Source organism: Mesorhizobium sp. P2_B5, assembly GCF_056404775.1.
Genome location: NZ_JBFUDJ010000003.1, coordinates 332,985 through 442,896, shown reverse-complemented (window position 1 = coordinate 442,896; position 109,912 = coordinate 332,985). Strand labels below are relative to the sequence as shown.

The 109,912-nt window shown below is 63.1% G+C and carries 114 protein-coding genes and 1 pseudogene (2 of these 115 only partly in view); 63 read left to right on the top strand and 52 right to left on the bottom strand.

The genetic code is table 11. The annotated features are described in order from the left end of the window. Together AC1D1N_RS14910 and AC1D1N_RS14905 are read right to left on the bottom strand one after the other, a co-directional pair. Positions 1–86: the beginning of a glutathione S-transferase family protein gene (locus tag AC1D1N_RS14910; RefSeq protein ID WP_477349344.1), read on the bottom strand. Its footprint begins 541 nt before the window's first position; 86 of the gene's 627 nt are visible here — the first part of the coding sequence; its start codon is at positions 84–86; its stop codon lies off the left edge, out of view. A 72-nt stretch (positions 87–158) separates the two neighbouring features. Beyond that, entirely contained in the window at positions 159–1,370 is a 1,212-nt protein-coding gene (locus tag AC1D1N_RS14905; RefSeq protein ID WP_112561422.1) for an NADP-dependent isocitrate dehydrogenase, read from the bottom strand. 221 nt (positions 1,371–1,591) lie between these two features. On the opposite strand from AC1D1N_RS14905, the gene AC1D1N_RS14900 reads away from it, so the two are divergent. The 3 genes from AC1D1N_RS14900 (at position 1,592) to murI (ending at position 4,071) form a co-directional block, all read left to right on the top strand. Further along, a complete protein-coding gene (locus AC1D1N_RS14900; protein ID WP_477349342.1) occupies positions 1,592–2,440 on the top strand; it encodes an RNA methyltransferase in 849 nt (282 codons plus the stop codon). A 79-nt stretch (positions 2,441–2,519) separates the two neighbouring features. Beyond that, positions 2,520–3,122, top strand: a complete 603-nt coding sequence (locus AC1D1N_RS14895; protein ID WP_436259720.1) for a DUF805 domain-containing protein — start codon at positions 2,520–2,522, stop codon at positions 3,120–3,122. 148 nt (positions 3,123–3,270) lie between these two features. After that, positions 3,271–4,071 carry a glutamate racemase gene (gene murI / locus AC1D1N_RS14890; protein ID WP_436259721.1) on the top strand — a complete coding sequence of 267 codons (801 nt, stop codon included), beginning with the start codon at positions 3,271–3,273 and terminating at the stop codon, positions 4,069–4,071. Here murI and AC1D1N_RS14885 read toward each other — a convergent pair. Further along, positions 4,068–5,450: an RNB domain-containing ribonuclease gene (locus AC1D1N_RS14885; RefSeq protein ID WP_477349340.1), complete on the bottom strand. Its 1,383-nt coding sequence runs from the start codon at positions 5,448–5,450 to the stop codon at positions 4,068–4,070. The genes murI and AC1D1N_RS14885 overlap by 4 nt on opposite strands. Positions 5,451–5,612: 162 nt before the next feature. Here AC1D1N_RS14885 and AC1D1N_RS14880 point away from each other — a divergent pair, with 162 nt between their 5' ends. After that, entirely contained in the window at positions 5,613–5,801 is a 189-nt protein-coding gene (locus tag AC1D1N_RS14880) for a DUF3008 family protein (protein WP_436259723.1), read from the top strand. A gap of 77 nt (positions 5,802–5,878) precedes the next feature. Here AC1D1N_RS14880 and AC1D1N_RS14875 read toward each other — a convergent pair whose 3' ends face one another. Further along, positions 5,879–6,088: a hypothetical protein gene (locus AC1D1N_RS14875; RefSeq protein WP_112561428.1), complete on the bottom strand. Its 210-nt coding sequence runs from the start codon at positions 6,086–6,088 to the stop codon at positions 5,879–5,881. Positions 6,089–6,469: 381 nt separating this feature from the next. Here AC1D1N_RS14875 and rpsD point away from each other — a divergent pair, with 381 nt between their 5' ends. The 3 genes from rpsD to AC1D1N_RS14860 all read left to right on the top strand — a co-directional run bounded on the left by rpsD (position 6,470) and on the right by AC1D1N_RS14860 (position 8,949). After that, positions 6,470–7,087 carry a 30S ribosomal protein S4 gene (gene rpsD, locus AC1D1N_RS14870; protein ID WP_027028657.1) on the top strand — a complete coding sequence of 206 codons (618 nt, stop codon included), beginning with the start codon at positions 6,470–6,472 and terminating at the stop codon, positions 7,085–7,087. Positions 7,088–7,238: 151 nt separating this feature from the next. After that, positions 7,239–8,132, top strand: a complete 894-nt coding sequence (ttcA, locus tag AC1D1N_RS14865; RefSeq protein WP_477349337.1) for a tRNA 2-thiocytidine(32) synthetase TtcA — start codon at positions 7,239–7,241, stop codon at positions 8,130–8,132. Next, positions 8,122–8,949 (top strand): inositol monophosphatase family protein, encoded by an 828-nt coding sequence (locus AC1D1N_RS14860; RefSeq protein ID WP_477349335.1) that lies wholly within the window; start codon positions 8,122–8,124, stop codon positions 8,947–8,949. Before ttcA ends, AC1D1N_RS14860 begins: the two co-directional genes overlap by 11 nt. A 55-nt stretch (positions 8,950–9,004) precedes the next feature. On the opposite strand, the gene AC1D1N_RS14855 is transcribed toward AC1D1N_RS14860, so the two are convergent. Together AC1D1N_RS14855 and grxD are read right to left on the bottom strand one after the other, a co-directional pair. Beyond that, complete coding sequence (locus AC1D1N_RS14855) at positions 9,005–10,273, bottom strand: multidrug effflux MFS transporter (protein WP_477349333.1); 1,269 nt, start codon at positions 10,271–10,273, stop codon at positions 9,005–9,007. Positions 10,274–10,408: 135 nt separating this feature from the next. Beyond that, positions 10,409–10,744, bottom strand: coding sequence for a Grx4 family monothiol glutaredoxin (gene grxD, locus AC1D1N_RS14850; protein ID WP_112392325.1), 336 nt, complete (start codon positions 10,742–10,744; stop codon positions 10,409–10,411). Between the two features lie 160 nt (positions 10,745–10,904). Between grxD and AC1D1N_RS14845 the strand changes: the two genes are divergently transcribed. The 3 genes from AC1D1N_RS14845 to AC1D1N_RS14835 all read left to right on the top strand — a co-directional run bounded on the left by AC1D1N_RS14845 (position 10,905) and on the right by AC1D1N_RS14835 (position 14,156). Further along, the gene (locus AC1D1N_RS14845) at positions 10,905–11,714 is read left to right on the top strand and encodes a phosphodiester glycosidase family protein (protein WP_477349331.1); all 810 of its coding nucleotides are present in this window, start codon (positions 10,905–10,907) and stop codon (positions 11,712–11,714) included. A 118-nt stretch (positions 11,715–11,832) separates the two neighbouring features. Beyond that, positions 11,833–12,960, top strand: a complete 1,128-nt coding sequence (locus AC1D1N_RS14840) for a multicopper oxidase domain-containing protein (RefSeq protein WP_112561432.1) — start codon at positions 11,833–11,835, stop codon at positions 12,958–12,960. Further along, positions 12,957–14,156, top strand: a complete 1,200-nt coding sequence (locus tag AC1D1N_RS14835; RefSeq protein ID WP_477349328.1) for a ZIP family metal transporter — start codon at positions 12,957–12,959, stop codon at positions 14,154–14,156. The genes AC1D1N_RS14840 and AC1D1N_RS14835 overlap by 4 nt, the downstream gene beginning before the upstream one ends. Before the next feature lie 19 nt (positions 14,157–14,175). Here the strand turns inward: AC1D1N_RS14835 and AC1D1N_RS14830 are convergent, their stop codons facing one another. From AC1D1N_RS14830 to purL, 3 genes are all read right to left on the bottom strand, one after another. Continuing rightward, complete coding sequence (locus AC1D1N_RS14830) at positions 14,176–14,409, bottom strand: BolA/IbaG family iron-sulfur metabolism protein (RefSeq protein WP_010909092.1); 234 nt, start codon at positions 14,407–14,409, stop codon at positions 14,176–14,178. A gap of 111 nt (positions 14,410–14,520) precedes the next feature. Next, positions 14,521–15,045 (bottom strand): hypothetical protein, encoded by a 525-nt coding sequence (locus AC1D1N_RS14825; RefSeq protein WP_477349326.1) that lies wholly within the window; start codon positions 15,043–15,045, stop codon positions 14,521–14,523. Next, the gene (purL, locus tag AC1D1N_RS14820; protein ID WP_477349324.1) at positions 15,042–17,273 is read right to left on the bottom strand and encodes a phosphoribosylformylglycinamidine synthase subunit PurL; all 2,232 of its coding nucleotides are present in this window, start codon (positions 17,271–17,273) and stop codon (positions 15,042–15,044) included. The genes AC1D1N_RS14825 and purL overlap by 4 nt, the downstream gene beginning before the upstream one ends. A 188-nt stretch (positions 17,274–17,461) precedes the next feature. On the opposite strand from purL, the gene AC1D1N_RS14815 reads away from it, so the two are divergent. Further along, positions 17,462–17,626 (top strand): hypothetical protein, encoded by a 165-nt coding sequence (locus AC1D1N_RS14815; protein ID WP_185970361.1) that lies wholly within the window; start codon positions 17,462–17,464, stop codon positions 17,624–17,626. Between the two features lie 41 nt (positions 17,627–17,667). Here the strand turns inward: AC1D1N_RS14815 and AC1D1N_RS14810 are convergent, their stop codons facing one another. Further along, on the bottom strand, positions 17,668–19,080 hold the full coding sequence (locus AC1D1N_RS14810; RefSeq protein WP_477349322.1) for an aminotransferase-like domain-containing protein: 1,413 nt from the start codon (positions 19,078–19,080) through the stop codon (positions 17,668–17,670). Positions 19,081–19,174: 94 nt separating this feature from the next. Between AC1D1N_RS14810 and AC1D1N_RS14805 the strand changes: the two genes are divergently transcribed. After that, positions 19,175–19,420: a DUF1127 domain-containing protein gene (locus AC1D1N_RS14805; RefSeq protein ID WP_436259731.1), complete on the top strand. Its 246-nt coding sequence runs from the start codon at positions 19,175–19,177 to the stop codon at positions 19,418–19,420. Between the two features lie 15 nt (positions 19,421–19,435). On the opposite strand, the gene AC1D1N_RS14800 is transcribed toward AC1D1N_RS14805, so the two are convergent. The 7 genes from AC1D1N_RS14800 to AC1D1N_RS14770 all read right to left on the bottom strand — a co-directional run bounded on the left by AC1D1N_RS14800 (position 19,436) and on the right by AC1D1N_RS14770 (position 22,772). Beyond that, the gene (locus tag AC1D1N_RS14800; RefSeq protein ID WP_477349320.1) at positions 19,436–20,080 is read right to left on the bottom strand and encodes a Pr6Pr family membrane protein; all 645 of its coding nucleotides are present in this window, start codon (positions 20,078–20,080) and stop codon (positions 19,436–19,438) included. A 4-nt stretch (positions 20,081–20,084) separates the two neighbouring features. Continuing rightward, positions 20,085–20,495, bottom strand: coding sequence for a hypothetical protein (locus tag AC1D1N_RS14795; RefSeq protein WP_436259732.1), 411 nt, complete (start codon positions 20,493–20,495; stop codon positions 20,085–20,087). Positions 20,496–20,539: 44 nt separating this feature from the next. Further along, the gene (gene purQ / locus AC1D1N_RS14790) at positions 20,540–21,208 is read right to left on the bottom strand and encodes a phosphoribosylformylglycinamidine synthase subunit PurQ (RefSeq protein ID WP_112561440.1); all 669 of its coding nucleotides are present in this window, start codon (positions 21,206–21,208) and stop codon (positions 20,540–20,542) included. Next, positions 21,205–21,459: a restriction endonuclease subunit S domain-containing protein gene (locus AC1D1N_RS14785; RefSeq protein WP_477349317.1), complete on the bottom strand. Its 255-nt coding sequence runs from the start codon at positions 21,457–21,459 to the stop codon at positions 21,205–21,207. Before AC1D1N_RS14785 ends, purQ begins: the two co-directional genes overlap by 4 nt. A gap of 18 nt (positions 21,460–21,477) precedes the next feature. Continuing rightward, entirely contained in the window at positions 21,478–21,720 is a 243-nt protein-coding gene (gene purS, locus AC1D1N_RS14780) for a phosphoribosylformylglycinamidine synthase subunit PurS (RefSeq protein ID WP_023715988.1), read from the bottom strand. Positions 21,721–21,749: 29 nt separating this feature from the next. Then, positions 21,750–22,544, bottom strand: a complete 795-nt coding sequence (gene purC, locus AC1D1N_RS14775; protein ID WP_056594372.1) for a phosphoribosylaminoimidazolesuccinocarboxamide synthase — start codon at positions 22,542–22,544, stop codon at positions 21,750–21,752. Between the two features lie 105 nt (positions 22,545–22,649). Beyond that, positions 22,650–22,772 carry a hypothetical protein gene (locus AC1D1N_RS14770; RefSeq protein WP_352586686.1) on the bottom strand — a complete coding sequence of 41 codons (123 nt, stop codon included), beginning with the start codon at positions 22,770–22,772 and terminating at the stop codon, positions 22,650–22,652. 47 nt (positions 22,773–22,819) lie between these two features. Between AC1D1N_RS14770 and AC1D1N_RS14765 the strand changes: the two genes are divergently transcribed. Together AC1D1N_RS14765 and AC1D1N_RS14760 are read left to right on the top strand one after the other, a co-directional pair. Continuing rightward, positions 22,820–23,140, top strand: a complete 321-nt coding sequence (locus tag AC1D1N_RS14765) for a DUF1476 domain-containing protein (RefSeq protein ID WP_056562205.1) — start codon at positions 22,820–22,822, stop codon at positions 23,138–23,140. 129 nt (positions 23,141–23,269) lie between these two features. Further along, a complete protein-coding gene (locus AC1D1N_RS14760) occupies positions 23,270–24,043 on the top strand; it encodes an HpcH/HpaI aldolase family protein (RefSeq protein WP_477349314.1) in 774 nt (257 codons plus the stop codon). Between the two features lie 20 nt (positions 24,044–24,063). On the opposite strand, the gene AC1D1N_RS14755 is transcribed toward AC1D1N_RS14760, so the two are convergent. Then, positions 24,064–24,618, bottom strand: coding sequence for an RBBP9/YdeN family alpha/beta hydrolase (locus AC1D1N_RS14755; protein ID WP_436259734.1), 555 nt, complete (start codon positions 24,616–24,618; stop codon positions 24,064–24,066). Positions 24,619–24,809: 191 nt separating this feature from the next. On the opposite strand from AC1D1N_RS14755, the gene AC1D1N_RS14750 reads away from it, so the two are divergent. After that, positions 24,810–25,622 carry a VOC family protein gene (locus AC1D1N_RS14750; RefSeq protein ID WP_477349312.1) on the top strand — a complete coding sequence of 271 codons (813 nt, stop codon included), beginning with the start codon at positions 24,810–24,812 and terminating at the stop codon, positions 25,620–25,622. A gap of 13 nt (positions 25,623–25,635) precedes the next feature. Here the strand turns inward: AC1D1N_RS14750 and purB are convergent, their stop codons facing one another. The 3 genes from purB to AC1D1N_RS14735 are packed head-to-tail and all read right to left on the bottom strand — an operon-like array spanning position 25,636 to position 28,249. Continuing rightward, the gene (gene purB / locus AC1D1N_RS14745; RefSeq protein ID WP_477349310.1) at positions 25,636–26,943 is read right to left on the bottom strand and encodes an adenylosuccinate lyase; all 1,308 of its coding nucleotides are present in this window, start codon (positions 26,941–26,943) and stop codon (positions 25,636–25,638) included. 59 nt (positions 26,944–27,002) lie between these two features. After that, a complete protein-coding gene (locus AC1D1N_RS14740; protein WP_436261976.1) occupies positions 27,003–27,467 on the bottom strand; it encodes a hypothetical protein in 465 nt (154 codons plus the stop codon). 56 nt (positions 27,468–27,523) lie between these two features. Further along, positions 27,524–28,249: a DUF2259 domain-containing protein gene (locus tag AC1D1N_RS14735; RefSeq protein ID WP_477349308.1), complete on the bottom strand. Its 726-nt coding sequence runs from the start codon at positions 28,247–28,249 to the stop codon at positions 27,524–27,526. Positions 28,250–28,387: 138 nt separating this feature from the next. On the opposite strand from AC1D1N_RS14735, the gene AC1D1N_RS14730 reads away from it, so the two are divergent. Next, positions 28,388–28,642 carry a DUF2171 domain-containing protein gene (locus tag AC1D1N_RS14730; protein WP_112561447.1) on the top strand — a complete coding sequence of 85 codons (255 nt, stop codon included), beginning with the start codon at positions 28,388–28,390 and terminating at the stop codon, positions 28,640–28,642. Between the two features lie 13 nt (positions 28,643–28,655). Here the strand turns inward: AC1D1N_RS14730 and AC1D1N_RS14725 are convergent, their stop codons facing one another. After that, positions 28,656–29,675, bottom strand: a complete 1,020-nt coding sequence (locus tag AC1D1N_RS14725) for a P1 family peptidase (protein WP_436259738.1) — start codon at positions 29,673–29,675, stop codon at positions 28,656–28,658. Further along, positions 29,675–30,745 carry a branched-chain amino acid ABC transporter substrate-binding protein gene (locus tag AC1D1N_RS14720; RefSeq protein WP_477349306.1) on the bottom strand — a complete coding sequence of 357 codons (1,071 nt, stop codon included), beginning with the start codon at positions 30,743–30,745 and terminating at the stop codon, positions 29,675–29,677. Before AC1D1N_RS14720 ends, AC1D1N_RS14725 begins: the two co-directional genes overlap by 1 nt. A 180-nt stretch (positions 30,746–30,925) precedes the next feature. Here AC1D1N_RS14720 and AC1D1N_RS14715 point away from each other — a divergent pair, with 180 nt between their 5' ends. From AC1D1N_RS14715 to AC1D1N_RS14685, 7 genes are read left to right on the top strand one after another with little or no spacing between them, the layout of a single operon-like run. Further along, positions 30,926–31,453, top strand: coding sequence for a flavin reductase (locus AC1D1N_RS14715; protein WP_352559750.1), 528 nt, complete (start codon positions 30,926–30,928; stop codon positions 31,451–31,453). After that, complete coding sequence (locus tag AC1D1N_RS14710) at positions 31,450–32,379, top strand: AAA family ATPase (RefSeq protein WP_477349304.1); 930 nt, start codon at positions 31,450–31,452, stop codon at positions 32,377–32,379. Before AC1D1N_RS14715 ends, AC1D1N_RS14710 begins: the two co-directional genes overlap by 4 nt. Before the next feature lie 4 nt (positions 32,380–32,383). Then, positions 32,384–33,634 (top strand): vWA domain-containing protein, encoded by a 1,251-nt coding sequence (locus AC1D1N_RS14705; protein WP_477349302.1) that lies wholly within the window; start codon positions 32,384–32,386, stop codon positions 33,632–33,634. 44 nt (positions 33,635–33,678) lie between these two features. Beyond that, on the top strand, positions 33,679–34,017 hold the full coding sequence (locus AC1D1N_RS14700; RefSeq protein ID WP_023734542.1) for an XdhC family protein: 339 nt from the start codon (positions 33,679–33,681) through the stop codon (positions 34,015–34,017). Between the two features lie 6 nt (positions 34,018–34,023). Continuing rightward, positions 34,024–34,728: an XdhC family protein gene (locus tag AC1D1N_RS14695; RefSeq protein WP_477349300.1), complete on the top strand. Its 705-nt coding sequence runs from the start codon at positions 34,024–34,026 to the stop codon at positions 34,726–34,728. Next, positions 34,725–36,335, top strand: a complete 1,611-nt coding sequence (locus AC1D1N_RS14690; protein ID WP_477349298.1) for an NTP transferase domain-containing protein — start codon at positions 34,725–34,727, stop codon at positions 36,333–36,335. The genes AC1D1N_RS14695 and AC1D1N_RS14690 overlap by 4 nt, the downstream gene beginning before the upstream one ends. A gap of 32 nt (positions 36,336–36,367) precedes the next feature. After that, complete coding sequence (locus AC1D1N_RS14685; protein ID WP_477349296.1) at positions 36,368–37,264, top strand: alpha/beta hydrolase; 897 nt, start codon at positions 36,368–36,370, stop codon at positions 37,262–37,264. A gap of 15 nt (positions 37,265–37,279) precedes the next feature. On the opposite strand, the gene AC1D1N_RS14680 is transcribed toward AC1D1N_RS14685, so the two are convergent. Continuing rightward, positions 37,280–38,329, bottom strand: coding sequence for a DUF1176 domain-containing protein (locus tag AC1D1N_RS14680; RefSeq protein WP_477349294.1), 1,050 nt, complete (start codon positions 38,327–38,329; stop codon positions 37,280–37,282). A 139-nt stretch (positions 38,330–38,468) separates the two neighbouring features. On the opposite strand from AC1D1N_RS14680, the gene AC1D1N_RS14675 reads away from it, so the two are divergent. Next, positions 38,469–38,975 (top strand): DUF1993 domain-containing protein, encoded by a 507-nt coding sequence (locus tag AC1D1N_RS14675; RefSeq protein ID WP_352586712.1) that lies wholly within the window; start codon positions 38,469–38,471, stop codon positions 38,973–38,975. Between the two features lie 58 nt (positions 38,976–39,033). On the opposite strand, the gene AC1D1N_RS14670 is transcribed toward AC1D1N_RS14675, so the two are convergent. Beyond that, positions 39,034–39,198 (bottom strand): hypothetical protein, encoded by a 165-nt coding sequence (locus tag AC1D1N_RS14670; RefSeq protein ID WP_192253608.1) that lies wholly within the window; start codon positions 39,196–39,198, stop codon positions 39,034–39,036. 48 nt (positions 39,199–39,246) lie between these two features. On the opposite strand from AC1D1N_RS14670, the gene AC1D1N_RS14665 reads away from it, so the two are divergent. The 4 genes from AC1D1N_RS14665 to AC1D1N_RS14650 all read left to right on the top strand — a co-directional run bounded on the left by AC1D1N_RS14665 (position 39,247) and on the right by AC1D1N_RS14650 (position 42,582). Then, positions 39,247–39,486, top strand: a complete 240-nt coding sequence (locus AC1D1N_RS14665) for a hypothetical protein (RefSeq protein WP_477349292.1) — start codon at positions 39,247–39,249, stop codon at positions 39,484–39,486. 125 nt (positions 39,487–39,611) lie between these two features. Next, positions 39,612–40,079: a hypothetical protein gene (locus AC1D1N_RS14660; RefSeq protein WP_477349290.1), complete on the top strand. Its 468-nt coding sequence runs from the start codon at positions 39,612–39,614 to the stop codon at positions 40,077–40,079. Between the two features lie 117 nt (positions 40,080–40,196). Next, the gene (locus AC1D1N_RS14655; protein ID WP_477349288.1) at positions 40,197–41,264 is read left to right on the top strand and encodes an aldo/keto reductase; all 1,068 of its coding nucleotides are present in this window, start codon (positions 40,197–40,199) and stop codon (positions 41,262–41,264) included. Positions 41,265–41,316: 52 nt separating this feature from the next. Next, the gene (locus tag AC1D1N_RS14650; protein ID WP_477349286.1) at positions 41,317–42,582 is read left to right on the top strand and encodes a cysteine desulfurase-like protein; all 1,266 of its coding nucleotides are present in this window, start codon (positions 41,317–41,319) and stop codon (positions 42,580–42,582) included. 1 nt (position 42,583) lies between these two features. Here the strand turns inward: AC1D1N_RS14650 and AC1D1N_RS14645 are convergent, their stop codons facing one another. Genes AC1D1N_RS14645 through AC1D1N_RS14620 form a run of 6 tightly spaced genes read right to left on the bottom strand, consistent with a single transcriptional unit; the run spans position 42,584 to position 48,628 of the window. Beyond that, positions 42,584–43,612 carry a histone deacetylase family protein gene (locus AC1D1N_RS14645; protein WP_477349284.1) on the bottom strand — a complete coding sequence of 343 codons (1,029 nt, stop codon included), beginning with the start codon at positions 43,610–43,612 and terminating at the stop codon, positions 42,584–42,586. Next, entirely contained in the window at positions 43,609–44,136 is a 528-nt protein-coding gene (locus AC1D1N_RS14640; RefSeq protein WP_477349282.1) for an N-acetyltransferase family protein, read from the bottom strand. Before AC1D1N_RS14640 ends, AC1D1N_RS14645 begins: the two co-directional genes overlap by 4 nt. A 3-nt stretch (positions 44,137–44,139) precedes the next feature. Further along, positions 44,140–44,637 carry a 2-thiouracil desulfurase family protein gene (locus tag AC1D1N_RS14635; RefSeq protein WP_477349280.1) on the bottom strand — a complete coding sequence of 166 codons (498 nt, stop codon included), beginning with the start codon at positions 44,635–44,637 and terminating at the stop codon, positions 44,140–44,142. A gap of 35 nt (positions 44,638–44,672) precedes the next feature. Next, on the bottom strand, positions 44,673–45,602 hold the full coding sequence (kce, locus tag AC1D1N_RS14630) for a 3,5-dioxohexanoate:acetyl-CoA acetone transferase (protein WP_477349278.1): 930 nt from the start codon (positions 45,600–45,602) through the stop codon (positions 44,673–44,675). A gap of 10 nt (positions 45,603–45,612) precedes the next feature. Then, positions 45,613–46,986: an aminotransferase family protein gene (locus AC1D1N_RS14625; RefSeq protein ID WP_436259752.1), complete on the bottom strand. Its 1,374-nt coding sequence runs from the start codon at positions 46,984–46,986 to the stop codon at positions 45,613–45,615. Position 46,987: 1 nt separating this feature from the next. Beyond that, entirely contained in the window at positions 46,988–48,628 is a 1,641-nt protein-coding gene (locus AC1D1N_RS14620; RefSeq protein WP_436259753.1) for a N,N-dimethylformamidase beta subunit family domain-containing protein, read from the bottom strand. A gap of 155 nt (positions 48,629–48,783) precedes the next feature. Here AC1D1N_RS14620 and AC1D1N_RS14615 point away from each other — a divergent pair, with 155 nt between their 5' ends. From AC1D1N_RS14615 to AC1D1N_RS14605, 3 genes are all read left to right on the top strand, one after another. Continuing rightward, on the top strand, positions 48,784–49,032 hold the full coding sequence (locus AC1D1N_RS14615) for a ParB N-terminal domain-containing protein (protein ID WP_008875526.1): 249 nt from the start codon (positions 48,784–48,786) through the stop codon (positions 49,030–49,032). A gap of 138 nt (positions 49,033–49,170) precedes the next feature. Then, entirely contained in the window at positions 49,171–49,656 is a 486-nt protein-coding gene (locus AC1D1N_RS14610) for an SRPBCC family protein (RefSeq protein ID WP_436259754.1), read from the top strand. A 42-nt stretch (positions 49,657–49,698) separates the two neighbouring features. Then, a complete protein-coding gene (locus AC1D1N_RS14605) occupies positions 49,699–50,655 on the top strand; it encodes an alpha/beta fold hydrolase (RefSeq protein ID WP_436259755.1) in 957 nt (318 codons plus the stop codon). Between the two features lie 62 nt (positions 50,656–50,717). On the opposite strand, the gene AC1D1N_RS14600 is transcribed toward AC1D1N_RS14605, so the two are convergent. Next, positions 50,718–51,752 (bottom strand): isopenicillin N synthase family dioxygenase, encoded by a 1,035-nt coding sequence (locus AC1D1N_RS14600; protein ID WP_477349274.1) that lies wholly within the window; start codon positions 51,750–51,752, stop codon positions 50,718–50,720. Between the two features lie 192 nt (positions 51,753–51,944). Between AC1D1N_RS14600 and AC1D1N_RS14595 the strand changes: the two genes are divergently transcribed. The 4 genes from AC1D1N_RS14595 to AC1D1N_RS14580 all read left to right on the top strand — a co-directional run bounded on the left by AC1D1N_RS14595 (position 51,945) and on the right by AC1D1N_RS14580 (position 54,552). After that, complete coding sequence (locus AC1D1N_RS14595; RefSeq protein ID WP_477349522.1) at positions 51,945–52,343, top strand: GFA family protein; 399 nt, start codon at positions 51,945–51,947, stop codon at positions 52,341–52,343. Positions 52,344–52,461: 118 nt separating this feature from the next. Next, entirely contained in the window at positions 52,462–52,653 is a 192-nt protein-coding gene (locus AC1D1N_RS14590) for a hypothetical protein (protein ID WP_112561471.1), read from the top strand. Positions 52,654–52,809: 156 nt separating this feature from the next. Then, positions 52,810–53,880: a glycoside hydrolase family 25 protein gene (locus AC1D1N_RS14585; RefSeq protein ID WP_436259757.1), complete on the top strand. Its 1,071-nt coding sequence runs from the start codon at positions 52,810–52,812 to the stop codon at positions 53,878–53,880. A gap of 168 nt (positions 53,881–54,048) precedes the next feature. Next, a complete protein-coding gene (locus tag AC1D1N_RS14580) occupies positions 54,049–54,552 on the top strand; it encodes a DUF2314 domain-containing protein (protein ID WP_436259758.1) in 504 nt (167 codons plus the stop codon). Positions 54,553–54,556: 4 nt separating this feature from the next. Here the strand turns inward: AC1D1N_RS14580 and AC1D1N_RS14575 are convergent, their stop codons facing one another. After that, positions 54,557–55,501 (bottom strand): LysR substrate-binding domain-containing protein, encoded by a 945-nt coding sequence (locus AC1D1N_RS14575; protein ID WP_112561474.1) that lies wholly within the window; start codon positions 55,499–55,501, stop codon positions 54,557–54,559. Positions 55,502–55,604: 103 nt separating this feature from the next. Here AC1D1N_RS14575 and AC1D1N_RS14570 point away from each other — a divergent pair, with 103 nt between their 5' ends. The 3 genes from AC1D1N_RS14570 to AC1D1N_RS14560 are packed head-to-tail and all read left to right on the top strand — an operon-like array spanning position 55,605 to position 57,308. Further along, on the top strand, positions 55,605–55,778 hold the full coding sequence (locus tag AC1D1N_RS14570) for a hypothetical protein (RefSeq protein ID WP_352559728.1): 174 nt from the start codon (positions 55,605–55,607) through the stop codon (positions 55,776–55,778). A gap of 40 nt (positions 55,779–55,818) precedes the next feature. Further along, positions 55,819–56,427: a class I SAM-dependent DNA methyltransferase gene (locus AC1D1N_RS14565; RefSeq protein ID WP_436259759.1), complete on the top strand. Its 609-nt coding sequence runs from the start codon at positions 55,819–55,821 to the stop codon at positions 56,425–56,427. After that, on the top strand, positions 56,424–57,308 hold the full coding sequence (locus tag AC1D1N_RS14560) for a DMT family transporter (protein ID WP_436259760.1): 885 nt from the start codon (positions 56,424–56,426) through the stop codon (positions 57,306–57,308). Before AC1D1N_RS14565 ends, AC1D1N_RS14560 begins: the two co-directional genes overlap by 4 nt. Before the next feature lie 20 nt (positions 57,309–57,328). On the opposite strand, the gene AC1D1N_RS14555 is transcribed toward AC1D1N_RS14560, so the two are convergent. Beyond that, entirely contained in the window at positions 57,329–58,270 is a 942-nt protein-coding gene (locus AC1D1N_RS14555; protein WP_477349520.1) for a phosphoribosylaminoimidazolesuccinocarboxamide synthase, read from the bottom strand. Positions 58,271–58,521: 251 nt separating this feature from the next. On the opposite strand from AC1D1N_RS14555, the gene AC1D1N_RS14550 reads away from it, so the two are divergent. Both AC1D1N_RS14550 and AC1D1N_RS14545 read left to right on the top strand, forming a co-directional pair. Beyond that, positions 58,522–59,496, top strand: a complete 975-nt coding sequence (locus AC1D1N_RS14550) for a DUF3592 domain-containing protein (protein WP_477349270.1) — start codon at positions 58,522–58,524, stop codon at positions 59,494–59,496. Between the two features lie 24 nt (positions 59,497–59,520). Continuing rightward, entirely contained in the window at positions 59,521–60,126 is a 606-nt protein-coding gene (locus tag AC1D1N_RS14545; protein ID WP_477349268.1) for a hypothetical protein, read from the top strand. A gap of 35 nt (positions 60,127–60,161) precedes the next feature. On the opposite strand, the gene AC1D1N_RS14540 is transcribed toward AC1D1N_RS14545, so the two are convergent. The 3 genes from AC1D1N_RS14540 to AC1D1N_RS14530 form a co-directional block, all read right to left on the bottom strand. Continuing rightward, positions 60,162–60,368, bottom strand: coding sequence for a type II toxin-antitoxin system HicB family antitoxin (locus AC1D1N_RS14540; RefSeq protein ID WP_477349266.1), 207 nt, complete (start codon positions 60,366–60,368; stop codon positions 60,162–60,164). A 103-nt stretch (positions 60,369–60,471) separates the two neighbouring features. Further along, complete coding sequence (locus AC1D1N_RS14535; protein ID WP_477349264.1) at positions 60,472–61,200, bottom strand: hypothetical protein; 729 nt, start codon at positions 61,198–61,200, stop codon at positions 60,472–60,474. A gap of 302 nt (positions 61,201–61,502) precedes the next feature. Beyond that, the gene (locus AC1D1N_RS14530; protein WP_477349262.1) at positions 61,503–65,282 is read right to left on the bottom strand and encodes a vitamin B12-dependent ribonucleotide reductase; all 3,780 of its coding nucleotides are present in this window, start codon (positions 65,280–65,282) and stop codon (positions 61,503–61,505) included. Positions 65,283–66,094: 812 nt separating this feature from the next. On the opposite strand from AC1D1N_RS14530, the gene gltX reads away from it, so the two are divergent. Beyond that, a complete protein-coding gene (gene gltX / locus AC1D1N_RS14525; protein ID WP_477349261.1) occupies positions 66,095–67,468 on the top strand; it encodes a glutamate--tRNA ligase in 1,374 nt (457 codons plus the stop codon). On the opposite strand, the gene AC1D1N_RS14520 is transcribed toward gltX, so the two are convergent. After that, the gene (locus AC1D1N_RS14520) at positions 67,386–68,591 is read right to left on the bottom strand and encodes a DUF2865 domain-containing protein (RefSeq protein ID WP_436259765.1); all 1,206 of its coding nucleotides are present in this window, start codon (positions 68,589–68,591) and stop codon (positions 67,386–67,388) included. The genes gltX and AC1D1N_RS14520 overlap by 83 nt on opposite strands. 212 nt (positions 68,592–68,803) lie before the next feature. Between AC1D1N_RS14520 and AC1D1N_RS14515 the strand changes: the two genes are divergently transcribed. Next, positions 68,804–69,421, top strand: coding sequence for a DUF1287 domain-containing protein (locus tag AC1D1N_RS14515; RefSeq protein WP_477349258.1), 618 nt, complete (start codon positions 68,804–68,806; stop codon positions 69,419–69,421). Between the two features lie 5 nt (positions 69,422–69,426). On the opposite strand, the gene AC1D1N_RS14510 is transcribed toward AC1D1N_RS14515, so the two are convergent. Both AC1D1N_RS14510 and AC1D1N_RS14505 read right to left on the bottom strand, forming a co-directional pair. Continuing rightward, entirely contained in the window at positions 69,427–71,751 is a 2,325-nt protein-coding gene (locus AC1D1N_RS14510) for an NADP-dependent malic enzyme (protein WP_477349256.1), read from the bottom strand. A 176-nt stretch (positions 71,752–71,927) separates the two neighbouring features. Then, a complete protein-coding gene (locus AC1D1N_RS14505; RefSeq protein WP_477349254.1) occupies positions 71,928–72,707 on the bottom strand; it encodes an SDR family oxidoreductase in 780 nt (259 codons plus the stop codon). Between the two features lie 153 nt (positions 72,708–72,860). On the opposite strand from AC1D1N_RS14505, the pseudogene AC1D1N_RS14500 reads away from it, so the two are divergent. Continuing rightward, positions 72,861–73,642: pseudogene (locus tag AC1D1N_RS14500) on the top strand (UDP-2,3-diacylglucosamine diphosphatase). A 103-nt stretch (positions 73,643–73,745) separates the two neighbouring features. Continuing rightward, a complete protein-coding gene (locus AC1D1N_RS14495) occupies positions 73,746–74,960 on the top strand; it encodes an MFS transporter (RefSeq protein WP_477349252.1) in 1,215 nt (404 codons plus the stop codon). Here AC1D1N_RS14495 and dgcA read toward each other — a convergent pair. Further along, the gene (gene dgcA, locus AC1D1N_RS14490) at positions 74,931–75,914 is read right to left on the bottom strand and encodes an N-acetyl-D-Glu racemase DgcA (protein WP_477349250.1); all 984 of its coding nucleotides are present in this window, start codon (positions 75,912–75,914) and stop codon (positions 74,931–74,933) included. The two genes, AC1D1N_RS14495 and dgcA, sit on opposite strands and share 30 nt — an antisense overlap. Before the next feature lie 77 nt (positions 75,915–75,991). On the opposite strand from dgcA, the gene AC1D1N_RS14485 reads away from it, so the two are divergent. From AC1D1N_RS14485 to AC1D1N_RS14470, 4 genes are read left to right on the top strand one after another with little or no spacing between them, the layout of a single operon-like run. Beyond that, on the top strand, positions 75,992–77,179 hold the full coding sequence (locus AC1D1N_RS14485; RefSeq protein ID WP_112561494.1) for an MlaE family ABC transporter permease: 1,188 nt from the start codon (positions 75,992–75,994) through the stop codon (positions 77,177–77,179). Position 77,180: 1 nt separating this feature from the next. After that, positions 77,181–77,993: an ABC transporter ATP-binding protein gene (locus tag AC1D1N_RS14480; protein ID WP_112561495.1), complete on the top strand. Its 813-nt coding sequence runs from the start codon at positions 77,181–77,183 to the stop codon at positions 77,991–77,993. 14 nt (positions 77,994–78,007) lie between these two features. Further along, positions 78,008–79,381 (top strand): MlaD family protein, encoded by a 1,374-nt coding sequence (locus AC1D1N_RS14475; RefSeq protein ID WP_477349247.1) that lies wholly within the window; start codon positions 78,008–78,010, stop codon positions 79,379–79,381. Positions 79,382–79,418: 37 nt separating this feature from the next. After that, positions 79,419–80,060, top strand: a complete 642-nt coding sequence (locus tag AC1D1N_RS14470) for an ABC-type transport auxiliary lipoprotein family protein (protein WP_436259774.1) — start codon at positions 79,419–79,421, stop codon at positions 80,058–80,060. Positions 80,061–80,408: 348 nt separating this feature from the next. On the opposite strand, the gene AC1D1N_RS14465 is transcribed toward AC1D1N_RS14470, so the two are convergent. Further along, entirely contained in the window at positions 80,409–86,474 is a 6,066-nt protein-coding gene (locus tag AC1D1N_RS14465) for an apolipoprotein A-IV repeat region-like domain-containing protein (protein WP_477349245.1), read from the bottom strand. 316 nt (positions 86,475–86,790) lie between these two features. On the opposite strand from AC1D1N_RS14465, the gene AC1D1N_RS14460 reads away from it, so the two are divergent. From AC1D1N_RS14460 to AC1D1N_RS14450, 3 genes are all read left to right on the top strand, one after another. Then, positions 86,791–87,129, top strand: coding sequence for an Hpt domain-containing protein (locus AC1D1N_RS14460; protein ID WP_477349518.1), 339 nt, complete (start codon positions 86,791–86,793; stop codon positions 87,127–87,129). Between the two features lie 157 nt (positions 87,130–87,286). Further along, a complete protein-coding gene (locus AC1D1N_RS14455; protein ID WP_023707481.1) occupies positions 87,287–87,607 on the top strand; it encodes a 2Fe-2S iron-sulfur cluster-binding protein in 321 nt (106 codons plus the stop codon). Between the two features lie 103 nt (positions 87,608–87,710). Then, positions 87,711–88,742 (top strand): NAD(P)/FAD-dependent oxidoreductase, encoded by a 1,032-nt coding sequence (locus AC1D1N_RS14450; RefSeq protein WP_112561501.1) that lies wholly within the window; start codon positions 87,711–87,713, stop codon positions 88,740–88,742. Positions 88,743–88,765: 23 nt separating this feature from the next. Here the strand turns inward: AC1D1N_RS14450 and AC1D1N_RS14445 are convergent, their stop codons facing one another. Then, a complete protein-coding gene (locus AC1D1N_RS14445) occupies positions 88,766–90,244 on the bottom strand; it encodes an MDR family MFS transporter (RefSeq protein WP_477349242.1) in 1,479 nt (492 codons plus the stop codon). 217 nt (positions 90,245–90,461) lie between these two features. Beyond that, positions 90,462–91,079 carry a DUF922 domain-containing Zn-dependent protease gene (locus AC1D1N_RS14440; protein ID WP_436259778.1) on the bottom strand — a complete coding sequence of 206 codons (618 nt, stop codon included), beginning with the start codon at positions 91,077–91,079 and terminating at the stop codon, positions 90,462–90,464. Between the two features lie 121 nt (positions 91,080–91,200). Between AC1D1N_RS14440 and folP the strand changes: the two genes are divergently transcribed. From folP to folK, 3 genes are read left to right on the top strand one after another with little or no spacing between them, the layout of a single operon-like run. Next, on the top strand, positions 91,201–92,046 hold the full coding sequence (folP, locus tag AC1D1N_RS14435; protein WP_112561504.1) for a dihydropteroate synthase: 846 nt from the start codon (positions 91,201–91,203) through the stop codon (positions 92,044–92,046). Positions 92,047–92,063: 17 nt separating this feature from the next. Then, positions 92,064–92,423, top strand: a complete 360-nt coding sequence (folB, locus tag AC1D1N_RS14430; protein ID WP_112561505.1) for a dihydroneopterin aldolase — start codon at positions 92,064–92,066, stop codon at positions 92,421–92,423. Beyond that, positions 92,407–92,919, top strand: coding sequence for a 2-amino-4-hydroxy-6-hydroxymethyldihydropteridine diphosphokinase (gene folK / locus AC1D1N_RS14425; protein ID WP_112561506.1), 513 nt, complete (start codon positions 92,407–92,409; stop codon positions 92,917–92,919). The genes folB and folK overlap by 17 nt, the downstream gene beginning before the upstream one ends. On the opposite strand, the gene AC1D1N_RS14420 is transcribed toward folK, so the two are convergent. Together AC1D1N_RS14420 and AC1D1N_RS14415 are read right to left on the bottom strand one after the other, a co-directional pair. Next, the gene (locus AC1D1N_RS14420; RefSeq protein WP_436259780.1) at positions 92,916–93,464 is read right to left on the bottom strand and encodes a DUF924 family protein; all 549 of its coding nucleotides are present in this window, start codon (positions 93,462–93,464) and stop codon (positions 92,916–92,918) included. The genes folK and AC1D1N_RS14420 overlap by 4 nt on opposite strands. Further along, complete coding sequence (locus tag AC1D1N_RS14415; RefSeq protein ID WP_477349239.1) at positions 93,461–95,311, bottom strand: monovalent cation:proton antiporter-2 (CPA2) family protein; 1,851 nt, start codon at positions 95,309–95,311, stop codon at positions 93,461–93,463. Before AC1D1N_RS14415 ends, AC1D1N_RS14420 begins: the two co-directional genes overlap by 4 nt. 160 nt (positions 95,312–95,471) lie before the next feature. On the opposite strand from AC1D1N_RS14415, the gene AC1D1N_RS14410 reads away from it, so the two are divergent. The 3 genes from AC1D1N_RS14410 to AC1D1N_RS14400 all read left to right on the top strand — a co-directional run bounded on the left by AC1D1N_RS14410 (position 95,472) and on the right by AC1D1N_RS14400 (position 98,283). Further along, positions 95,472–96,461, top strand: coding sequence for an AraC family transcriptional regulator (locus AC1D1N_RS14410; RefSeq protein ID WP_477349516.1), 990 nt, complete (start codon positions 95,472–95,474; stop codon positions 96,459–96,461). A 60-nt stretch (positions 96,462–96,521) separates the two neighbouring features. Then, complete coding sequence (locus AC1D1N_RS14405) at positions 96,522–97,730, top strand: MFS transporter (protein WP_436259782.1); 1,209 nt, start codon at positions 96,522–96,524, stop codon at positions 97,728–97,730. Between the two features lie 286 nt (positions 97,731–98,016). Beyond that, positions 98,017–98,283: a hypothetical protein gene (locus tag AC1D1N_RS14400; RefSeq protein ID WP_112561811.1), complete on the top strand. Its 267-nt coding sequence runs from the start codon at positions 98,017–98,019 to the stop codon at positions 98,281–98,283. A gap of 72 nt (positions 98,284–98,355) precedes the next feature. Here the strand turns inward: AC1D1N_RS14400 and AC1D1N_RS14395 are convergent, their stop codons facing one another. The 4 genes from AC1D1N_RS14395 to AC1D1N_RS14380 form a co-directional block, all read right to left on the bottom strand. Further along, positions 98,356–98,904 carry a hypothetical protein gene (locus tag AC1D1N_RS14395; RefSeq protein ID WP_436259783.1) on the bottom strand — a complete coding sequence of 183 codons (549 nt, stop codon included), beginning with the start codon at positions 98,902–98,904 and terminating at the stop codon, positions 98,356–98,358. A gap of 83 nt (positions 98,905–98,987) precedes the next feature. Further along, a complete protein-coding gene (locus AC1D1N_RS14390; protein WP_477349236.1) occupies positions 98,988–100,052 on the bottom strand; it encodes a YcjF family protein in 1,065 nt (354 codons plus the stop codon). After that, positions 100,049–101,527 (bottom strand): YcjX family GTP-binding protein, encoded by a 1,479-nt coding sequence (locus AC1D1N_RS14385; protein WP_477349234.1) that lies wholly within the window; start codon positions 101,525–101,527, stop codon positions 100,049–100,051. Before AC1D1N_RS14385 ends, AC1D1N_RS14390 begins: the two co-directional genes overlap by 4 nt. Before the next feature lie 85 nt (positions 101,528–101,612). Next, entirely contained in the window at positions 101,613–102,116 is a 504-nt protein-coding gene (locus AC1D1N_RS14380; RefSeq protein WP_436259786.1) for a SixA phosphatase family protein, read from the bottom strand. A gap of 256 nt (positions 102,117–102,372) precedes the next feature. Between AC1D1N_RS14380 and dksA the strand changes: the two genes are divergently transcribed. Continuing rightward, positions 102,373–102,789 (top strand): RNA polymerase-binding protein DksA, encoded by a 417-nt coding sequence (gene dksA / locus AC1D1N_RS14375; RefSeq protein WP_112395407.1) that lies wholly within the window; start codon positions 102,373–102,375, stop codon positions 102,787–102,789. A gap of 173 nt (positions 102,790–102,962) precedes the next feature. Here the strand turns inward: dksA and AC1D1N_RS14370 are convergent, their stop codons facing one another. Continuing rightward, positions 102,963–103,676 carry a hypothetical protein gene (locus AC1D1N_RS14370; protein ID WP_477349232.1) on the bottom strand — a complete coding sequence of 238 codons (714 nt, stop codon included), beginning with the start codon at positions 103,674–103,676 and terminating at the stop codon, positions 102,963–102,965. A gap of 207 nt (positions 103,677–103,883) precedes the next feature. Here AC1D1N_RS14370 and cckA point away from each other — a divergent pair, with 207 nt between their 5' ends. Further along, positions 103,884–106,457: a cell cycle histidine kinase CckA gene (cckA, locus tag AC1D1N_RS14365; protein WP_112561514.1), complete on the top strand. Its 2,574-nt coding sequence runs from the start codon at positions 103,884–103,886 to the stop codon at positions 106,455–106,457. 79 nt (positions 106,458–106,536) lie between these two features. Further along, positions 106,537–107,247, top strand: a complete 711-nt coding sequence (locus tag AC1D1N_RS14360) for a purine-nucleoside phosphorylase (protein WP_436259789.1) — start codon at positions 106,537–106,539, stop codon at positions 107,245–107,247. Between the two features lie 126 nt (positions 107,248–107,373). Here the strand turns inward: AC1D1N_RS14360 and AC1D1N_RS14355 are convergent, their stop codons facing one another. After that, positions 107,374–107,676 carry a ribbon-helix-helix domain-containing protein gene (locus AC1D1N_RS14355; RefSeq protein WP_112561515.1) on the bottom strand — a complete coding sequence of 101 codons (303 nt, stop codon included), beginning with the start codon at positions 107,674–107,676 and terminating at the stop codon, positions 107,374–107,376. Positions 107,677–107,898: 222 nt separating this feature from the next. On the opposite strand from AC1D1N_RS14355, the gene AC1D1N_RS14350 reads away from it, so the two are divergent. From AC1D1N_RS14350 to AC1D1N_RS14340, 3 genes are all read left to right on the top strand, one after another. After that, complete coding sequence (locus tag AC1D1N_RS14350) at positions 107,899–108,294, top strand: VOC family protein (RefSeq protein ID WP_477349229.1); 396 nt, start codon at positions 107,899–107,901, stop codon at positions 108,292–108,294. 81 nt (positions 108,295–108,375) lie between these two features. Beyond that, positions 108,376–108,906, top strand: coding sequence for a gluconate 2-dehydrogenase subunit 3 family protein (locus AC1D1N_RS14345; RefSeq protein ID WP_112561517.1), 531 nt, complete (start codon positions 108,376–108,378; stop codon positions 108,904–108,906). 50 nt (positions 108,907–108,956) lie between these two features. Then, positions 108,957–109,912, top strand: partial view of a GMC family oxidoreductase gene (locus AC1D1N_RS14340; RefSeq protein WP_477349227.1) — the 5' portion only. It continues 616 nt past the right edge of the window; 956 of the gene's 1,572 nt are visible here — the first part of the coding sequence; its start codon is at positions 108,957–108,959; its stop codon lies beyond the right edge, outside the window.

Here is a 109,912-nt window from a genome sequence, read left to right as displayed (position 1 = left end):
TAGTCGACGCCTTTTTCCGCGAGCGTCAGCCGCGCGATGCGGACATAGACGCTGTAATCAGCGCCGTAGAGGGTCGGCTTGGTCATCGCTCAGCCTCGCTCCTGCTCGCATTGCTCGTCCAAAAAGCGAAGGCTCCTCTCGGAGCCTTCGTTGTCGGCTTATGCCATCGCCTTTTGCAGATTCTCGTCGATCTTGTCGAGGAAGCCGGTGGTCGACAGCCAGGGCTGGTCGGGGCCGATCAACAGCGACAGGTCCTTGGTCATGAAGCCGCTCTCGACCGTCTGGATGCAGACCTTTTCCAGCGTCTCGGCAAAACGCTTTAGTTCGGCATTGTCGTCGAGCTTGGCCCGGTGGGCGAGCCCGCGCGTCCAGGCGAAGATCGAGGCGATCGAATTGGTCGAGGTTTCCTCGCCCTTCTGGTGCTGGCGGTAGTGGCGCGTCACGGTGCCGTGCGCGGCTTCCGCCTCCACCGTCTTGCCGTCCGGCGTCATCAACACCGAAGTCATCAGGCCGAGCGAACCAAAGCCTTGCGCCACCGTGTCGGATTGCACGTCGCCATCATAGTTCTTGCAGGCCCAGACATAACCGCCCGACCATTTCAGGCTCGACGCCACCATGTCGTCGATCAGGCGATGCTCGTACCAAAGCTTCTTCGCCTTGAACTCGGCTTCGAATTCGGCCTCGTAGACTTCCTGGAAAATGTCCTTGAAGCGGCCGTCATAGGCTTTCAGGATGGTGTTCTTGGTCGAGAGATAGACCGGATAGTTGCGCAGCAGGCCGTAATTCAGCGAGGCGCGGGCGAACTCGCGGATCGAGTCGTCGAGATTGTACATCGCCATGGCCACACCGGCGCCGGGCGCGTCGAACACGTCATGCTCGATCACCTTGCCGTCCTCGCCGACGAACTTGATGGTCAGCTTGCCCTTGCCGGGGAAGCGGAAATCGGTGGCACGGTACTGATCGCCGAAGGCATGGCGGCCGACGATGATCGGCTTGGTCCAGCCGGGCACCAGCCGCGGCACGTTCTTCATGATGATCGGCTCGCGGAAGATAGTGCCGCCGAGGATGTTGCGGATGGTGCCGTTCGGCGACTTCCACATCTTCTTCAGCTTGAATTCCTCGACGCGCTGCTCGTCGGGGGTGATCGTCGCGCATTTGACGCCGACGCCCCATTTCTTGATGGCGTTGGCCGAATCGATGGTCACCTGGTCGTTGGTGGCGTCGCGGTGCTCGATGCCGAGGTCGTAATATTCGAGCTTGAGGTCGAGATAAGGGTGGATCAGCTTGTCCTTGATGAACTGCCAGATGATGCGGGTCATCTCGTCGCCGTCGAGTTCGACGACCGGGTTCGCCACCTTGATCTTCGCCATGGAAAGAATGCCTCGCTTTTGGGGAACAAAACGGCCTTGCCCGCATGGCTTTCGGCCGGGGATGCGGCCCGTATATCAAAGCCTATTTGGCGGCGCAAACGCCGATCGGCGCTGAATGGGCCGTCCGCGCGGCGACCTGGTGTTTTTGCAAACGCTTCATTTTGGCGGGTGGATGTGGCAGGGAACGCTGAAAATGCCGCAAACAGCAGTTCATTGAGATCATGTCCGCCGCGCAACCTCCTGAAAACGTCTCCGCCGCCGGCCCGGCGATCATCCTCGTCGACCCGCAACTCGGCGAGAATATCGGCATGGTCGCGCGCGCCATGGCCAATTTCGGCCTGTCGGAACTCAGGCTCGTCAATCCGCGCGATGGCTGGCCAAGCGAGAAGGCGCGCGCTGCCGCCAGCCGCGCCGACCATGTCATTGATGCCGTCACCGTGTTTGGCGATTTGGCGTCCGCGGTGGCGGATCTCAATTTCGTCTTCGCCACCACGGCGCGTGAGCGCGACGGCTTCAAGCCGGTGCGCGGACCGGTCGAGGCGGGCAGGGCGCTGAGGGCTCGTCAGATAGCTGGCCAGCGCACCGGCATCCTGTTCGGCCGCGAGCGGTTCGGCCTCTACAATGATGAAGTCGGGCTCGCCGACGAGATCGTCACCTTTCCGGTCGATCCCGGCTTTTCGTCGCTGAACATCGCCCAGGCCGTGCTGTTGATGTCCTATGAGTGGATGAAGTCGGGCCTGGAGGATGAGACGACGACCAATTTCTCCAGCCCGGAAATGAAGCCGGCGAGCAAGCAAGAGTTGCACGGCCTGTTTGCCTATCTCGAAGGCGCGCTCGAAGCGCGCGGCTATTTCCGCCCGGCGCCGAAGAAGCCGAAGATGGTCGACAACCTGCGCGCTGTCCTGACGCGCGCCGGGTTTGCCGAGGCGGAACTGAAGGTGCTGCGCGGCATCATTTCGTCGCTGGACCGGTTTTCGCCGGCCATGCCGCGCGGCGACGGCTCGCCCGGAGACGATCCGAGACGGCTTCCGGCCGCCGCGCGAAACCGGAAGACAGACCAAGAAGGTTAAGGTCTGTAAGCTTCGAACGTCCGGCGTAACCGAATATTACCTGGTGCTGATCTATTGTTGTGAAAACGGTGGGTCGCTCATGTTCACCTCCAATATCGGCCGCATGCGCTTCTTCTTCTATTCCCTTGGGGTAGCTTTCCTCGAGGCCATGGCTGCTCTGGTGTGCATTGTCGGCACGATGGGCTTTGAGGGCTTCATCAACTCCGCGCCTGGTCCGTCGCGGCAAGGAATGGCCGGCGCGGTCCTCGTCGTTTCGCTGCTGGCTGTGGTTATGCGCGGCAACATCGCCTGGCGGCGCAGCCGCGACGCCAACGGGAAGGGCTGGATCCTGTGGTCCTACATCGTGTTCTGCGCCATCTACGCCTTCCTGCAGGCCGGCACGCTGCTTGTCATCGATTTCAACAATCCGGAAAGCACGCCCAGTGGTTTGAACCTGCTTGCGCTGTCGATCTTTGGCCTTTGGTGCACGATCCTGGTGGCGAAGCCGGTGGCCGGCAGCAATATCGATGAGCTGACATCGGTTTTCGATTTCGAGGGCGCTGTTCCGTCGGTCAGCGGCCGGATGACCAACAGCGCTGCGCCATCCACTGCGCGCGCCGCAGCACCGGCCACACGCTCGGTGCCATCCGTCCAACCGCTGGGTCGGCCAAGGCCCGCGGGCTTCGGCAAGCGTGGGCTGTAGAGCAATCGGAAAGCGGTCTTCACCGGCTTTGCGCAAAACTTGGGTGAATTCGCCACTTCAAGACCATGATCGTTGCAGATAGAACGGCATCGGCCACATCACCGGCCAGCCCTTCTGATCTCCAGCCCCTTTCCATGGTCCGACATCAATGAGCGATCGATCAAGCCACCGCCCGATCCTGATGTTCGATTCCGGCGTTGGCGGATTGACGGTGCTGCGCGAAGCCCGCGTGCTGATGCCCGACCGGCGCTTCGTCTATGTCGCCGATGACAAGGCCTTTCCTTATGGCGCCTGGGAAGAGCCGACGCTGCAGGCTCACATACTCGATCTCTTCGCCAAGCTGCTCGACCGTTTTCAGCCGGCGATTTCGGTCATCGCCTGCAACACCGCCTCGACGCTGGTGATCGACGCGCTGCGCGAAACATTCCCCGGCCATCCCTTTGTCGGCACCGTGCCGGCAATCAAGCCGGCAGCCGAGCGCACCCGCTCCGGGCTGGTCTCGGTGCTGGCGACGCCGGGCACGGTGAAGCGCCAGTACACGCGCGACCTGATCGGCAAATGGGCGCAGAAATGCCATGTCCGCCTGGTCGGCAGCAACAATCTGGCCGGACTGGCCGAGGCCTACATGCGCGAGGGCTTTGTCGACGAAGAGGCCGTGCGCGCCGAGATCACACCGTGCTTCGTCCAGCATGACGATTTGCGCACCGATATCGTCGTGCTCGCCTGCACGCACTACCCGTTCCTGGCCAACCGCATGCGCAAGACAGCACCCTGGCCGGTCGACTGGATAGACCCGGCCGAGGCGATTGCCCGCCGCGCTCTGTCGCTGCTTCCGGCAGTCGACGGGCCGTTGCCGCAAAGCGAGCCCGACATCGCTGTCTTTACCTCGGGAAAGCCGGATTTCGCCATCAGCCGGCTGATGCAGGGCTTTGGGTTGAGCGCGCGCTAGGCTGGTTCGAAGACAATAAGGCGTTGATCCGGATCGGCCGAAACAAGCCTTAGCGTCAGGCTGTCGCCTTGGCCAAACCCGGATGCCTTCACATTCGCAACGACAGGCATGTTCGAGAGCTGTACGCGCATACGCTGGTCGGCGACGTCGGTGACGACGGCCTTGAACATTTCGCCCTGGCGTCCCTTCAGCATCACCGCCTCGGCAAGGTCGATGGCCGCGTGGTTGATCTGCGAGGCGCGGGCATCCGCGCGCCCCATCACTTTCGGCAGTCTGGCAAACGCCTCGGTGACGGCGCGGGGCACCGGCTGGCCGTTGGCGATTGCCAGCGCGCAGCGCACGACGTAGCGGTCTGCAAGCCGCCTCAGCGGCGCGGTGGCGTGGGCATAGGTCGCAGCCATGGCCTCGTGCCACGGCACAACGCCTTCCTCATAGGGTTGGTAGGACGCACCGGAACCGGCACGGCGGATTTCCAGCATCAGCGCTGCCTGTTGCTTGTTGCCCGGATCGAGGGTTCGCTGATAGTCGCTTAAACTAGTCGAAGCCGGCCAGGGGAGGCCGAGAGCCAGTGCCGCGTTGCGCAGTCTTTGCACCTTGGACGCATCCGGCGGCGCCATCACCCGAAACAGTCCGGTCCGGTGTGCCAGCATGGCGTCGGCAATCGCCATGTTGGCGGCGAGCGAAAGCGCGGCGTTGTTTTGCTCGGATCGCAGCAGCGGCCTGAACGAAAGCTGGAATGTGCCGTCGGCAAGCTGCTCGACTTCCTGCTCGGGCGGGTCGACGCGGGAAGCGCCACGACGCTCTTCGTTTGCCGCCATGCGCCGCGCAATTTCGGCGAAGCCGGCCGGAACGTCGGAGGCTCGCACGCTGTCGTAAGCGAGCTTGGCGCGGCTCTGGACGATGGCCCGCTCCGCGCCATCCAGTCTTACCGCGCCGTCCGCGGCGATCCGAATCGTGAAGACAACTGCCGGACGCGGTCCGCTGGGCAGCAAGCTCGCGGCCCCCTCGGCAAGCACCTGGGGATAGAGCCCGGCCTTGCCGTCTGGCAAGTACAGGGTCTCGCCCCGCGCCCAGGCTTCGAGATCCACCGCGTCTCCGTCCTCGACGACCCAGGCTACGTCGGCAATGGCATAGTGCAGCAGGAGGTCGCTGCCGCTCGCCTCGATCGAAAAAGCCTGATCGAGATCGGTGGAAGTCGCCGGATCGAGTGTCACGAAAGGCATCGCCGTTCGGTCGGCATGCTGGCTGGGCACCCGTCTGGCCGCCCTCTGTGCCAGGGCCATCACGTTGGGCGGAAACCCGTCCGGCACATGGAATTCGGTTCGGATTTTCGCGAGGCCGGTGGAGAGGGCTTGCGAGGGATCGGTCAATGATTTCATGGCGCTGTCCTACACTGGCGTTCCGGACACGGGAATGCCGATTTGCCGGCAGGCGGGCCGGCCATGGGGAGACACGAGCGCGGACCGGGAGTTGGCCGCCAGAGCTGGAACTCTCGCCGAAGCGCAACGTTTCTTCTTCTGGCAGCAAAAGGAGGAACCGATATGCCTGCAAAATCACAAGCCCAGCAAAAGGCCGCCGGCGCCGCGCTTTCGGCCAAACGCGGCGAAACCAAGAAAGGCGAACTCATAGGCGCTGCACGCGAAATGTATGAATCGATGAACGAAAAGCAGCTTGAGGAATTCGCCGAGACCAAGCGCAAGGGGCTGCCCGAGAAGAAATCGGCGGACTGAGGCCCGGATACTGTGCCGTCAAAAACAAAAGCCCGCGGCCCAGACCGCGGGCCCTTCACTTCAGGCCGAAGCCGAAACTACCAGCGCCACCAGCAGCGCTTCACCTTGTAGCGGATGACCTTCTTGTGGCCGTGCCGCCAGACGACCTTCTTCTTCACCACGATGCGGCAGACCTGATGGTGCCTGTGACCGTGCCAATGCCTGGCCATCGCCGGCTCGGGGACGGCAATCGACATCGATCCTGCCAGGACGGCTGCACTTACCAACGAAAGGAAGAATTTTTTCATACGACTTTTGGCTCCTCTAGCTCCAGTCCCTTCCTAATGCCGTTGGCAACGACACCGCCACATCCGGCACCGCACTTAACACCAGAAAAGCTATAGGGGTGCCGCAGCCGGCGCCAGCCGCGAGCTTGACACCGGTTAAATCTCCGTTTAACGAGCCCACCAACACCGGGCCGCAATGCCCGGTGGTTTCTTTTGCATGGCAAGCCCCGGGAAATCAGGTTTATCGTTTCCTTGGTCTTGTCTAGACTGACGTGTCCCGTGGGCTTTCCATCGCATTGCGTGGAAGACCCTGTCAGGTCTCGAAAACGGAGGCCAGAGGAGGGCGCGTTTCCTTCATCCGGACCATGAGGTTCCGGGTGGTTTGTTTTGAAAGGGAATGCGATGAGCAAGCGCGAATCCGCGAAGTACAAGATCGACCGCCGTCTCGGCGAAAACATCTGGGGCCGCCCGAAGTCCCCGGTCAACAAGCGTGAATACGGCCCCGGCCAGCACGGCCAGCGCCGCAAGGGCAAGCTTTCCGACTTCGGCCTGCAACTGCGCGCCAAGCAGAAGCTGAAGGGTCACTATGGCGACGTTTCGGAAAAGCAGTTCCGCAAGGTCTACGAAGAGGCCGACCGCCGCAAGGGCGACACCTCGGAGAACCTGATCGGCCTGCTCGAGTCGCGTCTGGACGCGGTCGTCTACCGCTCCAAGTTCGTGCCGACCATTTTCGCCGCCCGCCAGTTCGTCAATCACGGCCACGTCAACGTCAACGGCAAGCGCGTCAACATCGGCTCGTACCGCTGCAAGCCGGGCGACGTCATCGAAGTGCGCGAAAAGTCGAAGCAGTTGGTCATCGTTCTGGAATCGGTCGGTCTCGCCGAACGCGACGTCCCGGACTACATCGAAGCCGATCACAACAAGATGGTCGCGACCTTCTCGCGCATCCCCGGCCTGGCGGACGTTCCGTTCGCCGTGCAGATGGAACCGAACCTGGTCGTCGAATTCTATTCGCGCTGATCGGCCTCTTTGCCGCAGATATCGAAGGCCGCCTTTCGAGGCGGCCTTTTTCTTTGGGCGTCGCGCTTTGCGAAGCATCGACCAAAAACCGATTTCGATTTTCGAGCCAATGCGCTAATCCGGGCGCAACAGGGATTTGGGCCGACGCGCCATGAACATGTTACTAAACGCCGATCTGCTTGAACCGGTTGCCGATGCCGAAGGCGGCTTCCATCCGCTGTTCGCCGACGTGCCGTCTTCGGTCGAGTTCAACAAGCTGCGCAAGCGGCTGCTGCGGCTGACCCGCCAGGCGATCGAGGATTTCGCCATGGTCAGGCCAGGCGACCGCTGGCTGGTGGCGCTCTCCGGCGGCAAGGATTCCTACGGACTGCTCGCCGTGCTGCTCGATCTCAAATGGCGCGGGCTTTTGCCGGTTGAGCTGCTCGCCTGCAATCTCGACCAGGGCCAGCCGAATTTCCCGAAACACATCTTGCCGGATTATCTCGACGCGCACGGCATTTCCCATCGCATCGAGTACCAGGACACCTATTCGGTGGTCACCGACAAGCTGCCGCAGGGCAGCACCTATTGTTCGCTGTGCTCGCGGCTGCGGCGCGGCCATCTCTACCGCATCGCGCGCGAGGAGGGTTGTTCGGCGCTGGTGCTCGGCCACCATCGCGAGGACATTCTTGAAACCTTCTTCATGAACCTGTTCCATGGCGGCCGCCTTGCGGCCATGCCGGCAAAGCTGCTCAACGACGACGGCGACGTCATGGTGCTGAGGCCGCTGAGCTACTGCGCCGAGATAGATCTGGAAAAATTCGCCGCCGCGATGAAATTCCCGATCATTCCCTGCGATCTCTGCGGCAGCCAGGAAGGCCTGCAGCGCAACGCCATGAAGGCGATGCTGGACGATCTGGAAAAGCGCATGCCCGGCCGCAAGGACACGATGCTGCGCGCGCTGTCCAACACCAGGCCGTCGCATCTGCTCGACCGCAAACTGTTCGATTTCACAGCCCTCAACGGCAGCCTTACCGCAGGACAAGACATTTCCGATGACATTTGACGACCGTGCGATCGACTGGCTGGCCGAGCTTCTCGCCGATGCAGCCAGGGCCGAGATCATGCCGCGCTTTCGCCGGCTGGGCGAGGGCGACGTCCGCCAGAAGACTTCGGCCGCCGACCTGGTGACCGAGGCCGACGTCAATGCCGAACAGCTGATCACGGCAAGGCTGCGCGAGCGCTACCCCCAGGCGATGATCGTTGGCGAGGAGGCTTGTTCCGACAATCCGGCGCTGCTCCAGGGGCTGGGCGATGCCGATCTGGCCTTTGTCATCGACCCGGTTGACGGCACCTTCAACTTCGCCTCCGGCGTGCCGCTGTTCGGCGTCATGCTGAGCGTCGTGGTCAAGGGCGAGACCGTGGCCGGCATCATCCACGATCCCGTAGGCAAGGACTGGCTGATCGGCGTCAAGGGCGCTGGAGCCCACATACGTCACGCGCATGGCGCGTTGGAGAAGGTGCACGTCGCGGATGCCGTGCCCGTCTCGCAGATGACCGGTTCGGTTTCCTGGCAATATCTGGCCGAGCCGCAACGCTCGCTTCTGGCGCGCAACCAGACCAAGACGCTGTCGCAGTTCGGCTATCGCTGCGCGGCGCATGAATACCGGCTGCTGGCCAGCGGCCACGCCCATTTCGTCGTCTACAACAAGCTGATGCCGTGGGACCATCTGGCCGGCGTGCTGATCCATGCCGAGGCCGGCGGCCACAGCGCGCGCATCGACGGCAGCGCCTATCTGCCATCTCATATCGACGGCGGGATCCTCGCCGCACCGGACAAGGAAAGCTGGCGGGAATTGCGCCGCGAACTATGGGCCGAGTAGGCTCAGTTCCTGCTCTGGCGTTTAAGTCGCCAGGCTTCCGGCCTCCAGATCAAAATCAATGCAGGTCGGTGACGTGCCCTGAAATGGGCGGGTTGTGTGGCTGAAACATCTTGCCGCGCTCGGCAATCAGGATCATCAGTAACGCCGCGACCGAGACGCTGCAAAAGCCGGCGGCCAGCGGCGTCACCGTCCCATTGAAAGCTTGACCGATCAGCGCGCCGATGATGGCGCCGAGAAAGGTCTGCATGAAGCCCAGAATGGATGCGGCCGTGCCGGCGAGCTGGCCAAGCGGCTCCATGGCCAGCGCGTTGAAATTGGCGCCAAGCCCGCCGAAAGGCAGCATCGCTGAGGCAAAGAAAGTGATGAACAGCCAGAGTGGCATGTTCATCTCGAGCGAAACCACCAGCCACGCAAGGCTGATGCAGAGAAAGAGAAGCAGTGCGCCCTGCGACAGGCGGCGCATGCCAACCCGGCCGACCAGCCGCGAGTTGAGGTAGTTCGAGAAGGCGAGCACACCCGCAACGCCGGCAAAGATCACCGGAAACAACTCGCCGACATGGAAGATGTCGATATAGATCTGCTGCGCGGAGATGATGAAGCCGAACATCGCGGCGAAGATGAAGGTGCTGGCAAAGGCGTAGCAGAGCGTGAGGCGGTTGGTGAGCACGATGCGGAACCCACCGACGACGGAAGAGACCGTCAACGGCCGTCTATATTCCGGACGCAGTGTTTCCGGCAGCCGCAGCAGCGACCACGCCGATACGATCAGCGCTCCGACCGCCATGGTGATGAAGATCCAGTGCCAGCTTGCAAACAGCATGATGAACTGGCCGATGCCCGGAGCAATCACCGGGATGGCCATGAACACCATGAAGATCAGCGACATAACCTCGGCCATGCGCCGGCCGTCGAACGTGTCGCGCACGATCGACACCGCGATGACGCGCGTGGCCGCCGCTCCGATGCCTTGCACCAGCCGGCACAGCAGCAGGATGGCGAATGACGGGGCGATGGCAGCGGCCGCCGCCGCCACGACATAGATCGCCAGCCCGACGACCAGCGGCGCGCGGCGTCCGAACCGGTCCGAAATCGGCCCGAAGAAAAGCTGCCCGCCGCCGAAGCCGAGCATGTAGGCGGTGATGACATATTGGCGGTGGTTTTCATTTTCGACGCCAAGCGTGGCGCCGATTTGTTGCAGCGCCGGCAGCATGATGTCGATGGCCAGCGAGTTCAGCGCCATCAGCGCCGCGCACAGCGCGATGAATTCCCAGCGCGGAATAGGCAATTTGCTTGCCTGTTGCGGCGCGTCTGACTGCTGGTCCACGGCGGGTCCGATCTTCAAAACGAATATGCGCCGGCATGCCGGCGCATCGGTTCGCCCTCACCCACCTAAGGGGAGGTAACAATTTGCCGGGGTGGGGCTACTCGGCCTCAAACCAGAATCAGGCGGTGGCCCAAATCAGGCTGTCGCTTTGACGCTGACGCCCTTATCGACGAGGAACGTCTGCAACTCGCCCGCCTGGAACATTTCGCGGATGATGTCGCAGCCGCCGACGAATTCGCCCTTGACGTAGAGCTGTGGGATCGTCGGCCAGTTCGAGTATTCCTTGATGCCCTGGCGCAGTTCGGCTGAGGTCAGCACGTCGACGCCCTTGTAGTCGGCGCCGATGTAATCGAGGATCTGCACCACCTGGCCGGAAAACCCGCACTGCGGAAAACCGGGCGTGCCCTTCATGAAAAGGACGACGTCGTTGCCCTTCACTTCGCTGTCGATGTAGTCGTTGATGCCGCTCATGGAATATCCTTTCACGCCTGTGGGAGTCAGGCTCGAAGCATAGCCATCAAATAAACCCATAGATGGGCCGAAACAAGATGTTTGCGCCGCTGCCGCGGAAATGGCGCAAAGGATCGCCTGTCTTGTGCCAAGCATCCGAGCCGATTGCAGCCTCCGGGACATGATGAAAAAACGACATGGCGCCGCCTTTCTGATCGCCATCCTGCTGGCGGCGCTAGCCGTTATCTGGTGGCCAAGAAGCCCGGAGCCGCCGCCTCTGGTCATTGGCGGTGAACTGCCCGCACCCTGCCGGAATGTTGCCTTCGAGGCCGTGACCTATGTCGTCTGCGAGATCGATCTTCGCGCCGACAGCATCGGTGTTTTCCATGCCGGAACGGACGGCAAGCCCTTCGGCTCGCTGGAGGCCTTTGACAAGGCAATGGCCGGCGAGGGCAGGCCGGTGCTGCTCGCCATGAATGGCGGCATGTATCATGAGAATCTGTCGCCGGTCGGCCTCTTGATCGAGAACGGCAACGAAAAGTCGCCGCTCAACAGTGCCGACGGCGAAGGCAATTTCTTCCTGAAGCCGAACGGCGTCTTTCTGGTTGGCAAGGACGGCAAGGCCGCTGTCATGGAAAGCAGCGCCTATGCCGCGGCGAAACCCGATGTCGCCTTCGCCACGCAGTCAGGCCCGATGCTGGTGATCGACGGTCAGATTCACCCGCGCTTCGAGCCGAACGGCACCTCGCGCTACATCAGGAACGGCGTCGGCGTGCGCGATGAATACACCGTCGTGCTGGCGATCTCACGTTCGGAGGTGAGTTTCGGCAGCTTCGCCCGGTTGTTCCGCGACGCGCTTGGCTGCCGCAACGCGTTGTTCCTCGACGGCGCGGTCTCGGCGCTGTCGGACGGCGAGAGGATGATCGTCGGCGGGAAATATCCGGCGGGGCCGATTATCTCGGTCTCGGCGAAGAAGCCTGCAACCGAGTAGCTTCCCAAAGAAGACCTTCGCCTACCTGTTCGTCATCGATCGGCCGCTCTCCGGAATATAGCTATAGCTAAATCTTGAAGCATACGCTATTCTCGCTGGCATATGGAGGGATGCAGGCATGAGCGAGACAAAATCCTTGCTGGAGCGAAAGCTCGATCGAAGACTGCTTCTGGCCGGTGGCCTTATGGCTGCCGGCGGCACTGCGGTCGCGGCAAGTGCCGCTCGCGGGCAGACAAGCCACGCCGGCCACGAGATGCCTCAGGCAGCCGCTGAAGCGCCGCCAGCGCATCTGTCGGCCCATGGCGCGATGATCACGGTCGGCGAGGTCGACGACGCGCGCAACGGCTTCGATCCATCCAAACTGCTCACCGATTGGGACACCGGGACGGTGTCGACGCTGCCGGACGGGCGGACGCTTCGCACTTTCGAGGTCACGGCCGAGGACAAGGAGATCGAGATCGCGCCCGGCATCATGTTTCCAGCATGGACCTACAATGGCCGCGTGCCGGGACCGACCTTACGCGCGACCGAAGGCGAGCGCCTGAAGATCGTCTTCCGCAACCAGGGCTCGCACCCGCATTCGATGCATTTTCACGGCATTCATGCCGCGCGCATGGATGGCGTCCCCGGCGCCGGCCTGATCGGGCCGGGCGAGGAGTTCGTCTACGAGTTCGATGCCAGGCCGTTCGGCTGTCATCTCTACCACTGCCACGCGCTGCCGCTGAAGCGGCACATCCAGAAGGGCATGTACGGCGCCTTCGTGATCGATCCCGATCCGGCCCGGCATCCGGAGCACGAGGCGGTCGCCCGCTCGCGCCTGCTCGGCACGCCCGAGAATGCCGGCTGGCAGGAATTCGTCATGGTCATGAATGCCTTCGACACCAACTTCGACAACGAGAACGAGGTCTACGCCGTCAACACGGTCGCCCACGCCTATGCGAAAAAGCCGATCCGGGTGCTGAAGGACACGCCCGTCCGCATCTATCTCGTCAACGTCGTCGAGTTCGATCCGATCAATTCCTTCCACCTGCATGCCAATTTCTTCGACTACTACAATCAGGGCACGACGCTCACCCCCACGCTCAAGACCGTCGACCTGATCACCCAGTGCCAGGCTGAGCGCGGCATCCTCGAATTCCATTTCCGGGAGCACGAACCGGGCCTCTACATGTTCCATCCCCACCAGTCGGAATTCACCGAACTCGGTTGGTCCGGCATGTTCGACGTCGTGGAGGCCGTGTCGTGACCGATCTGAGCCAGCCTTCCGCCGAAACACGCGCCAACCGCTCAAGCTGGGCCTATCTGGCCTGGATCGCCTTGCCGCTCGCCGTGCTCGGGCTGGCGATCGTCTGGCTGGTCTCCTCGGACCCGCTGTCGAGCTTCCGCAACGGTGCGCCGCCGGTTGAGAACCTCACCTTCGAGCGGACGATCCTGGGGGCCGACGGCATCCGGGTTCTCGTCCGGGCCGGCGGGTCGGAACCGATGACCGTCGCGCAGGTCCAGGTCGACGATGCCTACTGGCAGTTCACGCAGGATCCGCCGGGTCCGATCGCGCGCGGCGCCACGGCGTGGATCAGTCTGCCGTATCCCTGGGTGCTGGGGGAGGCGCATGCGATCAACGTCGTGACCAGCACCGGCACGACGTTCGGGCACGAGGTCGCCGTCGCCGTGCCGACGCCGACGCGCGATTCGCTGAGCTTCGTCGCGCAGGCGGTGCTTGGCGCCTTCGTCGGCATCCTGCCGGTGGCGATCGGCCTCATGTTCTACCCAGCGCTTCGTGGCGTGGGGCAGGCCGGCATGGACTTTCTGCTGTCGCTGACCGTCGGCCTGCTCGCCTTCCTGTTCGTCGATGCGCTGGAGGACGCGTTCGAACTGGCCGGCGAGGCAGCCGCCCTGTTCCAGGGATCGACAATGATCGTGCTTGCCGCCGCCGCCAGTTTTCTGCTGCTGATGGCGGCGGGCCGGCGGAGCGGGACACCAACCGGTCTGGCTCTCGCCACCTTCATCGCGCTCGGCATCGGCCTGCACAATCTGGGCGAAGGGCTGGCTATCGGCGCCGCCTTCGCTTCGGGTGCGGCGGGGCTGGGCACCTTCCTCGTGCTCGGCTTCACATTGCACAACATCACCGAGGGCATAGGCATTGCCGCCCCGATCCTGAAGCAGCGCCCGCCATTGCGGACCTTCGCCGCGCTGACGCTGCTCGCGGGCGGGCCAGCGGTCGTCGGCCTATGGATCGGCAGCCTCGCTTATGCCCCGCAATGGTCGGCGCTGGCGTTGGCGGTCGGCGCGGGAGCAATCCTGCAAGTGATCGTCGAACTCGTGTCGATGCAGATGCGTCAGCGGGCCGACGGCACACGCGCAGTGTTCGCGCCGGGTGCGATGGCCGGATTGGCGACCGGTGTTGGCTTCATGTACCTCACGGCGATGCTGGTGAAGATCTGAGCCGCGCCGGCCGGGAAGTTCAGTCCGGCACGCTGGTCTGCAGCGCCAGCGCGTGCAGCACGCCGCCCATATTGCCCTTCAGCGCGTCATAGACCATCTGGTGCTGCTGGACGCGACTCTTTCCCCGGAAGCTCTCGGCCACCACCTCGGCCGCATAGTGGTCGCCATCGCCGGCGAGGTCGCGGATCGTCACCTTGGCGTCCGGAATGCCGTCCTTGATCAGTTTTTCGATGTCGTGGGCATCCATTGCCATGGCAAAATCCTGTTCTGGGCGGCGGCTAGGCAGCTTGTACGATGTGACTCGGGCGTAAGCCTAAAGCCTTTCCGGCTCGGATTGAAGCCGTCCTGTCCATCAACGCAGGACCTACGGTCCATCCTGCCGCGGGTGGACCACACCATCCTCGGTGATGTCGTCGCGGGTCGAGAACCCCCGGCCAAGGCTGAAGGTCAGGACATAGAGCGGAATGTTGATCACCAGGCTGACGAGGGGGAGATAGCTGGTCATCTGCCACAATGGCGAGAAGAACGGCTGACCGTAGCCGTCGCAGGCCAGCGACGAGCCATATTCCCACAGCGCCCCTATGACCACTGCAACAATAAAAAGCTTGATGCAGGTGACGACATGTCTTGCTCGCGCCGGATCCGGTAAAAGCCGGATCCAAAGCACCAGGCAGATGATCGGAACCGCATAAAAGAGGTTCTGCAGGACCAGCATCGGAAGCGCGCCGTTGGCCGCCTCAAGGAACTGCTCGCGCCTTTCCAGCAGCGGACAGACCTCGCTTGAGGTCGTCGACAGCAGGAAAAAGACGAACGGGCCGAGGAACCAGAAGAAGAACAGCGACGGCCAGAAGGCGACAGCGATCAGCGTCCGGGCAGCCAGTCTGCTCAACTGGCCTTATCCATGAAGCGCGGGAACCAGCCTTCATGGGCGGCGGTCAATTCGCTGACCGGGATCGCCCTGGCATCGCCGAGTTTCAGCTCGCGCCCGCCGGTCGAGCCGATCCATGGCGCAAAAATGCCGAGCTTGCTCTGCTCCTCGCGGATGGCGTCCCATTCCTTGCTCTGCGGATCGACCGACAGCGTCAGGAGGTAGCGGCCCTGGTCCTCTCCGAACCAGACCGGGATCGGATCGGTGCCCGCAAGGCCGGGAATTGTAGCGCCGATGCCGGATGCCATCGCCATTTCGGCCAGCGCCACGGCAAGGCCGCCATCGGAAAGGTCATGCGCGGCAGTCACCACGCCCGACGCGATCAGGGCGCGCACATGGTCGCCGACGCGCTTCTCATGCGCGAGGTCGACCGGCGGCGGCGGGCCGTCGGTACGGCCATGAACGTCTCTGAAATAGGCGGACTGGCCGAGATGGCTGCCCCATGTCGCCGGCGCGCCGACCAGCAGGATCATCTGGCCCTCGGCGGCAAAGCCGATGCGCGTCATCTTCGACCAGTCGGCGATCAGCCCGACGCCGCCTATGGTCGGCGTCGGCAGGATGCCCTGGCCGTTGGTCTCGTTGTAGAGCGAGACATTGCCGGACACGATCGGGAAGCCGAGCGCGCGGCAGGCATCGCCAATGCCTTTCACCGCGCCGACCAACTGGCCCATGATCTCCGGCCGCTCCGGATTGCCGAAATTGAGGTTGTCGGTCGCCGCCAGCGGCAGCGCGCCGGTTGCGGTCAGATTGCGCCAGCATTCGGCCACCGCCTGCTTACCACCCTCATAGGGGTCGGCCTCGCAATAGCGCGGCGTCACGTCGGAGGAGAAGGCGAGCGCCTTGGTCGGATGGCCTTCGACGCGCACCACGCCGGCGTCGCCGCCCGGCAGTTGCAGTGAATTGCCCTGGATCAACGTGTCATACTGCTCCCACACCCAGCGCCGCGATGACAAATCCGGTCCGCCGAGCAGCTTCAGCAGCGCGTCGGCGACATCGGCCTTCGGCGCATCGCCGGCCGCCAATGCCGCCGGCTTCTTCGGCTCGACCCACGGGCGGTCATATTCCGGCGCCTTGTCGCCAAGGTCCTTGATCGGCAGATTGGCGACCTCGTCGCCCTGATGGATGACGCGAAAACGCAGATCGTCGGTGGTCTTGCCGACGATGGCGAAGTCGAGGCCCCATTTGTGGAAGATCGCTTCGGCTTCCTTTTCCTTCTCGGGGCGCAGCACCATCAGCATGCGCTCCTGGCTTTCCGACAGCATCATCTCATAGGCGCTCATGCGCTCCTCGCGCACCGGCACCTGGTCGAGCTGAAGTTCGATGCCGAGGTCGCCCTTGGCGCCCATCTCGACCGCCGAGCAGGTGAGGCCGGCCGCACCCATGTCCTGGATGGCGATGACGGCACCCGATGCCATCAGCTCCAGGCAGGCCTCGAGCAGGCATTTTTCGGTGAAGGGATCGCCGACCTGCACGGTCGGGCGCTTCTCGTCGATCTTGTCGTCGAACTCGGCCGAGGCCATGGTGGCGCCGCCGACGCCGTCGCGGCCGGTCTTGGCGCCGAGATAGACGACCGGCAGGCCGACGCCCTTGGCTTCCGACAGGAAGATCGCATCGGTCTTGGCAAGGCCGGCGGCAAAAGCGTTGACCAGGATGTTGCCGTTGTAGCGAGCGTCGAAATTGACCTCGCCGCCAACCGTCGGGACGCCGAAGGCATTGCCGTAGCCGCCGACGCCGGAAACCACGCCGGAGACCAGATGTCGCGTCTTGGGATGGTCCGGCGCGCCAAAGCGCAGTGCGTTCATCGCCGCGATCGGCCGCGCGCCCATGGTGAAGACGTCGCGCAGAATGCCGCCGACGCCGGTCGCCGCGCCCTGATAAGGTTCGATGTAGGAGGGGTGGTTGTGGCTTTCCATCTTGAAGACGACGCAATCGCCGTCGCCGATATCGACTACGCCGGCATTCTCGCCCGGACCCTGGATGACCTGCGGCCCGGTGGTGGGCAGCGTTCGCAGCCATTTCTTCGAGGATTTATAGGAGCAGTGTTCGTTCCACATCGCCGAGAAGATGCCGAGTTCGGTAAAGCTCGGCTCGCGGCCGACCAGATCGAGGATGCGCTGGTATTCGTCGGGCTTCAGCCCGTGCGCGGCAATGAGTTCCGGAGTGATCGGCACGGAATTGGAAATGGTCATGGGCAGCGATTGGTATCCATGGGAGAGGGGGATTTCTGAGTCCCCTCTTATCGCAAGCTTTGGCGTGATACACCCCCATCCGCTGACGAAAAACGCCGGAAAGCCACAAGGCGAGGGGCAGCGGAGCCCGTCGGGGAACGCTATGGCATGTCGGCCGTTAGGTCTCCAATCAATCAGGAGATCTGGATATGGCCACCAAGCAAGGCAAGAAAGACAATCGCCTCTCGGACAAGGAAGCTATGCATCTTGCCGAGATCACCGACGTTTCGCCGCAACAAGCCAAGGACCTTGCCGAGAAGCACGGCAAGGAAAAGGGCGCGAAGGAAGCCAAAAACTTCAAGGCAGAGGGCTGACCGAGGCCAGGGCCGCGAGCACCAATTAAGCCTCAACGGGGTCAGGAAGAGCTGTCGTAGCCGGCGCGGCCTTCCTCCAGCAGCCGCCGGATCACCGCGACGCCGCCAGCGATGTCCTCGCGCCGCCTTGGCTGCGAAACGCCGAAACGAACACCGTGGAAAACCTGCTCGGAGCGCCCCGCCTTGAACTCGTCCTCGTCGTCGAGGAGCACTCCATTTTCGAGGCATGCACTACGGAAGGTGCCGGACAGCCAGGGGTCGGGCAAGGTGAGCCAGACGAAGGGCACGCTGTCGTGTGACTTGAAGGCGAAGCCGGCCAGAGTCTCGCGCACGATGGCGATGCGGGCGGCGATTTCGGCGATGCTGCGCCGGCGGATATCGCCGGCCTGCCCGGACAGCACCAGCCGCGCATTCACCTCCGCCAGCAGGAACGGCATGCCGCCGGTCATCATCTTGTGGGCGACGCGGATGCGATGGCGATAGGCGGGCGGGCAGGAGAGCCAGCCGCCGCGGACGCCGGCGGCGACCGATTTCGACAGGCCACCGGCAACGATGGTGCGCTCGGGCGCATATTCAGCGATGAGCGGCGTCAGGTCCTCGGTCAGACCGCCATAGAGATCGTCCTCGATGAGGATGACATTGTACTCGCGCGCGACGCGCGCGATCGCCTCGCGACGCGAAACCGACAGGATCGCCAGCGTCGGGTTCTGCACCGTCGGCATCAGGAAGATCATTTTCGGGTGCTTTTGCGCGCAGACGCGCTCAAAATCCTCGGGATCGAGACCTTCCTCGTCCGATGCCACCAGTGCAATGCGCCGCCCGATCAGCCCGGCGCTGCGGGCGATCTGCGAATAGGTCAGGTGCTCGAAGGCGACATAGTCGCCAGGCGTGGTCAGCGCCGCGATCGCCGCCATGACAGCGGCATGGGTGCCGAGCGTGGGAACGATGGTCTCGGCCGCCGGGCGGAACGAATTGCGCGATAGCCAGCGGGCACCGGCCTCGAACCAGCGATCCGGAAAATCCCTGGTGTAGCTGGAAATCTCATGCGGGTGATCCTGCACCGTGCGCTGCAGCATGTCGGCAACAATAGCGCCCTGGCCGATGTCGGGCGCGGCCGTGCTGTCGAAGCGCAATTTGCCGGGCGGCGCATCGACATAGCGCGTGCCTTGCACGGCGGGCTCGGCGAATTCGGGGCTCGCCGCTTCCGATTGCTGGGCCAGAACATAGGTCCCGCGTCCGACCTCGCCGCTCACCAGCCCTCGCTCGCGCAGCAACTGATAGGCCCGGCCGATCGTGCCGACCGTGGTGCCGATGTCATAGGCGAGATCGCGCTGCGGCGGCAATTTTGCACCGGCGTCGATGATGCCCTTGTCGATATCCGACTCAATGCTGTCGGCAAGGCGCTGATAGAGCGGGCCGGAACCGGTGGTGAGGTCAGGAAGCCAATTTGTCATGGTGACAATTTTGTATATTGCACCGAATTAGGAGTCAATACATATCAGCGCCGTACCGAAATGGGTACAATTTGCAACCTTGGCAGAAAAGACAATGGATACATCAGAGACAATCCGCTGCGCGGGCATTGAACTGGTCGGGCCGCGCCCGTCGGGCCGGCGAGGCTTTGTCAGCCGCATCGTGCAGGTGGTCAGGTCGCTGGCGCAGCAGATCGACGCGCTGATCGAGCGCCGTCGCGGCCGCTTGGCCCTGCTGGAAATGACCGACGAGCAGCTTAAAGATATCGGTGTGTCGCGTTCCGATGCCTACCGCGAAGGGATCCGGCGCTTCTGGGACTGACCCGGGACCGTCCAGTCAGCGACGGACGCCCGGTGCCCTGAGGCGTGAGACGCCCTTGTCGGCAAGCACGGCGAGGATGCACAGCACCAGAAAAACCCCGGTGACGACCAGCGCCGCAAGCGCGACGCTGGTCACGCCGTTTGTCGCAACGTCCAGGAACGGGTAGGGCACTTCGCCCGCGATCGGCGCCCGCGCCAGCGCATAGGCGAGATAGGCGATCGGATAGGTCATCCACCAGGAGATGTCGCTCCAGCGTGTCCTGCCGTCGGCGCCCGCCACCAGCCACCACAGCACGAACAGCACCGGCGTCACATAGTGCAGCAGCACGTCGCAGAATAGAAACAGGCCCTGCGGCTGCCAGAGCTGTGCCAGAACCGTGGCATAGACAATGAACACCAGCGCAATGGAAACCGCGACGCCTGCGCGCATCCGCGGTCCGGCAAAGGCGGGCAGCCAGGCATAGCCGCTGGGTGACAGCAGCGAGGTGTGGACCAGCACTGCGCCGATGTTGGTCAGGATGGTGAAGAAGCTGAACAGGAAGATGATCGAGCCGAGAAAACTACGGCCAGCTTCCATCGACGCCGGGATGGTGATGCAGGCTTGCAGGACAAGCCCGGCCAGACCAATGACCAATCCCGCAATCTGCAGGAAGCGGCCCATGGCGTCAGGCGGCCGCGTTACACGAGGGATTGCCCGTCTGCCAGCGCGCAATGTCGGAGCCGATGCGAGCGCCGAGCGGATCGTCCATCAGCGGACCGAACACGTCGATGCGGCTGGAATTGCCTTGCGCCTGGACGACCAGCAAGGGCTTGCCGCCATAATGCTTGGCAGGAACCAGCAGGAAGCGCGGCGTGCCGCTGAACGAATTCAGCTCATTGGCCATCTGGTACGACTTGAAGGCGGGATCCTTGCTGGCGATCCAGCATTTGTGGGCGGATATCGCCACCTGTTCCATGGCGAGCAGCGAAGCGCTCTTGCCCGCAGGCGCCGGCGCGCTCTTCGGGCTGGACTGGCAGGATGCCAACGCCAAGCCGGCGGCGATCAGGAGAGCCATCCGGGCAATCGTCAGTCTCATGGTCAGCCGCCCCCGCGCTTTGAAAGGAATTTCGAAAAAGGATATCAGGCGGCGATGCCGAGCGCGCCTTCGAACAGCGCCCGCCCGTCGCTGCCGCCATGCGCGGCCTCGATCAGGTTCTCCGGATGCGGCATCAGGCCGAGCACATTGCCTTTTTCGCTGATGATGCCGGCAATGTCGTTGATCGAGCCATTGGGATTGGTGCCTTCGGCATAACGAAACACCACCTGTCCTTCGCCTTCGAGGCGGGCAAGCGTGTCGGCATCGGCAAAATAGTTGCCGTCATGATGCGCCACCGGCGTGCGGATGATCTGGCCCGGCTGGTAGCGGCGGGTGAACATGGTGTTGGCGTTCGCGATTTCGAGCTTCACCTGCCGGCAGACGAATTTCAGCGACGCATTGCGCATCAGCGCACCGGGCAGCAGGCCGGCCTCGACCAGGATCTGGAACCCGTTGCACACACCGATGACCATGACGCCCTTTGCCGCCTTTTCCGCCACCGCCCGCATGACAGGCATGCGCGCGGCAATGGCGCCGCAGCGCAGGTAGTCGCCAAAGGAGAAGCCGCCGGGGATGGCGATCAGGTCGACATCGGGGATTTCAGTGTCGGTCTGCCAGACGGTGGCCGGCGCCTGGCCGGAGATCTTGGTCAGCGCCGCAATCATGTCGCGGTCGCGGTTGAGGCCAGGCAGGAGGACAACAGCGGATTTCATTTCGGTTCGTAAGGCCTCTGTTTTTCGGCTAGCTCGCGCAACTCGAGGCGCTGCTCAATCCGTTCAAGACGTTGATCGATGCGGCCGGTTATGGCGTAGATGTTGTTGACGTCCGTTTGTGTGCTCAATGCCGGCAGCCTGATTGCAACAATCTCGTGCTTGACCTCGCCGAGGCCACTCTCAAGCCGATCCATTCGTGAATGGATTTTCTTGAGAAGCTCGTACATCAGCTCGTTCGTGACTTCCGTCATCGGTGCCTCGGCACAACCCTAGGTAAGCGTCACACTATAGTTCTCAATCACCGTGTTCGCCAGCAGCTTGTCGCACATGGCTTTCAGATCTGCCTCGGCCTTGGCCTTGTCGGTCTCGGCAAGCTCGAGGTCGAACACCTTGCCTTGCCGCACCTGGCCGACGCCGCCGAACCCCAGCCCGGACAGGGCGTGCTCTATGGCTTTTCCCTGGGGGTCGAGCACGCCGTTCTTGAGGGTGACGGTGATGCGGGCCTTGATCATGCTGGACAGGTTCCTGTTCGAGTATGGGTTTAGTGCGGCTTGCCTTTGATGCCTTCGGTCGAGGCGACAAGCACCGGGCCGGTCGGGCGCGGCGGCTCGTTCTCGTTCATGATGCCGAGGCGGCGGGCGACTTCCTGATAGGCTTCGACGAGGCCGCCCATGTCGCGGCGGAAACGGTCCTTGTCGAGCTTGTCCTGGGTCGCCACGTCCCACAGCCGGCACGAATCCGGCGAGATCTCGTCGGCAACGACGATGCGCATCATGTCGCCCTCGAACAGGCGGCCGCATTCGATCTTGAAGTCGACGAGCTGGATGCCGACGCCCATGAACAGGCCGGAGAGGAAGTCGTTGACGCGGATGGCGAGCGCCATGACGTCGTCGATCTCCTGCGGGGAAGCCCAGCCGAAAGCGGTAATATGCTCTTCCGACACCATCGGGTCGTCGAGTGCATCGGCCTTGTAATAGAATTCGATGATCGAGCGCGGCAGAACGGTGCCTTCCTCGATGCCGAGGCGCTTGGACAACGAACCGGCGGCGACATTGCGCACCACCACTTCGAGCGGAATGATCTCGACTTCCTTGATCAACTGCTCGCGCATGTTGAGCCGGCGGATGAAGTGGGTCGGAATGCCCATGCGGTTCAGATGATTGAAGATGTACTCGGAAATGCGGTTGTTGAGCACGCCCTTGCCATCGATGACCTCGTGTTTCTTCTTGTTGAACGCGGTCGCATCATCCTTGAAGAACTGGATCAGCGTGCCCGGTTCTGGTCCCTCATAGAGGATCTTGGCCTTGCCTTCATAAATGCGGCGGCGATTTTTCATCTGATTTTTTCTCTGGATTTGCGGGCAGGCGGCAAGCGACCAAGTCCTGTCCGTCTGCCCAAATTAGTGCGGCGACGGGTGGGTTCAATGCCGGGTCTATCCCAATCACAGCGTTTGCTCAATCGGCAAATCCTTCTCGTTGACCGCTTTCAGGAATGAAATGCCGCAGCGCAGCAAGTGATGTAGCATATTGACCGACCCGCGCCCTTTTGGTTTGTGCTGCGGCAACACACATATCCACCGCCAACGCGAATCGATTTCACCGGAGGGAAGCCATGAGCAGCATGAAAGACCGCGAAGAGGGTTTTGAGCGCAAATTCGCCTTCGACGAAGAACTTCGCTTCAAGGCCTCCGCACGCCGCAACAAGGCGCTTGGCCTGTGGGCCGCCGAAAAGCTAGGCAAGTCCGGCGCTGACGCTGACGCCTATGCCAAGGAAGTGGTTGTTTCCGACATCGAGGAAGCCGGCGATCACGACGTGTTCCGCAAGATCCGCAAGGATTTCGACGCCGCCGGCGTCGACCAGTCCGACCATCAGATCCGTCGCACCATGGATGAATTGATGGCGCAGGCGATCGAGCAGATCAAGAACACCTGATTCCAGCCACTTCTGGACCAATCGACCGCCCGGCCCAGCCGGGCGGTTTTTCTTTGCCTTTTCAGCCTTTTCCGGCTGAAACTGTGCGCAGGCCTGTTGAAGGGCCCGTGCCAACAAGGAAAAGCGCCGATGTCCCTGAAATCACGCATGGCGGCGGATGAAACGCTGTTCACCGCCTGGTCCGGGGTTCCGGACGCTTTGACGGTCGAAATCATCGCCAAGCAGGGTTTTGACGCCGTCACGCTCGATATGCAGCATGGCGGACACCACGAAGACTCGGTCTTGCGCGGCCTGGTGCCGGTGCTCGCAGCCAACAAGCCGGCGCTGGTGCGCATTCCGGTTGGCCGCTTCGACATGGCCAGCCGTGCGCTCGATTTCGGCGCCGAGGCGGTGATTGCGCCGATGGTGAACTCGGTGGCCGATGCAAAGCTGTTCGCCGCCGCGATGAAATACCCGCCGCTCGGCGAACGCTCCTGGGGTCCGACCTATGCCTTTCCGCGCCACGGCAAGGGCGACCATGCCGAGTGGCTGCGCGACACCAATCAGCGCACCATGGCCTTCGCCATGGTCGAAACGCGCGCCGCGCTCGATGCGCTGGACGGCATTCTCGATACGCCCGGCATTGACGGCATCTTCCTCGGTCCATCGGATTTCTCGATCGCCTGGTCGAACGGCGCCACCATCAACTCGACGCTGGAAAGCATGATGGAAACCGTCGCCTCCATCGCCGAGCGCACACGCAAGGCTGGCAAGCATGCCGCCATCTACGTCGTCGAGCCGGCGATAGCCGGCCGCGTCGTGGCAATGGGCTACCGGCTGCTGGCGATGGGCTCGGACCACGCGCTGATTTCACTCGGCGCAAAAACCCTCATCAAAAGCATGAACGATTCGATCAAGGGCTAAGGCGCGACGCCTTCCCCCGGTCAGGCCTTGAGGTCGGTCAGGAACTTGGCAAAGGTCATCGATCCCTCGGGCCACGGGCCGAAGCCGGCGTCCTCATTGAGGTGACCGGTTTCGCCGGCATCGATGAACAGCGAACCCCAGGCGCCGGCAATGTCCTCGGCAACCTCGAAGGCGCAGAACGGATCGTTGCGGCTGGCGATCACGATGGACGGGAAGGGCAGCGGCTCGCGCGAATAGGGGCCGAAGGTCATCAGGTGCCTCGGCCTTATCTCCGGGTTGGCGACATCGGGCGGCGCGACAAAGAAGGCACCAGCGACCGGCTTCGTGAATTGCGGAATGGCCTGCACCGCGGCTGCCACGCCCAGCGAATGGGCAACGATCACCACCGGCCGCTCCGCTTCGTTGACGGCGTTCGCCACGCTCGCTGTCCAGTCCTCGCGCACCGGCTTCGACCATTCGGCCTGCTCGACCCGGCGCGCCGTCGACAGTTTGGACTGCCAGCGTGTCTGCCAGTGTTCCGGGCCTGAGTTGGTGTAGCCCGGCACGATCAAGATATCTGCGTCTTTGACTTTCATGCCGCTGAGATAGCGAGCAGCTCTGTCTCGTGCAACCATGCTGATGCACGCATTGCATCACAATTGTGAACAACGTGTTCGATTCTTTCCGTCTTGTGTGAACGATCGGGATAGACGATCTGAAATGTCAGATTGAGACCATCGACAGAATTGCTGGGGCGCCTCGGACGGTGCGCCGAATGGAGAGTTTTATGAGCGAACTGCCTTTTGCCGCGACTACCCCAGTCAGTGTATCACGCGTTGGCCTGAAGGCGCGCGATGCCGAGAGCCTCGCGGCCTATTACCGTGCCGTTGTCGGCCTGCAGGAATTGAGCCGCGCCGACGGCGCGATCACGCTGGGCGCCGCGGAGCGCCCGTTGCTGGTCATCGAGCCTGACGCGGCGGCCAAGCCAGACGATCCGCGCAGCGCCGGCCTGTTCCACACCGCTTTCCTGCTGCCCAGCCGCGCCGATCTCGGCCGCTGGATCAACCATGCTGCCGCCAACAAGATCCGCATCGAGGGCGCCTCCGACCATCTGGTCAGCGAGGCGCTGTACCTGACTGACCCCGAAGGCAACGGCATTGAAATCTATAGAGACCGCCTGCCGGAAGAGTGGAAGTGGAACGGCGACAAGATCGCCATGGCGACCGAGCGGCTGAACCTGGCCGCCGTGGCTGCCAGCGTGCCAGCCGGAGACGCCGGCTGGCAGGGCGCGCCGCAAAACAGCATTGTCGGCCATGTCCATCTGCGCGTCGGCCGGCCGGAGGACGCCGAGGCCTGGTGGCACCAGGAGTTCGGCTTCGACACGGTGGCCAAATATGGCGGCCAGGCGGTGTTCCTGTCGTCCGGCGGCTACCACCATCACATTGGTGGTAATTCGTGGCACAGCGCCGGTGCCGGCCGCCGCGACCCGTCTCGCACCGGCCTTGCCTGGGTCGAGATGCGGTCGGACAATGTGACCAAGGAAACGAGCCGCGAGGATCCGTGGGGCACGGTGATTAGGACGGTTCCCGGCAAGGCGTGATTTGAAGGTTGCGTCAAGCTTCCCCAAAAACCCGCTTGAAGATCGTGTCGACATGCTTGGTGTGATAGCCAAGGTCGAATTTCTCGCGGATCTCGACTTCGGGCAGCGCTGCGGTGACCTCCTTGTCGGCCAACAGTTCCTCAAGGAAATCAGCGCCTTGTTCCCACACCTTCATGGCGTTGCGCTGTACCAGACGGTAGGCGTCCTCGCGTGATACGCCGGCCTGCGTCAGCGCCAAAAGCACGCGCTGCGAATGCACCAGGCCGCGGAACTTGTTCATGTTCTTCAGCATGTTGTCGGGATAGACCAGCAATTTGTCGACGACGCCGGTCAGCCGCGACAGCGCGAAATCCAGCGTCACCGTGGCGTCCGGTCCGATCATGCGCTCGACCGACGAGTGCGAGATATCACGCTCGTGCCAGAGCGCCACATTCTCCATCGCCGGCAGCGCCATGGAGCGCACCATGCGGGCAAGGCCGGTGAGGTTTTCGGTCAGCACTGGGTTGCGCTTGTGCGGCATGGCCGACGAGCCTTTTTGACCCGGCGAAAAATACTCTTCCGCTTCCAGCACCTCGGTGCGCTGCAGATGGCGGATCTCGGTCGCCAGCCGCTCAACCGACGAGGCGATGACGCCAAGCGTGGCGAAGAACATGGCGTGGCGGTCGCGCGGGATGACCTGCGTCGACACCGGTTCCGGCTTCAGCCCCAGCTTTTTAGCCACATGCTCTTCGACATAGGGGTCGATGTTGGCAAAGGTGCCGATCGCGCCCGATATGGCGCAGGTCGCGATATCCTCCCGCGCGTGCACCAGCCGCTCGCGGCAGCGCGAGAACTCGGCATAGGCTTGCGCCAGCTTGATGCCGAAGGTGGTCGGCTCGGCATGAATGCCGTGGCTGCGGCCGATGGTGACGGTGTCCTTGTGCTCGAAGGCGCGGCGCTTCAGCGCGGCGAGCAGGCCATCCAGATCGGCGAGCAATATGTCGCTGGCGCGGCTGAGCTGCACCGCAAGGCAGGTGTCGAGAACATCCGACGAGGTCATGCCTTGGTGGATGAAACGCGCATCCGGCCCGACGAATTCGGCGAGATGGGTGAGGAAGGCAATGACGTCGTGCTTGGTGACGGCCTCGATCTCGTCGATCTTGCCGACATCGAATTTGGCCGCATTGCCCTTTTCCCAGATGGTCTTGGCAGCTTCCTTGGGGATGACGCCCAACTCGGCCAGCGCATCGCAGGCATAGGCCTCGATTTCGAACCAGATGCGGAAGCGGGTTTCCGGCGACCAGATGGCGACCATTTCCGGCCGGGAATAGCGAGGGATCATCCGTCAGTCCTGATATGTCGGTGGTTAAGTCCGCCTCCTAACAGAGGCGGACCAAATGCTCAACGCTGCTGGTGCGCAAACCACACGCTGGCGACGGCAAGCGCGATGAATCCGAGTGGAAAATAGAGCCGCACGCCCAGCACCACGAACTGATAGAGCGCCGTCAGCGAGGTGAACACCAGTTCGAACGCCCAGAGGACGGTGAAAGCCTCGGCGTGCCATTCGGCGTAGTAGGAGCGGTATTGCAGGGCAAACAGCCCGCCAGTGAAGGCGAGTGTCGCGGCAAGCAGGCAGATGAAGGCGGCGGCAAACGCCACTTCCGACGGCCGGCCGAGCGAGAGCAGCCGCGCCGCAAACAGGCCGAAGGGGAAGGCAAGTGCTGCGCCCATGGCATAGAGCAGGACGACGAACCGGATCTTTTCCGGCGTCTCCCAATTGTCGAGCCAAAGCCCGGTCAGCGCGCTAGCGCCCATCGCCACCGCCCACAGCAAGGCGCCGAGAAGCGCCGCGACCGTCGACGGCACCGCGCGGCGGACACGGTTGCCGGCGCGCTGGCGCCAGCTGGGTTGATCGAGCGCTGTCACAGGCGGCCGGTCACGGCGATCCAGCGAAAATCCGGCCCTTCGAAGCCGTATTGGCGCACCGCGATCAGCACCGCATAGGCGCTGATACTGTCCATCGAAAAGGTCTGCACCGCTCCGATCCGGTAGCCGTTCGGGCAGCCGCGGCTTTTCGGGATCGATTTGTCCTCATGCAGAAGATGCGTCTGGCCGCCATCCCGGGCTTCGATGCGCAGCAACCGAAAACCATCGATCTCGCCCTGGCTCTCACAGCCCGCCGTATTGTTCATACCGATCTCGTCGAGCCGGAATTCGAGTGGCGGATCGACCGGCGAAAAGATCGGCCGCGGGTTGACCACCATGCGGAACGGGTCGGCCGACAGCTCGGTCACCGGGTTGAAGCCGGCGGTGATGCCGCGGTTCGCGGTAAGCTCGGCCTGGGCAATGATGACTTCGCCTTTTTGCCTCGCCTGCAGGCGGGCCGCGTCCAGCGAGGCGTTCTCGTCCTCCAGCCGGACCCGGATCGGCGTGCCTTTCAGGAAGGTGTCGTCGGCGGTGTCGATGTAGTAGCGGTTGGCATAGGGAAAGCCCGATCCATCCGCGACGCCGTATTCCTCGAAGGCGAAGACACCGCCATCCTTGGTAAAACCGAGGATCTCGAGCTGGGCGACATCGCCCGCCCGGGCGGCGATGCCGGATGCCAGCTGCACCAGCAGGCAAACGCCAATCAGGACAAGATTTCGCATCGGGGTTCCCGCTCCGGCCGCCATGGTTCGATCGTTCCCTATCATGAGACAGTCAAAACATCGTGCTATGCAAAAGGCGATGCATCCAATTGCGCTTCTGTTTGTTATCGTCGATCGCTTTCAAAAGGAGAACTCCCCATGACCGAGGCCAGCAAGATTCGCGAACATATGGAAGTGGTCGGCGCCGACGGCGTTCATCTCGGCACCGTCGACAAGGTCGAGGGCGACCGGATCAAGCTGACCAAGGCCGACAGCGGCATGGGTGGGCACAAAGGCCATCACCACTACATTCCCTTAAGCCTGCTGGCCGAGGTCGATGGCAAAAAAGTCTGGCTGTCGGCGAATTCGGACGTCGCGGTCAGCTTCGAGGAAGAAAAGTCCGACCCAACATGATCGGATTACCTGCCTAGCGCGACGACCACACCGGAAACAGATCGCCATCGGCCGGCGTCGCGGCATGGATGCCGCGGCTGATGGCACGCGCCATGGTGGCACCGGCGGCGGCAAAGAAGTCGACGGCCTCGTCGGCGCCAAGCTCGATGCCACTCTTGCCGGTTGCCAGCGCGAACACCAGATCGCCGTCGGCCGGCGTGTGCACCGGCCAGATGGCACGCACGAAGCCATCATGCGCCGATATGGCCAGCCGTTTGGCCGCCGCCTTGGTCAACACGGCGTCGGTGGCAATGACGGCGATGGTGGTGTTGCCGCCGGCCTCGCCCGTCCCACCCACACGCCTGTCGCGGTATTTCAAAAGGATCCGCCTGGCGTCGTCCGGCATGGGCGAGGGATAGCCAAGTCCGCCGAACTCATCGCCGATCTCGAACGGTGCGGCCCAGAAATAACGCGTCCGCGCTATCGTCACCGAGCCGGTCGGGTTCGCGGCGGCCAGCGCGCCGATAGTGACGCCGCTGTCGAGCACGGTCGAGGCCGAGCCCAGGCCACCCTTCAGCCCGGAACTGAGCGCGCCGGTACCGGCGCCGACGGTGCCGAGCGGAAAGTCGATCGCAGCGGTTTGCGCGGCTTCGTAGCCGAGGTCGCGGTAGGGCGGATAGCGTCCCCAATCCTTGTCGCCGCCATTGCGGAGGTCGAACAGTATCGCCGCTGGCACGATCGGCACGCGAAAACCGCCGACATCGACGCCGATGCCCTTTTCGCGCAACGCCGCCTGCACGCCCGAGGCGGCATCCAGGCCGAAGGCCGAGCCGCCCGAGAGCACAACGGCATGAACCGCTTCGATGGAATTGTGCGGTTCGAGCAGGTCGGTTTCGCGCGTGCCCGGCGCACCGCCCAGGATTTGCACCCCACCCACCGCCGGCTCGTCGCACAGCACGGTGGTGACGCCGGATTTCAGCCTGGCATCGGATGCGTTGCCGACCCGCAAGCCGGCGACATCGGTGATCAAATTGCGCGGCCCGGTGCGGAACATCAGTTCGTCTCCGCCGGCACGAAACGCGTCCCGTTGAAGCGGAAGGCGCGATAGAGGTTTTGGGTCAGATCGCCTTTGTCGTCGAACCGCAGTGGGCCGATCGCGGTGTTGAAGTCATACCCGGTGAGCGCGTCCGCGAGCCCCTTGCCAGAGGTCTCGGCTGCCGCAGAGGCCGCCTTGGCTATTTCCACCGCGGCATAGGCCGGTAATGTGTAGCCGTCCGGCGTGATGTTTTTGGCCGCAAATGCCACCAGCACCTTGGGATCGGCGACATCGGCCCATTCCGGCGGCGCGACCATCAGCGTGCCGACGGCGTAAGGCACGTCACCGGGTGGCGTGCGCAAGTTCTCGCCGCCGGCAAAGGTGATGCCGGCCTCCAGCTGGCTGGCGTCACGGCCCATAATCGCGATGTCGTCGCCGTCGCCGCCGGCAAAGACATGCGTCGCGCCGGCCTTCTTCAGCCGTCCGATCAGCCCGATCTGGTTATCGAGTTGCGGCCGGAACGTGTCGGTGAAGACCGGCTTCAGCGCCGCCTGCTCGGCTACTGCCCGCAGCGTCTCGGCGATTTCGCGGCCATAGATGGTGCCATCGTCGACGATGGCGAACAGTTCGTTCTGCCACAGCCGGGTGAGGATGGCGGCCACCGCATTGCGTTCGTCGTCGCCCCGCGGCCCCAGCCGATAGACCAGCCAGCCGGTCTTGGCGCGGCGATCGGTCAGGCTTTCGGTGCGCACGCCGACAGTGACGACCGGTATGTTGGCGTCCTTCAGGATCGGCAGCGCCGCCTGGATTGCCTCGGTGCAGAGGAAGCCGACGACAACATTGACCTTCGCAGCGGCGAATTCCCTGGCGGCGGCAGCGCCGCCATCGGCGGTGCAGGCATCGTCGACCGTCTTGATCTCGGCGCCGTTGGCTTCCGCTGCCAGGGCAGCGCCGGCCTCGATCTGCTTGCCGAGGATCGCCGACGGGCCGGACAGAGGGGCTGCGACGCCGACCCGCAGCGTCTGAGCGCCGGCGCTTGCCGGCAACAGCCAGAGCAGTGCCGCTATTACAGCTGTTAGGGGTCGCATTCTGACGAAGAATTCCTCCGTGCCGGTCGCATGCTTCCAGCGTCTCTTGCGCCAAGACCTAAAGGCTGCCCGCCCCAGGCGCAACACGCGAATTTGCGGATTGGCGTCAAGCACTTCGCTTGTGGCCTATTGTGTGCCGCCATATATAACGCTTGGATTCCCGCTTATGGAAAATCATCGGTGCTGAAGTTGAACGACATAGGGCCGCAGGCCTATCGCGACGCGATGGCGCATTTTGCCGGCCACGTCCATGTGGTGACCACCGACGGTCCCGCCGGCAAGCGCGGCACGACAGTGATCGCCGCCTGCTCGGTGTCGGACACGCCGCCGACGGTTCTCGTCTGTCTCAACCGCGAAAATGCCAAGAACGAACTGTTCGTGCAAAACGGCCGGTTTGCGTTGAACACGTTGGCTTCGCACCAGCAGCCGCTATCGGTGGCGTTTTCAGGCCTGACCGGCCTGTCGTCCGATGCGCGTTTCGCGCTCGGCGAGTGGGATGTCATATCGACCGGCGCCCCGACCTTGAAGGGCGCTCTCGCCGTTTTCGACTGCGAATTGATCGACACTAAGGATCTCGCCACCCATCGTGTGCTTTTTGGCAAGGTGACAGGTCTGCGCATGGGCGATAATTTGCGGCCGCTGATCTACCACGCCCGCGACTACCACGTGCTGGAAAGCGGAGCAGAGGCGTCAACGGAGAAAGAATGACCGAGCTGAAACCGCGCCCCGCGCCGGGGACGATCGACGAAACGCTCGATCTCCTGACCGGCGCGGACTATGTCGCGGACCGCTCGCTGGCAACGGTCCTGTTCCTTTCGCTGCGCATGCAGCGGCCGCTGTTCCTCGAAGGTGAGGCCGGCGTCGGCAAGACCGAGATCGCCAAGGTGCTGGCGCAGGCGCTCGGCCGCCGGCTGATCCGCCTGCAATGCTATGAAGGCCTCGACGTCTCCTCCGCCGTCTACGAGTGGAACTACGCCGCGCAGATGATCGAGATTCGCATGGAGGAGGCGGCAGGCTCGGTCGACCGCTCCGACATGGAGCGCAATGTCTTCTCCGAAAAATACCTGATCCGCCGCCCGGTGCTCGATGCGCTGACCGGCAAGGCCGGTGCTGCCCCGGTGTTCCTGATCGACGAGCTCGACCGCACCGACGAGGCTTTCGAGGCGTTCCTGCTCGAGATCCTGTCCGACTTCCAGGTGACGGTGCCCGAGCTCGGCACCATCAAGGCGGAAGAGCCGCCGATCGTCATTATCACCACCAACCGCACCCGCGAAATCCATGACGCGCTGAAGCGGCGCTGCCTCTATCATTGGGTCGACTATCCCAACGCCGAGCGCGAGCTGGAGATCGTGCGCCGCAAGGTGCCGCAAGCCAACAGCCGGCTTTCAGCCGAAGTGGTGTCGTTCATCCAGAAGTTGCGCCAGGTCGAGCTGTTCAAGGCGCCGGGTGTTGCCGAAACCATCGACTGGGCCGGCGCGCTGACCGAACTCGACAAGGTGGCGCTCGACCCCGAGACCGTATCCGACACAATCGGCGTTTTGCTGAAATACCAGGACGACATTGCCCGCATCGGCGCGGGCGAGGGCCGACGCATCCTCGACGAGGTCAAGGCCGAGCTTGCGGCGGCGGAGTAGGATAGTGAAGGCGCCGCATCCCGACCCCAGAGAGGCGACGGAAGACGGGCGCATAGCCGACAACATCGTCTATTTCGCCCGCACCTTGCGCAAATCAGGCATGCGCGTCGGGCCGGCCTCGGTCAAGGATGCGATCGAGGCGGTGCTCGCCGCCGGCATCGGCTCTCGCGACGATTTCTACTGGACGCTGCATGCCGTGCTGGTGTCCAGGCACGAGGATCATCCTGTCTTCGACGAAGCCTTCCGGCTGTTCTGGAAATCGCGCGAACTGATCGAAAAGCTGCTGGCGATGTTTTCGCCGGTGGCGCCCGACACCAGGGAGAAACAAAAGCCCCGCGCCGCTGAAAACCGTGTCAGCCAGGCGATGTTCGAAGGCCATCATAAGAACCAGCCGGTCAAGGAAATCCCTGAGTTCGAAGTCGACGCTCGCTTCAGCTTCTCCGGCAACGAGGTGCTGCGCGGCAAGGACTTTGCCCAGATGGACGCCGCCGAGATGGCCGAAGCCAAGAAGGTTATCGCCGAGCTGCGACTGCCCTTCGACATGGTGCGGACGCGGCGGTTCAAGGCCGACCCGCATGGCCGCCGCATCGATCCGCGCGCCATGATGCGGTCGGCCGCGCGCACCGGTGGCGACTTGATCCTGCCGAAATTCCGCTCGGCCCGCGAAGTCCATCCGCCGCTGGTGGTGCTCGCCGATATCTCCGGTTCGATGAGCCAGTACACGCGCATCTTCCTGCATTTCCTGCATGCACTGACCGAGAAGCGGAGGCGCGTGCACGCCTTTGTTTTTGGCACACGGCTGACCAACCTGACGCGGCAGATGCGCCATCGCGACCCCGATGCCGCCCTTGCCGACTGCTCGGCGGCGGTCAAGGACTGGTCCGGCGGCACCCGCATCGGCGACACGCTGGCCGAGTTCAACAAGCAGTGGTCGCGCCGTGTGTTGGGGCAGGGCGCGGTGGTGCTTTTGATCACCGACGGGCTGGAGCGCGACGATGTCACCGGCCTGTCGGAAGAGATGGAGCGACTGCACAAATCCTGCCGGCGGCTGATCTGGCTGAACCCCTTGCTGCGCTTCGAAGGCTTCGAGGCCCGCGCCCGGGGCGTCAAGGCGATGCTGCCGCATGTCGATGAGTTCCGCTCGGTGCACAATCTCGATGCGCTGGCCGACCTCTGCGCCTCGCTGGACAAGAAATCGGCTGCTTCGGTCGATCCGCGCCGCTGGCTGGAAGCTGGCATCAGGCGCGCAGCATAGCCATATGTTTACTTCTGCAAAAACAGACTCTGAGAGAAGCGATCATGGACAACAGCATCTATCTCGATGAGGCCCGCGACCCGCTGATCATCGCGGAAGGCTGGATGAAGGATGGCAAGGATGTCGCCATTGCCACCGTGGTCGAGACCTGGGGTTCGGCGCCGAGGCCTGTCGGCAGCCATCTGGTCATCGATGCCGAAGGCAATTTCCACGGCTCGGTCTCCGGCGGCTGCGTCGAGGGTGCGGTGGTGAGCGAGGCGATCGACGTCATCGATTCCGGCAAAGCCAAGATGCTGGAATTCGGCGTTGCCGACGAAACCGCCTGGCAGGTCGGCCTGTCCTGTGGCGGCCGCATCAAGGTCTATGTGGAAAGACTGGGCTGACCGCTGATGGATCCCTACGCCCTCAAAACACTGAATGCAGAACGCCGCGCCCGCCGCGCCGCGATCCTGGTCACCGATCTCGGCGACGGCCGCGACCGCATCGTGCGCGAGGGCGATTCTGTCGCCGGCGAACTCGGGCAAGCGATCGCCAAGGCGTTTCGGTCGGGCAGTTCGGGCTCGATCGAGGCAGAGGGACGGACCTTCTTTCTCAACGCGCATCTGCCGCAACCGCGCCTGGTGGTGATCGGCGCCGTCCATATCAGCCAGGCGCTGGCGCCCATGGCAAAGATCGCTGGCTATCCCCTCGAAATCGTCGATCCGCGTACCGCCTTTGCCACGCCGGACCGATTTCCCGATGTCGCGCTGCATGCCGAATGGCCCGAGGATGTGCTGAAGCGCCAACCGCTCGACAGCTACACGGCGCTCGCCGCCGTTACCCATGATCCGAAGATCGACGATTTCGCGCTGAAGGCGGCACTCGATGCCAATTGCTTCTATATCGGCGCGCTCGGTAGCCGCAAAACCCACGCCAAGCGCGTCGAGCGCCTGCTGGCGCTGGGCGCCAGCGCCGACCAGATCGGCCGCATTCACGCGCCGATCGGCCTCGACATCGGTGCCGCCAGCCCGGCTGAAATTGCTGTTGCCGTGCTGGCGCAGACCATCCACGCCTTTCGCTCACGCGGTCTCGAAGCGAAAGGCGCTGCGGCGTGAAATTCGGGCCGGTTCCGATCGACCAAGCCGAAGGCGCGGTGCTCGCGCATGCCACCACGGCCGGCGAGCGACGTTTCCGCAAGGCGCACAGGCTGAGCGCCGAGGACGTCTCGGCGCTGAAAGCAGCCGGCATTGCCGAGATCGTCGCGGCGGTGCTTGCAGCCGATGATCTCAGCGAGGATGCGGCGGCCGAGAAGATCGCCGCAAGCATGGCCCACCGCAACATCGAGGCGAAACCGGCTGCAACCGGCCGAGTGAACCTCCATGCCAAGGCGGCCGGCGTCTTCACCGTCGATGCCACAATGATCGACGCCATCAATGCGGTCGACCCGACCATTACCATCGCCACGCTGGCGCAGCATGCGCCGGTCGAGAAGGGCCAGATGGTGGCGACGGTCAAGATCATCCCGTTCGCCGTTGCCTCGGCCCTGGTCGATGCGGTGGCGAAAATCTGCGCCGGCGGCGAGATCTTCGCCGTCAATGCCTACCAGCCGGTGCGCATCGGCGTCATCCAGACGGTGCTACCGGGCATCAAGGCCAGCGTGCTCGACAAGACGCTGCGCGTCACCGAGGCGCGGCTGGCGCGCTCCGGCGCCCGGCTGACCGCCGAGCGCCGCACGCCGCACGAGGTTGCGCCCGTCGCCGAGGCCGCGGCCGCGTTGGCGCGCGACAACGACATGGTGGTGATCTTCGGCGCCTCGGCGATGAGCGATTTCAGCGATGTCGTTCCGGCGGCGATCGAGAAGGCTGGCGGCACGGTCATCCGCGCGGGCATGCCGGTCGATCCCGGCAATCTGCTGGTGCTCGGCACGCTCGATGGCAAGCGCGTCATCGGCGCGCCGGGCTGTGCCCGCAGCCCCAAGGAGAACGGCTTCGACTGGGTGCTCGACCGGCTGATCGCCGGTCTTGACGTGACAGCCAAGGACATCGCCGGCATGGGCGTCGGCGGGCTTCTGATGGAGATCCCGACCCGGCCGCAGCCGCGCGAGCCGCTGCCCACGAGAGCCGGGTTGAAGGTCGACATCGTGCTTCTCGCCGCCGGCCGTTCCAGCCGCATGGGCGGGCCCAACAAGCTGCTCGCGCTGTTCGACGGCAAGCCGCTGGTGCGCCGCACCGCCGAACGCGCGCTTGGTTCGAAGGCATCCAGCACCGTCGTTGTCACCGGCCATCAGCGCGAGCGGGTGCGCCAGGCCCTGGCTGGCCTGGACGTGATCTTCGCCGACAATCCGGATTTCGCCGACGGCCTCTCCTCGTCGCTCAAAGCCGGCATCGCCCGGGTTGGAGCCGATGCCGCCGGTGCGATGATCGTCCTCGGCGACATGCCGGGTATCTCCTCGGCCGATCTCGACAGGCTGATCGAGGCCTTCCGTAGGGACGGCGGCCATTCGGTGGTGCGCGCCGCGCATGACGGCCGCCGCGGCAATCCGGTGCTGTTGCCGCGCGCGCTGTTTCCAGCCATCGCCCATCTCGAAGGCGACACCGGCGCCCGCCATCTGGTCGAAGCCGAAGGGCTTGATGTCATCGACGTCGAGATTGGTGACGGTGCATCGATCGATGTCGACACCCGCGAGGCGCTGGAAGACGCCGGCGGCGTGCTGCAGGATTGACAAACCGAAGCTGAAAAACGCATGGCTGAGGGATGGCTCTTCGCTTCCAACTCTCCCGCGCGCTGCTCACCGCAATCGCTCTTTCGCTGTCCGCAGCCAACGCCGATGCCCTCGAATTAAAACCCTACAAGGACGACCTCTTCGCCTATCCGGCGACGCTCTCGTCCACGGACAAGGGCGCCTACACGGTCATCGACTACCGCGAGATGCGTGACATCAATGCCCGCGACGAGGTGCCGGAAAAGCGCGTGCACGCGCAGTATACCGACACCGGCGTGCGCAAGGTGCAGCAGGATTTGATGCTGAAGACCGATGCCGGCGATGTCAGGCATGTCGCCGTCGGCAAGACCGAGGGCGCCGGCATCATCGTGCTCTACCTGCACGGGCAGGGCGGCAGCCGCAAGCAGGGCGTCGACGACTTCACCTTCGGCGGCAATTTCAACCGCATCAAGAACCTGATGGCCGGCAATGGCGGCCTCTATCTCAGCCCTGATTTTACAGATTTCGGCGACAAAGGCGCAGCCCAGGTCGCCGCACTGATCGCCCATTATGCCGAGTCCTCGCCGGACGCAAAAATCTTCGTCGCCTGCGGCTCGATGGGCGGCGCGCTGTGCTGGAAGCTGGCCGGCCGCAACGATACGGGACGGCGCATAAACGGGCTGCTGCTGCTCGGCTCGCTATGGGATGAAAGTTTCCTGTCGAGCCCGGCCTACAGGCGCCATGTACCGGTCTTTTTCGGCCAAGGCAGCAAGGACCCGGTCTTTCCCGTGGAGAAGCAGGAAGCCTTCTTCCGCTCCATCATCGCGAACTCGAAAGCCTATCCCTATCCGACACACTTCGTCCGTTTTGAAACGGGCACCCACGGCACGCCGATCCGCATGGTCGACTGGCGCGAAACGCTGAACTGGATGCTGTCGAAAGCGCCCTGAGCCGATGGCAATCGATCAAGGCGCGGTGTTGTAGTCGACCACCGTCTGCGGGTTTTCCTCGCCGTCATAGGACGCGTCCACGTCGTACTGGACCAGCGAAAAATCACCGTTGCGGAACAGATAGGTGCCGCTGTCGGAGGCATCGCCGACACCACGCCATTTGTTGAACGTGCGGATCGTCCTGGTTTCTTCGTCATATTCGGGATTGGTCGCCCAGCCTGTCGTGTGGAAGCCGGTGACGGTCACACCGAGCAGTTTGCCGTCGCTGTCGTTGTTCTCGTAACGGATATCCAGTTCCGGCTCGGCGAACTGCAGCTGCAGCACGCCGCCAAGCGCGTCGGTCATGTAGTAGACCGAGGCGGTATTGTAGGCAGCGGCAGAACAGTAGAATTCGAAAAGCCGTGTCTCCTTGTCGGGATCGCCTTCAGCTGCATCCTTGTCCTTGTACTTGATCGAAAAAGCGTTCGGCTCCTCGCCGAGGAATTGCTTGTCGCACTGGTCGCCATAAGTCGCCAGGAAAGCCTTCTTGGCCTGTTCGAGCGCGATATCCTTCTTTGGCGGCGGCGGTCCGTCGCCGCAGCTTGCCGGCAGCGCTTCCTCGAAATCGGCCTTGGACGGCTTCAGCGCGCCCTTGTCGATGAAGATCGGCCGGAACGGCGGGGCCTGAATGTCTGCACTGACCTGGCGCAGCGTGTAGCAGCCGGCGAACACCGCCTCGTTGCCGTCCTTGTCGGTGGCACGAATGGCAACAGGGACGCTGTAATAGATGCTGCCGGCCGCGCCCTCATCCGAAACGTCGCCGGTTTCGACATCGACCTTTTCGGTGCCGTCATAGCCCTTGACGAAGGCGTCAAAATCCTTTGCCGGCTTGGTATCGCCATAATAGCCCCAGGCGCGGGCGAATTCGTGCCGGTTGATGGCGCTGTAAAGCGAACGAACGACGGCATCGGCGCTTGATCGGTCGTCGACGTAGGGCACTTCGGGTGTGTCTTCGGCAGCCAGCGCGGCTTGGCGTATCGTGGCAAGGGAGAAGAGTGCAACTGCTGCGAGAAAGATGCGCTTCATCGGGAATCTCCGCACGGTAACGAAGATTCTACCACACTGATTGCGGCGGCGCGGTGACGCATGGCTGCAGTAGCTTGAACAATCGTCGGCGAAAGCGCTAGGTCGCGCCTTCGGCGCTCGGGCCGCAGGGAGAATCAAGATGACGATATCGATGTACGAGGCCTCGGTGCCCGTGTTTTCGGCCAGGCTGAAGGCGCTCTCAACTGTGCTGTCGACTGCCGAACAGAATGCGGCCGACCGCAAGATCGACCCGCAGGTGTTTTTGACCGCAAGGCTGGCGCCCGACATGTACGCGCTGGTGCGGCAGGTGCAGGTCGCCACCGACCATGCCAAGGGCGCGCCGTCGCGGTTGGCCCGCCGCGAAGTGCCGAAATATGAGGACAATGAAGCGACCTTCGCCGAGCTTCAGGCGCGCCTCGCCAAGACGCTCGAGCTTCTGGCGTCGTTCTCGGCCGCCGAATTCGATGGCTCGGATGACAGGATCGTCGAACTGAAATTTGGCCAGCGCGAGGTCTCGATGCCCGGGCTGCAGTATTTGCTGCACGTCGCCATGCCCAACTTCTATTTCCACGTCACCACGGCTTACGACATCCTTCGCCACAACGGCGTGCCGCTGACCAAGGGTGCCTATCTCGGGAATCGTTGAGGAATTCGGCGTTCCGAGGTTTCCCGGTCGCTGCCGGGAAACCTCGTCTTGCGCTGGTTCAGCGCATCGACATTTCGCGCGCGATGCGCGGGAAATCGGCCGGCTTGATGCCGACGTCGGCGCGGTCGGCGTTGCTCATCGAATGCAGCAATGCCAGTGCCGAGCGGTAACGCTGATGCTCCTGCGGACGCGGACGAGCAAACATTTCAGTGAAGAACCCCATGATTCGGCCCCTTAGTTGATCCTCCACAGCACCGAATATAGGGAAAATATGAAGATTGTGCAGTGCAGCATTTGCATGGCAGCCATGCCGGGCGATTTCTTTTCGGCACAATCAGCTCATTGGCTGAAACTTTTGGCTGATGCGGACCGTATGCGTAGACGCTGGCACATGGCCGGCTTTTCCTCGCCACTCCTGGCGAATTTTCCGGGCTGCATGAAAGTGCAGTCCGGCTTTTTGTTGAGCTTCCCGCACCATCAGGCGGCCCGCGCAAGTCTGGCGAACGCCTAAACTCGTTAAGATCAGTGGCATTCATTTTTAACGAGCCGGTTCTATGGTGGGGCGGGCTCTATTCACACGCTCACGGTTAAAACGAGGGGGAGGCTGACATCGGCGCCAAGCGGGATTTCGCTTCCTTGCTCGACGATCTGTTCGTCACCTCCGACAAGGACGAGGCTGGTGAGGAGACAGGCGCGCGGCCGTCGATCCCGTTCGACTATCTGTCCGTGGCCGACGAGCTTCATTCCGGCCGCATCAAGGTCTCCGGCGAAACCTTCACCGCCGAATATCGCGAGTCTGGGTCCGATCTTGCCGCCGAATTCGCCGCACTTCTCGACCAGGCCAAGCTGGCACTGGCCGGCGAGGAAGCAAAGCCCGAGGAAAGACTGCCGCCGATCGATCCCGAGGCGATCGCCGTCGAGCTCGGTCTCGATCATCCCGTCAAGAACGCCGATCTCGGCCGCATGCGCCGCAGCTTTGCCTTTGCCAATCATCCTGATCGCGTCGCGCCGCATCTTCGCCAGCGCGCCATGATCCGCATGCAGGTCGCCAACATGCTGATCGACGAAGCCAAGCGGCGCGCGGTGGCCGGCGCCCGGCGCTGACTTTTCCAGGGTTCACACAAAAGTCGGTCGGCTGAGGCTTGGAGAGCGCCTCTGCTTTGCCTATGGTGTGGCTTCCTTCCCGCGCAGCCGCGCAAAAATTCCCGCCGGAGAAATTACATGCACAAACGCCGTCTCGGTCGGACCGATCTTCTTGTTACCCAGATCTGCCTGGGGTCGATGACCTGGGGTCAGCAGAACACCGAGGCCGAAGGGCATGCGCAGATGAATCTGGCCTTTGAGCGCGGCGTGAATTTCATCGACACCGCCGAGCTCTACCCGATCCCGCCGAAAGAGGAGACGCAGGGGCGGACGGAGAGGTTCATCGGCAGCTGGATGAAGGCCAAGGGCAATCGCGACAAGGTCATCCTCGCCTCGAAAGTGGTCGGCCGCACCGCCAACCGCTGGTTTCGTGGCGACCGGCCGTCAAAACTGGTGCGCGCCGACATCTTTGACGCCATCGACAAATCGCTGGCCAAGCTCGGCACCGACTATCTCGATCTCTACCAGATCCACTGGCCGGAACGCGACATCCCCTGGGGCGCCAACCCGACCCGCGTCGGCGCCACGCCGCGCCGTGCCGACGCCGTTGGCGCGCCGGCCGGCGAGACGCCGATCGCCGAGACACTGGCCGTCTTCGAGGAGCTGGTGAAGGTGGGAAAGATCCGCCATCTCGGCCTGTCGAACGAAAGCTCCTGGGGCGTCATGCGCTTCATCGCCGAGGCCGACAAGGGCCTCGGTCCGCGCGTTGTCTCGCTGCAGAACGCCTACAATCTCGTCAACCGCACCTTTGAGGTGAACCTCGCCGAGGTCTGCGAACGCGAAGAGGTTGGCTTTCTCGCCTATTCGCCGCTGGCGCAAGGCTATCTCACCGGCAAATACGACCATGGCGCGCGCCCGCAAGGCTCGCGCTCACAGCTGTTCAACCGCGGCCAGCGTTACGAGACGCCGAATGCCGCCGAGGCGCAGCTCGAATACAATGAGCTGGCGCGCTCCTTCGGCCTCGAACCGGCGCTGTTTGCCAATGCCTATGTCGCCAGCCGGCCATTTGTTACCTCCAGCATCATCGGCGCGACGACGATTGCGCAGCTTGAGATGGCGCTGTCTTCAGCGGACGTGACGTGGACCGACGAGATGCAGAAGGCCGTCGACGCTATTCACCAGCGCGTCGGCAATCCGTGCCCATAGGCAAGCCGTTCAGACGCAATTGCCGAGCAAAGACAAGGGGAAGGGGACAGCAATGGATTTTCCGATCGAGACCGTCAGAGGGAAATTTCCGGCGCTGGACCTGACCGACAAAGGCCGCCGGCGCATCTATCTCGACAATCCGGCCGGCACGCAGGTGCCACAAGCGGTTGCCGATGCGGTGGCGCGCTGCCTCTTGACCACCAACGCCAATCTCGGCGGCTATTTCGAGACCACGCTTGCCGCGCAAAAGGTGGTTGACGACGCGCATGCGGCGATGGCCGATTTCCTGGGTGCGGCGAGCGCTGAGGAAATCATCATCGGCGCCAATATGACGACGCTGACCTATCACATGTCGCGCACGCTTGGCCGCGATTTCAAGCCGGGCGACGAGATCATCGTCACCCGCATGGATCACGAGGGCAACGTCTCGCCCTGGCTGCAACTGGCCGAGGACCTCGGCCTCGTCCTGCGCTTTCTGCCTTTCGACGAGGAAAGCTGGCAGGTCGAGGAGGCGGCGCTCAGCGCTCTGCTTACCGACAAGACGCGGCTGGTTGCGCTGAACTACGCCTCGAACCTCACCGGCTCGATCAACCGGGTCAAGGCGCTGACGGCGCTCGCCAAACAGGCCGGCGCGCTTGTTTATGTCGACGCGGTGCAGTTCGCGCCGCACGGCCTGATCGACGTGCAGGAGCTCGGCTGCGATTTCTTGGTCTGCTCCGCTTACAAATTCTTCGGCCCGCATATGGGCATCCTTTGGGGCCGCCGCGACGTCATCGACGCACTGAAACCCTACAAATGCCGCTGCTCGTCCAACGGCCTGCCGGAGCGTTTCGAACTCGGCACGCCGCAGATAGAACTGATGGCCGGGCTGACCGCCGCGGTCGACTATTTCGCCGATCTCGGCGCGGCTGCCGGTGAGAGCGGTTCGCGCAGACGCAAGATTGCCAAGGCATTCGAAGTCTCGATCGCTCATGAAAACCCGCTGGCGCTAAGGCTGATTGAAGGCCTGTCCGATATCGAGGGCCTGACCATTCGCGGCATCACCGATCCCAAACGTGTAAGCGAGCGCGTGCCGACGGTGTCCTTCACGGTCGACGGCATTGTGCCGGAGACGATCGTGCGGCAGCTGAATGCCGAAAACATCTTCCTGTGGTCAGGCCACAACTACGCCTGGGAGATCGTTCATCAGCTCGGCATTCCGGCCGAGCAAGGCGTCGTGCGCATCGGCATCGCGCATTACAACTCGGCAGCGGAGATCGACGAGACGCTGGAAAGCGTACATCGGATCATTGCCATGCTCAGGCAACAGCGAAGCTAACTCAGCGCTGCTTGCCGCCGAAACCGGTGAGGAATGCGGTGAGGTTGTCGCCGAGCGCGTCGCAGAGATAACCGCCTTCCTGCACGATCACCGTCGGCAGGCCGAGCTTGGCGATTGCCTCGCCGATGCGCGAGAAGCCGGGTGTGGTCACTGACAGTCCGCCGAACGGATCACCCTCGAACGCGTCGAGACCGAGCGCCACGACCAGCGCGTCCGGCGCGAAGGCGCGGATACGCTGGAACGCTACACCAAGTGCTTCGAGAAACGCCGCATCGGCGGATTTGCGCGGCAGTGGCAGGTTGAAATTATAGCCGAGGCCCGGCCCTTCGCCGCGCTCGTCGGCATGGCCCCAGAAGAACGGATAGAAGCGCACCGGATCGGCATGCAGCGACACCGTCAACACGTCGGGCCGCGCGTAAAAAATGCCTTGCGTGCCGTTACCGTGATGCAGATCGACATCGAGGATCGCTACCCGCGCTGCCTGCTTGCGCAACACTTGCGCCGCGACTGCCGAATTGTTGATGAAGCAGAAGCCGCCGGCGACATCGGCAAAGGCATGGTGGCCGGGCGGGCGGCAGAGCGCATAGGCGGCAGGCGCGCCTGATATCACCGCTTCGGCTGCCTCGACCGCGCTCCAGGCGCTCCACAGCGCGCTCTGCCAGGTCTCGGCCGAAATCGGGCAAGCGGTGTCGGCAATGTGGTAGCCGGCCTGGCCGACCGCCGAGGCCGGATAGGCGCCGTCGCGCGCTAACGGATGGATGTTGGGAATGACTTCCGCCGAAGCGCCTTCAATGCGCTGCCAGCGCGCGAAAATATGTTCGAGGAAGGCGAGATATTCGGGCGTGTGCACGGCCGCCACCGGCCCGAGGCCATGATCTCTGGGCCGTTCGATCGTCAATCCGGTAGCTCTTGCGCCGGCTAACAACCGTTCGGCACGCTCCGGCTGTTCGGGATTGGGTTGCGGCGCGCCGCTGGACAGGAAGGCCTTCGGGTCGTGGCGTTTTTGCTCCTCGGCAAAGAAGGCTTTCATTCCGTTTCCCCATCCTGCACTGCATCGGCAAAAGCGAAAAAGGCCTCGCCGACGATCTTCTGCGTCTGCTCGTAATGCGCCCAGCTAATGCCGAGCTTCTCATAAAACGCCTTGGCGCCATCATTATCGGCATCGACCGACAGCCTGAGATAGGCGCCGCCATCCCGGCGGCAGTCACGCGCGACCCGGCGCAACAGCTTTTCGCCAATCTTGCGGCCGCGAAAGCGGTCCTCGACATAGAGGTCCTGGATATAGACGCCGGGCCGACCCATCCAGGTTGAGAAGATCGGGAAATGCAGGCAGAGCCCGGCAAACTCGCCGCCGACTTCGGCGATCAAGGTGGAAAAGGCGGGTTTGTCGCCAAAGCCATAGCGACGGAAGTCCTCTGCGGTGGAGGTGATCTGCTGATGCCCGCCGGTATGGGCGCCGAAGCGCAGAAGCGCGGCGTGGATGGTGTCGACGTCGTCGATGGTGCCGGGCCTGAGGATGGTATCGCTGGTCCTGATCTGGATCTTCTCTGTCATGGATCAAGCCGCGGTTCCGGCTGTATCGTTCAGGAGATCGTCGAGTTCGCCGATAGTGTCTTCCGAAAAGACGCGAATACCGTTGGCTTCCAGGAGCGCGGTGGTCGTGCCGCGGCCGGCCACGCGGCTACCCGAAAAACTGCCGTCATAGACGAAGCTTGAACCGCAGGACGGGCTACCGTCGGTGAGAACCGCATAGCGGCATCCGGTTTCCCGGGCGAGTTCGAGAGCAAGCTGCCCGGCATCGAGATAGAGTGCGGTCACATCGTTTCCCGTCTGCTCGACCACATGGCCCTGGCCGTGCAGCACAGCACTGGCAGCGCCGCGAATTTCCGCCGGCGGGCGCGGCGTGGAGAAGCCTGCCGCAACCTCGGGGCAGATCTGCACGACCCGCCCTTCCGCCTGCCATCGCGTCAATACCGGATGGTTGTCGAGCCGGTAAGAGCCGTTGTAGCGGACGTGGCTGCCGAGCAGGCAGGCTGAGACCAGAATTCTTTCCATGTCAGCCTCCTTTTACCACGCGATCCGGTGCGCCCCTAGAAGGCTACCCGGTCGCCACCCTTCAGCGCCAGCATGTCGCGCGCCTCCGCCGGTGTGGCGACGTCCAGCGACAGCCCGTCGAGAATGCCGCGAATACGGCGCACCTGGTCGGCGTTGGATTTCGCCAGCTGGCGGCCGTCATAGAGGCTGTCCTCCAGCCCGACACGGACATTGCCACCCATCGCCGCCGCAATCGAGATCAGCGGCATCTGGTTGCGGCCGGCGGCGAGCACCGAGAATTGGTAGCTGTCCCCAAACAATTTGTCGGCGATGCGCTTCATGTGGATGAGATTGTCGGGATCAGCGCCGATGCCGCCCAGGATGCCGAGCACGAACTGGATGAACAGCGGCCCCGACACCAGCCCGCGATCGCGAAAATGCGCCAGCGAGTAGAGATGGCCGACATCGTAGCATTCGAATTCGAAGCGGGTGCCGCAGCCCTTGCCGAGCTTTTCCAGCACGCCTTCCATGTCGGCAAAAGTGTTCTTGAAGATGGTGTCGCGGGTGGCTTCGAGCAGTTTTGGCTCCCATTCGTACTGCCATTCGCGTGGCTTGCCGAGCATCGGGAACAGCGCAAAGTTCATCGAGCCCATGTTGAGCGAGCACATTTCCGGCTGGGCCCGCAGCGGTGCGGCCAGCCGCTGGTCCAGCGTCATCAGCGACGAGCCGCCGGTGGTGATGTTTATCACCGCATCGGTCGCCTGCTTGATGCGCGGCAGGAACTGCATGAACACATCCGGATCGGCGGTCGGACGTCCGTCCTTGGGATCGCGGGCATGCAGATGCAGGATCGAGGCGCCGGCTTCCGCCGCCGCAATCGCATCCGTAGCGATCTGGTCCGGGGTCAGCGGCAGAAAGGGCGACATGGACGGCGTGTGCACCGAGCCGGTGACGGCACAGGTGATGATGACTTTCCTCGGCGCCATCTTTTGTCCCTCAGCCTTCGACCGGCAGGTCAAGCTCGGCAGCCAGAACCTCCAGCGAGTCGCCGATGATGGAAATGATCTCGCCGACCTGCTCGGCCGTGACGATCATCGGCGGCGCAACCATGAAATTGTCGCCGTCGACACCGCCCTTGACCCTGCGGCCATAGATGATCAGCCCGCGTTCATAGGCGAGGTCGAGCAGCCGCTGGGTGGCTTTCTTGCCCTGATCGATCGGTCGCAGCGTATCGGGATCGGCAACCATCTCGGCGCCGGTGAGCAGGCCTTTGCCGCGCACGTCGGCGATGAACGGGAATCGCTTGGCCAGCCCCTTCAGTCCGTCCATCAGCACGTCGCCCATGGCGGCGGCGTTGGCGATCAGGTCGAGCCTGTCCATTTCGCCGAGCACGGCGAGCCCGGCCGCGCAAGCGAGCGGATTGCCGGCATAGGTATGGCCATGCTGGAAACCGCCTGAGGCCAGCAGCGGCTCTACCAGCCGCATCGGGGCGGCAAGCGCGCCGAGCGGCGCGTAGCCGGAGCCCAGCCCCTTCGACAGCGCGACAATGTCGGGCTTGCAGTTCCAGTGATCGCCGCCGAGGAATTTGCCTGTCCGGCCGGCGCCGCTCATCACTTCGTCATGGATGAGCAGGATGCCATAGCGGTCGCAGATCTCGCGGATACGCGGATAGTAGCTGTCCGGCGCCACCAGGGCGGAAGTTGCGGCACCGCCGATGGGCTCCATAATGAAGGCGAGCACGCTGTCCGGCCCCTCGGCCTGGATTTTCTCCTCCAGCATGTCGGCGTAGCGAACGCCACGCTGCTCCATCGAAAGATTGTCGCGGTCGCGCCAGGCCGTTGGTGCCGGCACGGTCGGCATCACCCGCATCATCGGCGTGAAGGTCTCGGCCAGCGCGTCGTCGCCGGTGATCGACAGCGAACCCAGCGTGCCGCCATGATAGGAGGGAAAGCGGGTGATCACCTTCCAGCGCTTGGGCTGGCCGGTAGCGACAGCCCATTGCCGCGCCAGCTTGATGCAGGCTTCCGTCGCTTCCGAACCGCCCGAGACGAAGAAGATGCGGTCCATGCCTTCGGGCAATTTGCCGGCGAGTTTCCGCGCCAGTTCTTCCGCCGGCTCGTTTTCGAAATGCAGCCGGTAGGCAAAGGTGGCGCGATCCATTTGCCGCTTCATGGCGTCCAGCACATTGCGGTTGGAATGGCCGATATTGGCGACCATCGGGCCACTCGATCCGTCGATGAAGCGACGGCCGTCCTGCGTCCACATGTAGATGCCTTCCGCACGGTCGATCAGCGGCCGGCGCAGGCTGGAGAGGTAGAACAGATGCGACGGCGCGCGCGCTTCTGTTACGGGGACGAAGGGCTTCTGCATGTCAGGTCTTTCCGAGATAGCGGTCGATTACATTCCTGGTCACGCGCTCGACCATCGGATCCTGCCTTAGCAGGCCGGCGACCCATTCGCAGCTTCCGGCGTGAAAGACCTCGCCCTTGCCGCGCGGGAAATTGACGATCATGCCATTGCCGCGTTTGACTTTTTCCAGATTGGCATCGCTTGGCTCGCCAAACAGCGTTTCGGCGGTGAAGCGGCCATCCTCATCGGTCAGAAACTGGTCCTCGATCGGGATGTCGGCGCTTTCCTCGACCTGGCTCGCCATGCCGACGGCCAGCACTTGCAAACCTTCCGGCGCGCCGCTGTCCGATGTCGGGTAGGGCAGGCCACCGCGGATCTCGAAATCGAGCCCGTCGACCTCATAGCCATAGACATGGCTGTCGGCGCCGAGCAGGTCGCCATAATAGATGCCGGTGCCGGCAAAGGCCCAGTGCTCGGGCCGGTAGACCGGAAAGCCGCGCACGCCGCGCGGCGCGCAGCCGCCCCAGCCGGCATAGACGCCGCGTGTGGCGTTGAGGCCGAAGGTCAGTGCACCGGGACGGCCGATCTCCGGTGCCTCCCAGGAATTGGTGGCGCGGGTCACGTCACCGCCCTGATAGGCGGGATCCTCGGCGCGCGCCCGGTATTTGTAGCAGACCTGCCGGCGGCCTTCGTCCTCAAGCCTCGTCTGCCACATGAAATTGCCGGCAAAGCGCGCCGCGTGGCCGCCACGCTCGACATAGGTGTCGACAGCGTCGCGCATTTCCCAGGTCCAGTATTCGTCATGGCCGACGAAAACGACGCAATCGTAGCCGTCGAGGATTTCGGGCGAGAAATGCAAATCGTGCTGGCTGGCGAGATCGACGCTGTAGCCGACGCGCTCGGCGAAACGGAAGAAGTGGCTGTCATAACTTGCCCAGCCGGAAGAGGTGTATTTCTTCGAATGTCCCGTGGCGAACGCCCATTCCATATGGGGATAGCGCGGCACGGTCTTTGGCGGCACCGCGACTTCCAGCGGCACGCGCGGCGCGTCCTTGGGCAGCACCACAAAACCGCGGCACCAGGGACGCTGCGTCGACACCATCGTAGCATATTGATTGCGGTTCGGCCCGGTGATGCCCTGATAGTGGTTGGAGCCGCCCCAGGTATTGTAGGAAAGCCAGGTTCCGGTCGCCGCCACCTGCAGCACCCGGCCGGGTTTTCTGCCGGGTAAGGGAGCGACAATAATGAGGTGGTGGCAAAGGATTGGCTTGCCGTCGCGGCCATCCACCGTCAGCGTGATGCGGTAAGCGCCGGACGGCCAGTCGTCGCCGATCCGAAATTCGAACGACGCCTCCCAGCCGCAGCCTTCGACCGAGCACTGGTCCGGCGTGTCCTGCCAGCGCGCCGACAGGCCCGTTTGCTCGAAGACCTTTGTCTCGGTGCTGCCGTCGCGAACGATGGCGAGGCTGAAGCGCGGCGCCGTCGAGTTGACATGCAGCGTCACGGTCTCACCGGCACGATACGAAAATCGGTCCGAATAGCACCAGATCTCGCCGCGCGCGCCGTCCATCCCTGGCCATTCGTAATAATGGCCGCGCACCGCCTCGCGGCGCTGCTCGGGCGTCAGTCCGAAATCGGGGAATTCGGTCGGCAACTGGGTCATGAACACCGGACAAGATCGAAGGCCGCCATTTCGGCCATCTGCCGGCCAGGCGTCAAATGGAAACGATCGGGCCAGCAATTGCTTAGCCGCTCTTGGCCGCACCCGGCAAACCGACTATCTCAGGCGAGGCGGTATTTTCCGTCTCGGGAGCCGGCATGCTGAGAGTGCAGAAGGTCAAGGTCGACGACATCTACGTGCCGACGGCGCGCAAGAAGACGCTGCATCCCGAAACGGTCCGGCATCTGGCCGAAGACATACTGGAAAACGGCATGAAGACGCCGATCCAGGTCCGCCATGACGGCAAGCGTCATATCCTGGTCGAGGGCCTGCACCGGCTGGAAGCCGCCAAATGGCTCGGCGAGACCGAAATCGACGCCTATCTGGTGCAGGCTAAGCGCCACTGAGGCGCATTCTGCGACCGATCAACAACAACCGACCGATCGTCGCTCCGCAGATTTTTTCGCGGACCGTGTCGGCATGTGGTGTGCTCGCTCGTCCTTGGGGCATAACCCAAATCCAGCCCACGAAAACGAGGAGATCCCATGACCACAAAGCTCGACATCGCCCCCGCCAACGACCGCGAACTGGTGCTTGGCCGCATCATCGATGCGCCGCGCCAGAACGTCTACCGCTGCTGGACCGAGCCGAAGCTGGTGACGCAGTGGTTTGCGCCCAAGCCGTGGACGGCGCCGCGCGCCGAAATGGATGTGCGCAGCGGCGGCTCCAGCCTGGTCGTCATGGCCGGACCCGACGGCAACGAGTTTCCCAATCCCGGCGTCTTCCTCGACGTCGTTCCCGGCGAAAAGATCGTCTTCACCGATGCCTACACCAGCGCCTGGGAGCCGTCTGAAAAGCCGTTCATGACTGTTGTGCTGACCTTCGAGGACGAAGGCACCGGCAAGACCCGCTACACCGCCCGGGTCAAGCACTGGAGCGCAGCCGACCGCGAGCAGCACGAGAAGATGGGTTTTCACGAGGGCTGGGGCCAGTGCACCGAGCAGCTCGAAGAACTCGCCAAGACCCTTTGAACCCGCAACCCCTTTTTGACCCGGACACCGGAGGAGACTGACATGTCCAGATCGACCCTTTTCGCCATTCTTGCCTCGGTTGCAGCCTTGTTCGCGGCACCCTGCCTTACCAACGCAGAGGAGACAAAGCCTGCCATGACGACCGAGACCAACGCACTGCCGAAGCCGGAAAAGTCCGGCCTGCTGCCGATCGACGGCCTGAATTACTACTATGCCGTCTATGGCAAGGGCGAGCCGCTGCTTCTGCTGCACGGCGGCCTCGGCACATCCGATATGTTCGCGCCGCTGCTGCCGAAACTGGCGGAAAACCGCACCATCATTGCCGTCGACCTGCAGGGCCATGGCCGCACCGCGCTCGGCGAACGGCCGTTCAGCCTGGAAGGGATGGGCGACGACATGGCCGCTATCGTCAAGACGCTCGGCTACGACAAGGTCGACGTGCTCGGCTATTCCTTGGGCGGCGGAGTCGCCTTCCGCATGGCCGTCCAGCATCCCGAAGCCGTGCGCCGGTTGGTTCTGGTTTCGACCGGCTTTTCTCCCAATGGCTTCTATGACGAGATGCGTCCGCAGCAGGCCCAGGTGAGCGCGGCGGCGGCCGATTTCATGAAGGACACGCCGATGTATAAATCCTACGTCGCCGTGGCGCCGCGTCCCGACGATTTCCCGAAACTGCTCGACGCGCTCGGCAATTTCATGCGCAAGGATTACGACTATTCCGCCGATGTGGCGAAGCTGAAGATGCCGGTCATGCTCGCCTATGGCGACAGCGACATGTACAAGCCAGAGCACGAGATCAAGTTCTACCAGATGCTCGGCGGTGGATTGAAGGATGCCGGCTGGATGCGCGAGAACCTGTCGCAGAACCGGCTGGCCATCATTCCCAACCGCACCCACTACGACGTCTTCTTTGCGCCGGAACTGACGGCCGCGGCGCTGCCGTTCCTCAACGGCGAAACCAAGGTAAAGACCTGGGACGAAGTCGTCAGCGAAACCGAGTAGGTCTGCCGGAAGTTGAAACCGGCCGTCTCCAGCGAGACGGCCGGTTTTTTGTGCCTGCGAAACTACGAAGCCTTGGCGCGGCGCGGCTCGCGCAAATGCTTGATGCCGCTCATCTCGACGAAATTCGTCGCCGACTCCCAGAGATAATCGCCATAGAGGAACGGTTCGAAGGGCGCCGCACCTGCCAGCGGCAGCGGCGCGATCTCGGCATCGACGCGCGGTTCGTAGAAGAACGGGATCGAATAGCGCGCCGTCTTCGGCGCGATCACCCGGTGCAGCGTCGCCCGCACCCGGGTGCCGGTCCAGCGCTCGAGCAACTGACCGAAATTGACCGCCAGCGTGCCGTCGGCGGGCGGCACGTCAATCCATTCGCCGGCAAGGTTCTTCGCCTGCAGGCCCTCGACGCCATCCTGCGCCAGCAGCGTGACGAAGCCGGAATCGGCATGTTCGCGCCCGATGATGGTGCGCGTCTCGCCTTTGTGGACGACCGAGAATTCCGGCCCGCTCAGATCGACGCCGCTGTTGGCATCGCGCAAGGGATAGCGGATCAACCGCAGCGTCGAGATGCCGCCATCGAAATCGGCATCGAAGATGGTTTCTGGTAGGCCGAGGCCGCGCGCGATCGAGCGCATCAGTGCGTTGCCGAGCGCTTCCATCGCCAGGTAGTAGTGTGCGGCAGCGTCGCGCCAGCCGGGCAACACTGCTTCGGCGGGCAAGGGCGTTGGCTCGCGCAGAGGATCATCCGCATCGTAGACGCCGGCGGTTTGCGCATGCGCAATGTCCGGCCCCATGTCGATGCCTTCCTTGCAGGAGACGGCAGTCGGCTGCAGCGGGAACCAGCCGCGATAGACGTTCTTTTTGGTGCGGTCGAAATTCCAGCGCAGCAGCTTTGCCTTTTCGGCGTCGGGCAAGGTAAAGATGTTGAGCAGCAGCAATCGCTTGTCCCGCGTCAGCCATTCGTCGCCCGGAAAATCCCGGATTGCCATGAAGCCGATGCCGGAGGCCGCGGCCAGGATCCGCGCGTCGGTGCTCTCGCGGCCGGGCGAGGGCGGCCCGAACAGATCCGCGACGGCAATGGTTTCGATGTCCTGCGCCATGGTTTCCTCCCGGACGGCCCAGCGACAAGACAGGCGCGGCGGCCGGCCGGCTGTCAATGCTTCGCCGCTGCCTCGGGTTGGGCCAACGGCAGGCCATCGGTCGTATCAGCGCAATCGATAGCGCCATCAGGGCTTTTCAATTGACCGAAAGCTGCCTGTCGATACTTTCAAAGACTTTCGGGGGTTCAGATGATGGCGAAATATGAGGGTGGGTGCCATTGCGGGGCAGTGCGCTACAGTGCCGAGGTCGCACCGGTCAACCAGCGCGTCTGCCATTGCCGGCGCTGCCAGAAGGTGATCGGCGCGGCCTTCAACGCGCGTTTGCTGTTTCGCATCGACGATGTCACGGTCGAAGGGCACGTGGCGACGGTCAACACCTCTCCGGACCTCATGCGCGGCTTTTGCGCCGCCTGCGGCACAACGCTGTTTTCCCGTCGCGATTCCGCGGGCATCGTCGGCATCACCACCGGCTCGCTCGACGATCCCTCGCTGTTCAAGCCGGAAATGCATATGTGGACTGCCTCGAAGCAGCCCTGGCTGCGGCTCGATGACGGCCTGCCACACTATGAAGGTGCGCCGCCTCCGAACTGATGCCGGCCTTACCAGAAAGTAATGCCGAAAACACGACATAGCCGGCAAAACGTCATTGGCGGGCCATGATTGCCTGCCTATCTATCGGCTGCGGGTCTGGTATTGGAGGAGACGATCGATGAGCGACAGAATCAACACCCTGGACGAGCTTTTGAGCGATCCGATGGTCCTGCTCGTGATGGAGCGCGACCGCGTACGCCCCGAACAGGTTCGCCTGCTGCTCGAACGAGCGCGTCGCCCTGCTGTTGACGCCGTGCCCCCCGCGCATGTGGTGGCCAAAAGCTGCATGCAGCAATGGCTGGGCAGGTAGGGGCTTCCCCCTTCTCCCACAGGGGGAGAAGGAACAGAGCCATTTCCTAACAACTTGATTCAATCTTTGTTGGTAATTTATCGTTAGTAATCGAAGCCGGTTTGTCCGGCGGCGTCTGTTTGCCCTCGGTCTGTTGTGTTTTGCGTACAGGTCCAGATGCGGATTTCAGGCGTCGTCGGTTTTATGGTGGCATCGCTGTGCCTAGCCGGCTGCTCGTCCACAGCGGGCGTCGATGCCTTGCAGCCGTCGAGCGAGACGACCAGTTCGGTCGTGCGGCCAAGAGCTCCGGTCGCGGCGGCTCCGGTGGAGACCGCCGACCTCGCGCCAATGCGGTCCGACATGGTGGCCGACAATGCCGTGGCCGACAATGCGCCGCCCTTCTCCATGGTCGAGGAAGAGGAGGCCATTGTCGCGGACACGCCTTCGGCCGATGGGAACACCAGGCCGCAGCTTGAGCCGGTAGCGCTGATGTCGCCGCCAAAGCGGCTGACGCGTGCGGCGCCGGCCATGCTGGCCTCGCCGGTGACCCGTTACGGCTTTCGCGATGCCAAGCCGATCAATTTCGGCAAGGCGTCGCCACGCTATCTCGCCGTGCACGGCGTCGACGTCTCGCGCTGGCAGGGCAACGTCAACTGGAGCAAGCTGCGCGCCCAGGGCGCCAATTTCGCCTACATCAAGGCGACCGATGGCGGCGACCATCTCGACCCGATGTTCATGAAGAACTGGCGCAATGCCGACGCCGCCGGGCTAAAGCGCGGCGCCTATCATTTCTTCTACTGGTGCCGCACCGCCGGCGAGCAGGCCGACTGGTTCATCCGCAATGTGCCGAAGATGGACGGCGCGCTGCCGCCGGTGATCGATGTCGAATGGAACGGCGAATCCTCCTGCAAGCGGCGGCCTTCGCGCGCCACGGTGTTGGAGAAGATGCAGGTGTTCATGGACAAGCTCGAGCGCCATTACGGCCAGCGGCCCATCATCTACACCAGCCCCGATTTCTACCGCGACAATCTCAGGGGCGCCTTTCCAGACTATCCGTTCTGGCTGCGCGCTGTGGCGCGACATCCCTCAAAAGTCTATCCCGGCCGCAAATGGCTGTTCTGGCAGTATTCCGGTTCCGGCCTGTCGCATGGCGTGTCCGGTCGCATCGACCTCAACGTCTTCCATGGCGACGAGCGCGCCTGGCGGGCATGGGCGGGCGGACAGACGACCGTCGCCGACGCCAACTGACGCTTCCCGCAGGGCTGGCGACAATGCCGCTGTAACCTGCGCCTGCGGCCATTGCGATGCCTTGGCTTGAATTTTCAGTGTCGCGCTAACGATCCGGTCACTCTGTCCTTTAGCGGTATCGCAACAGCCTTCCGGTAACGTGCGCGTGATCGGGTTTCGGAGGGGTCCATGCGCAATCCAATTGTGGCCATCGCTGTTGTGGCCGCTGTCGGCTACGGGTTTTTCAATTCGCTCGGGCATATGCCGGGTAGTGGCGACTCGCTGGCGGAGTCGAAGCAAAATGTCGTGTCCTATTCCACCGAGGACAAGGCGATGCAGGCTGCCAAGAACAGCGGCCGCTCTACCCTCAAGCGCTTCCACGAATTGATGGACGCTGGCACGCCCGGCACCTACACGGTGAAATTTCCGCTGACCCAGAACGGCGCCACCGAGCACATCTGGCTGCAGCTGGTCGGCTACAGCGACGGCTCCTATATCGGCCTGCTCGCCGACGTGCCGGTCAACGGCAACAAGTACAAGATGGGCGACAGGATGACGGTGACTGAGGCCGACGTCGAGGACTGGATGATCAAGAACGGCAAGGTGATCTACGGCGGCTACACCACGCGCCAGGCGCTTGCGGACATGCCGAAGGAACAGGTCGCAAAATACGGGCTGACCTTCAAGGATTGAGGACCTAGGCGCGGGCGAGCTCTATCGCCGCGCTTTGAGGGACATCGCGCCGTTCGTGCTCGCGTATCTCGGCCGTTTGCGCCAGCACCCAGTCGCGAAACACCTTGATCTTGGGGGTGTTGCGGCGGCTCTCCAGATGCACCAGCCAATAGCCGTCGCCATCCGATCCAAGCACGTCGAATGGCTGTACCAACTGGCCCTTTGCCAAAAGGGCGCTGTAGAGATTTTTGGTGAGGATCGCGGCGCCCTTGTCGGTCAGCGCCGCCATTGCATCATAAGCCTGCGTCCCCAGCTTCGGGCCCGCCATGATGCGATCGGGCTCGAACGGCACGCCGGCCGCCTCGAACCAGATTTTCCACCAGGGATCGTCGGCACAGCATAGCGGCACCTTGTAGAGATCCTCAGGGCGGTGGATGCCGCCGACGCTCTCGGCGAGCCTTGGACTGAGCATCGGCGTGTAGTCGGCCTTGAACAGATAGTGGGCCGTCAGGCCCGGCCATTTTCCACTGCCGGTGCGAATGCCGACATCCATGTCGCCGCGCGCGAAATCGACCAGCTCATGCGATGTATTCACCTTCACGGCAAGGTCGGGATGCATCAGCTGGAATGTTCCAAGCCACACGGCAAGCCAGTTCGTTGCGAAGGTTTCCATGGTGGTCACCGACAGCACGCCGGTCGCCCCGCCCTTGGTGGCGACCCATGCATCGGCCAGCGCCGAGAATGCGCCGGATGCGTGCGGCGCCAGCTGCTGTCCAGCCTCGGTCAAGGCGATCTGCCTTGTTTTTCTTATGAAAAGCGGCGTCCCGGCGCGTTCTTCCAGCACCTTGATCTGATAGGAGGCGGCTGACTGGGTCATGCCGAGTTCTTCGGCCGCCTTGGTGAAACTGCCAAGCCGCGCCGCGGCCTCAAACACCCGGATAGCCCCTAATGGCGGTAGTTCCCAACTCATGACGCATCAATACTCCTGATGCATACTACTAGACGTTCGATTGGAAACCAAGCCCGGAAAACGGCATGTTGTGTCCATCAGATCAACCCTGGAGGACACGGCAATGACCACCGCAACCGCTCTTTACAACACGCTTCGCCGCCCGGTGCTCGATCTCTTCACCGCACCGTTCAGGCCCCGCAAGCGCGGCCTGCTCGACCACCGCTCGCTGTCGGATCATTTCCTTAGGGATATCGGTATGCTTGACGGACGCGTGCCTCCCGGCACCATTCGCTAGGCAAGCTGTTTTGACCTGAAAAGATGCGAGGGAGGGAAAGATGACTGTGCTGTCCGAGAATCTGGCTAAGAGCCGCAAAACCATCAACGCCTATGAAGACTATGCCGAACGCTACGATGCCATCGTGCGGCATGTTCCCAACCAAAGAGAGCAGAAGTGGCTGAAGCGCCTTGTGGCGATCGCGGGCAAAGGCGGCCGGATTCTGGAAGTAGGATCGGGACCCGGATACGATGCGGACTTCGTCGAGGGGCTCGGTGTCCAGGTTCGACGCACCGACGCAACAAAGCGGTTTCTCGAGCTGCAGGCCGCACGCGGCAAGCACGGTGAGTTTCTCGATCTCATCACCGACGATCTCGGCGGCCCCTATGACGCGGTGCTGGCCCTGTGCGTACTGATCCATGTGCCACGCGAGCAGACCGACCAGGTGCTTGCCAAGATAGCCGGATCGCTGCGGCCGGGCGGCGCCTTCCTCGTATCGATGCGCATTGGCGATGGCGAGACGGGCGGCGAGTATCATACCGTCTACTGGCGCAGGGACGATTTTGCGGCCCGTCTCGAAAGCGCCGGGCTGGTCCTTGTCGGGGACGAATTCAACGTCGGCCGCGATCGCGAAGAATGGACCACCTTCCTGGCTGTGAGGCCCTCATGACTCGCCGCGGACTGCTGCTGTTTGCGCTGCTCAGCCTTTTGTGGGGCATTCCCTATCTGTTGATCAAGCTGGCGGTCGCCGAAGTGTCGGTGCCCTTCCTGGTCTTTGCCCGGACAGCCGTCGGTGCTCTGGTGCTGTTGCCCTTCGCCCTTGCCCAAGGCAGTTTCGAATGGCTGAAGACACAATGGCTTGCGGTCGCGGCATTCTGTGTGGTCGAGATGGTCTTGCCATGGGGGCTGATCACCCATGGCGAAGTCAGCATCGACAGTTCCACCGCCGGGCTGCTGATTGCCATGACGCCGGCCGTAACCGTCGCCCTCTCCAAGCTGATGGGCTCGGATGAGCGGCTTGGGATACGCCGCTGGCTCGGTCTTTTCCTCGGCTTTGCCGGTGTCTTTGTGCTGGCGTTGCCGACACTGGGTGGCGGTCTTCTCGCGGTCATCGAAATTCTTATCGCCGCGGCCTGTTATGCCTTGGGTTCGATCATCGCGTCGCGCTGGCTGAACGATGTGCCGGCCAGCGCGCTGACAGCTGTCTGTCTGATCGGGGCCGCCGTGATCTATGCCGTGCCGGCATCGCAGGCCTGGCCGACGGTCATGCCGTCGATGACGGCGGTGAGCGCGATCGTCGGTCTTGGCGTGTTTTGCACGGCGATTGCCTTCGCCACCTACTTCCTGCTTGTGCGGGAGATCGGCCCAGAGCGGGCAGTCGTCATCACCTATGTGGCGCCCGCCGTCTCGGTGGCAGCCGGCGTGCTCGTCCTCTCGGAGCCGCTCGATATCGGCATTCTGATGGCTTTCGCGCTCATCCTGTGCGGGTCGTATCTCGGAACGTGGCGCGCTCCGCAAGAACCGTCCGTGTCCGCGACCTCGGCAAGCTGATCAGCGGCAACCAGCCGCTGTCAGAAGTATGGCTTGAGGTTCTCGCGAATACGGTCCAGCACCGTCTTTCCCGAAGTATCGGCGACGAAGGTTTTGCCGGTGATGGTTTCATAGGCCTGGGTATAAACCCGCGACGTCTGCTCGATCAGCTCGGCCGGGATTTTCGGGATACGATCCTTGTAGGGATCGCAACGCGCCGTGACCCAGGCGCGGATAAAATCCTTGTCGAAACTCTGTGGCCGCTCGCCAGCCTCGAAACGCTGCTTGTAGCTTTCCGCGAGCCAGTAGCGGCTTGAGTCAGGCGTATGGATTTCATCGGCAAGGATGATGCTGCCATCCTTGTTCGTACCGAACTCATATTTTGTGTCGACCAGGATCAGGCCGCGTTGGGCGGCCAGCGCCTTGCCGCGCGCAAACAGCGCCAGCGCATAGCGCGAGACGGTGTCCCACTGCTCTTCCGACAACAGGCCGCGCGTCAGGATATCGTCGCGCGTCAAAGGCTCGTCATGCCCGCCATCGAGCGCCTTGCTGGTCGGCGTGATGATGGTCTGAGGCAGCTTTTCATTGTCGCGCAACCCGTCCGGCAGGCGGATGCCGTACATGTCGCGCTCACCGTTCTTGTATTTCGTCAGCACCGAAGTGCTGGTGGTGCCGGCGAGATAGTCGCGAACGACGATTTCCACCGGCAATATGTCGAGCCTCGTGCCGACAACGACATTGGGGTCGGGATAGTCGAGCACGTGGTTCGGGCAGATGTCGGCGGTTTCCTCGAACCAGTAGCGCGCCGTCTGGGTCAGCAGCTCACCCTTCAGCGGGATCGCGGTCAGGATCACATCGAAGGCGCTCAGCCGGTCGGTGGCGATGATGATCCGGCGGCCATCCGGCAGATCGTAATTCTCGCGGACCTTGCCTTTGTAGTGGTTCGGCAATTCCGGAATGAAGGCATCGGAGAGAACGCGCAGTGCTGTCATTTCGGTGTCGTGGCTCCCAACGACGTGAGTTTTCGGGGGCGACTATTAACAAAGTCGGTGGCGCTTCGATACCGAACAGACGGCAATCGCCTGTAGAAAAGCCCGCCAGCCCCTACGCCATCAATCGATCGGCCTGGCATGCCGCCATCCCGAACGTGCCGGATTTTGCGAATAAACAAGACATTGCCGTCGCTGTGCTGTCTATTTGAAGCTTCCTGCAATTCTGGGGGAGCGGGGAAGCGGTGGAACTGCAATTTCTGATCGTCGGGTTTGTCTGCGTGGTCGCGGCCGCGCTGTCGCTCATCACTTTCGTCAAATGGCGCGAGGTGCAGGCGATGAGCCACTGGCTGCCGACGCCGGGCAAGATCATCTCGTCGCGCGTCGAGGCGCGCAAGGTGAAGGTGTCGGGCGTCGGCGCCGACAGCGAGAAGGTCAGCGAAGTCAGGAATTTTCCCGCCATCACCTTCGAATACAAAGTGGCTGGCAAGAAATATCGCGGCTCGCGCTACAGCGTGAAGGAAAATCTCGGCAATTTCGAAGTCGATGAAACCCTGGCGCAGTTTCCGACAGGCGCCGAGGTGACGGTGTTTTATAACCCGGCCGACCCCAGCAAGGCGGTGATCGAGCGCACCTTGCCGGACGGCGCCTTCAAATTCATGGTCAAGCTGTCTGCGGGGCTGGTGATCGGTTCCGCGGTGCTGGTGTTTTCCACCGGTGGTGTTCTGAAGGCGATCAGGCCGTTCCTGCCCAAGCCGGAAAGCCTCGGCATCGCGATGGTTCTGTTTTTCATGGGCCTGTTCATCCTGCTTATGGGAATAGCCCAGAAGGTGCTTGCAAGGCGGGCGACAAAATGGCCGGTTGCCGCCGGCCGCATCGATGCTTCGGGACTTGAGACGGTCCGGATCGATGCCGGCTACCAACGCTGGCGCCGCGCCTTCCGGTCCCGCATCATCTACAGCTATGAGGTTGCCGGTCGGCGTTACAGCTCCAGCCACGTCACCTTCGGCGCCGCGGTCGCCGCCTCGCTGGCCGGCCTGGTTCGAGGCCAGTCGCAACGCTATGCCGAGGGCAGCAAGGTCGATGTGCACTATGACCCCGCCAATCCCGCCTCGGCCGTGCTCGAATGCAGGGTGCGCGGATTGTGGGTGCTTTGGGTCTGTTCGATCGGCTTTATTGGTGCTGCGGCCTGGCTGGTCGGGCTGGTGCCTTCACTTTGACAGGATGCAGCGATGAATAGCGCCATGAGGTCGATTGTCTGGGGCTGCGCCCTGTTTGCCTCCGCAGTGATATCAGCCGTGGCACGCGCGGACGAGCCTCCGCCATCGCGCCCGCCGATCGACAAATGCGTCTGGGAAAAACTGACCGACAAGACGGCCGGTCTGGCCGCCTGGGCGCAGCGCTGCGATTTCGGCTTCCGCCAGATCCATTTCGAATTCGTCGGCAACGCGCTCGCCATCAAATACAGCGATGGCGCCGCGCCCGATCCGCTGGTCGAGCTGTTCGACATCAAATCAGGCGAAACCGCCGAGGCTGCAGTGCTGCGCCTGTTGCTGGAAAAGACCGACAAATCAGTCAGCGCCCGCTGCGTGCTAACACCCTACACCGAGGGTGCCGTGCCCGCCGGCGTCAAACGCTACACATTCAGCCCCGGCGCAGCCTACGCCAAGGAATTGAAGGCACTCGCCAATGATGAGGTTCCGGAGCCGCCCTGCGGCGACTGGGGCGAAATGCCTGATGGCATCCAGTATTTCGAGGTGCCGGCGGGTGAGGGGCGGAGAGTGCTGTTCGTCCGGGTGGGTCAGGACGAACCGTTGTTTGATGAGCAGACGCTGCGGGTTTTGCCGTAGGAGGAAGACTGGCTCCCGACCGCGGCGTCCACCGTTTATGCCTCCACATACTCGGCCAAGCTGACGCCTTTGGGCACGTCCAGCCCATCGGCACGCAAGCCTTCGATGTGAAAGCGTATAGCGTCGCGAATTTCGGTTTCCACCTCAGGCACGGTCGCGCCCGTCGCAATGCACCCGGACAAGTCCGGCACATAAGCAGAGAAATTGTTGCCTGCTTTCTCAATCACTACCGCGTAGCGCATACAGTCACTCCTTCAACCGGACTGCTTGGGGATGTTACGGTGTTCCGGTGCCGCTTACCCTCTCCCACAACAAGGGGAGAAGATAAGCGCCACCGGGTGACTACTAATGCCGTTTCCGACTAGCCTCTTCGTCGGCAATTAGCCTCGCCCGAATTGACTGCCACCTATCTGCGATCTCTTGGCATGAGGCCGCCAGCAGCTTTCTGCGTTGGCTGAAGCTACCGGGTGCAGCGAAAATCTTCTGAGCGAACACATCAACTACAAAACAAAACTCTGCGCGTGGTTCTCCAGCATCTTCGAAACATTCCTCCGCGTACCAGTGGAGAAGTGCCCCATGCAGCGCCGAAGTCTCTGTCGACAATGGTAGTGTTTTGCAGAGATAAGGCTTGATCAAGCCAAACCCGACTTCCCTCTTTCCTGTCTGTGGTATCCTGACCGAGTTTGTCGGTCGAACGCTAACAGAGACACCGGCAAGAAGGAATTTTGGCTGGCTATCTGAAATGCCGTTCAATCTGGCAGCAGTAGGCAGCTTGTCCAAGCTCATAGTCCGGCAAAGCTCAATAGCGTCGTGAGCTGTAAGAAGCCTTTGTTCATCGTGCGAGGTAGCAGGTTGGCGCGACAACAAGGCCCTGTCGAGTTGAGACAGTCGGCTGTCATCCTGCCCGTGAGTTTCAATGAAATGCATCATTGCTCGCTCAATCTCGTTGTAGCGCGTATCGAGGAGGAAGTTCTTAGGTTTGATGATGTCTTCAATGATCGCGGTTCGCCGCGTGGAGCGAGCGAAACAATATTCAACCAACTTATTGGCGCTAATTTTCGGTTCGATCTTCATAACGAAAAAGCCCTTTCCGGAGCAGTTAAAGTCACACTAGCTGCCGATGCCTTCTCGACTCTCAGATCAGAATCTCCATATAACAACCTTGCTACAGGAGATGGGATTCCGATCTCGTCGCCCCGCGTGGGCTTCGGCTTATTCGCGGTATCAAAGGCCGACCCGAAAGGGGCGGCCTTTGGTGTTTTGAGGAATGTCACATAAAGACATCCTTATGCGCTGTACCCTTTTTGTTCCTCTTACCATTTCGGCCCGATCTTGCGACCGGGCCGATGACGTTGCGTTTCAGCAGCTCGACTTCCTCAGCTGCACCCGCTCGTGGCGCCGCAGGTATCGCACTTCTCGCAGGTCCCGTTCCGCACCATGGTAAAGTTCTGGCACTCGGAGCAGGAGTTGCCGGTGTAGCCTTGCAGCAGTGACTTGGCGCGGCGGTCGGCGGCGAGTTTCTTTGCCTCGGCCGCTTCATTGGCCGCGGCATCGGTGAAGAGTGCTGCGGTGGCGTCGGTGGAAGCTGCGTCCACAACCTCCTCGAAGGCGATGTCCTCGGCCAATTCCTTGGCCCGCTCCTCATAGTCGCGCTTGTAGGCGACCGCCTCGTCGCTGGCCGGCTTCAGCGCCAGCACGTTGGAGCCGGAGAAGGCGGTGGGTGCGGAGCGGGCAGGGGTGCCGGCGCCGGCAAAGCCTTTCGGCTCGCTGCCGGTCACCCGCGACACCAGCTTCACCGGCGAGGCGCCACGGGTCAGGCCCTTGGAGACCGCGTCCGTCTTGCCTTCGCTGATGCCGCGTCCCAGTGCCGTGTTGGAAAAGTCCGACTGGTCGACATGGGCGAGGTCGTTGCGGCCGAGATAGGAGATGGCGAGCTCGCGGAACACGTAGTCGAGGATCGACGTCGCGCTCTTGATGGCGTCGTTGCCCTGTACCATGCCGGCCGGCTCGAACTTGGTGAAGGTGAAGGCGTGCACATATTCGTCGAGCGGCACGCCGTACTGCAGGCCGAGCGAGATGGCGATGGCGAAGTTGTTGAGCAGGCCGCGCAGCGTGGCGCCTTCCTTGTTCATGTCGATGAAGATCTCGCCGAGACGGCCATCGTCATATTCGCCGGTGCGCAGGAAGATGGTGTTGCCACCGATCTTGGCCTTCTGGGTGTAGCCCTTGCGGCGTCCCGGCAGTTTTTCCTGCTCGCGCGACACGCGCTCGATGATGCGCTCGACGATCCGCTCGGTGATCTGCGCCGCGCGCGCCGCCGCCGGCGCCGCGATCAGCTGCTCGACCGCATCGTCCTCGTCATCCTCGCTGTCGGCGAGCAGCGACGAATTCAGCGGCTGCGAAAGCTTCGAGCCGTCGCGGTAGAGTGCGTTGGCCTTCAGCGCCAGCTTCCACGACAGCATGTAGGCGCCCTTGGCGTCTTCCACCGTCGCATCGTTGGGCATGTTGATGGTCTTGGAGATGGCGCCCGAGATGAAGGGCTGTGCGGCCGCCATCATCTGGATGTGGCTGTTGATCGAAAGCGAACGCTTGCCGATCTTGCCGCACGGGCTGGCGCAATCGAACACGGCGAGGTGTTCAGGCTTGAGGAACGGCGCGCCTTCCAGCGTCATCGCACCGCAGACATGGATGTTGGCGGCCTCGATGTCCTTCTTGGAGAAGCCCAGCGCCGGCAGCATCTCGAACGAGAAGTCGTTGAGCTGCTCGTCGGTGAAGCCAAAGGTCTCCTTCACCCAGTCGGCGCCGAGCGTCCACTGGTTGAAGACGAACTTGATGTCGAAGGCCGACTTCAGCGCCGCATTCAGCGCGGCGATCTTCTCGTCGGTAAAGCCCTTGGCCTTGAGCGAGCCGGGGTTGACCGCCGGCGCCTGGTTCATGTTGCCGTGGCCGACCGCATAGGCCTCGATCTCGGCGATCTGGCTTTCGGAATAGCCGAGCGTACGCAGCGCTTCCGGAACGGCGCGGTTGATGATCTTGAAGTAGCCGCCGCCGGCGAGCTTCTTGAACTTCACCAGCGCGAAGTCGGGCTCGATGCCGGTGGTGTCGCAATCCATGACCAGACCGATCGTGCCGGTCGGCGCAATCACGGTCGCTTGCGCATTGCGGTAGCCATGCTCCTCGCCGAGCTCGATGGCACGGTCCCAGGCGGCCTTGGCATGCGTGGCCAGATCCTGCTGCTTGAGGTCGGAAGCGACCAGCGGCACGGGGTTGACGGCGAGCTTCTCATAGCCGCCCTTTTCGCCGTAAGCGGCGCGACGGTGGTTGCGCATGACGCGCAGCATGTTCTGCGCATTGCGGTCGTAGTCGGCGAAGGCGCCGAGTTCCGACGCCATCTCGGCCGAGGTGGCATAGGCAATGCCGGTCATGATGGCGGTGAGCGCGGCGCAAATGGCGCGGCCCTCGACGGAGTCATAGGGAATGCCCGACGTCATCAGCAGGCCGCCAATGTTGGCGTAGCCGAGGCCGAGCGTGCGGTATTCGTAGGACTGCTTGGCGATCTCCTTCGACGGGAACTGCGCCATCATCACCGAGATTTCGAGAACGACGGTCCACAGCCGCACCGTGTGCTCATAGGCGGCGATGTCGATCGTGCCGTCGGCATTGCGGTAGGGCAAAAGGTTGATCGAGGCGAGGTTGCAGGCCGTGTCGTCGAGGAACATGTATTCCGAGCACGGGTTGGAGGCCCGGATCGCACCGGCCGAAGCGCAGGTGTGCCAGTCGTTCATCGTCGTGTTGAAATGCAGGCCCGGGTCAGCCGACGCCCAGGCGGCGTAGCCGATCTTTTCCCAGAGGTCGCGCGCCTTGAGCGTCTTCAGCACCTTGCCATCCTTGCGGGCGGTCAGGTGCCAGTCGGCATCGTCCTCGACGGCGCGCAGGAAATTGTCCTTCAGCGACACCGAATTGTTGGAGTTCTGGCCGGAGACGGTCAGGTAGGCATCCGAATCCCAGTCGGTGTCGTAGGTCTTGAACGACATCGAGGTGTAGCCCTGCTTGGCGAACTGGATGACGCGGTAGATGTAGTTCTCCGGCACGGCCGACTTCTTGGCCGCCTTGATCTCGCGCTTCAGCGCGGAGTTGAGCGCCGGGTCGAAGCAATCGTCGGCATTGCCTTCGCAATTGATGCAGGCCTTCATGATAGCTTCGAGATGCTTCTTGACGATCTTGGAGCCGGTCACCAGCGAGGCGACCTTCTGCTCTTCATTGACCTTCCAGTCGATGAATTCCTCGATATCGGGGTGGTCGGCGTCGACGATGACCATTTTTGCGGCGCGGCGCGTCGTGCCGCCCGACTTGATGGCGCCCGCCGCGCGGTCGCCGATCTTGAGGAAGCTCATCAGGCCGGACGAGCGGCCGCCGCCCGACAGCTTTTCGCCTTCGCCGCGCAGCAGCGAGAAGTTGGAGCCCGTGCCCGAGCCGTATTTGAACAGGCGCGCTTCACGCACCCAAAGGTCCATGATGCCGCCTTCGTTGACGAGATCGTCCTGCACGCCCTGGATGAAGCAGGCATGCGGCTGCGGATGCTCGTAGGAGGATTTCGACTTGGTCAGCTTGCCGGTGAACGGGTCGACATAATAGTGGCCCTGGCTCGGACCATCGATGCCGTACGCCCAGTGCAGGCCGGTGTTGAACCATTGCGGCGAGTTCGGCGCCACGCGCTGGGTGGCCAGCATGTAGGCAAGCTCGTCGCGGAAGGCGAGAGCGTCGTCTTCCGACTTGAAGTAGCCGCCCTTGTAGCCCCAGTAGGTCCAGGTGCCGGCCAGCCGGTCGAAAACCTGGCGGGCGTCGATTTCGGAGCCGTAGCGTTCGGCTTCCGGCAGTTTCGCCAGCTCGGCCTCGTCGGCAACGGAGCGCCACAGGAAGGAGGGGACGTCGTTCTCCTCGACCTTCTTCAGACGCGCAGGCACGCCGGCCTTGCGGAAATACTTCTGCGCCAGGATGTCGGCGGCAACTTGGGAGAACTGCGCCGGCACATCGATGTTATCGAGACGAAACACCACCGAGCCATCCGGATTCTTGATCTCCGAAAGCGCCTTGCGGAATTCGATCTCCGCATAGGCTGATTGTCCTGGCTTGGTGAAGCGACGCTCGATGCGCATTGGTCCGGTCCCTTTGTGTCTATATATAGCGCTTTTCCCCTGGGATTTCTGCCCCACAAGCTGAAAAACGCAGTCCGCCGTTTGCCGGCATTGCGAGCAACGCCGGCACTCTCCTTTTCGCAAGTGCCGGCATGCAGACAGCAATACGCCTTTCCAAGCGTTTGCCCGGGCTGCAGACCGTCCCTTGCGGGTCCCTCAACTGAAACTTTGATCGATTCCCTCGCTCGAGGGAGGTTCACACTATCTAGCGTCGAGACTGCCTGCAAACACTAAATATAGTGTTAACAGAAGATTTTTTCCAGTCCGACAATTCTCCCTTTCGTCACCCCAAGCCCCACGATCCCAACGCTTCCGCCAGCCTCGTAAACAGGCGGAAATCTGGGCAAAAACGCACAAAATCCGGGAAAAAAGACCGGGCTCGAAACTCTCCGGTCGCGCCCTCAACAAGAGCACATGGCACATAAAAGGCGACTCGGTTTGCGTCGTCAAGGATTCGTTTACGTAGCTTTTGTGACCCCAACATCTTGTGTGTCACATATGTGGATAACGGGGACAGAAAACCGCCCGGGCAGAATTCGCTTGGCGACGATCTCGATCGTCGTGCCCGACCTGAAGCTCAGGCAGAAAGACCCGGATCTGACCGCTGGTCAGGCAAAGCGCCAGCCGCATCGAGACGCGCCTGGGCTGGCGTCGCGGCGAGGGGTAGGCCGCGGCGTTCTTAGCCTTTTCATTTTAGCTGGCGTGCATTATGTCTTTGGCGTCGCGCGGGGGCGCGTCTTGTCAATTCTGAGAGCATCCGTTACGCCCCGCCCATGACAGTTACCGTCCGTTTTGCCCCCTCACCAACCGGCCGCATTCATATCGGCAATGCCCGCACCGCCTTGTTCAACTGGCTGTTTGCCATGAACAACAAGGGCCGTTTCATCCAGCGCTTTGACGACACCGACATTGCCCGCTCGAAGCAGGAATTTTCCGACGCCATTCTCTATGATCTGCACTGGCTGGGGATTTTCCCCGACGCCACCGAATATCAGTCGCGGCGCTTCGAGACTTACGACGCGACGGTGGAGCGGCTGCAGGCGGCCGGCGTGCTCTATCCCTGCTACGAAACCCCTGAGGAGCTCGACCTGCGCCGCAAGGTGCGCCGCACGCGCGGCCTGCCGCCGGTCTATGGCCGCGAGGCGCTGACGCTTTCGCAGCAGCAGATCGCCGAGTACCGGTCGGACGGCCGCCGGCCCCACTGGCGCTTTCTGCTGCCCAACTTCACCAGCGACCCGCTGCAGCCGGAACGCACCGAAGTGCACTGGAACGATCTGGTGCGCGGCGAGGAGACAGTCGATCTGGCCTCGCTGTCCGATCCGGTACTGCGGCGCGAGGACGGCACCTATCTCTACACGCTGCCTTCGGTGGTGGATGATATCGAGATGGGGGTCAGCCACGTCATCCGCGGCGACGACCACGTCACCAACACCGGCGTGCAGATCGCGCTGTTCAAGGCGCTGGGTGCCGAGCCGCCGGTCTTCGGCCACCACAATCTGTTGACCACGGCATCGGGCGAGGGTCTGTCGAAGCGCAGCGGTGCGCTGTCGATCGAAAGCCTGCGCGAAGACGGCATTGAACCCATGGCGGTCGCTTCGCTCGCCGTGCTTGTCGGCACGTCGGAAAATGTTGCGGCCATGCATGACATGCCGGCACTCGCCGAGCGCTTCGATCCCGCCGCAACGTCGAAATCGGCTGCAAAATTCGACCCGGACGAGCTGTTCGTGCTCAACCGCGCGCTCATGCATCATATGCCGTTTTCCGAGGCGCAGGACCGGCTGATCGTGCTCGGTATCTCCGGCGACAAGGCCGAGCCATTCTGGCTGGCTGTGCGCGGCAATATCGACCGGCTAAGCGATGCGGCCGGCTGGTGGCGTATCCTTGCCGACGGACCGCAGCCCGCGCCGGAGTTTTCCGACGAGGATCGCGACTTCCTGCAGCAGGCCTTCGACCTGTTGCCGGAAGAGCCATGGACCGGCACTGTCTGGAAGGACTGGACGGCCAGGATCAGGGAAGCAAGTGGCCGCAAGGGCAAGGGGCTGTTCATGCCGCTGAGGCTGGCGCTTACCGGACTTGCTTCCGGGCCGGAGCTTGCAGATCTATTGCCGCTGCTGGGTCGGGAAGGAACGCTGGCCCGACGACCCTGACCTTGCGCTGGTCCGGCGGGATCAGCGATACCGGCGACACCACGGGCTTGACGGCAAGTCGCTTGATGGCGTCGCGGTCGAGCCCGCCATGCATGTTGGCCAGCGTCTCCGGATCGGCGCCCGGATCGGGCTTTGCCGCCGGCAGCGGAATGAAGGGCGTCGTCTCAACATCAGGCTGAGATTGCTCGGGCGGTGGCGGGTTGCCGCCGATGATCTCGAAATTTCCGGCCTGCGCATTGCAGCCGCAGGCCGGCGGCCGCGACATGTTGGGCTGTTTGTAGAGATAGGCCGTCGGCAATTCGCTGTAGGGCCTGCCGGTTACCGACGAGGTCATGTTGGCCGAATCGTCATCCATGCCGCTTGAATAGAACACCTGCATCTCGGTGCCGGGGCAGCTCGATTCGCAGTTCTTCTGGTCGCGCTCGAAATCGCCGAGCGAGGCCGAATTCGACATCGGGAAGAAATAGCCGTCGCAGGTGCGCACGCAGCTCGTATGGAACTCGCCGCCGACCGCCGGGAAATCCGGAACGCCGGGCTGGTTGAGCACGCGGCGCACATTGCGCTCCTCGCCGGGATCGTCGGGCTCGTCGAGCGTGTCGACCTGCCGGTTGCCGCCGAAAAGCTGGTCGAACAGATTGCCGTCATCCGGTTCGCGGCTGGCTTCCTGCACCGGCTCCTGCCGCCGCGGCGCAACCGGCTCGTCGCGACAGCCATTGGCGTCGAGCGCGGCCAGGATGCGGCCGCGGTCGCGCCGCGAGCCGCCGCCGGCAAGCTGGGCACGCTTGGCTTGCAGCGCGTCGAGATTGGCGCTCATGCGATCGAGGGATCTGTTGAGGGCTGCGCATTCGCTGACGTTGCGCGAAAACAGCGAAAACCCGCAATTCGCGTCGCTCGCCCGGCCGCGCACCTTGTCGAGCTGCTCGAGCTGGCGGGCGATGGCGTTGTCATATTTCCGCACCAGGCTGGACTTGCCGCCGCCATTGGATGCAGAAGCAAGCTCGGCCTCCAGTTGCCGGCAGACGCGTGAAGCGGCTTGCGGCTCAGTGGTGGCGACGGCCGAAACCACAAGTGCGCCAAGCAGCGCAGCCATGTGCGTCAGCTTCCACCTTCCGCCGCCCGTCATTGCCAGAGACCCCGCTTGCCTGCCTGTCGCGATGCTACCGGATTCGCGGTTAACCGTTCCCTCAATCTACAACCAAAGATGGTCTTAGCCCATAGACGAGGTGCACAAGGGGTTGGGATAAGGCGGCAACTGGGCGATCTCCATCGCTGCATGAAAAAAGGCGCAATCGGCCGGAAAATAGGCTTCAATCAAGCACTGCCCGGGGACCTGGCATGACCGCGATTAGCCGTCGAACCGCACTGCAGTTCGGTCTGTTGTGCATGGCGGCGCCCGCCTTGGCGCAGGAGGCATCGGCCGCGACGGACTGGCGCAGCAGATTGGTCGAAGCCGCGCGCGAGCAGATCGGCGTCACCACCTTCTACGACCCGACCTATGTCCGTCTCGACTATCCCGGCGGCGATGTCGCGCGGGATCGGGGCGTGTGCACGGACGTCATCGTGCGCGCCTATCGCCGCGCCTTCAATCTCGATTTGCAGAAGCTGGTGCATGAGGATATGGCGGCCAATTTCGCGGCCTATCCCAAAACCTGGGGCCTTAAAGCGACCGACCGCAACATCGATCACCGCCGGGTCGGCAACCTTGCCGCCTTTTTCGGGCGCAGGGGTGTTTCTTTGCCCGTGAGCGAGGATCTCGCCGACTTTCAACCAGGCGATCTCGTCACCCAGATGCTGCCCGGCAACCTGCCGCACATCGTCATTGTCTCATCCGACCATTCGGCGGACGTGCCGGAAAGGCCACTGGTCATCCACAATATCGGAGCGGGCGCCCGGCAAGAGGACACGCTGTCCGCTTTCAGGCAGACCGGGCATTACCGCTTTGCGCCTGCCTGAGGGGCTCAGCCGAAATCGACCACCGCCTGCGCCTTGTGCGCCGCCTCGACCACCGCCAGCGCCGTCATGTTGACGACGCCGCGCGAGGTAACCGACGGCGTCAAGATATGCGCCGGCTTGTCGGTGCCGAGCAGGATTGGGCCGACATGCAGCGCGTCCATCATGGTGCGCAGCGCCGTCAGTGTGATGTTGGCGGAATCGAGGTTCGGGAACACCAGCAGATTGGCCTCGCCTTTCAGCCGCGAATGCGGATAGACGCGCTGGCGAAGATGCTCCGACAGAGCGGTGTCGGCATGCATCTCACCGTCGCATTGCAGGTCGGGCGCAACGCGCGCCAGGATCGCTGCCGCCTGGCGCATCTTTAGGGCGCTCGGAGAATCGCGCGAGCCGAAATCCGAATGCGACAACAGCGCTGCCTTGGGCTCGATGCCGAAGCGCTGGATTTCCTCCGCCGCCAGAATGGTCATTTCGGCGATCTCTTCCGCCGTCGGGTCGACCGAGACGTGGGTATCGGTCAGGAAGATAATGCCGCGCTGCGAGATCAGCATCGACAGCGTCGACAGATCGCGGTCTTTGACGCCGGGGCGCGCGCCGATGACCAGCGTCACATTGCGCAGGTGCCGCTCGAAACGGCCTTCGAGACCGCAGACCATGGCGTCGGCATCGCCGCGCTTCAGCGCCAGTGCCGCGATCACCGTATTGTCGGTGCGCACCATGGTGCGCGCGGCCTCCGTCGTCACCCCGCGGCGGCCGGCAAGTTCGATCAAAAGATCGACATAGTGGCGGTAGCGCGGATCGTCCTCCGGGTTGATCAGGCCGAAATCGACGCCCGGCTTGATGCGCAGGCCATAGCGCTTCAGCCTGACCTCGATGACATGCGGGCGGCCGATCAGGATCGGTTCGGCGATGCCTTCCTCCAGCACCACCTGGGCTGCACGAAGCACGCGCTCATCTTCGCCATCGGCGTAGATGACGCGCTTGGCGGTCGACGCCTTGGCCGAGGAAAACACCGGCTTCATCACCAGGCCGGAGCGGAAGACGAAGCGGTTGAGCTGGTCGATATAGGCGGCGAAGTCGGTGATCGGCCTTGTCGCGACGCCGGTATCGCAGGCGGCTTTTGCCACTGCCGGCGCGATGCGCAGGATCAGGCGCGGGTCGAAGGGCGAGGGGATCAGGAAATCCGGCCCGAAGATCGGCGTCTCGCCGGAGTAGGCGCGCGCCGCAACGTCGGACGGCTCTTCGCGGGCAAGCGCGGCGATCGCCCTGACCGCTGCCATCTTCATCTCTTCATTGATGGCGCTGGCGCCACAGTCCAGCGCGCCGCGGAAGATGTAAGGAAAGCACAGTACGTTGTTGACTTGATTGGGAAAATCGGAGCGGCCGGTGCAGATCATCGCGTCCGGCCGGGCCGCGCGCGCCGCCTCCGGCATGATCTCGGGATTGGGGTTGGCCAACGCCAGGATCAGCGGCTTCGGCGCCATATGTGCAAGCAGTTCCGGCTTCAGCACGCCGGCGGCCGACAGGCCGAGAAAGACGTCGGCGCCCGGGATCACGTCGGCCAGCGTGCGCGCCTCGGTATCCTTCACATAGGGGTCTTTCCAGCGGTCCATCTCGTCAGTGCGGCCCTTGTAGGCGACGCCGAAACGGTCGGTGACCCAGATGTTTTCGACCTTGGCGCCGAGCGAGACCAGAAGGTTGAGGCAGGCGAGGGCGGCGGCACCCGCTCCTGAGGTGACGATCTTGATGTCCGAAATGGTCTTGCCGGCGAACTCCAGCCCGTTGAGCACGGCGGCGGCGACGATGATGGCGGTGCCATGCTGGTCGTCGTGGAAGACGGGAATGCCCATCCGGGCCTTCAGTTGTTCCTCGACCTCGAAACATTCCGGCGCCTTGATGTCCTCGAGGTTGATGCCGCCGAAGGTCGGTTCCAGCGCCGAGATCGTCTCGACCATGCGCTCGATGCCGGGCGCGTCGATCTCGATATCGAAGACGTCGATCCCGGCGAATTTCTTGAACAGCACCGCCTTGCCTTCCATCACCGGCTTGGAGGCGAGCGGGCCGATATTGCCGAGACCGAGCACGGCAGAACCGTTGGAGACGACGCCGACCAGATTGGCGCGTGCCGTATAGTCGGCGGCAGTCGCCGGATTGTCACGGATTTCAAGGCAGGGTGCGGCGACACCCGGTGAATAGGCCAGCGCCAGGTCGCGCTGGTTGCCGAGCGGCTTGGTTGCCTGGATCTCGAGCTTTCCCGGTCTTGGATGCTTGTGGAAGTAGAGCGCGGCTTCGTCGAGATCCGAACGTGCCGTTTTCTTGTTCTCGCCTTCCATGCGGCCGCTCCCTCGAAACCTGCTTTGACGAGTCTTTTAGCATGCGGCCAAGGTTTGTCGCGACGCTAAATGACGCGTCGTCAGCTTTCTGCCGCGGTGCGTCGAAAGTCCCGTTGCATCAGATGCTTATGCCGATTTCATCGCGAACGACTCCTGCTGCTTCGCAGGCGCGTCGGTCAAAAGGCGCTGACGTAGAGGCCGCCATCGACCGGGATGTTCTGGCCGGTGAGATAGCCGGCATGGACCGAGCACAGGAAGGCGCAGATTTGGCCGAATTCTTCCGGCGTGCCGAGCCGCTTGGCCGGGACGTCGGCGCTGATGCGGGTCTTGCGCGCCGCGGCAGCAGTCGGGTCTTCCGTCGTGCCGGCCTCGTGCGGGCCGCGCAACCGGTCGGTGTCGAGCTTGCCCGGCAGCAGGCTGTTGATGGTGACATTGCGGTCAATCACCGTGCGCGCCACGCCGGCCAGGAACGAGGTCAGGCCGGCGCGCGCGCCGGACGACAGGTCGAGGCCGGGGATCGGGACATAGACCGACAGCGAGGTGATGTTGACGATGCGGCCGAAGCCGCGCTTGGCCATGCCGTCGATGACAGCCTGCACCAGTTCGATCGGCGTCACCATGTTCTGCGTCACGCCCTCGAGGATCTTTGCGCGGTCGAGCTCGCGGAAATCGCGCAAGGGCGGACCGCCATTGTTGTTGACCAGAATGTCCGGGTCGGGGCAGGCGGCCAGCAGCGCCTTCTGCACCTCCGGCTTCGAGACGTCACCGACTATCTCGGTCACCTTCACGCCGTAGCGTTCGCGCAGTTCGGCGGCGGTTTTTGCCACCAGCTCGGCGTTGCGGCCGTTGACGACGAGATCGCAGCCGGCTTCGGCCAGCGCCATGGCGCAGCCGCGGCCGAGCCCCTTGCTCGAAGCGCAGACAATGGCTTTCTTGCCCCGAATACCGAGATCCATGACGATTTTCTCCGTTTGATTGGCGCGCACGCTAGCTCTTTGGCTGGCCCAATCGCAACCGTCATACGGTTGTTGCATGAATCGGGGCATAGCCTGCGCGAAAGCAACGGTGACGATCTGATGTCCAGCACAGAAACCCGCACTTTCCGCAGCATGTTCATTTCCGACCTGCATCTCGGATCGAAGGCGGCCAAGGCCGAGTTCCTGATCGATTTCCTGCGGTATCACGACGCCGATATCATCTATCTCGTCGGCGACATCGTCGACGGCTGGCGGCTGCGACGCAGCTGGCATTGGCCGCAGAGCCACAATGACGTTGTCCAGAAGCTGCTGCGCAAGGCGCGCAAGGGCACCTCGATCACTTACATCGCCGGCAATCACGACGAGTTCGCGCGCCAATTCCAGGGCGTGCATTTCGGCGGCATCGTCGTTGCCGACCGCGCCATCCACGAAACCGCCGACGGCAGGCGCCTGCTGGTCATCCATGGCGACCAGTTCGACACCGTCGTCCACAACCAGCGCTGGCTGGCCTATCTCGGCGACTACGCCTATGACGCGGCCATGATGGTCAATCGCGTGGTGACCAAGCTTCGCCATCTGCTCGGCCTTCCCTACTGGTCGTTCTCGTCCTGGGCAAAGGGAAGGGTCAAGAGGGCGGTCAATTTCATCGGATCGTTCCAGACCGTGCTCTCCGACGAGGCGCGCCGCTCGCATGTCGACGGCGTCATCTGCGGTCACATCCATCATGCCGTAATCGAGAATTACGGCGATGTGCAGTACATCAACACCGGCGACTGGGTGGAGAGCTGCACGGCGGTGGTCGAGCATTTCGACGGCCGCATGGAGATCATCCACTGGGCGAAATCCTGCCCGAAGCGCCGGACGAGCCCTTCATCCCGATGCTGATCGACGACAGGGTCGTCGAAGCGGCGTGAACCCCTGTTAATCGGTTAGTCCAGGCAGTTTCGGACTGCATTGCCTCATGTTAAGGGATCGATCTGCGTTGCAGCCCTTTGTGCAGCGTAATTGGATCGATTCATGTCGCTGCCGCCACTGTCTCCCGAACAACTCGTCAAGCCGCGCCATTTCGAACTGCGCATGAGCCTGATATTCGCGACACTCTTCGTGTCGCTGGGAACGCATCTGCCGTATTTCCCGCTCTGGCTGCAGGCCCAGGGTTTTCATGCCGAGCAGATCGCCATCATCCTGGCGGCGCCGATGTTTTTGCGCGTGGTGACAACGCCGCTGCTCACCGCGCTTGCCGACCGCGCGAAGGACAGGGCCGATGTCTATATCGCGCTGGTGGCCGCGACCATGGTGCTTTCCGCTGGCTATTTCCTTAAGCCGACCTATGCCATGGTGCTGGCCGTTTCGCTTGCGCTGACGGTGGTGTGGACGCCGCATTCGCCAATTGCCGATTCATTGGCGCTGTCGGGCGTGCGCCGCTTCGGCTCCAACTACACCGCCATGCGCAAATGGGGCTCGATCTCCTATCTCTGCGCCAATGCCGCGGGCGGCTTCATCCTGTACTGGACAAGTGTGCAGGCCGTGCCAGTGATCATTTTCGTCTCGCTTGCGGCCGCACTCGTCGCCGGGCTGCTGGCGCCCCGCCTTGGCCGCCCGCGTCGCGCTTCGCCGCTATCTGCCGCCGACATCCAGCATCAGGCGCCGAGCCTTCTCAATCCGTATTTCCTGTATTTCACCCTCGGCGTTGGCATCATCACCGCCAGCCATGCCTTCCTCTACGGCTTTGTCTCCATCTACTGGAAATCGGTCGGTATCAGCGATTCCGTCGTTGGCCTGCTGTGGGCCTGGGGCGTCGTAGCCGAAGTCTGCATGTTTTTGTTTTTCAATCGTATTTTCGCCTCCGTATCGGTCGTCAAGGTGATGCTGATCGCCGGCATCGGCTCCATCGTGCGCTGGATCGCCTTTCCGCTGATCTGGCCGCTCGGGCTTGGCGTTATCGGCTTCTTCGGCGTCCAGACCTTGCATTCGGTGTCGGTGGCGATGGTGCTGATCGGCCTGCAGAAGATGATCGGCGAGACGGTTTCGGAAGAGCGCACGGGTGCCGCGCAGGGCATCGCCTATTTCTTCAACGGCTTCTTCATGGCAGCGGTGACGCTGGCTTCCGGCCCGCTTTACGAGCGCTACGGCGTTGACGGCTTCCTGGCGATGATCCCGATAGCCATCATCGGCCTGGCGCTGATCGGGCTCGCCGCGCGTTCAGCCCCACAGCATCCTGTCAGGCGGTGAGACGAGCGACCCCTCGTAGACGAGCCCGGGCTGCCGATCGCGCGCCAAAAGCAGCGGACCGTCGAGATCGACGAACTCGGCGCCTTGCGCCAAAAGCACCGCCGGGGCCATCGCCAGCGAGGTGCCGACCATGCAGCCGACCATCACCTCAAAACCCAGTTCGCGAGCGCGGTCGCGCAGGGTAAGCGCAGCAGTCAGGCCGCCGGATTTGTCCAGCTTGATGTTGACGGCGTCATAGAGGCCGACAAGGGCTTCGAGGTCCTTCGCCTCGTGCACGCTTTCATCTGCGCAGATCGGCACGGGGTGCGCGATGTGGCGCAGGCGTGCGTCACGCCCGGCCGGCAGCGGTTGCTCGATCAACGCGATGCCATGCTCGGCCGCAAAAGCGAGGTTCTCGACGATGTTGTCATCGGTCCAGCCTTCATTGGCGTCGAGGATGATGCGGCTGTCGGGCGCCGCTTCGGTCACGGCGCGGATGCGGGCCATGTCGTTGTCGCCGCCGATCTTGACCTTGAGCAGCGGCCGCCCGGCATTGGCGCGGGCTTGCGCGGCCATCGCTTCCGGCTCGCCCAAAGACAGCGTGTAGGCTGTCTCCAGCGCCGACAAGGACACGGCGTGGATGGCGTCCGCCACCGCTATGCCGCTCATCTTCGCCTCCAGGTCCCACAAGGCGCAGTCGATGGCGTTGCGGGCAGCACCCGCCGGCATCACATCCAGCAACGCGGTCCGGCTGATGCCGTCTTCTATCTGCCGGCGCATCGCCCGGATGGCGTCGCGCACGCCATCCATGGTCTCGCCATAGCGCTTGTAGGGGACGCATTCGCCCCATCCGCGATTGTCTCCATCGCTGATAGTGCAGGTGATGACTTCGGCTTCGGTCTTCGATCCGCGTGAGATGGTGAAGGTGCCGGCGATGGGAAAACGCTCGGCCTCAACCGAAATGACACGCGTCATAATTTTCTGCTCCGGCTATGCAACATCAGCCTGTCGGCAAATCGACAGGTACGACCCGTCAGGCTAAACAGGACGCCATGTTGACCATCGGCAAACGCGACACAAGCGGCAACGCCGCCAAGGAGGCCGACCACCAGCCCCGCGTCGCGGTCGGCGAGGAGGGCGGCGTCCTCGGTTGCGCTTTCTCCGGAATTTGGACGACATCGACAGTGGCGCTGATCGACGCCGAGATGCGCAAGATCGAACAGCGCAAAGGCTTTCAGACCCTGGCGTTGGACCTTTCTCATATCGAGAAGATAGATACGGCCGGGGCCTGGCTGATCGACCGCCTGGTCAGCGTCTTCGAGAAGAAGGGCGTCGAGATCAAGATGCAGGGGCAAAGCGATGTCGCCTCGATCCTGCTCGGGGCCGTCGGCGAAGCCGTCCGGCGCGAGCCCGAATCGGGTCGTATCCGGCGCCCCAACATCATCCTTCGCGGGCTGGAAGCAGTCGGCCGCCGCGTCTATGAGATGCGCGACGATTTCCTCGCCTCGATGAACATCCTGGGCGCCACCATCGGCGGCGCGCAGATGAAGCTCGGGCGCGGCCATGCCATCAACCCGGCGGCGATCTTCAACCAGATCGATCGCATGGGTGTCGGCGCCATACCGGTGGTGGTGCTGATGTCGGCCATTGTCGGCGCCATCGTCGCCCAGCAGGGCGCCTACCAGCTCAACTATTTCGGCGCCAACATCTTCGTTGTCGACCTGGTCGGCGTGCTGATCCTGCGCGAACTCGGCGTGCTGATGACCGCAATCATGATCGCCGGCCGCTCCGGCAGCGCCATCACCGCCGAGATCGGCTCGATGAAGATGCGCGAGGAGGTCGACGCGCTGAAGGTCATCGGTCTCAATCCGATCGGCGTGCTGGTGTTTCCGCGCCTGGTGGCGCTGGTGATCGCGCTGCCCTGTCTCACCATTATCGCCAATTTTGCAGCCCTCGGCGGCGGCATCATCGCTGCCTGGCTCTATTCCGGCATTGCGCCATCCGCTTTCATCGACCGGCTGCGCGGCGCGATCGATATCAGCACCATATTCGCCGGCCTGATCAAGGCGCCGTTCATGGCCATGATCATCGGCACCATTGCTTCCGTCGAAGGCATGAAAGTCGGCGGCAGCGCCGAATCGCTGGGGCTGCACGTCACCGCCTCGGTGGTGAAGTCGATCTTCGTCGTCATCATCCTCGATGGCCTTTTTGCCATCTTCTACGCCTCGATCGAGTTCTGACATGAAGAACTCAAAGGCGATCAAGGCTGCGCAAGGAACGGACGAGGGCGATATCGTGCTCTCCGTTCGTGACATCACGGTTTCCCTGGACGACAAACTGATCCTCGACAAACTGGCGCTCGACATCAAGCGCGGCGAGATCCTCGGTTTCGTCGGCGCCTCGGGCGCCGGCAAATCGGTGCTGCTGCGCACCATTCTCGGCCTGCTGCACAAGCAGGCTGGCACGATCAAGCTGTTTGGTCTCGACCTCGACAAGGCCAGCGACATCGAGCGGTTGCGCATCGACATGCGGCTTGGCGTGCTTTTCCAGCATGGAGCGCTGTTTTCGGCGCTCACAGTGCAGGAAAACGTGCAGGTGCCGATGCGTGAATATCTCGATTTGCCGAAGAAGCTGATGGACGAGCTGGCCTTGCTCAAGATCGAACTGGTCGGCCTGCCGCCGGACGCGGCGCAAAAATTTCCCTCGGAGCTTTCGGGCGGCATGATCAAGCGCGCCGCCCTGGCGCGGGCACTGGCGCTCGATCCCGACATCGTCTTCCTCGACGAGCCGACGTCCGGCCTCGACCCGATCAGCGCGTCCGAGTTCGACGAATTGGTCGTCAAGCTGCGCGATACGATGGACCTGACGGTCTACATGGTGACACACGATCTCGACACGCTGTTTACCGCTTGCGATCGGGTGGCGGTGCTCGGCAACAAGAAAATCCTGGTCGAAGGCACGATCGACGACATGCTGAAGAGCGAGGAGCCGTGGGTAAAATCCTATTTCCGCGGAAAACGCGCCCGGCAACTTGATCTTGCGGCGCGCGCATAGCCATAAGTGGGGCAATGGAAACCAGAGCCAACTACGTAATTGTCGGCGTTTTTACCCTGGCTGCGATCCTGGCGGCCTTCGCGTTCGTCTATTGGACCGCTCAGATCGGCGATCGGGGCGAGACGGCGGAGTTGCGCGTGCGCATTCAGGGTTCGGCCTCAGGCCTCGGCCCCGGCAGTCTGGTGCTGTTCAACGGCGTCAAGGTCGGTGTGGTCAAGCGTGTCTATTTCGACCGCAATGACCCGAATGCCGCTATTGCCACGACCGAGATCGACAAGACAACGCCGCTTACCAAATCGACGCAGGCCGATATCGGCATCGCCAGCCTTGCCGGCCAGGTCAACATCGAATTGAAGGGCGCCAATCCCAAGGAACCGAACCTGCTTGAAGAGGCGGAAAAGGAAGGCAGAACCGCTGAGATCGTCGCTAACCCCTCTGCCGTCAACAATCTTTTGCAGACGGCGCAGAACATCTTCACCCGTGCCGATAGGGTGCTTTCGGATCTCGAGGGTTTCACCAAGGATGTGCGCGGGCCGCTGACACAGACCGTCAAGAACGCCCAGACATTCTCCGATGCGCTGGCCAAGAATGCCGACGGCATCGACAAGTTCCTGACCGCCGTCAGCGCGCTGTCGGACGAGTTGAAGGATGTTTCCGGCAAGCTCGACGGCACGTTGAAGGCCGCCGAAGGCCTGCTCAATGCCGTCGACAAGGACAAGATCAAGAGCATCGTCGCCAATGTGGACACGGTGACGGGGAACCTCAAGGAAACCTCGCAGCAGCTCGACGGCGTGATCAAGAATGTCGATACGGCGGTCGGCTCGGTCAACGATTTCGCCAAGCGGACGCAAGGCACGCTGGCCAAGGTGGACAATGTGCTCGACGGCATCGATCCGGCGCAGGTGCGCGTAGCACTGGCCAACATTCAGTCGGCCAGCGAAAATGCCAACAAGGCCGCAGCCGACATCGCCAAGGTGACCGACAAGTTCGCCGACCGGGTCGACGACATCGACGAGACGATCAAGGACGCCAAACAGCTTGCGTCGCGCCTCAACGATGCCTCGGTGCGCGTTGACGGCATCCTGAAAAGGGTCGACACGCTGCTCGGTTCGGGCCAGGCCGACGGCGTCATGGCCGATGCCAGGGACACACTGAAATCGTTCAAGCAGGTCGCCGACACGCTGAACGCGCGGCTTGGCACCATCACCGACAATCTGGCGCGATTCTCCGGCCAGGGCCTGTCGAATGTCGAAGCGCTGGTCCAGGACAGCCGGCGCTCGATCAGCCGCATCGAAGAGGCGGTGACCGATCTCAGTCGCAACCCGCAGCGCATCCTGTCAGGTGGCGACGGCGAGGTTCGGCAATTCGATGGCAGGGCGCGGCGTTGACTTCGGCCGCTGCCCACCGCAAGAAGTTGAACCGCGAATGCGGGTTGGTCTTACGATCCGGGGACAACGGGGATCGCGCGTGACGTTCAGTTTGGGTGGGTATAAATCTGCTGTAGTGCTGGTCGCGCTGACGCTTGGCGGTTGCGCGGCATTGGGAGGCAAGCCGGCGCCGCTCGATACGTTCGAGCTGTCCGCACCCTCAATCGACGCGCATGGCCACAGCCGCCGCCAGATCCTGATTGCCCAGCCATCCGCGCTCAAGGCGCTGGACAGCCAGAACATCGTCATCAAGCCGTCGGACCGCTCGATCCAGTATCTGAAGGGCGCGCAATGGGCCGACCGGCTGCCGCTGATCGTGCAGGCAAGGCTCGCAGAAACCTTCCAGCGCTCCGGCAGTTTTGCCGGCGTCGGCAAGCCGGGCGAGGGGCTGGCGATCGACTATCAGGTGATCGTCGAGATCCGCTCCTTCGAGGTCCGCGTCAATGGCGGCGAGCACGCCGAGGTCAATCTCTTCGTGCGCATCCTGAACGACCGCAACGGCGAGGTGCGCGCCTCAAAAAGCTTCACTGCATCCGCTCCCGTCTCGGGCAGCGGCAACCCAGCCTATGTCAGCGCGCTCGACAGCGCCTTCGGCGAGGCGGCGAAGGATATCGTGCGCTGGACGGATTCGGTGATCTGAACCAGCCTAGGCTTCAAAGCGATCGTGCGCGCAATCAGCTTAGACAAAGCATCGACTTAAAGATCGTCGGTCTGCGCTGCCCCTCATTGCCCTGCCGGGCATTTCTCCCCGTATAGTGACGGGGAGAAAGACGCCATCATGGCCGCCTTCGCCAACTTTCAACGTTGCAAGAAGTAACGGCATGGTCGCGGCCACCTCCTTCTCCCCGTCGCTATACGGGGAGAAGGTGCCGGCAGGCGGATGAGGGGCAGCGCCGACAGATTGTGATCTTTTCCTGCAGTGACACGAACCTGGGCCTGAACCAAGGCGGGCCGTGGCCCGCCTTGGTTCAGTTGATCGTCGCACCAATCAGTGCAACCGGCCGCTCGCATGAGCCAGCATGGTGTAGACCTTGCCGGTGTCCGACGTCAGGTAGGTCTGCGCCATGATGTTGTCGCGGTCGTTGCGCGAGACGTCCTTGAGCAGCTTTTCGAAGTCGTCGCAGTAGCGGTCGACGGCGGCGCGGAACTCCGCCTCTCCCTGATATTTGCGGCGGATTTCATCGAAGGTCTGCTGGCCCTTCAGTGTGTAGAGGCGGCGTGTGAACACGTCACGCTCGCCGCGCCGGTAGCGGTTCCACAGCTCGATCGAGGCGTCATGGTCGATCGCCCGCGCAATATCGACCGACAGCGAGTTGAGCGACTCCATGACATGCAGCGGCGAGCGCTGGGCGGGAGCCGCGCGCGGTGCTTCCGCGGGGGCTGCTGCCGGCCTGGCAACGTCCTCCTCGCGCGACGCCCCGGTTAGGAGGTCGCGCACCCAGCCGCCTTGCGGCGTGCGGGCATTGGCGGCGTCGCGCTGGCGCGGTGCTTCAGCAGGACGTTCGATATCGAGCGTGCCGCGCAGGCCGCCGAGCGGCGCCTGCGGAGCCGGACGCTCGGCCTGCGGTGCCGGCGGCGGGCGGCGTACAGGTTCGGCCGGGCGCTGGACCGGCGCCTGGGGAGCCGGGCGCAAATTACGGGGCTCGGAATTGTCGCCACCACCGCGGCCCGATTTCGCAACGATATCCGAAAGTTCCTTGAGCGCGTTAATCTGCTCGGAAACGGCACGGCGGATCGCCGAGGTCGATTCCTTGGCCTCTTCCGGCATCTCGATGACGCCCTTCTTGAGCTCGGCGCGTGTGAGGTCGAGCTCGCTCTTGATTGAACTCGCGGTGCGCCGCATCTCCTCGGTCGCATCGGCAAACCGGTTGGTTGCCGAATCGACCACTTCCGCAATGGCAATGCGGATCTTGTCGGCCGATGCCAGCGTCCTGCCTTCGGCATTCTGCATCGTCTGGCCGACAAGGCTCTCGAAGGAACGCATCACCTTCTCGAGGTCTTCCGACTTCTTGACCAGGCCGACGGCGAGGTCTTCGAGCGACGACTGCCTCTCCAGCGTGTGTTCCAGATTGCTCTGCGCCGAACTCAACAGGTCCGAGGCCGAGGACAGAAGACGGCTGTGCTCGTCGAACTTGGTGGCGATCGAGGCGACTTCGCGCAAGGTCGAAGACGACAGTTCGGTAAGCCGCGTTGTGTTCGAATCGACCAGGCGTGCCGAGCTGGCGAAGGTCTGCGCCGCCTTTTCGGTGGTCGCGGCGAAGCTTTGCGTGCTGCCGCTGAGACGTTCGTCGACCTGACCGAGATTGACTGCCGCCTGCTCGATCAGCTCACCGAGCTGCGAGCTGGAGACGCTCATGCGGCCGATGAGATCGGCGACACTGTCGGCGAGCGACGAGCGCGCGCCTTCGACGGCCGACAGCGTTTCGGCCGTGCGGCTGGCGAGCGCATTGACGAGGGCGGCGTTCTCGCTGCGCAGCTTCTCAGTCGCGCGTTCGGTGACCTCTTCCATGCTCTTTTGCAGTTCCGAGCCGCCTTGGGCGAAGCGCTCGACCAGCGGCCGTGCGGTTTCGTCGAGGATCTTCGACATTTCGGCCGAACGTGCCGCCAGCATCGTGTTGAGCTCGCGGGTGTTTGTGCCGATGGTCTTGGCGGCGTCGTTGGTGCTCTGGCCGATATGCTGGCCAACCGCAGTAAAGGTCTCCGCAATCGTGTTGGCGCGCGAGATCAGTTGAGCCTCGGCGCTCGACACCTGCTCGTTGAGCTTCTGGCCCATCGTCTCGGTGGTGTAGGCGAGGCGGTTTTCGACACTCGCGACCTGTTCCTCGACGCGGGTGGTTGCGGCAGCGACGCTCGCGGCCAGCCGCTCGTCGGCGCCAGCCAGAGCCTGCTCAATTTCGCGGGCGTGGACGGCAAGTTCCTCGCCGGTCTGGCGTGCGCGTTCGGCAACCCGCTGCTCGGTGCTGGCGAAGGCACCGACGATGTTGTCGGCATGTTCGCCGATCGTCGACGTGGAGTCGGCGATGCGCGACACCAGGCGGTGATCGGCCTCGTCGAAGATGCGGCTGATCTCGGTGGCACGGGCCGACAACGCGTCTGAACCCTCGGCAATGCGCGAGATCAGCTTCTGGTCGGCGGCGTCGAAGACGCGGCCGAGGTCGGAGGCGCGGGCGGCCAACGCTTCGGCGGATTCGCCGATGCGCATGCTCAGCCGCTGGTCCGCACCCTCGAAGTTGCGCAGGATGTCGCCGGCGCGGTCGGCGAGCGACTGCGCCGTCTCGACCGCACGGGCGACGAGCTTCTGGTCGGCGGCATCAAACGTGCCGGCAATTTCGCCGGCGCGGGCAGCCAGCCGTCCGGCCGTTTCTTCGGCGCGGGCGAGCAGCGAGTTCGAAGTCTCGTCATGCCGGGCAAGCAGCGCGCTCGTCGTGTCCTCGGCGCGTGCGTGCAGTCGGCGATCGGCGTCCTCGAAGGTGCGAGCGATGTCTTCTGCCCGTGCCAGCAGGGCTGCCGAGGTCTGCTCGGCGCGCTCGGCGATCTTGCGGTCGGCATCGCTGAAGGCAGCACCCGCCTGTTCGTGCAGGGCGCTGGTGACTTCCATCACCTTCTCGCGAAGTGCGCCGGCAACAAAGACGGCGCTCTTTTCGAGCACGTTGCGGACATTGTCGACACCCACCGACAGCGCGCGCTCCATGGTTCCGGCGCGCTCCTCGATGATGCCGGTCTGCTTGCTGAAGGCCTGCTCGATCTTCTCGACGTCGGCTGCGATAGCCGCGGAAATGTCGGTGCTTCTGGCGGCGATCTGGTCGATATGGCCCGACAGCGAGCGGTCGACATCCTTGCGGGTGTCGGCGAGCTTTGCCAGATCGTCTTCCAGCGCCTGTGTCAGCATGTTGCGGCCTTCGGCCAGCTTGCCGACATGGCCGGCGATGATGTCGTCGACCTCGCCGCGGCTTGCCGACAGCTTCTGCAGGTCGGCTTCCAGCGCGCGCTTGAGGATGTCGCGGCCTTCGGCCAGCTTCTCGACCTGGCCGGCGACCAGTCCGTCGATGCTCGACCGGCTCTCGGCCAGCTTGGCGAGGTCGTCCTCAAGAGCCTTCGACAGCGTCGCGCGATCCTGGGCGAGCTTGTCGCTGTGATCCTGGAGCAGGCTGTTGACATTTTCCAGATCGGCTTCCAGCACCCGTGCGAATTCTCCACGGTTTTCAGTCAGCTTCTGCGACTGGTCGACAATGGCGCTCCTGATCGTGTTGAGATCGGCTTCGAGCGCCCGCTTGAGGATGTCGCGGCCCTCGGCGAGCTTCTCGACCTGTCCGGCGACCAGCCCATCGATGCTGGAGCGGCTCTCCGCCAGCTTGGCGATGTCGTCTTCCAATGCCTTTGAGAGGGCCGAACGGTCCTGGACGAGCCTGTTTTGATGATCGGCCATGATGCCGCTCACATTGTGCAGATCGTCCTGAAGCGCCTGGGATAGTGTCGAACGATCCTGGACAAGCCGGCTCGTGTGGTCGGCGATTAGGCTGTTCACATTCTGCAGATCGGCTTCCAGTGCCTTCGAAAGCTGGCTGCGCTCTTCCGCCACCCTGTCGGAATGACCCGCGATGGCACCCTTGATGGTATTGATGTCGGCTTCGAGCGCGCGCTTGAGAATGTCACGGCCTTCGGCCAGCTTCTCGACCTGGCCGGCGACCAGCCCGTCGATGCTCGACCGGCTTTCCGCCAGCTTGGCAAGGTCGGCCTCGAGCGTTTGGGACAACAGGCCACGATCGTCGGCGAGCCGGTTCGAATGGTCGGAGAGCAGGCCCCTGATGCTGGACAGGTCGTTCTCCAGCGCCTTGCTGAGTTCGGTCCGGTCCTCGGCCAGTTTGGCCGAGTGGTTCTCGATCACGCCCTTGATGCCGATAATGTCGTTTTCGAGCGCCTTGGTGAGCACGGCGCGGCCTTCGGCGATCTTTTCGACCTGGCCGGCGACCAGCCCGTCAATCGAGGCGCGGCTGTCGGCCAGCTTGCCGAGGTCGGCTTCCAGGGCGCGCGACAGAATGTTGCGGCCTTCAGCCAGTTTCCCGACATGTCCGGCGACCATTTCATCAATGATCGTGCGGGCTTGCACGAGTTTTCCGGAGTCTTCATGCAAGGCCTGGTTGAGCCGGTTGCGGCCCTCTTCGAGGCGCTCGAGATGGCTGCCGACCGACGCGTCGATGGCGGCGCGCGACTCGTTGACCTTGCGCAGATCCTCTTCCAAAGCGCGCGAAATCAGGTTGCGGCCTTCGGCCAGCTTCTGCACCTGGTTGGTGACGGCTGCGTCGATGCCGGCGCGGCCCTCGGCGAATTTCGCCAAATCCGCCTCCATGGCCGCTGCCATGCGCTCGCGGCTTTCGGACAGCTTGCGGCTGTGGTTTTCGACCGCTTCCTCGATGCCGACGCGGGCGTCGGCGAGGCGCTGGATGTCGGTGTCGAAGGAGCGCGACACGACGTGGCGGGCCGCTTCCATGCGGCCGGCAAAGTCGCTGGCGCGGGCTTCGAGCATGGACGAGGTCGACGAAACGATGTCGGCCATGTCAGCGCCGATCTGGGTCTTGCCCTGATCGATCATCGCCGACAAATGATCCTTGCTCTCGGCGAAGGTGTGGGCGATCTCGCGGGCGCGCTCGACCAGCGTCTCGTTGATCTGGCGGGCACGCGCTTCGAGCGCGGCGTTGAGCTTCTGCGTGCCGGTGTCGAGCGCTTCGGCGCGGGTCTGGAATTCGCTGATCAGCGCCTGGCCACGCTCGGCCAGCGTGCGCTCGATGCCGTTGAGGCTGGATTCGAATTCAGAGCTCAAGGTGCGCGCAGCACCCCCAAGCAGCGACACCATGCCGGTGGTGCGGTCGTCGAGCAGGTCGGTCAGCGACCGGGTCAAGCCGTCGGTGGTGTCCGTCAGCTTGGCGATGCGGGTGTCGAGCAGCGAAGCGAAGGCTTCGCCCGAGGTCGACAGCCTGTCGGTGATCGTATCGAGCCGGCCTTCCACCTGATCGAAGATCGACATCGAGCTTTCATTGATGCGGTCGATCAGCGTGTCGCCGGAATTGGTGATCGTCATCGACAGCTTGGTCGACGCGTTGAGGATGGAGTCGCGAATGATGTCCGAGGCGGCGCCGATTTCGTCCTTCAGCGTCTCATGCGCGCCGGTGATCGAAGCGCGCACGCGCTCGGCATGGGTGACGACGGCTTCGCGTTCGCTGCCCAGCCCGTCGACCAGCGAGCGGATACGGGATTCATTCTCCGAATAGGAGCGTTCGATCTGGTTTACTTCGCTGTGAACCAGCGTTTCGAGCTCGACGGCGCGCGCCAGCGTGCGCTCGATGCCTTCGCCCATGGCCGCCACTTCGCGGCGAACGGCCTGGCCGATCATCATGACGCGGTCCTGGGCGAGGTTTTCCGGCTCCGCCAGGCGGAAAGCCACTTCCGTCATCGACTGGGCGGCGATGCGCATTTCCTGCGCGCGGCGGATCATTGCCGCGAAAGCCCAAAACAGGACGACCGGTATGATTGCCGCGATTGCGAGGCCGATCAGTTCGGGGCGGGCCAGGAGTTGGTCGAATGTACGAATTTTCCAGATGCTGGGGCCAAACAGCAGATTGGCAAGGCCGCCGGCGCCGGCAATCCAGGCCAGCGACACGAACGCCACGACCCAATAGATCGTGCTCGACGCGCGCCGGTTGAGGCTGTGCAGCAGCGTCTTGTAATCTTTCTGGCGATCATCGTTTGCCGGCTTGAAGCCGGCCGGCTGCGCGCTGTTACGCGATTCAACCGGGCGCAACTCGGCGGGCTTGGCAGCCGGCGTCGCGCTTTGATTCTGTTGGACGGGTGCGCTTTGAGCGGGGGCGGGTTTCTGGGTACGGCCTTCGCGCGCCAGTTCGTCCGCGGCCTGCGAAATCTGCGCTTCCAGATCCTCCATCGACGCCGCAATATCGAGATCGCCGCTGCCGTCTCCGCTAAGGTCGAGGTCTAGTGCCTTTTCGAGTTCCCTGGCTACGTCGTTGTCGAGAGTTCTGGTCGTCGTTGGTTTCTTCGCCATGCCTTCGCTACCCTGTACTAGCTGCCGAGGGACTTTATGATTTTGGCCTGATTCTGGCTTGTCTTATCCCACGCAGGAGGCTGAAAATGGACCCTCGTATCGTAATGACACACAGGGGTAAAGAAAACCTGCATTCCGCGAGATACGTAAAACTTTAAATATAGGGTTAACGTGAACGTGATTTCGCCGCCTCTGCGGCAACAATTTTCCAGCCCATTCATTAACGCGTTGGCGACGGAAATCGCCTAAGTTTTTTTGGCGAGCGGGACAAAGGAGTTTCAAATTGGTACGCGGTGAAAGCGGCATTGCCTTCTCAATGCCGGGCGGCGATGCGTCGGGTCCAGCCCGTTCGCGGCCGGTGGATCTGGCCCATCTGGCCCGCCAGACAATGGGCGATCGCGCCCTCGAGCAAGAGGTGTTGGCACTGTTCGTACAGCAGGCGCTTTCTGTTCGCGACAACATCCTCGATGCCGATGTCAGGGAGAGGCTGCTCCTGGCGCATGGGCTGAAAGGTTCGGCGCGCGGCGTCGGCGCATTTGCCATCGCCGACTGCGCCTCATCAATCGAACAGCAGCCGGAAGATACACGCAGCCTCAAGCGCCTCGGCGTCCTGATCGAGGAAGTGCGCGATTTCATCGCCGCCATCAGCCGGTAATGGCTGCCGCTTGTCTGCGGCCACCGGCATGAATCGGCCGGGCCAGGGCGCGCTTTAGCCAGCTTTCCGAAAAAACGTCACAAAGCGGCGCTTTCGCGCCGCAGTTGACTTGTCTGGCGGAGTGATTATCTCGGCTGAGACTCCCTTCAGGTGACAAATGACCAAGCTGACCTTCATCGCCCATGACGGCACTCCTTTCGATGTCGAGGCCGAAAACGGCTCGACCGTCATGGAGAATGCGATCCGCAACGCGGTGCCGGGCATCGAGGCCGAATGCGGCGGCGCCTGCGCCTGCGCAACCTGCCATGTCTATGTCGACGAAGCCTGGACGGCCGAGGTCGGCGAGCCGGAGGCGATGGAAGAGGATATGCTGGACTTCGCCTATGACGTCCAGCCGAACTCGCGCCTGTCCTGCCAGATCAAGGTGCGCGACGCCCTTGACGGCCTCGTCGTACGCGTGCCCGCCCGCCAGGGCTGAACCAACTTCTTTCGGATTTTTACCGCCGACGCTTGGCAGCAAGCCAACGCTCATGCAGTCTCGCGCCAGTTTGGCCCAGTTTTGGCAATGAGGCTCGCCTGGCATGACCGATGTAATCAAGACGGACGCACTCATTGTCGGGGCAGGGCCGGTCGGCCTGTTCGCCGTGTTCGAACTCGGCCTCCTCGACATGAAGTGCCATCTGATCGACATCCTCGACCGGCCCGGTGGCCAGTGCGCCGAACTCTATCCGGAAAAGCCGATCTACGACATTCCGGGCTGGCCCTTGATCTCGGCGCAAGGGCTGGTCGACAAGCTGATCGAGCAGATCCATCCGTTCAAGCCTGACTTCACCTATAACCGCATGGTCTCCAGCCTGCAAAAGCTGGAGGATGGCTCCTTTCGGGTCACCACCGACGAGAACGAGGTGTTCGAGGCCAAGGTGGTGGTGATCGCCGCCGGCGGCGGCTCGTTCCAGCCCAAGCGGCCGCCCATTCCCGGCATCGAAGCCTATGAAGGCAAGAGCGTCTTCTATTCGGTGCGCCGCATGGAGGATTTCCGCGGCCACGATCTCGTCATCGTCGGCGGCGGCGATTCCGCGCTCGACTGGACGCTGAACCTGCAGCCGGTGGCAAAAAGCGTGACGCTGGTCCACCGCCGCCCGGAATTCCGCGCGGCGCCCGACAGCGTCAACAAGATGTACGCCATGCAGGAGATGAAACAGCTGGGGTTCCGCGTCGGCCAGGTGAGCGGCCTGACCGGCGCCGACGGCCAGCTGGCGTCCGCGACCATCAAGGGCGGCCCTGACGGCGACATCGAGGTGCCTTGCACCCGCATGCTGCCGTTCTTCGGCCTGACCATGAAGCTCGGCCCGATCGCCGAATGGGGGCTGAACCTTCACGAGAACCTCATTCCGGTCGACACGGAAAAGTTCCAGTCCTCGGTGCCCGGCATCTTCGCCGTCGGCGACATCAACTGGTATCCCGGCAAGCTGAAGCTGATCCTGTCGGGTTTTCACGAGGTGGCGCTGATGGCGCAGGCGGCCAAGCGCATCATCAGCCCCGGCGAGCGTATCGTCTTCCAGTACACGACGTCGTCGACGAGCCTGCAGAAGAAGCTCGGCGTGGTGGAGTAAGGCGCTTACAGAGGCTTGCCTGATCACTCCACCAGGGCGACTGGCGCTTCGGCCTCGTCGCGACCGCGCAACGACTTCTCCGGCATCAGCGCCAGCGTGATCAGCGCCAGCACGAGCGTGATGGCCGCGGCAAGAAAGATCATCATGAAGGGCGTCGCCGAGACGATCTGTCCGGCAGCCGGCGCGCCTTCGCCGGCAAGCTGCAGGCCATAGCCGAGCGCGACGGCGCCGAGCATGGCGACGCCGAGTGCGCTACCCAGCGAGCGCAGGAAGGTCAGCACACCGGTGGCGACGCCGAGATGTGCGCGGTCGACGGCGTTCTGGACAGACACGGTGGCGACCGGGAAAGTGGTGCCGCTTCCAAGCCCAATGCAGATCGTCAGCAGCTCGACCACCAGCAGCGAGGCGTGGCCGGCGACCAGGCTGAGCACGCCAAGGCAGACAATGGCGAAGAGAACGCCGACCATGGCGATGCGCTTATAATGGAAGAAGCGCGGTATCGTGCGGCCGCTGAACGTCGCGCCGGCGACCGTGCCGAGCAGCAGGCCGAGCATGGCAAGGCCTGACTGGCTGACCGACAGGCCGATGATCGACTGCAGATAGACCGGCAGGTACACTGACAGGCCGATATTGGCGGCCTGCAGCAGGAACATCGACGCCGTGCCGGCAAGCACGATCGGATTGCTGAGCACTTCAAGCGAAATCAGCGGCTCGGCCGCACGCATCAGCCGCAGTGCAAACGCGCCCCAGAAGACCGCCGAACAGGTGAGCAGGCCGAGGATTTCACGCGAGGCCCAGGGATAGGCGCTGCCGCCCCAGTTGAGCGCCAAAAGCAGCAGTGCCGTCGCCACCACCAGAAGCAATGCTCCCAGGGCGTCGATGCGATGCCGCTTTGCGGCGACCGGCAGTTTGCGCAGCGGCTTGTTGATGATCGCCATGGCCACCAGGCCAAGCGGGATGTTGATCCAGAAGATCAGCGACCAATGCAGATGTTCGGCAAAACCGCCGCCGAGCAACGGTCCGGCGATGCTGGCGACAGCCCATGTCCCCGAAATCCAGGCGGCATAGCGCGCCCTTTCGCGTGGTGGCACCAGGTCGCCGATGACGATCTGCGCCAAGGCGAACAGGCCACCGCCGCCCGCACCCTGGATCGCCCGGCCGATGACCAGCACGAACATGTTGGGGGCCATGGCGCTGACCAGTGATCCCGCGAGGAAGATCAGGATCGCCGCATAGACGGTCGGCCGGCGGCCATAGACGTCGGAGATCTTGCCGTAGAGCGGCGCCATCGCTGTTGCCGTCAAGAGATAACCGGTCACGATCCACGGCAGATAGTCGGCATGGCCGAGCGAACGGCCGATGGTCGGCATGGCCGGCGCGACGATGGTCTGGTCGAGTGCCGCCAGGAGCATCGACAAGAGGATGCCGGCGATGATGACGTTCTTCTCGCTTTCCGTCAGCGGCGCGGCTGCAATCACCGGCTTGTCGACAGCCTGGTCCATATCAGTTCATCCACAATGCTTGGCGAGCGATTGCGCGGCGCCAAATGGCCGCTCCGCTATACGCCGCCTCAATTGGTCTTGATCTCGCGTTTCGAAGCTCGCGCCTTGCGAGCCTGACATATGTCGTCCCGTATAGGCCGATTTCGACCTTTGCCCGAAAATTTTCTGGGGCTGGCCTCATGTTTCGGCAGGATTGGCTTGGAATCGGTCCCGTGGTTCAGCCGGGCGGAAGCTGGCCGTTTTCGACGCGCTGCATGCGGTAGCGCAGCAGCCGCAGGATGCGGCTTTCGAAGTTGACGCCTTCGACGCGGTCGAAGCGCAGCTGGTCCTGGTCGTGCCTGGCGAGTTCGGCCGCGGTGATCTCAGCCGCCTTCGCCTTTGCCTCGGCGCAGGTCTTTTGCGGGTAGCTGGCGTTCAGCGCGTCCTCGAGCTGACGGCCGTGGTTCTTGGCGATCTCGACATGACGCTCCTCGTGGCGCTTGATGTCGGCCGACAGCGTGTCCCAGAACAGCCTGACATCGGCGTCGGCCTTGCGCGGCCTGCGCCACTCCGGAAGGATGACCTTGACCTTGACGGTGACGGTGGCCTTGGCGATGCGGCAGGAATCAGCGGTTTGCGCGTAGCTGATGCGGGTGGTGAACGCCATCTGGGTGGCGCCCGGATGCCTCATCCCGGTGCTTTTCACCTCGGGCCCATGTTTCGACAATTGCGTCTCGATGTCATCGAGCGTGCTGCCGCCGACGGCAAAATAGCTGTAGGTCTTCACCAGATTGGCAGCATTCGCCGGCAGGACGGTCAAAGCCAGCATCAGGGCACAGAGCAGGGGTCGTTTCATTATGTTGCCTCTTCACCCACCTTGCTTTACGGCCGTTGCCGGCGCAACGGAATTGATCTTCCACCGATCACGCATCGTTGATGGATTGCAAGCGCCCGATGAGCCACATGGTTGAAGGACAATGACGACAAGGCGATGGCAACTGGCGCATGGACGCCATCTCGACCTTGGCGAGAAGGCCATGGTGGTCGGCATTCTCAACGTCACGCCGGACAGTTTTTCCGATGGCGGACTGTTCATCACGCCTGACCAGGCGGTGGCGCAGGCGCGCCGCATGGTGGAAGAGGGGGCTGTCGTGATCGATATCGGCGGAGAATCCACGCGCCCGGGCGCCTCTCCCGTCACCCCTGAGGAAGAGCAGGCCCGCATCCTGCCGGTGATCGCCGCACTCGCCGGGACCAATGAAGCCCTGATTTCGGTCGACACCTATCGCGAGCAAACCGCGCGCCTGGCCGTCGCCGCCGGCGCGCATATCGTCAACGATGTCTGGGGCCTGCAGCGTGAACCCGGCATTGCCCGCGTCGCCGCCGACACCGGCGCCGGGCTGGTCATCATGCATACCGGGCGCGAGCGGCAAAAGCTGCCCGATGTCATCGACGACCAGTTTTTCTTCCTGAAGGCTTCGCTGGAAATCGCGAAGCGCAATGGCGTCGAGGATGACCATATCGTGCTCGATGCCGGCTTCGGCTTCGCCAAGGAGACGGCGGAGGAAAACCTCGACCTGATGGCGCGGTTTTCCGAACTGAAGGCGCTGGGCTTTCCCCTGATGGCCGGCACGTCCAGAAAACGCTTCATCGGCACCGTCACCGGCCGCGAACCCGCTGCGCGCGGCGCCGGGACGGCAGCCACCAGCGTCATCCTCAGGCTCAAGGGCGCCGATCTGTTTCGCGTCCACGATGTCGCAATCAACGTGGACGCGCTGGCCGTCGCGGATGCTATGCTGGCGCGTGAAAAGCCGGGACACTGAGCCCAGGAAGCTAAGAAATGTACGTCATCCGCATGAAGAACTGCGCCTTCTTTGCCCGGCACGGCGTGCTGGACGAGGAGGAGGCGCTTGGCCAGCGTTTCTATGTCGATGCCGAGTTGACGGTCGAGCCCAGCCGCCCGCTGGAGGATGATTCCATCGAGGACACCGTCAATTACGGCGTCGCCTTCACGGTGATTGAAAAGATCGTCACTGGACACCGCCGTTTCCTGATCGAGGCGCTGGCGCTCGAAGTTGCGAAGGCGCTGACGGCGCGGTTTCCGCAGATCAGGAAGGCCGAGATCACCGTGCGCAAACCGAACGCGCCGGTGCCCGGCGTGCTCGATTATGTCGAGGTGACCGTTGTCTGGCCCGAATAATACGGTCTACCTCAGCCTTGGCGGCAATCTCGGCGATCCAGCCGCCTCGATGGCGACGGCGCTGCGCCTGCTGGACGCCGACGAGAGCACGCGCGTCATCGCCGTCTCCTCGCTCTACCGCACGCCGCCATGGGGCAAGCTCGACCAGCCGGATTTTCTCAATGCCGCTGCCGAAATCTCGACCACGCTGACGCCAAGGGCGCTGCTCGATCTCTGCCTCGAGGCCGAGCGCAAGTTGAAGCGGGTGCGCGAGGAGCGCTGGGGGCCGCGCCTGATCGACATCGACATATTGGTGTTCGGCGACCGCATCATCCACGAGACCGGGCTGGAAGTGCCGCATCCCAGGATGCTGGAGCGCGCCTTCGTGCTGGCGCCCCTGGCCGAGATCGCGCCGGAACTGGCGGTTGGCGGCCGCAGCGTGAGCGAGCGGCTCAGCGCCGTCGATACGTCAGGCATAGAGCGGCTGGCGTCCGGCCGCGACTGGTGGCTGGGTTAGCCGGAGAACCCGCCGCCATCGAGAAATGCCTGTTCGTCCGCCGTCGTCTCGCGGCCAAGCATCTTGTTCCGATGCGGGAAGCGGCCGAAACGCTCGATGATGTCGCGGTGCTCGACCGCGTATTTGATATACTCCGGCGCCTTGGCAGTGGTGAGCTCGACCGATCTGTCCTGGTCGGCGGGCAGTTCCGAATGTTCGTAGGGCAGATACAGGAAGACCCGCAGGTCTTCTTCCAGCGCCAGGTCATGGCCGGCGGCGATCGCCTTGGCGGCAAAGTGCCTTGCCAGCGGATCGGTGGCGTACATGTGGCCGCTGCCGCGAAAGCAGTTGCGCGGAAACTGGTCGAGCAGGATCATCAGCGCCAGCGAGCCCTCGGCATGCTCCGACCAGGCGTCGCACTCGCGCCGCGCGGCCGCATAATGCAGGTCGAGAAATCGGCTGCGAAAATCCGCATCGAAAGCGTCGTTCTTTTCGAACCAGGCGTCTTCGCCGGCCTCGCGCCAGAATTTTGTCACGGCGAGCGCTCGCTCATCCAATGCGGTCATCTGCCTTCCTCTGGCTGGGCGGGTTCGGATTTGTTCAACACACCGGCGGTTTCTTCATTCAGCGCCTGGCCGGGTCGACGTGGCGGAGCGAGCGGTGTCGGAATCGGCGTGCCGATATTGCCCCTGAGGAAGCGCCGGCCAGCCCGTATGCCTTCCGCCAGCTGCGTCTCGAAGCGGTCGTTGTCGCGGCGCCGTACATCCTCGATGACGTCGGCGACGTCTTCCGGTTCGATGCCAAGCGCTTCGAGCGCCGAGCCACCGAAGACGAGAGCCGATTCGAAGGTTTCGCGCAGCTGGAAATCCACTCCGACGCGAATGAGCGACAGCGCTGTGCCGCGATCGTACGCGCGCGCCAGAACGGTCAGCAGCGGGAACTCCGCCTTGATCAGTTCGGCAATGCGAACGGCAGCGTCCGCCTTGTCGACGCAGATCAGCACGGCGCGCGCACGACCAGCGCCAGCGGCGCGCAGAATGTCGAGCCGCGTGCCGTCGCCATAATAGACCTTGAAGCCGAAATCGGCGGCCGCCTGGATCATTTCGACATCATTGTCGATGATCGACACGTCAATGCCGCGCAACAAAAGCGGCTGGCTGGCGATCTGGCCGAAGCGGCCGAAGCCGATGACCAGAACACTGCCGGTCAGCCCTTCGGCGATATCGACGCCTTCGAGCGACTGCTCGTCGCGCGGCGTCAGATATTTGAGCGCAATGATCGCCAGCGGCGTCAGCACCATGGAGATGATGATGATCGCGGTCAGCGTGGCGTTGGCCCGGCTGTCGATGATGCCGACGGCCGCCGCGGCGGAGTAAAGCACGAAGGCGAATTCGCCGCCCTGCGCCATGAACACGGCGCGCTCCAGCGCTTCGCGATGGCCGCTCTTCAGCACGCGGGCGACGAGATAGATGCCGAGCGCCTTCATCACCATGTAGGCGACGACATAGATGGCGACGAGCCGCCAATTGTCGACCACCACAAGCAGGTCGAGCGACATGCCGACGGCGAGGAAGAACAGGCCAAGCAGGATGCCGCGAAACGGCTCGATGTCGGCTTCCAGCTGGTGGCGGAAGGTCGATTCCGACAGGAGCACGCCGGCAAGGAAGGCGCCCATCGCCATCGACAGGCCGGAGAGCTGCATGACCAGCGCCGATCCCAGCACGACCAGAAGTGCGGCCGCCGTCATCACCTCGCGCGCCTTGGCGTCAGCCAGGATGCGGAAGAACGGATTGAGCAGATAGCGGCCGGCCACCACCAGCCCGACGATGGCGCCAAGGCCTATTCCGACCTCGGTCAGCCTTTGCTGCAGGGTCATCTCGGCACCGCCCGGTGCCAGGAAGGCGACCAGCGCCAAAAGCGGCACGATCGCCAGATCCTCAAGCAGCAGGATGGACACGATGCGCTGTCCTTTGGGGCTGGCCATCTCGCCGCGTTCTTCCAGCAGCTGCATGACGATCGCCGTCGAGGTCAGCACGAAGCCGGCGCCGGCAACGAAGGATTGCGCGATCGGAAAGCCGCCCGCTAATCCGACGAGAGTCAGAAGCACCGCGCAGACGCCGACCTGCAGGGCGCCGAGTCCAAAAATTTCGCGCCGCAGCCCCCATAGCCGCGACGGCTGCATCTCCAGCCCAATGATGAACAGGAACATGACGACGCCGAGTTCGGCGACGTGCAGGATGGTTTCCGATTCGGAAAAGATGCGGATGCCGAACGGGCCGATAACCACGCCGGCGGCGAGATAGCCGAGGATCGAGCCCAGCCCCATGCGTTTGAAGATCGGAACGGCGACGACGCCCGCGGCAAGCAGCGCCACCACCTGAATAAGATCGCTGCCCGACGCTTCCGCTGCCATGCCTCTTGTCCCTGTGTTCAGCAGCACTCCTTGCATGCAGTTGGAGCTAGAGGCAAGGGTGGGAAGCCTGCCAGGACGGGTAGGTGCCGTTGCAGCGATTCCCCAGGTGGAACAATGGTCGCCGCTTGCCTGCCGGACGTTCGGCATCTATATCAGCTTAATGCTTGACCATTCGTCCCGACCGTCTTCGCCGTCCCATATCCCGATGGATGCGCTCAGTGAAGTCCTACAGGACTTTCGCATGAGCGGCGTCAACTATGGCCGCTGCGAGCTCCGGCATCCATGGAGCATAGACTTTCCGCAGCAACCGCTGCTTCGGTTTCATTTTGTCGGCCATGGGCCATGCTGGATTCATACCGAAGCGCAAGGCTGGCAGGAGTTGCGCGATGGCGATCTGGTGTTGCTGCCGCAAGGCATCGCCCATCGGCTGGCGAGCGCGCCGGACGTTGAGGTCGACTCACTCGAGGGCTGCCAGGTGATCAAGTTCGGCGGCAACGTCTGCGAAGTGGTACGGCAGGGAACGGGCGCGACGAGCACCCTTTTCTGCGGCTCGATGGCCTTGGGTTCCTGTGCGCTCAACCCGCTGATCACGTTGATGCCGCCTGTCATCAAGGGTTGCGACGTGGCCGGCAATGACCCTGTCGTCGGTCCTTTGCTGGCGGCGATGACGGTGGAGGCCGCGCAACCGCAGATGGGCAGCGCCACCATCCTGTCACGTATGGCGGACTTGCTGACGGCCCGGCTCATCCGCTGCTGGGTCAACTGCAATGGCGCTTCGACCACCGGCTGGCTCGCAGCCATCCGCGACCCCCATATCGGCCGGGCTCTGGCAGCCATGCACCGGGACCCCGGCCACAACTGGACGCTGGGAAGCCTCGCCGCCGTGGCAGGCCAATCGCGCTCGATTTTCGCCGAGCGCTTCAGCGCTGTCTTGGGCGAGGGTGCCGCACACTATCTCGCCCGCATGCGTATGCAGCTTGCGCGTGAGTTGCTGGGCCAGAACGGCTTGTCGGTTGCCGAAGTCGCTACCCGTTTGGGCTACGATTCCGAGGCATCCTTCGCTCGCGCGTTCAAGCGCATCACCAATGTTTCGCCAGGTGTTGTGCGCCGCACAATTCCCGGACGAATAGATATGAATTTCGGATTTTAAGGTACATATCATCCGACCGGACTCGCCTATCTAAGATCTCCAAACTTTGGAGATCCTTCCGTGACTGACACAACATTACAGCTTGAAGACGCCGCGATCGGCCTTGACGCCGATGCGCCAACCGCGTGGAGCGCAACCACCTGGTTCGCGGTCATTTCACTGGCGGCCACCAGCTTTGCCCTGGTCTCCGCCGAATTCCTGCCGGCAGGTCTGTTGACGCCAATGGCGCGCGATCTCGGCATCAGCGAGGGAACGGCCGGACAGGTCGTTACCGCCACCGCTTCGGTCGGCGCCGTGACGGCCATGCTGAGCAATGTTCTCATCGGCCGGTTGAACCGCAAGACGGTGCTGGTTGGCCTCATGGCCCTGGCGGTCGCTTCCAATATTCTTGCAGCGCTGGCGCCCAATTTCTGGCTGCTGTTGCTGGGCCGGGCCGGGCTGGGAATCGCGCTCAGCGCTTTCTGGGCCCTTTCGGTTGCCGTCGTAGCGAGGCTGGTCGGCGCCAATGCGACAGGTCGGGGCATGGCTATTGTAACCCTGGGCGTCTCGCTCGCCACCATTGCCGCGCCGTCGATGGGTGCGCTGATCAGCGACTGGTTGGGATGGCGCAGCGCCATGGCCATGACAGCGGGGCTGGCCTTAGTTGCCATGCTACTGCAGTTTCTCAGCCTGCCGACCTTGCCTGCAACCGCAAGCAACAGCCTTGCCGACGTGTTTCGGCTGACACGGCGGCGCGGCATTCAGCTCGGCATGCTTGCCATTGTCTTGCTGATGACCGGGCATTTCGCCGGCTCCGTCTATGTGCGTCCCTTCCTCGAACACGTGACGCTGCTTGCAACCGGGCCGATTGCCCTGGCCTTGCTTGGATTTGGCATCGCCGCCGTGGTCGGCAACATTGTCGGCGGCCGCTTGGCTGACGCCAATATCCGCATGGCTCTCGTGGTCACCGCCGTCTTGATGGCGTTTGCGGCGCTGGCATTGGTGCTTTGGGGCGTGCACGTCGGCGCTGCCTTCGCGTTCGTAACGCTTTGGGGCTTGGCCTTCGGCATGGGGCCGGTGGTGCTGCCGACCAATCTGTCCCGTGCGGCACCTGACGCACTGGAAGCGGCGGGCAGCCTGATGGTCGTCTCTTTCCAGGTTGCCATCACCATCGGCGCGGTTGTCGGCGGCTATGTCGTGGACAACTATGGCGCCACCGCGCCTTTGACTCTCACCGCCGTCCTTGCCGCATCGACAGCTTTGCTGGCGCTGCTACAGCCTCGCAGCTGAACCCTGCTTCAACTGCCCTAAAGCGCGTCGCGCCTGAACGGCCCTGTGCGACGCGCTTTAGGTTTTTGTTTTTATGCATGTCGTTATCCCAAAACCGCTGCGCACTTTTGGGCGACATGCATTAGACGGCCTGACTCCGGGTCGCCGCGATGTTGCAGCCGCGTTACACAAAGTTTATGCGGAACACGCGTTGCGTTTTGCCGCAATCGGCGGCTAAGGGACGCTCGGCTTCGGCCATTTGAAGGCAGCGACGATCAAGTTCTGCCTTTGTGAGGAGATGACTGACATGAAGAAGTTTTTGCTCGTTGGCGTGGGTGTCGCCATGCTTGCCGCATCGGCCTGTTCGAAGGCGCCTGAATGCACGCAGGAGATTGCGGCCAAGAAGGCCCAGGAGATGACCGCCGCGCTGCAGGAGGCGATCACCAAGGATCCGTCCAAGGCGGCTGACCTGACGGCCAAGGTGCAGGCGGTGACGACCAAGTACCAGGGCGCCACGACGCTGGACGAAGCCTGCAAGGCCTATGACGAACTGACGGCCGCCATCAAGGGCTGATTTCGTTCTAGGGAATTGAAGAAGGCGGTGGCTCGGGGAGCCACCGCCTTTTTTGCTGGCCGCTACCGGAACTCAGTTCTTGGCGATGGAGCCGACTTCGACGGCATCGACGCGCTTGAGGCTCATGCCGATCACCGGCACCAGTTGCTGGTCGACGCGGACGGCGATGGTCACCGTCATCGAATTGTCGTCGGGGATGCGGGCCTGCATGACGCCGCGCAACTGGTTGCGGTTGATGGTGAAGACCACCTTGCGGGGATCGACGACATTGCCGCCGATGATGTCGAGGCCCGAACCCGCGGCGCCGCCCATGAAGTTGCCCTTGTAGTCGCGTCCGTTGCGCTCGACGGTGGCTGACATTTTCTGGGTGAAGACACCGACCCGGCAGTCGCCGTCGAGCGACATGCCCGTCTTGTTGTCAGGCGTCGAGCCGTCGAAGCTGCAGGTGAATTTCGTGCCCTTGTATTTGCCGGCGACGATCTCGCCCGGGCCGACCCATTTGCCTTCGACGGTGCGGAAGAACTGCTTGTCGGGTTCGGCTGCAGAGGCTTTCCCGGCCAGGCCCAGAGGTGCAGCAAGCGCGACCAGGGGCAGGACGCAGGACAAGATTACGCTTTTCATAGACGACACCCGGCAACAAGGAGGTTGTTGTTGGACGACCATGAACAAGATTGGTTAATGCTTGGTGACCGCGAGTAGGCGTTTCACTTGTCGGCAGCGGGTGCTTCACTGTCTTTCTTGGTCGCAAACGACGTCAGCGCCGACAGGAAATCGCCCATGCCCGGCCGCCTGGCGGCAATGAAGGGCAGGGGCCGCGCCGTCTCCATGGCGGCGATGCCGATGCGCGCTGTCATCATGCCGTTGACAACACCTTCGCCGAGTTTCGCCGAAAGCCGCGCGGCAAGGCCATGGCCGACGATCTGCTGGACAAAGCTGTCGCCGACGGCGATCGAGCCGGTCACCGCCAGGTGGGCGAGAACGCTGCGCGCCAGCCGGAAGAAGCCGAGCGTGCCGGGCCGGCCGCCGTAAAGCTCGGACAAGCGGCGAATGAGGCGCCCGGCCTCAAAGACGACATAGGCAACGTCGACCAGGGCACGCGGGCTGACCGCCGTCACCAGTGACACACGCTTGGCCGCTTCCAGGATCATCACCTTTGCCCTGGCGTCGAGCGGCGCCAGAATCTCGGTTTCGGCCAGCCGCACCAGATTGCCGCCATCGATGATCTCGCCGCGTAGTTCGGCCAGCGATCGCCTGCCGGCCGCCGTTTCTGGTTTCGCCGCGACAAAGGCCGAGAGTTCTTCGACGACGGCCCTTGCGGCCTTCGGATCGTCGCGCGCCACGGCATCGAGAGCGCGTTTTTGCAGCTTTTCGACCTCGGCCAGCCGGGCGATGGCCAGGAATTCGCGCACCAGCACCACCACGAGCGCCAGCATGGCGATTGCGGCCATGGCAGCCGCCAACCAGCCCAGCCACTCCGCGCGCTCGAACAGATCGCGAATGAGCTGGTCGGTCCACAGGCCGACGGCCAGCGAAACCAGCACGCCGACCGCGCCGAAAAACAGGCTGGCAAACAGTGAGCGCTTGCGCGGCGCGGTCGCGGGCGGCGGTTCGGCGGCGACGATGTCAGGCTCGTCGAAGACGTCGACTTCGGCCGGCACGACAACGGCGCGCGGCTTGCGCGTCGGTAGCGGCTCGGCATGGCTGCGGGCCTGCTTCGGTTCGGCCTCCGGCTCGATACGGAAAGCTGCCGGTCTGCGGGGCGCGGTCATGCCAGATGGTCTCCGATCAGGAACTGCAAGGCGCGGTCGAGCCTGATATGCGGCAACGACAGCGTGACGCCTTCGGCGGTGCGTTCAAGCTTTGGCGGCCGAAAGCGCACGAAACGGATCGCCGGATCGTCGCTGCTCTGCCGGTGGTCGGCTTCCGAAACATCGAAAACCGCTTCAATTTTCTCCGGCAAGTCACCGGGAAATATGGCGGTTTCGGTTTTGCCGTCGAAGGTTTCGCCGTTGATCCTCTCGCCCTTCAGCGGCGAACCGATGATCACCGGCAGCGTTTCACGACCTTGCTTGACCGTGCCTTCGCGTGTCGCGCGCACCGCCGCCATGGCGACCACGTCGACATCGGCGCCGGTGAAATTCGCCCGCGCCACGGCCCGGTCGGCAAGCCGCCGCACGATCGCCTGCAGCTGGTCATGGCTTTCGTGATGCAGATGGTCGGCCTTGGTCGCGGCGACCAGGATGCGGTCGATGCGGCGCGAAAACAAATCGGTGAGGAAATTGCCGCGGCCGGGGCGGAAACAGGAGAGGATCTCGGTCACCGCGCGTTCGAGGTCGGCCATCGCGCCGGGGCCGGCGTTCAGCGCCTGCATGGCGTCGATCAGCACGATCTGGCGGTCGAGGCGGGTGATGTGTTCGCGGAAGAACGGCTTCACCACATGCGTCTTGTAGGCCTCGTAGCGGCGCTCCATCATTGCCTGCAGCGAACCGGAGCGTGGCCGCCGCTCGCCTTGGAGCAGCAAGGGCGCGAAGGTCAGCGCCGGCGAACCCTCGAGGTCGCCAGGCATGAGGAAACGGCCGGGCGGCAAGGTCGAGAGCGCCCGCTCGTCGAGCTTGCAGGCCTTGAGATAAGCGGCAAAGCTTTCGGCCAGCCGGCGCGCCGTCATTTCGTCAGCGTCGGCATTGGGGTCGATCGTTGCCGACAGGGCCCGCCAGTCCTGCGACAGGTCGTGACGCGCCGGCAGCATCGCCATTTCGAAGGCTTCGCGCGAGAAATCGGCGAAGGATTTGCCGAGCAGCGGCAGGTCGAGCAGCCATTCGCCGGGGTAGTCGACAATGTCGACCGACAACCGCCCGCTGGAAAACATGCGGTTCCAGCCGGAGGCCGATTCATATTCGATGGTGAGCCTGAGTTCGGAAATGGCGCGCGTCGAGTCCGGCCAGACGCGATCGTTGACGAGGGCGGCGATATGGTCCTCGTACTGGAAGCGCGGCACGGCGTCATCCGGCTGTTCCTCGAGGAAGGCGCGCGCGATGCGTCCGGACTTCTGCGCCTCGAACAGCGGCAGGCGTCCACCATGGATCAGATTGTGGACAAGAGCCGAGATGAACACTGTCTTGCCGGCACGGGAAAGGCCGGTGACGCCGAGCCGCAGCGATGGCGAAAACAGCCCGCTGGCCCGCCCCGACAGCGTATCCAGGGCAATTCTCGCTTCGTCTGTGAAAGTGGTAAGCGATGATGCCAAAATCTGTTCTCTCGGGCCTCGGTCCGCCCCGATATAGGCTTTGCATCCGCAGTTTGAAATGGCGTCCGGACCTGGCCGGCTCCGCTCAGAGATCGGCGGGCGTCAGGAAGGCTTCGAGATAGCCGGCACCTTGCGCGGCCTCGGTGAGGGTGCCCTCGAAGCGCACGACCGCCAGGCCGGAGGTCGGGAAACCATGGTTCATGATGGCCCGCGCCGCTTCGTCGCCGTCGCCCGATACCGCCAAGGCGAGGTCTTCCGTCATCGGATTGTGGCCGATGACCAGCAGCGAGCCCGGCCCGCCATTGCCACGGATGATGGCGAGATAGCCGGCGGCATCCTCGCTGTAGAGCGTGTCGAAGAACAGCACCCGGCCGGTATCGGTGTGGCCGGCAATGCCCTCCAGCGTCTGGCGCGCGCGCTTGGCGTTGGAACAGAGCGTGATATCGGGAATGTAGTTGCGGGCACGCATCGCCGTCCCCATCATTTCGGCATCGGCAATGCCCGATGCGTCGAGCGGGCGGTCGAAGTCGCGCACGCCGGGCAGGGCCCAACCAGCCTTGGCATGCCTCAACAGATACAGTCTGCTCACCGGACCCCCATGGTGTGCTTCCTATCAAAATGACACAATTGGATTAGCCACGAGAACGGCCCGCCGCACAATGGGCGGCGACACCCAAGCGCAACGAATCATGTGCGAATTCGCCCGCGCCCTTGCTGTGGAAGGCTTTGCCGCCGGTCGCTGCATACGGCATTAACAATTGCGTGAAACGCGCGCCGATTACGCTTGTGCAGCCTTCTCTGCGCGAATATATAAGCGCGAAATTTGGGGTTGTTGGGTGAGTCGAATGAACGATATCTCTACCGCCGATTACGTACCCTCCGAAGACGAGCCGTTCATGAACGAACGGCAGAAATCATACTTCCGCCTGAAGCTCGTCACTTGGAAGAACGACATACTGCGCGAAGCGCGCGAAACTCTCGAAATCCTGCAGCAGGAAAACGCCAACCACCCCGATCTTGCCGATCGGGCTTCTTCTGAAACCGACCGCGCCATCGAACTTCGCGCCCGCGACCGCCAGCGCAAGCTCATTTCAAAGATCGATTCGGCGCTGCAGCGCATCGATGAAGGCACTTACGGCTATTGCGAGGAAACCGGCGAACCGATCGCGCTGAAGCGTCTCGACGCACGCCCGATCGCGACCCTGTCGATCGAAGCGCAGGAGCGCCACGAGCGCCGCGAGAAAGTCTATCGCGACGATTGAGCCGCAGCCATCAGGCAGAATTTTTCATTAGAAATGGCCGGGTTTCCCGGCCATTTCTGTTTTTGCGCGGAGCTTCCGGGTTTTTGCCGCGCTAAGCCTCGGTTCGAAGAGATCATACGCAAGAATGGTATAGATCCACACTCCGGTCAGGACCGGCCGGTTTCCGGTAGGATTTATCGCTTCTGACTGGCGAGTTCGCCGAGCAGCTTGGTCATCTCGTCATCGAGTGAAGCCGGCGCTTTCGCCGCCGGCTTGCTGGCGTGCGAATCATCGAGCGAGACCTCAAGTTCCCGCATCAGCGTGTCGTCGATGGACTCGCGCTTCGGTGGCGGCGGGGCCTGCCGGGCGGTGTTGGCGGCCGCGCCATAAGCCGGCAGCGGTGTCACATTGCTCGCCTGGTAGGTTTGGGTTGGTTTTGGCGCCAGTGCTGCTTGGCGTGGCGGAACGGCGGCAGGGGCCGCCCTTACCGGTTGCGGCGGTGGCGCCTGCCTTGCAGGTGCGGCGGAGGAGGGTTGTGCTGCGCGCGGACGCGGCGCCTGCTGCTGCACGCCACCACCGCCGCCATCGCCGGTCAAAGCCGGACGGCGTGGCGCCGCCAGCCTGATATCGCGCTCGACGACGACGTCGGTCGGGCCGCCGATCAAAATCAGGTGTTCGATATCGTCGCGCCGGATGAGCACCAGCCGGCGGTGGCTGTCGACCGCGGTGGCGTCCATGACCGCCAGCCGCGTCTTGCGGTTCCTGCCGCCGGCAACGAAGGTGCCGAAAGTCAGGTTGCGGACCAGCCTGATGATGACAAGCACGATGACCAGCAGGACTAGAGCGGCAAACGTCCACAGCAGCGCTGCGGCATATCCAGGACCCGCCACGCTATCCAGCCACTGCATCGGTGCCCCCAAATCGGTTTTTGAAGTGGAAGCGACACTAGACCGTTGCGACCGGGCACCGCAAGTTGCCTTCACGCCTCATGAACAGCTTGAAACACCGGCGCGTCATTTTTATCAGACATTTGCCGCCAAGGCCTTTTCCGGATTAGGAGAATGTGATTCAACCGGCCGGGGGCGATGTCGGACAAACTCACGAGCAGGGGGCATATGGCCAGGGAAACGCGCGGCGATTTCTATCCGGTACCGATCGTCGACCAGAACACGCGGCCAGGCGCGGTTACCCGGCTCATCGTCTTCATCATCGTCCTGACCGGGGCCGCGATCGTTTTCGGCATTTTCCGCGAACGTCTTGGCGATCCCTTCCTGCTCGGCATGCTGGGCGTGCTTGCCATGATCGGCGTCGGCTTCCTGTTCGCCACGGCCATCGGCTTCGTGCAGATCGCGCCGCGTTCGACCGGGGATGAACTGTCGAAGGCCTTCGTCGATTCGATGTCGCAGGGCCTGATCGTCACCGACACCAAGGGCCGCGTCGTCTACGCCAATCGGGCCTATGCCGAGATGACCGGTGCCGCGTCGGCAGCTGACCTGAAGACGGTCGAAGGCCTGCTTTCCGATGTTCCCGAAGCCTCGGTGACCATATACCGGCTGGCCTCGGGTCTGCGCGACGGCCAGGCCGGCGACGGCGAATTCCGGCTGGCGCAGTCGATCCGACCCGGCGCCGAGCCAGGCGCGCGCTGGTACCGCGCGCGGGCCCGCACCTTCAGCGTTCCCGGCCAACGTTTGCCCATGCTCGCCTGGCAGCTCGCCGATATCTCGCAGGAACGGGCAGAGCAGGAGCGTTTCTTCCTCGACCTGCAGAAGGCCATCGACCATCTCGACCACGCGCCAGCGGGCTTCTTCTCCGCCGACCAGGAGGGCCGCGTCACCTACATCAACGCCACGCTCGCCGAATGGCTGGGCATTGATCTCGCGAGCTTCACGCCCGGCGCGGTCACCCTGCCGGAAATCGTCGCCGGCGACGGCATGGCGCTGGTGCGCTCGGTCAAGGCCGATCCCGGCACCACCCGCAACGCGGTCATCGATCTCGATCTGACGACGACGACCGGCGAGGCGCTGCCGGTGCGCTTCATGCACCGCGTTTCGGCCAGCCGCGAGGGGACCAACGGCCCGACCCGCACCATCGTGCTCAACCGCACCCAGGGTGAGGACGCGTCCGCCGACCTTCGCGCGTCGGAAGTGCGCTTCACCCGCTTCTTCAACTCGACGCCGATGGCGATTGCCGGCGTCGACGCCAGCGGCCGCATCCTGCGCACCAACGCGCCGTTCCTGTCGCTGTTTTCCTCCGTCGTCGATCGCGATGCCGTCGACCGCCGCGTGCGGCTGGATACGGTCATCCACGAGCGCGACCGCCCGGCCTTTGCCGCCGCCTTCGAAAAGGCGCGGCTCAGGCAGGCCGACATCGAGCCCATCGACACACTGCTGCCCGGCAATGAGGAGCGCCACATCCGCTTCTACGTCAACGCGGTCGCCGATGGCACCGGCGGCGAGGGGGCTGAGGAATCGGCCATCGTCTATGCCGTCGACACCACCGAGCAGAAGGCGCTCGAGGGCCAGATGGCGCAGAGCCAGAAAATGCAGGCTGTGGGACAGCTCGCCGGCGGCATCGCCCACGACTTCAACAATGTGCTGACCGCCATCATCATGGCGTCGGACCTTCTGCTGACCAATCACCGGCCGTCGGACCCGTCCTTCCCCGACATCATGAACATCAAGCAGAACGCCAATCGGGCGGCCTCGCTGGTGCGGCAACTGCTCGCCTTCTCACGCAAGCAGACGCTGCGGCCGGAAGTGCTGAACCTGACCGACGTGCTTGCCGACCTCAGGATGCTGCTTGCCCGCCTGGTCGGTAACGACATCAAGCTGAAGGTCGACCACGGCCGCGACCTGTGGCCGGTCAAGGTCGACATCGGCCAGTTCGAGCAGGTGGTGGTCAATCTCGCGGTCAATGCGCGCGACGCCATGCCGGCCGGCGGCGATCTCACCGTGCGCACCCGAAATGTTACCGCCGAAGAATGCAAGAGCTTTTCCTACCGCGAACTCACCCCGGCCGACTATGTCGTGGTCGAGGTCGAGGATAGCGGCTCCGGCATTGCGCCGGACGTGCTGAAGAAGATCTTCGAGCCGTTCTTCACCACCAAGGAAGTTGGCAAGGGCACCGGTCTTGGCCTGTCGATGGTCTACGGCATCATCAAGCAGACCGGCGGCTTCATCTTCTGCGATTCCGAAGTCGGCAAGGGCTCGATCTTCCGCATCTTCCTGCCGCGCCATATAGCGGAGGCGAAGAAGCCGGGTGAAGTCGGCGAAGCGCCGGCAGCCCCGGTGAAAGCCGCCGATCCCGGCAAGGACCTCTCGGGCTCGGCCACGGTGTTACTGGTCGAGGATGAGGACGCCGTGCGCATGGGCGGCTCGCGGGCGCTGACCTCGCGTGGCTACACCGTGCACGAGGCGTCCTCTGGCGTCGAGGCGCTGGAAGTCTTCGAAGCGCTCGGCGGCAAGGTCGATATCGTCGTGTCTGACGTGGTGATGCCGGAGATGGACGGACCGACGCTGCTTGGCGAATTGCGCAAGCGCCAGCCCGACATCAAGTTTGTCTTCGTGTCCGGCTATGCCGAAGATGCCTTCGCCCGGAACCTGCCGCCCGACGCGCAATTCGGCTTCCTGCCGAAGCCGTTCTCGCTCAAACAACTGGCCACTGTCGTCAAGGACGTGCTTGAATCTTAGATCTCCCTAATTCACCGCTTGCGCAATGACGTGACGCTGGCATGATTGCAGGCGAACGGCGGGTTTTGGGGAGCATGTCGTGACGCCGCACAACGAGGCAGCCAAGGGTGACTATGCCGCAACGGTGCTGTTGCCGGGCGATCCGCAGCGCGCCGAGTGGATGGCGAAGACTTTTCTGGAGGCGCCGCGCTGCGTCAACCGTCGCCGGGGCGCGCTGGGCTTTACCGGCCTCTATCGCGGTCGTCCCGTCAGCATCCAGGCCACCGGTATCGGTGTCCCGTCCTTCCTGGTCTATGTGCATGAGCTGCTGGATTTCCACGGCGTCAAAACGCTGATCCGCACCGGCACCTGCGGTGGTCTGACCCCCAACGTCCCGCTGCGTTCCGTGGTGATCTCGCAATCGGTGCGCGCCGAAAGCGAGCGAAGCGGCCAGGTCTTCGGCCTCTACGATGCTGCCGCCGGGCCCGATCCCGGCCTGTACGCCTACGCATTGGCCTGCGCCGCTCAACTCGGCATCGACTATCAGGCAGGGCTGACCATCTGCAGCGATGTATTCTATCACCCGGAAGGGCGCGCTCGATTCGCTGAAGCACAGACGCTTGGCGCGCTCGCCGTCGACATGGAAACCAGCGCGCTCTACCGCCTCGCGGCGCATTTCGGCGCCCGCGCGCTGTCGCTGCTGACCGTCGTCGACAATATCGTGACCGACGAGCTAACCGCCTATTCCGAACGTCAGGCTTTGTTCACCGACATGGCGCGGCTCGGGCTCGAGGTTGCGGCCGAGGGATAAGCAATTCCAGGAAAAGTGTGAAACGGTTTTCCCGGGAAAAGCGCGTTGCGCTTTCCCTAGGGAATTGCGTCAAACAAAAACCTGGAGCGGTTCGGCGTTTCCGCGAAACGATGAACCGCTCCAGCTTCAGGCGGCTTGGCGCTTCGGCGTCAGCTCATCCATGTCAGGCCGGTGACCGCGCAGATAGAGCGCGCAGGTGGTGCGGAGCATCGAGGCGAAATTGGGAATGGCGCCGTTGATCTCGATCGCCTCGTCATAGAGTTTCGAGATGAATTTCGGCGTCGTCAGGCCCTGGCTGTCGGCAATCTCGTCCAGCAATGCCCAGAATGTCGCCTCAAGCTGGATGCTGGTCGAGTGTCCGTCGATGCGTATCGACCTGTTGATCTGTCGGTAGCCTTCCGGATCCTGCCCGGCAAAAACCCTGCACATTCCTTCCTCCCATATTGTTGGTTTTGGGCGCAGTGAGTCGCGCCTTCAAGCATATATTTGTGCGAGCCATTTTCTGCCGGAAAGCCGCAAACGGCAATCGGACTTTCGTCTTTAGGCCCCGGGCATAGCAGTGATTGCAAAATTAGCCGTGGTAACCGGCTGCCACCACCTTTCGCGCATGCCGCCCATAATCGCCTCCAGCATGCAGCGACGGAGACTGATTTGGCGAAAGCGATCCATTCCATGATCCGGGTCCTCGAGGAGGCCCGATCCGTCGATTTCTACAGAAACGCTTTCGGGCTCGATATCGCCGACAGGCTGGATTTCGAGACATTCACGCTGATTTACCTCGCCAGCGCCGAAACCGGGTTCGAGCTCGAACTCACCGTGAACAAGGGCCGCACCGAGCCTTATGCGCTTGGTGACGGTTACGGTCACCTGGCGGTCTCGGTCGCTGATCTCGACAGCGAGCACGACCGCATCGGCGCGCTCGGCCTCAACCCCAAGAAGATCGTCGAGTTCAACCGCGATGGGTCGCTCATCGCCCGCTTTTTCTTCATCGAGGACCCCGACGGCTACAAGATCGAGGTTCTGCAGCGTGGAGGGCGCTTCCAGTAGGGGATTATTCCGCCGCGTTCAGCCGCGCGACGCCAGCAACGGTGCTCTTCAAGGGCGCAAATAGCAAGCAGGGAGGAACAAATGGTCACGATCTATGACGGGAAGCCTGGGCTCTCACGTCGTGAACTTCTCAAGCGCGGTGGCATCGGCGCGCTGCTCGTCATCTCCGGCAGCGCCGTCATCAGCCCCGAAAATGCCTGGGGGCTCGAGACATCGGCGCTCAAGCCCGAAACCATGGCGACGCTGATCCAGATGGCGCGCGACATCTATCCGCACGATCAGGTGCCCGACAAATACTACGCTATCGCCGTGAAGGGCCATGACGAGCAGGCCGGCAAGGACGCCGCCTACAAGACGATGATCGAAGACGGCATTGCCGACCTCGACAAGAAGTCGGGCGAGGGCGGCTATCGCGGCCTCGGCTGGGAGGAGCAGCGCGTCGCCGTGCTGCAGCAGATCGAGGCGACGCCGTTCTTCCAGTCGATTCGCGGCGGCCTCGTCGTCAGCCTCTACAACCAGCAAGAGGTGTGGCCGATCTTCGGCTACGAGGGCGAGTCCTACTCCAAGGGCGGCTACATCGCGCGCGGTTTCGACGACATCGAGTGGCTCTAGAGCCCCTGTCGTTTTGGACCCTCGCAAACAGGAATTCATGGGAGGAAACCATGGCAGCTTCATTTGATCTCAAGAACGACAATGTCGTCGTCATCATCGGCTCCGGCGCCGGCGGTGGCACGCTCGGCAACGAACTCGCCCAGAAGGGCGTCGATGTCGTCATCCTCGAGGCCGGCGCCCGCCACGAATATGAGGATTTCATCAACGACGAGTGGGGCTCCTTCAGCCAGCTTGCCTGGACGGACAAGCGCACGACGTCCGGCGACTGGCGGGTGTCGAAGGATTTCCCCAATTTGCCGGCCTGGATCGTCAAATCGGTCGGCGGCTCGACCACGCACTGGGCCGGCGCCTCGCTGCGCTTCCAGGAGCATGAGTTCAAGACGCTCTCGACCTATGGAAAGGTGGAAGGCGCCAACCTGCTGGATTGGCCGGTCACGCTGGCCGAGATGGAGCCCTACTACGCCAAGGCCGAAGCCAAGATGGGTGTCACCGGCACCAATAACTGGCCGCGACTGCCCGGCAACAACAATTTCAAGGTGCTGAAGGCCGGCGCCGACAAACTCGGCTACAAGGAATGTCATACCGGTAACATGGCCATCAACTCGGTCGAGCGCGACGACCGCAACTCCTGCCAGCAGACCGGTTTCTGCTTCCAGGGCTGCAAATGGGGCGCCAAATGGTCGACGCTCTATACCGAGATCCCCAAGGGTGAGGCGACAGGTCATCTCGAAGTCAGGCCGAATGCCATGGCGATCAAGATCAACCACGACGCTTCAGGCAAGGTGACCGGCGTCGTCTATGCCGACAAGGACGGCAAGCTGCAGGAACAGAAGGCCCGCATCGTCGCCGTCGCCGGCAATTCGATCGAAAGCCCGCGCCTGCTGCTGAACTCCGAGTCAGCGAAATTCCCCCACGGGCTTGCCAATTCGTCGGGACAGGTCGGCAAGAACTACATGCGCCACACCACCGGCTCGGTCTACGCCATCTTCGACAGGCCGGTGCACAT

Bases quoted from the DNA above. Each gene is read 5' to 3' on its own strand.
- AC1D1N_RS14905 (WP_112561422.1), bottom strand. From the start codon at position 1,370: ATGGCGAAGATCAAGGTGGCGAACCCGGTCGTCGAACTCGACGGCGAC.
- AC1D1N_RS14900 (WP_477349342.1), top strand. From the start codon at position 1,592: ATGTCCGCCGCGCAACCTCCTGAAAACGTCTCCGCCGCCGGCCCGGCG.
- AC1D1N_RS14895 (WP_436259720.1), top strand. From the start codon at position 2,520: ATGTTCACCTCCAATATCGGCCGCATGCGCTTCTTCTTCTATTCCCTT.
- murI (WP_436259721.1), top strand. From the start codon at position 3,271: ATGAGCGATCGATCAAGCCACCGCCCGATCCTGATGTTCGATTCCGGC.
- AC1D1N_RS14885 (WP_477349340.1), bottom strand. From the start codon at position 5,450: ATGAAATCATTGACCGATCCCTCGCAAGCCCTCTCCACCGGCCTCGCG.
- AC1D1N_RS14880 (WP_436259723.1), top strand. From the start codon at position 5,613: ATGCCTGCAAAATCACAAGCCCAGCAAAAGGCCGCCGGCGCCGCGCTT.
- AC1D1N_RS14875 (WP_112561428.1), bottom strand. From the start codon at position 6,088: ATGAAAAAATTCTTCCTTTCGTTGGTAAGTGCAGCCGTCCTGGCAGGA.
- rpsD (WP_027028657.1), top strand. From the start codon at position 6,470: ATGAGCAAGCGCGAATCCGCGAAGTACAAGATCGACCGCCGTCTCGGC.
- ttcA (WP_477349337.1), top strand. From the start codon at position 7,239: ATGAACATGTTACTAAACGCCGATCTGCTTGAACCGGTTGCCGATGCC.
- AC1D1N_RS14860 (WP_477349335.1), top strand. From the start codon at position 8,122: ATGACATTTGACGACCGTGCGATCGACTGGCTGGCCGAGCTTCTCGCC.
- grxD (WP_112392325.1), bottom strand. From the start codon at position 10,744: ATGAGCGGCATCAACGACTACATCGACAGCGAAGTGAAGGGCAACGAC.
- AC1D1N_RS14845 (WP_477349331.1), top strand. From the start codon at position 10,905: ATGATGAAAAAACGACATGGCGCCGCCTTTCTGATCGCCATCCTGCTG.
- AC1D1N_RS14840 (WP_112561432.1), top strand. From the start codon at position 11,833: ATGAGCGAGACAAAATCCTTGCTGGAGCGAAAGCTCGATCGAAGACTG.
- AC1D1N_RS14830 (WP_010909092.1), bottom strand. From the start codon at position 14,409: ATGGCAATGGATGCCCACGACATCGAAAAACTGATCAAGGACGGCATT.
- purL (WP_477349324.1), bottom strand. From the start codon at position 17,273: ATGACCATTTCCAATTCCGTGCCGATCACTCCGGAACTCATTGCCGCG.
- AC1D1N_RS14815 (WP_185970361.1), top strand. From the start codon at position 17,462: ATGGCCACCAAGCAAGGCAAGAAAGACAATCGCCTCTCGGACAAGGAA.
- AC1D1N_RS14810 (WP_477349322.1), bottom strand. From the start codon at position 19,080: ATGACAAATTGGCTTCCTGACCTCACCACCGGTTCCGGCCCGCTCTAT.
- AC1D1N_RS14805 (WP_436259731.1), top strand. From the start codon at position 19,175: ATGGATACATCAGAGACAATCCGCTGCGCGGGCATTGAACTGGTCGGG.
- AC1D1N_RS14800 (WP_477349320.1), bottom strand. From the start codon at position 20,080: ATGGGCCGCTTCCTGCAGATTGCGGGATTGGTCATTGGTCTGGCCGGG.
- AC1D1N_RS14795 (WP_436259732.1), bottom strand. From the start codon at position 20,495: ATGAGACTGACGATTGCCCGGATGGCTCTCCTGATCGCCGCCGGCTTG.
- purQ (WP_112561440.1), bottom strand. From the start codon at position 21,208: ATGAAATCCGCTGTTGTCCTCCTGCCTGGCCTCAACCGCGACCGCGAC.
- AC1D1N_RS14785 (WP_477349317.1), bottom strand. From the start codon at position 21,459: ATGACGGAAGTCACGAACGAGCTGATGTACGAGCTTCTCAAGAAAATC.
- purS (WP_023715988.1), bottom strand. From the start codon at position 21,720: ATGATCAAGGCCCGCATCACCGTCACCCTCAAGAACGGCGTGCTCGAC.
- purC (WP_056594372.1), bottom strand. From the start codon at position 22,544: ATGAAAAATCGCCGCCGCATTTATGAAGGCAAGGCCAAGATCCTCTAT.
- AC1D1N_RS14765 (WP_056562205.1), top strand. From the start codon at position 22,820: ATGAGCAGCATGAAAGACCGCGAAGAGGGTTTTGAGCGCAAATTCGCC.
- AC1D1N_RS14760 (WP_477349314.1), top strand. From the start codon at position 23,270: ATGTCCCTGAAATCACGCATGGCGGCGGATGAAACGCTGTTCACCGCC.
- AC1D1N_RS14755 (WP_436259734.1), bottom strand. From the start codon at position 24,618: ATGAAAGTCAAAGACGCAGATATCTTGATCGTGCCGGGCTACACCAAC.
- AC1D1N_RS14750 (WP_477349312.1), top strand. From the start codon at position 24,810: ATGAGCGAACTGCCTTTTGCCGCGACTACCCCAGTCAGTGTATCACGC.
- purB (WP_477349310.1), bottom strand. From the start codon at position 26,943: ATGATCCCTCGCTATTCCCGGCCGGAAATGGTCGCCATCTGGTCGCCG.
- AC1D1N_RS14735 (WP_477349308.1), bottom strand. From the start codon at position 28,249: ATGCGAAATCTTGTCCTGATTGGCGTTTGCCTGCTGGTGCAGCTGGCA.
- AC1D1N_RS14730 (WP_112561447.1), top strand. From the start codon at position 28,388: ATGACCGAGGCCAGCAAGATTCGCGAACATATGGAAGTGGTCGGCGCC.
- AC1D1N_RS14725 (WP_436259738.1), bottom strand. From the start codon at position 29,675: ATGTTCCGCACCGGGCCGCGCAATTTGATCACCGATGTCGCCGGCTTG.
- AC1D1N_RS14720 (WP_477349306.1), bottom strand. From the start codon at position 30,745: ATGCGACCCCTAACAGCTGTAATAGCGGCACTGCTCTGGCTGTTGCCG.
- AC1D1N_RS14710 (WP_477349304.1), top strand. From the start codon at position 31,450: ATGACCGAGCTGAAACCGCGCCCCGCGCCGGGGACGATCGACGAAACG.
- AC1D1N_RS14700 (WP_023734542.1), top strand. From the start codon at position 33,679: ATGGACAACAGCATCTATCTCGATGAGGCCCGCGACCCGCTGATCATC.
- AC1D1N_RS14695 (WP_477349300.1), top strand. From the start codon at position 34,024: ATGGATCCCTACGCCCTCAAAACACTGAATGCAGAACGCCGCGCCCGC.
- AC1D1N_RS14685 (WP_477349296.1), top strand. From the start codon at position 36,368: ATGGCTCTTCGCTTCCAACTCTCCCGCGCGCTGCTCACCGCAATCGCT.
- AC1D1N_RS14680 (WP_477349294.1), bottom strand. From the start codon at position 38,329: ATGAAGCGCATCTTTCTCGCAGCAGTTGCACTCTTCTCCCTTGCCACG.
- AC1D1N_RS14675 (WP_352586712.1), top strand. From the start codon at position 38,469: ATGACGATATCGATGTACGAGGCCTCGGTGCCCGTGTTTTCGGCCAGG.
- AC1D1N_RS14670 (WP_192253608.1), bottom strand. From the start codon at position 39,198: ATGGGGTTCTTCACTGAAATGTTTGCTCGTCCGCGTCCGCAGGAGCAT.
- AC1D1N_RS14665 (WP_477349292.1), top strand. From the start codon at position 39,247: ATGAAGATTGTGCAGTGCAGCATTTGCATGGCAGCCATGCCGGGCGAT.
- AC1D1N_RS14655 (WP_477349288.1), top strand. From the start codon at position 40,197: ATGCACAAACGCCGTCTCGGTCGGACCGATCTTCTTGTTACCCAGATC.
- AC1D1N_RS14650 (WP_477349286.1), top strand. From the start codon at position 41,317: ATGGATTTTCCGATCGAGACCGTCAGAGGGAAATTTCCGGCGCTGGAC.
- AC1D1N_RS14645 (WP_477349284.1), bottom strand. From the start codon at position 43,612: ATGAAAGCCTTCTTTGCCGAGGAGCAAAAACGCCACGACCCGAAGGCC.
- AC1D1N_RS14640 (WP_477349282.1), bottom strand. From the start codon at position 44,136: ATGACAGAGAAGATCCAGATCAGGACCAGCGATACCATCCTCAGGCCC.
- AC1D1N_RS14635 (WP_477349280.1), bottom strand. From the start codon at position 44,637: ATGGAAAGAATTCTGGTCTCAGCCTGCCTGCTCGGCAGCCACGTCCGC.
- kce (WP_477349278.1), bottom strand. From the start codon at position 45,602: ATGGCGCCGAGGAAAGTCATCATCACCTGTGCCGTCACCGGCTCGGTG.
- AC1D1N_RS14625 (WP_436259752.1), bottom strand. From the start codon at position 46,986: ATGCAGAAGCCCTTCGTCCCCGTAACAGAAGCGCGCGCGCCGTCGCAT.
- AC1D1N_RS14620 (WP_436259753.1), bottom strand. From the start codon at position 48,628: ATGACCCAGTTGCCGACCGAATTCCCCGATTTCGGACTGACGCCCGAG.
- AC1D1N_RS14615 (WP_008875526.1), top strand. From the start codon at position 48,784: ATGCTGAGAGTGCAGAAGGTCAAGGTCGACGACATCTACGTGCCGACG.
- AC1D1N_RS14610 (WP_436259754.1), top strand. From the start codon at position 49,171: ATGACCACAAAGCTCGACATCGCCCCCGCCAACGACCGCGAACTGGTG.
- AC1D1N_RS14605 (WP_436259755.1), top strand. From the start codon at position 49,699: ATGTCCAGATCGACCCTTTTCGCCATTCTTGCCTCGGTTGCAGCCTTG.
- AC1D1N_RS14600 (WP_477349274.1), bottom strand. From the start codon at position 51,752: ATGGCGCAGGACATCGAAACCATTGCCGTCGCGGATCTGTTCGGGCCG.
- AC1D1N_RS14595 (WP_477349522.1), top strand. From the start codon at position 51,945: ATGGCGAAATATGAGGGTGGGTGCCATTGCGGGGCAGTGCGCTACAGT.
- AC1D1N_RS14590 (WP_112561471.1), top strand. From the start codon at position 52,462: ATGAGCGACAGAATCAACACCCTGGACGAGCTTTTGAGCGATCCGATG.
- AC1D1N_RS14585 (WP_436259757.1), top strand. From the start codon at position 52,810: ATGCGGATTTCAGGCGTCGTCGGTTTTATGGTGGCATCGCTGTGCCTA.
- AC1D1N_RS14580 (WP_436259758.1), top strand. From the start codon at position 54,049: ATGCGCAATCCAATTGTGGCCATCGCTGTTGTGGCCGCTGTCGGCTAC.
- AC1D1N_RS14575 (WP_112561474.1), bottom strand. From the start codon at position 55,501: ATGAGTTGGGAACTACCGCCATTAGGGGCTATCCGGGTGTTTGAGGCC.
- AC1D1N_RS14570 (WP_352559728.1), top strand. From the start codon at position 55,605: ATGACCACCGCAACCGCTCTTTACAACACGCTTCGCCGCCCGGTGCTC.
- AC1D1N_RS14565 (WP_436259759.1), top strand. From the start codon at position 55,819: ATGACTGTGCTGTCCGAGAATCTGGCTAAGAGCCGCAAAACCATCAAC.
- AC1D1N_RS14560 (WP_436259760.1), top strand. From the start codon at position 56,424: ATGACTCGCCGCGGACTGCTGCTGTTTGCGCTGCTCAGCCTTTTGTGG.
- AC1D1N_RS14545 (WP_477349268.1), top strand. From the start codon at position 59,521: ATGAGGTCGATTGTCTGGGGCTGCGCCCTGTTTGCCTCCGCAGTGATA.
- AC1D1N_RS14540 (WP_477349266.1), bottom strand. From the start codon at position 60,368: ATGCGCTACGCGGTAGTGATTGAGAAAGCAGGCAACAATTTCTCTGCT.
- AC1D1N_RS14535 (WP_477349264.1), bottom strand. From the start codon at position 61,200: ATGAAGATCGAACCGAAAATTAGCGCCAATAAGTTGGTTGAATATTGT.
- AC1D1N_RS14530 (WP_477349262.1), bottom strand. From the start codon at position 65,282: ATGCGCATCGAGCGTCGCTTCACCAAGCCAGGACAATCAGCCTATGCG.
- gltX (WP_477349261.1), top strand. From the start codon at position 66,095: ATGACAGTTACCGTCCGTTTTGCCCCCTCACCAACCGGCCGCATTCAT.
- AC1D1N_RS14520 (WP_436259765.1), bottom strand. From the start codon at position 68,591: ATGACGGGCGGCGGAAGGTGGAAGCTGACGCACATGGCTGCGCTGCTT.
- AC1D1N_RS14515 (WP_477349258.1), top strand. From the start codon at position 68,804: ATGACCGCGATTAGCCGTCGAACCGCACTGCAGTTCGGTCTGTTGTGC.
- AC1D1N_RS14510 (WP_477349256.1), bottom strand. From the start codon at position 71,751: ATGGAAGGCGAGAACAAGAAAACGGCACGTTCGGATCTCGACGAAGCC.
- AC1D1N_RS14505 (WP_477349254.1), bottom strand. From the start codon at position 72,707: ATGGATCTCGGTATTCGGGGCAAGAAAGCCATTGTCTGCGCTTCGAGC.
- AC1D1N_RS14495 (WP_477349252.1), top strand. From the start codon at position 73,746: ATGTCGCTGCCGCCACTGTCTCCCGAACAACTCGTCAAGCCGCGCCAT.
- dgcA (WP_477349250.1), bottom strand. From the start codon at position 75,914: ATGACGCGTGTCATTTCGGTTGAGGCCGAGCGTTTTCCCATCGCCGGC.
- AC1D1N_RS14485 (WP_112561494.1), top strand. From the start codon at position 75,992: ATGTTGACCATCGGCAAACGCGACACAAGCGGCAACGCCGCCAAGGAG.
- AC1D1N_RS14480 (WP_112561495.1), top strand. From the start codon at position 77,181: ATGAAGAACTCAAAGGCGATCAAGGCTGCGCAAGGAACGGACGAGGGC.
- AC1D1N_RS14475 (WP_477349247.1), top strand. From the start codon at position 78,008: ATGGAAACCAGAGCCAACTACGTAATTGTCGGCGTTTTTACCCTGGCT.
- AC1D1N_RS14470 (WP_436259774.1), top strand. From the start codon at position 79,419: ATGCGGGTTGGTCTTACGATCCGGGGACAACGGGGATCGCGCGTGACG.
- AC1D1N_RS14465 (WP_477349245.1), bottom strand. From the start codon at position 86,474: ATGGCGAAGAAACCAACGACGACCAGAACTCTCGACAACGACGTAGCC.
- AC1D1N_RS14460 (WP_477349518.1), top strand. From the start codon at position 86,791: ATGCCGGGCGGCGATGCGTCGGGTCCAGCCCGTTCGCGGCCGGTGGAT.
- AC1D1N_RS14455 (WP_023707481.1), top strand. From the start codon at position 87,287: ATGACCAAGCTGACCTTCATCGCCCATGACGGCACTCCTTTCGATGTC.
- AC1D1N_RS14450 (WP_112561501.1), top strand. From the start codon at position 87,711: ATGACCGATGTAATCAAGACGGACGCACTCATTGTCGGGGCAGGGCCG.
- AC1D1N_RS14445 (WP_477349242.1), bottom strand. From the start codon at position 90,244: ATGGACCAGGCTGTCGACAAGCCGGTGATTGCAGCCGCGCCGCTGACG.
- AC1D1N_RS14440 (WP_436259778.1), bottom strand. From the start codon at position 91,079: ATGAAACGACCCCTGCTCTGTGCCCTGATGCTGGCTTTGACCGTCCTG.
- folP (WP_112561504.1), top strand. From the start codon at position 91,201: ATGACGACAAGGCGATGGCAACTGGCGCATGGACGCCATCTCGACCTT.
- folB (WP_112561505.1), top strand. From the start codon at position 92,064: ATGTACGTCATCCGCATGAAGAACTGCGCCTTCTTTGCCCGGCACGGC.
- AC1D1N_RS14420 (WP_436259780.1), bottom strand. From the start codon at position 93,464: ATGACCGCATTGGATGAGCGAGCGCTCGCCGTGACAAAATTCTGGCGC.
- AC1D1N_RS14415 (WP_477349239.1), bottom strand. From the start codon at position 95,311: ATGGCAGCGGAAGCGTCGGGCAGCGATCTTATTCAGGTGGTGGCGCTG.
- AC1D1N_RS14410 (WP_477349516.1), top strand. From the start codon at position 95,472: ATGCTTGACCATTCGTCCCGACCGTCTTCGCCGTCCCATATCCCGATG.
- AC1D1N_RS14400 (WP_112561811.1), top strand. From the start codon at position 98,017: ATGAAGAAGTTTTTGCTCGTTGGCGTGGGTGTCGCCATGCTTGCCGCA.
- AC1D1N_RS14395 (WP_436259783.1), bottom strand. From the start codon at position 98,904: ATGAAAAGCGTAATCTTGTCCTGCGTCCTGCCCCTGGTCGCGCTTGCT.
- AC1D1N_RS14390 (WP_477349236.1), bottom strand. From the start codon at position 100,052: ATGACCGCGCCCCGCAGACCGGCAGCTTTCCGTATCGAGCCGGAGGCC.
- dksA (WP_112395407.1), top strand. From the start codon at position 102,373: ATGAACGATATCTCTACCGCCGATTACGTACCCTCCGAAGACGAGCCG.
- AC1D1N_RS14370 (WP_477349232.1), bottom strand. From the start codon at position 103,676: ATGCAGTGGCTGGATAGCGTGGCGGGTCCTGGATATGCCGCAGCGCTG.
- cckA (WP_112561514.1), top strand. From the start codon at position 103,884: ATGGCCAGGGAAACGCGCGGCGATTTCTATCCGGTACCGATCGTCGAC.
- AC1D1N_RS14355 (WP_112561515.1), bottom strand. From the start codon at position 107,676: ATGTGCAGGGTTTTTGCCGGGCAGGATCCGGAAGGCTACCGACAGATC.
- AC1D1N_RS14345 (WP_112561517.1), top strand. From the start codon at position 108,376: ATGGTCACGATCTATGACGGGAAGCCTGGGCTCTCACGTCGTGAACTT.